The sequence below is a fragment of the Pseudomonas sp. YA1 genome (assembly GCF_058680555.1).
Map to the genome: position 1 here is coordinate 1 of NZ_JBZWBG010000027.1, position 89,781 is coordinate 89,781.

Sequence of the window (89,781 nt, forward strand, 5' to 3'; positions counted from 1 at the left end):
GCGGCGTCGAGGGCCTTGTCGATGTCCTCGGCGGTGGAACGGGGGAACTCGGCGATCGGCTGGCCGTTCACCGGCGAGGTGTTGGTGAAGTACTGGCCCTTGACCGGAGGCACGAACTCACCGCCGATATAGTTGCCGTAGCGAGGCTTGAAGGTGACGACGGCACCGGGGGTTCCGGGCGCTGCGTAGATCATGGCGAAGCTCTCCTGTGTGGTCGTTCCGCCGTGGCGCGGCGGACTCGTGCAAGGCCGCCGCGGTCGGCGGCGAAGGGTCGGGCGCGTCACTCGTCGACGTGCACGCTTTCCAGATAGCTGCGGATCGCCCAGAGGCCTTCCTGGCTGATGAAGTCGGCCATCTTCGGCATGTACACCGCGCCATCGCGCACCGCGCCGTTGATGACCCGCTCCTTGAACCATTCGTCGCCCTCGGCGCCGGTCTCCAGCAGGCGCAGGTCCGGGGCGATGCCGCCGGACTTGGCTTCCAGGCCGTGGCAGCGCGCGCAGTTCTGGTTGTAGGCGGAGGCGCCGATCTCGACGGCGAGGTCGTGCTTGGCGTAGGGCTCGCGGTAGGGGTTGGTGTCGCGCCATTCCTTGCCCAGCGGCTCGAGTCCCTTGGTGTCCACTGCCTGGGGGGTCACATCGCCGTGGGCCAGCGCCAGGCTCGAGAGGCTGAGACCGGCCAGCACCAGCAGGCCGCGCAAGGCGTTGTTCTTGTTCATCACTTCATTCCTCCGGGGAGACAGGACAAGGCACGGGCGCCAAACGGCGCTCATCGCCATCCTAGGAAGCTCCGCCGCGCGCCCGAATCCTGCTTTGGGCGTCCTCGCCTACTCCCTTCGGAGTAGAGCCTCGGAAGGCCTTACGCGGGGCTTTGGCAGCAAGTCCAAGTCATGCCCCGTCCGGGAAGTCTTCCCGGCCGAATCGGGCGATCTTCCGTTCCCGTCGGCGCGCCCCGCTTCCACCATGAAGCCGCCGCGGCCCGAGCAGCGGCCTGCCGTTTCTCGACCCTCACTCCAAACGGGAACCCGATCATGACAACAAGAACCTCACCCGCCCCTGCCGGCCTCCTGCGCCCGAGCCTGCACTGCCTCGCCTTCGCCGTCGCCCTGGGCAGCGCTGGCGCCGCGCTGGCCAAGGATGTGACCTGGGAGGACATCGCCAACGACGACAAGACCACCGGCGACGTGCTGCAGTACGGCATGGGCACCCACGCCCAGCGCTGGAGCCCGCTCAAGCAGGTCAACGCCGACAACGTGTTCAAGCTGACCCCGGCCTGGTCGTACTCCTTCGGCGACGAGAAACAGCGCGGCCAGGAGTCCCAGGCCATCGTCAGCGACGGCGTGATCTACGTGACCGCCTCCTACTCGCGGCTGTTCGCCCTCGATGCGAAGACCGGCAAGCGCCTGTGGACCTACAACCACCGCCTGCCCGACGACATCCGCCCGTGCTGCGACGTGGTCAACCGCGGCGCCGCGATCTATGGCGACAAGGTGTTCTTCGGCACCCTCGACGCCTCGGTGGTGGCGCTGAACAAGAACACCGGCAAGGTGGTGTGGAAGAAGAAGTTCGCCGATCACGGCGCCGGCTACACCATGACTGGCGCGCCGACCATCGTGAAGGACGGCAAGACCGGCAAGGTCCTGCTGATCCACGGCAGTTCGGGCGACGAGTTCGGCGTGGTCGGCCGCCTGTTCGCCCGCGATCCGGATACCGGCGAGGAAATCTGGATGCGTCCCTTCGTCGAAGGCCACATGGGCCGCCTGAACGGCAAGGACAGCACGGTGACCGGCGACGTCAAGGCGCCCTCCTGGCCGGACGATCGCAACTCGCCGACCGGCAAGGTCGAGTCGTGGAGCCACGGCGGCGGCGCTCCCTGGCAGAGCGCCAGCTTCGACGCCGAGACCAACACCATCATCGTCGGCGCCGGCAACCCCGGCCCGTGGAACACCTGGGCGCGCACCGCCAAGGGCGGCAACCCGCACGACTACGACAGCCTCTACACCTCCGGCCAGGTCGGGGTGGACCCGAGCAGCGGCGAGGTGAAGTGGTTCTACCAGCACACCCCCAACGACGCCTGGGACTTCTCCGGCAACAACGAACTGGTGCTGTTCGACTACAAGGCCAAGGACGGCAAGATCGTCAAGGCCACCGCCCACGCCGACCGCAACGGCTTCTTCTATGTGGTCGACCGCAGCAACGGCAAGTTGCAGAACGCCTTCCCCTTCGTCGACAACATCACCTGGGCCAGCCACATCGACCTGAAGACCGGCCGCCCGGTGGAGCGCGAGGGCCAGCGCCCGCCGCTGCCGGAACCGGGGCAGAAGCATGGCAAGGCGGTGGAAGTATCGCCGCCGTTCCTCGGCGGCAAGAACTGGAACCCGATGGCCTACAGCCAGGACACCGGCCTGTTCTACGTGCCGGCCAACCACTGGAAGGAAGACTACTGGACCGAGGAGGTCAGCTATACGAAGGGCAGCGCCTACCTGGGCATGGGCTTCCGGATCAAGCGCATGTACGACGACCACGTCGGCAGCCTGCGCGCCATGGACCCGGTCAGCGGCAAGGTGGTCTGGGAACACAAGGAACACCTGCCGCTCTGGGCCGGGGTGCTGGCCACCGCCGGCAACCTGGTGTTCACCGGCACCGGCGACGGCTACTTCAAGGCCTTCGACGCGAAGAGCGGCAAGGAGCTGTGGAAATTCCAGACCGGCAGCGGCATCGTCTCGCCACCGATCACCTGGGAACAGGACGGCGAGCAGTACCTCGGCGTGACCGTCGGCTACGGCGGCGCCGTGCCGCTGTGGGGCGGCGACATGGCCGACCTGACCCGGCCGGTGGCCCAGGGCGGTTCCTTCTGGGTATTCAAGCTGCCCAGCTGGGACAACCGCACCGCCAGCCGCTGATCCCCGCGCCGCGCCCTGCGAGGCGCGGCTTTCCCCGCCTGCGGAGTATCCCGATGAAGACCTTCCTCCTCTGCGCCGCCCTGCTCGGCGCCGGCCTGGCCCAGGCCGCCGACGACATCGACGACGTCCGCGTCATCGCCGGCTGCCGCCTGGAGCCCGGCGCGCGCTGCGCCAAGGCCGACTTGCGCGGCGCCGACCTGCGCAACCTCGACCTCGGCCGCATCGACCTGGCCGGCGCCGATCTCTCCGGCGCCGACCTGCGTCACGCCAGGCTCGACCTGGCCAACCTGGAAAAAGCCAACCTGCGTGGTGCCGACCTCACCCGCGCCAGCCTGCAGCAAGCCAACCTGCGCGGCGCCGACCTCTCCGGCGCCAGGGCGGTGGCGATCCAGGCCTGGGGCCTGTTCGCCCAGGGCGCCCAGTGGCAAGGCGCCGACCTCACCGCCGCCTACCTGGAGTTCGCCCGTCTCAGCGGCGGCCGCCTGCACCAGGCCACGCTGCGCGCCGCCGACCTGGAGATGACCTGGCTGTCCCGCGCCGATCTCAAGGGCGCCGACCTGCGCGACGCCAACCTGCAGGAAGTCAAGCTGGCCGAGGCCAACCTGGAAGATGCCGACCTGCGCGGCAGCAAGGTGCGCTTCGGCAACTTCCAGGGCAGCAACATGCAGGGTTGCAAGGATTGCCCCGCGGGCTGGCAGTGAAGCGCCGGACAGCAGCGACGGCGCCCCTAGCCGAGGCTGCCGCGAGCCTCCTCGGCGAGCGGCAGCGGCAGGCCCAGCCGCAGCACGCCGCTGTCGATGGCCCGGTGCACCAGTTCCGCCTGGGTACTCACCTGCAACTTCTGCTTGAGCAGGCTGACATGGTTGGACACGGTCTTGGCGCTTACCCCCAGGTGCTCGGCCACCTCGCGCAGGGCCTGGCCACGCGCGAGCAGGCGGAAGATCTCGAACTCGCGACGGGTCAGCCCGCGCAACGCTGCCCCGCCCTGCTCTTCCCACGACTGGCAGGCCAGGCGCGTGGCCAGGGGCTGCTCCAGATAGAGCTGGCCGGCGAGCACTCGCCGTATCGCCTCCAGCAGCACCGTCGGCGCCGCGCGCTTGGTCACGTAGCCGCGGGCACCGGCATCCAGCGCCTGGCGCACCAGGGCCAGTTCGTCGTGGAGGCTGAAGAACAGCACACGCAACTGCGGCAGGCGCTGGCGCAGCCGGCGAGTCAGTTCCAGGCCGCTGATGCCCGGCAGGCCGAGATCGACGATGACCAGCGAAGGAATTTCCCGCTGCACCGCCTGCAAGGCTTCTTCGCCATCGCCGGCCTCGCTCACCTCCACGTCGGGGAGCAGCCCGCGCAACAGCGCGGCCAGCCCTTCGCGGACCACGAAATGATCGTCCACCAGCAGGATCTTCATCGTCCTCTCCTCTCAGTCGCCGCGTTCCAGCGGCATCCGCAGGCGCAACGCCAGGCCCTGTCCGGGACGGCTGCGCAGGCTCAGTTCAGCGCCCAGGCAGCGCGCGCGCTGGCGCATCGAGTCCAGGCCGAAGCCGGGTGCCGGGTCCGCCGCGCAGCCGCGACCGTCGTCGCGTACGCTCAGGTAGAGAAAGCCGCCACGGCGTTGCAGGCGGATCCGCACGCGGCTGGCGCCGGCATGCCGGGCGACGTTGTTCAGCGCCTCCTGCAACAGGCGGTAGAGATGGGTCCCGGCCGCCGCATCCAGGGGCGGCAGCGGACCGCCCAGGCGCAGCTCGCAGGCGATGCCCTGGCCTTCCTGCCAGTCCGCCACGCAGGCGCGCAGCGCCTCGTCCAGCGACTGGCGTTGCAGGGCCGGCGGCGGTAGACCGCGCAGCAGCGCGCGGAAGCTGTCGTCCAGCCCCTGGCAGTAGCGCTCCAGGCGTGCCAGCGCCGGCTGCCCGTCGCCTGCCGTGCAGCGCAGCAACAACAGTTGGGTGCGGATACCCGTCAGGTACTGGCCGATATCGTCATGCACCGCCTGGGCCAGCAAGCGCCGCTCGCGCTCCTGCACGGCGAGCAGCCAGCGGTACTCCGCCGGGCCGGCGGGTCGCAGGTCATCCATGGCGTGGCTCAGGGGGCGATCCGACAGGCCTGTCCGACGGCGCAGGCGGCAGGTCTTTCCTGGCCGAGGTGGCGGGAATAGAGGAAATCGAACCCGAGCAGGCTGAGGATCAGCAGGATGGGCAACACCAGGGTGACGGCGATGCGCATGGCGGCGACTCCTGTCCATTGTCGTTGTCGAGACATGCTAGGACGCGCGGAGCCACGGCGTGCTACTACCTTGGTACTGCCGGGCCGCTACTTTTGCGCGGCCACCCGCCTCCAGCCGCCCTTGCGGGCGCCGCCGATGCAGCAGGAGCGCTGCGCAAGCGCCTGGTCCTGCTACTTTGGTACTGGTTCACCCCTCCGGACGTCGAATTTCCAAAGCAGCGCGCCTGCCCTGTAATGACGCATACAAGAAGAAACGACGAGAAGCCGCCATGCCCCGCCTTGCCTTGCCCCGCGTAGCGCCCGACTACCCTGCGGCGGTCCCGCCGCAGTACCGAGTTCGCCTTCTCCGCCTACCCGGCTGCCGACCGTCCGCGACGCGTCCCCGGCAGCGCGCGGCGGAACGCCCGCCCGCTGGGCTATCGCGCCCACGACTGCTACCGTGAGCGCATTCGCATCCGCCCGCGTGCCCCGAGCCGCCACCAGCCGCCCATAACGACAATAACGAGGTGCAGGCCATGTACAAGATCCTGATCGCCGACGACCACCCGCTGTTCCGCGAGGCCATCCACAATGTCATCGCCGACGGATTCCCCGGCAGCGAAGTGATGGAAACCGCCGACCTTGACAGCGCCCTGGGCCTGACCCAGGAACACGACGACCTCGACCTGATCCTGCTCGACCTGAACATGCCCGGCATGCACGGCCTCAACGGCCTGATGAACCTGCGCAACGAGGCCCCGACCATTCCCGTGGTTATCGTCTCCGCCGAGCAGGACAAGCAGGTGGTGCTACAGGCCATCACCTACGGCGCGGTGGGCTTCATCACCAAGTCCTCGCCACGCGCGCAGATGACCGAAGCCATCGAGCAGATCCTCAACGGCAACGTCTACCTGCCCTCGGACGTGATCCGCACCCAGAAGAGTTCGCCGCGACGCAGCGGCCACGAAGAACACGGCATCTCCCCGGAACTGCTCCAGGCCCTGACCCGCAAGCAGCTGCTGGTGCTGGAGCGGATGACCAAGGGCGAGTCGAACAAGCAGATCGCCTACAACCTGGACATCGCCGAGACCACGGTGAAGGCGCACGTCTCGGCGATCCTGCGCAAGCTCAAGGTACACAACCGGGTCCAGGCGATCCTCAGCGCCGGCGACATCGACTTCGCCGCCTACCTGCGCCGCTGAGACCCGCCGATGCCCGACCGCCGTACCCTGCTGCTCACTGTCCTGGCGATGCTGGCCTTCGCCGGCAATTCGCTGCTCTGCCGCGCGGCGCTGAAGGACACCGCCATCGACGCGGTCAGCTTCACCGCCCTGCGTCTCTTCTCCGGCGCCCTCATGCTCGCCGTCCTGCTGCATCTGCGCCGGCGCCCGGCCACGCCCGCGCGCGGCGGCTGGCGCGGGGCGGCGGCGCTGTTCGTCTACGCGGCCGCGTTCTCCTACGCCTACGTGCAGCTGGACGCCGGCACCGGCGCGCTGCTGCTATTCGGCGCGGTACAGGTCACCCTGCTGCTGGCCGGCCTGCTGCGCGGCGAACGGCTGGGCGGACAGGCGCTGCTCGGTTTCCTGCTGGCCCTGGGCGGCCTGCTGTTCCTGTTGCTCCCCGGAGCCAGCGCGCCGCCGCTGGGCGGTGCCCTGCTGATGCTCCTGTCCGGCCTCGCCTGGGGCCTCTATACCCTGCTCGGCCGCGGCGGCGGCGATCCGCTGGCGGTCAGCGCCGGCAACTTCCTCCGAGCCCTTGCCTTCGCCGCCCTGCTGCTCCTGGCATTCCATGGGCAGTTGCGGCTGGACGGCGCCGGGCTGGCCTATGCCCTGCTTTCCGGCGCCCTCGCCTCCGGCCTCGGCTACGCCGTCTGGTACAGCGCACTGCCGGGGCTGACGGCGATCCAGGGCGCCTCGGTGCAGCTCAGCGTGCCGGTGCTCGCCGCCCTCTGCGGCGCCCTACTGCTCGGCGAGCCGCTCGCCCCGCGATTGCCGCCGGCGACCCTGGCGGTGCTCGGCGGGATCGCCCTGATCCTCGCCCCGCGCCTGGGCCGCGCGGCACGCGAAGGCGCCTGAATCAGACCGAGGCTTCGCGCTCCAGCAAGTGGCAGAGCGCGGTCTTCAGCTTCATCGGCCGCACCGGCTTGTGCATCAGGGTATGGCCAAGCTCGCGAACCTGCTGCTTGAGTTCGTTGCTGTAGTTGGCGGTGATCATCAGCGCCGGCAGCGGCGAGCCGCGCCGGGCGTTGATCGCGGCGACCGCGTCGACGCCGTTGCGCTGGTCGTCGAGGTGATAGTCGACGATCAGCAGGTCGGCCTCGGCATGGTAGTTGTCGACCTGTCGCGCCAGGTCTTCCTCCGACAGCGCCGTCACTACCCGGCAGCCCCAGGCTTCGAGCAACGTGCGCATGCCGGCGCAGATCGCCGCATCGTTGTCCAGCACCCACACCCGCGAACCACGCAGGCGCTCGCGCAGGTCGTCCGCGCTGGCCAGCGGCTCGGCGCGACTGCGCGGGGCATGGCGGGCCAGCGGTACCTCGATGGCGAAGCACGAGCCCTTACCCGGCAGCGAGCCGACCCGGACCCGGTGGCCGAGCATGCGGGCGATCTTGTCGACGATCGCCAATCCCAGGCCGAGCCCGCGGTCCTGGTGGCAACGCTGCGACTCGCCGCGCTTGAATTCCTGGAAAATCTCGCCGAGCTTGTCGGCGGCGATGCCCACCCCGGTGTCCCAGACCTCGATCGACAGGCGCTGCCGATGCCGGCGGCAACCCAGCAGCACGCGCCCTCGCGGGGTATAGCGGATGGCGTTGGAAAGCAGGTTGCGGAGGATTCGCGCGAGCAGTTGCTGGTCGCTGCGGACCAGCGCCCCGCAGGCCACGAAGTCCAGGCGTAGCCCTTCGCTGGCGGCTACCTGGCGGTACTCCGCGGCCAGGTTGCCGAGCAGTTCGCCAAGCTCGAACGGGGCGATGTCCGGGGTGATCACGCCGGCGTCCAGCTTGGAAATGTCCACCAGGGTGCCGAGCAGGTTCTCCACGTCCTCCAGCGAATGGCTGATGTTGTTCACCAGCGCCTCGTTGTCCCGCGCCGCGCTGCCGCGCTCCTGCAAGGCGCTGGTGAACAGCCGCGCGGCGTTCAGCGGTTGCAGCAGGTCGTGGCTGACCGCCGCGAGGAACTTGGTCTTCGACAGGTTGGCCTGTTCCGCCTCGCGCTTGGCCTCGCGCAGGCGCGCCTCGACCTGGCTGCGCTCGTGGATCTCGCGCTTGAACTGGTCGTTGAGGGTGGTCAGCTCGGCGGTCCGCTCGCGCACCCGCTGTTCGAGGTTCTGGTAGGCCTGGTGCAGCGCCTCGGCGGTCCGCCGGCGCTCGGTGATATCCCGAATCAGCACGAACAGCCCGGCGACCCGGCCGTCGGCCTGGCGGTTCGGCACGTAGGAGCGCTGCATGTAGCGCTCCTCGCCGGACAACGCGGTCTCGGCGATCTCGAAGGTCACGCTTTCGCCGGCCAGGGCCCGCTCGAAGTACGGTTCCAGGCGCCGGCAGTGCTCGGCGCCATGCACGTCGCGCAGGCAGCGGCCGAGCATCGAGCCGCTGGGCCAGCGGTACCACTCCTCGTAGACCTTGTTGGTGAATTCGTAGACCAGTTCGTCGCTGAGATAGGCGATCAGCGCCGGCACCTGGTCGGTGATCAGGCGGATCCAGCGCTCGCTGGCGCGCAACGCCTCGGCGTGGCGATAGCGTTCGGTGATGTCGGTGAAGGTGTTGACGAAGCCGCCGGTGGGCAGCGCATGGGTACGGATCTCCAGCACCCGGCCATCGAACAGGCGCTGCTCGCGGGCGCTCAGCGGACTCCCCTGGGAGTCCTGGCTGCACGGCGTGAGCAACGGCAATTCGCTCTCCGCCATGACTTCGGCGAAGGCCCGGTGCCCGGCGATCGGCGCCAGCCCGCAGAGTTCCAGGAAGCGCCGGTTCCACAACTCCAGCACGCCGTCGGCACCGACCATCGCCACGCCCTGGGAGAGGTTGTCCACCGCCCGCTGCAACAGGTGCGACTTCTGCGCCAGCGCCTGCTCGCGGCGCGCGGTCTCGCTGAGCTTGATCTCGGTGACGTCGCTGTAGAGTACCGCCAGCCCGCCGTCGCGGGTCGGCCGTTCGCTCATCCGCAGCCAGCGCTCGTCGCGCAGGCGATACAGGGTCTGCTGGTCGCCGCCGCGCTGTTCCTCGACGATCAGCCCGCCGCTGCGCGCCAGCCGGTGCAGTTCGGCGCGGCGCATGCCAGGACCGATCCGCGCCCGGCTGTCGACCCACAGCGCGCGGAAGCGCTCGTTGAACAGCACGATGCGTTGCTGCGGATCGAACAGGACGAAGGCGTCGGAGATGCTTTCGATGGCGTCGAGCAGATGCTGGTGGGCGGTCTCGGCACGCAGGCGAGCGTCGCTGAGCAACTGGTTGCTGGCCTTCAGTTCGAGCATCGTCTGGCTCAGCGCGTCGGTGCGCTCGCGGACCTGCTCGGCCAGCACCACGGAATACTGGAAGGCGCCGTAGGCCTCGTCGCTCTGCGCGGCGCTCGACTCGATGCGTCCGATCAGCGCCTGGTTGATCCGCTGCAACTTGTGCCGCTCTTCTTCGAGGGCGACGACCCGCGCCTGCAGCTCAGCGACGGACACCTCCGCGGGGTCGGCCAATGGCGACCCCGGTGAAGGTCTGGTTGATATGCATGCCATTGAATTGCTCTCCGTAGGTGTTGAAGCCGATCACCTGCTGGCTGCGGAGAAACGCGGCGGTCGCTTGAGTGTCACCGCCGACCTCCAGCTCCAGGCGCCGCAGGAAGCAGTCGCAACCGATGGTCAGCAACGGCGGTCCGAGGCGCTCGTGGAGGCGGCGGAACTGCGCCTCCAGGTTGGGCAACAGCGGGCCGGTGCTCATCGCGGTGAGAACGATGCCGTTCTCCACCGCACAGTAGAACGTCAGGCTCAGGTCCTCGTTGGCCTGCTGGATCGAGCGCACGTAATAGCGTTCGTCGACCCGCACCGCCAGCGGATGCGCGGAGAACAGGGCGAAATCCAGCGCCTGCGGCGCCACCCCGACCAGCCGGGCGTATTCCAGCGCCGCCGGCTCGGCGTTGAGTTCGTGGACCCGCCGGCTGCCGCTGTCGGCGCGGGTCACCACCAACTTTTCGGCGCGCGGCACCACGTGATGGGTGGTGAAGACCTCGAAGTCCAGCCAGGTGTTGACCAGCACCACCACTGCCGCCCCGGTATGGAACTGGCCCTGGTGGTAGACATGGGTGTGGGTCAGGTGCCGGTCGTCGCCGGCCGAGCCACCGAAATGCGGGATCGCGCCGAGCGCCGCGCCAAGCGCGGCGAGCACCACCTCTTCGCGGCTGGACAGGCCGTCGAGCAAGGTCAGGGCGAAACTGTGGTCCTTGATCGGCGCCAGGCCGCCGCGGCGACAGCCGGCCACCAGGGTCTCGACCATCTGCTGCGCGTCCAGCAGGCTGAAGCGCTCCATTTCGTCGATCAGCGCGCTGCTGATGGCGAAGCTGCGCACGTCGAAGCCCACCGCGCTGACGCAGCCGCGCCCGTAGCCCGCCGGAGTGATCTCGCCGGCGGTGGTGCAGCCGACCAGGTCGATGCCGCCGAAGTAGCGTTCGAGCATCTCGCCGAGGGCCGGCAGGTCGTATTCCGCGGAACAGAAGAACAGCACGAAGCCCAGGTGCGGATGGATAAGCTGGCGCGCCAGGTCCTGGGCCACCACTTCGACGTCGCGCGCGCTGGACATGCCCCTGCAGACCCCTTCCCCCTGCCCTTCGTACATGCCCGCTCCCCCGTCGTTCCGCCTCGCCAGCATTCTACGAAGGGCGCCGCCGCGGCCCCTATCCTACTTGGGTCGCGGCGGGGTCCTTCGAAAGTAGCGGTATCACCAGTTCAATACGGCGCCGAGGGCCACGGTGTCGGTGTCCTCGTCGAGCGCGGCACCGTCGCGCCCGTCGATCCGGTAGCGGTTCAGCTCGGCGACCAGCTTGAGGTTGTCGTTGATCGTGCGGAAATAGGCGATGCCGCGACTCTCGTAGTCGGCCGCGGAACCCAGGCCGTTGCCGTCGTCGACGGTCTTGCCGTAGGACAGCGCCAGGCGGTTCTTGCCCCATGAATACGAGCCCTGCAGCAATGCGCCGCGGCTGTCCACTTCGCGCAGCGCGGCTTCGCCGGCGTTGTTGGTGAAGAACGGATTGATGCCCTTGGCGGTGAACCCCGAACCGGTCACGGAGAAACCGCCCATCTTCACCTGCAAGCCATAGCCGACCCCCTTGGAAGTCACGCTGTCGACGCTGTCGCTGGTGTTCTTCGAAGTCTGGTAGCCGCCGTTGATCCAGCTGTAGACCTGCGCCCCGGCCAGGTCGAACTGGTAGCTGACCTCGCTCTCGTAGCGCGGGTTGTCCTGGTAGGCCTTGTCGTCGAGGCCGTCGCTGGCGTCTTTGTCGATCTGGTTGGAGTCGATCGGGTCGAGGATGCCCACGGCGATGCGCAGGCCGGGCAGCAGGTCGTTGTTGCGGTAGGTGATCTGCGAGGTGGGGAACGGGTACGGATAGCCGGTGCCGATGTTGCCGAAGGAGACGCCCTTGCCGTCCACCAGGCCGAGGGTGTCGCTGGGGTTGCCGAAACCGGCCAGCAGTTCGTCGAGGAAGATGTTCGAGCGCGAGAACAGGCCGAAGTCCTTGCCGATCAGCACCTCGCCCCAGTCGCCGGCGACCGTGCCGTAGAACTGACGGACGTCGATGGCGGTATCGGTGCCGTCGGTCTCGCTGTCGTTGATGGTCACCCAGAAGGAAGCGCGACCACCGAGGCTCAGGTCGTCGACCTTCCTGCCGAAGTTGAAGCCGATGTAGTTCGGCAGGAAGCCCATCTTCACCCGCGACTGGCGGCGATCGTAGGTCTCGCCCTGGCGGTCGACGTCGCTGTTGACGTAGAAGGCATTGAAGTAGCCGTCGGTGGAAAAGGTGGTCTCGTCCTTGTCGTACAGCAGGATATCGGCGGCGGCCGGTTGCAGGCCGCCCAGGGCACCCAGCGAGGCCAGGGTCAGCGGCAGGATTCGGCGAACGGCGGTGTTGTTCTTGTTCATGACGCACTCCGCGAGGTGAAACGACCGGGCCGGTCGTGGCGGAGCCGATTATCGAAACCGGGAAAGCCCGGCCATACGCTTCCTTGGGCCTGCTTCGACGCTTCTTCATGGTGGGCGTGGGTGCCGCTGCGCAAGGCGCGGGCAGCGCTCCTCCGGCGGTAGCGCAACCTTGGTCGCGGCGGGAGCGCCACCGAAGCAGCGCGGCTTTCGACCTAACGCCGCAGTGACGCCGGCAAGGCTGTCGTCGAGTTACCGCGTGGCTCGCTTCAGCGCCGGCTGGAAAGCACCCACCAGCCGCCGCGCGCCTCCAGCAACCGGGCCTGGGCCGCGAGCAGGTCGTCGCCGCTCAGGCCGAGGGCGGCCTCGGCGAGCAGCCGGGAGCGACCGGCGCCACCGCCAAGGTGCTCCGCCCAGGCGCGCCGGGCTCGCTCGGCGAAGCTACCCGGCGCTCGGCGCAGGTCGTCGGCGAGGGCTTCGCGCAGGCCGGCCAGGCGTTGCGCCGGCAGTTGCGCGAGCGCCTCGACGGAGCGCTGGAGGAAGGTCTCCATATGCTCCAGCAGGCGTTCCGGGCAGGCACGCGGGGATTGCGCGGCGAACAGCAGGCCGCGCCGGGCGCCGACCTCGCGGAAGCCGCAGAACAACGCGTAGCCCAGTTGCAGCTCGTCGCGCAGGCGCCGCTGGAAGGCCGGTTCGTGCAGGCGCGCCAGCAAGCGCCAGGCCGCCTCCATCGGCACCTCCGGCGAGGGCAGCGGGCAGAACAGCAGCAACGCCGACTCGCCGTCCATGGCCAGTTCGCGGCGATGCCGTCCGGGCCTCGGCGGCATAGGCTCCAGGCGCTCGCCGGCAGCCTGGCCGGGCATCCATCGGGGATCTGGCATCGCGGCCTGCATGACCAAGGCGTCCCAGCGCGTCCGCCGCCAGTCGTCGACCTCCGCCAGCGGCTCGCCGAGTAGGCCGGGCAAGGCGTCCAGCAACTGCCGGATCGGCAGGCCAGTGGCGCTGCGGCGCCGCTCGGCGGAGGACAGACGCTCGCCGTTTGCGCGCCAGTCGGGCGGCGCCGCGAGGAGCCGGGCCAGGGCCGGGCGCACGGCTGCCTCGAGGCGATCGCGCGGACCGAGCAGGCTCAGCGACCAGTCTTCGCCGAGCGCCTCCAGGCCCATCTCCACTCCCCCCAGGCGCGCCTGGCCGCACAGCGGACGCAACGCCTGGCGCAGCGCCAGGAAGCGTGACCGTGCGGGAACACCGGGAAAGCGCCAGCGCAGGAACAGCGCGCCCTCGGCGGCGGCACTGGGCGGCAACGGCAGTTCGAAGCGCCAGGCATGCCGCTGCGCGGTCAGCGGCGGCGCTGCGGCAACCGGCGCCACGCTCAGGCGGAAGCCCGCCGACCAGCGCGCTTCGGCGCCGTCGAGTTCGCTGTCCAGGTGCAGCCGCAGGCAGCGGTCGGCTTGCAGCGCGTCCAGGCAGGCCGGGCGAATCTCCGCCGGCAGGCCGAGAACGCGCTGGCGTAGTCGCTCCAGCGGCGCAGTGGGCTCCGCCAGCAACGGCTGGCGCGCCGCCAGCAAGCTGGCGGCATCGTCGCGCAGGGCGCCCAGCCAGTCGAAAAAGGCCGCCTCCAGCGCCGCCGCCGCGCTGCCGTCGAACAGTTCGAAGGTCAACGCCAGGAGCGCCTGCCGCGCGTCCCGATGAACCACCCGCAGCGCCACCGATTCGCCCAGGCCCTGTTCGCCGAGTGCCGCCAGCAACCCGCCCGGCGAGCGATCGCCGAGCAATTCGGCGAACGCCAGCAGGGTCTGTTCGTCGGTCCCCCGCAAAGCGTCGAGGGCAAAGCCCAGCACCAGCCGCGGAGGTCCCGGCAGGCGCAGCGCCAGCGCTTCGCCGGCGAAGGGCAGCAACGGCGGCGGCGGCGGACTCGCGCCTGGCGCGCGCCCCGGCAGGTCGGCGCAGGCACGCTGCGCCAGCCTCTCCAGCTCGTCCAGTGCCTGCGGCCCTTGCAGCCATAGCTGGCAATTGCCGGCGTGATAGTGGGCGGCATGGAATTCGCGCAGGGCCCGCTGGAACGCATCGCTCTCCAGGGCCAGGCTGTCGCGGCGCCCGGCAGCGAAACGCCGCAGGGGGTGTCCGGCGGGCAGGCCGAGGGCCAGCGCCGCGTCGATCAGGGTCTGCTCGTCGGCCGAGCGCGCCAGGTATTCGGCCTCGAGCACTTCGCGCTCGCGCCGTTGCGCATCGATGTCCAGCAAGGGGCGGACGAGCATGTCGATCAGCCGTGCCAGACCGGCGCCAAGGTGCTCCGCCGTCACCTCGAAGAAATAGTCGGTGGTCCTGCCCCGGGTGCTGGCGTTGACCTGGCCGCCGCGGACCTGCAACCACGGCATCAGGCGCTCGTCGCCGGGAAACGCCGCGCCACCGAGAAACGACAGGTGCTCGAGGAAGTGGGCCAGGCCGGGATGCGCGCTCGGCTCGTCGTGGCTGCCCGCCGCCACCCGCAGCCAGGCAGCGGCGCGCGATGCCGCCGGATCATGCGCCAGGTGCAGGCGCAGGCCGTTGGGCAGCACGCAGGCGCGGCTCCTGGGGTGGTGTTGGGCGTGGTGATCCATGGGCGTCCTCGCGGGTTCCGAGGCTGAACCTTACCCTTCCGCGAGGCGAAGGAAATAGTCCTTTCGCCGGGTCGTATCAGGAAGCCGGCGGCTCCTGGCCAGACGCTTCCTCGGAGTACAGCGCCCGTCCGCCGTCGGCCTTGAGCGCCTGCAGGACCTCGGGCGCACGGCACGGGGCGAACAGGTCGAGGCCGGGATCGTAGGCGCCGGTGCGCACTTCCAGCAGGCCGAGCATCGAGTGGAACAGGTTGTCCTGGGACAGCTCCTCGTCGCTGCGCTGGCGCAGGCAGCCACTGTCGAGGCCGAAGGCGCTCTGGTAGCCGGGCGAGAACCAGGCCAGCATGCCGACGTGCTTCTGCTGGTCCGGCGCCAGCAGGTAAGGCGTGCCATGCAGGTAGAGGTTGTACTCGCCGAGCGACTCGCCATGGTCGGAGAGGTAGAGCATGCCGGTATCGATGCGCTCTTCGTTCTTGCGCAGCAGGTCGATCAGGCTGGCCAGCACGTGGTCGGTGTACAGCAGGGTGTTGTCGTAGCCGTTGATGATGCTGTCCCGCGAGCAGGCGCTGAAGTCGTTGCTGGCGCAGACCGGGGTGAACTTCTCGTACTCCCTGGGATAGCGCTTGAAGTAGGCCGGGCCGTGGCTGCCCATCTGGTGCAGCACCAGCACGGTGTCCTGTTGCAGCCCGTCGATGAAGGCCTGCAAGTCGCGCAGGAGGATCTCGTCATGGCACTCGCCGCCGGCGCACAGGGCCGGGTCCTTGCTCTCGCTCAGGTCCTGGAAGGCGACGCGGTCGCAGGTGCCCTTGCAGCCGGACTGGTTGTCCCGCCACAGGACCCGCAGGCCTGCGCGCTGCAACACATCGAGAAGGCCTTCCTGGGTGCGCGCGCGAGCGTCGCTGTAGTCCGCGCGGCCCAGGTTGGAGAACATGCAGGGCACCGACACCGCGGTCTCGGTACCGCAGGAGTGCACGTTGGAGAAGTTGATCAGGCCCTCCTCGGCCTTCAGCCGCGGGTTGGTCTCGCGAGCGTAGCCGTTGAGGCTGAAGTTCTGTGCCCGCGCGCTCTCGCCCACCACCAGCACGGTCAGCGACTTGCGCGCATGGCCCTGCCACAGGGCGGCGCGCCGGGCATCGACGGCGATCGGCCGCAGCGGCTGGCTGGCGGCCTGGGCCTGGCCCTTGGCGTAGCCGATGGCGGCGCCGACCAGGTTGCTCGGGGTGACCTGCAGGCGCAGTTCCTTGTTGTTGCGGAACAGCGAGGACAGCCCCTGGTAATTGGCCAGCGCCACCCCGGCGAGCAGGGCCAGGCAGGCGAGCGCCACCAGCAGCTTGCTCAGCAGCTCGCGTGGCCACGGCCGGTAGCGCACCGGCGTGCGCCACAGCAGCCAGACCGGCAGCGCGCCAAGCAACGCCAGGTAGACGGCGAGCTTCGGCGAAAGCAGGTCGGCGACCTCGGCCGGGTTGGTCTGCATGACGTTGCGCAGCATGCCGACGTCCATCAGCACGCCGTACTGGGTCATGAAGTAGGTGGTACCGGCGGCCGCCAGGATCAGCAGGGTCAGCGCCGGCTTGAGCAGCCAGCGGAACGCCAGCAGGGTCAGCGCCAGGTTGAAGATCGCGGCGATCATCAGGCCGACCGCCAGCATCATGCCGAGGCCCTGCCAGCCCGCCGGGGTGATCGCCAGCAGGCGTTGCCACAGCGGCAGGTTGTAGAACAGCAGGAAGGCGAGGCTGACCAGCAGGGTCAGCAGTTCGGGACGGACGGCGCGGGCTTTCGACATGGGCACGGATCTTCACTGACTTCCGGGTTGCCGTGCGCAGCGTTGCCCCTGGCAGCACTCGACGACGGCGGCAGTCTGCTCGGCGATCCGTCAATCTTTCGTGAAGAATACCTACAGAAAACGTAACCCTTCAGAAGCGCCGCAGCCCTTGTGTTCCGGGGCTTTCAGCCGGATTGCAAAAAGTTCGCGGGAAGCTTTCCGGGCGTTTTCCGGGTTCGCCGGCATACCCCCCGCATGGCGCCGCCGACGCAGGCGGAAGACAGCAAGCGGCAAGGAGCGCGGAGCGCTCCGGCGCTGGCGCCTACGGACTGTTCTGATTGCGACGTCGTTTTTCAACAAAAGGACAGCCAGACCAATGTCTATCCCGCGACCCCGGCATTTTCGTTAGCATGCCAAGTTTCCGGCCCGGCTCCCACAAGGACAGCGGCCGCCTCCCCTGCTCGTCCCATCCAGATGAGTGCCGTTTCCCCTACCCCCCGGGAAACCCTTCTGTGAATTTCCTCGAGCAGCGCGGTACCTCTCCAGCATGAACGCTTTGAAAGGCCGGGACATCCTGGCGCTTGGTTTTATGACCTTTGCCCTGTTCGTCGGGGCCGGCAACATCATCTTCCCGCCCATCGTCGGCTTGCAGTCCGGCCCCCATGTGTGGCTGGCGGCGCTGGGCTTCCTGATCACCGCGGTGGGGCTGCCGGTGATCACCGTGATCGCCCTGGCCAAGGTCGGCGGTTCGGTCGACGCCCTCAGCCATCCGATCGGCAGGTATGCCGGCGGCCTGCTGGCGGCGGTCTGCTACCTGGCGGTCGGCCCGCTGTTCGCCATTCCGCGCACCGCCACGGTGTCCTTCGAGGTCGGCGTGGTGCCGCTGCTCGGCGAGAGCGGCACGGCGCTGTTCGTCTACAGCCTGGCGTACTTCCTTCTGGCCCTGGCCATCTCCCTCTACCCCGGTCGCCTGCTGGACACCGTCGGACGCTTCCTCGCCCCGCTGAAGATCCTCGCCCTGGCGATTCTCGGCGTCGCCGCCTTCCTCTGGCCCGCCGGCCCGATCGGCACGGCCCAGCCGGAGTACACCCAGGCCGCGTTCTCCCAGGGTTTCGTCAACGGCTACCTGACCATGGACACCCTCGCCGCGCTGGTCTTCGGCATCGTCATCGTCAACGCCATCCGTTCCCGCGGCGTGCAGTCGCCGCGGCTGATCACCCGCTACGCCATCGTCGCCGGGCTGATCGCCGGCGTCGGCCTGGTGCTGGTCTACGTCAGCCTGTTCCGGCTCGGCGCCGGCAGCCATGCCATCGCCGCCGACGCCAGCAACGGCGCGGCGGTCCTGCACGCCTACGTGCAACATACCTTCGGCAGCCTCGGCAGCTCGTTCCTGGCGGGACTTATCGCGCTTGCCTGCCTGGTCACCGCGGTCGGTCTGACCTGCGCCTGCGCCGAGTACTTCTGCCAGCGCCTGCCGCTGTCCTACCGCAGCCTGGTGATCATCCTGGCAGGGTTCTCCTTCATCGTTTCCAACCTCGGCCTGACCAAGCTGATCCAGGTCTCGATCCCGGTGCTCACCGCGATCTATCCGCCGTGCATCGTGCTGGTGGCGCTGAGCTTCTGCATCGGCCTCTGGCATTCGGCGACGCGCATCCTCGCCCCGGTGATGCTGGTTTCCCTGGCGTTCGGCGTGCTCGATGCCCTGAAGGCGGCGGGCCTGGGCCAGGACTTCCCGCAATGGCTGCTGCACCTGCCGCTGGCCGAACAGGGCCTGGCCTGGTTGATCCCCTCGGTCGCCACCCTCGCCGCCTGCAGCCTGGTCGACCGCCTGCTGGGCAAGCCCGCGCAAGTCGCCGCCTGAACAGCTCCCAGCGGCCTGCCGCCTGTTCTCCCGGCCAAGCGCGGGATATGCCGGCGGACGGCGCCAATCGCGGCGTCCGCCCCACGGCCCGGCTGGCGCCTGCCGCCGCCGGCAGCGCTTCTTCCCGCGTTCAGCCGAACGAATAAGCACTATCGAGCGGGATGATTTCTAGCGCAGCGGCGCGGTTGTTAGCCTTTCGACCATTCCCCCAGGAAAGCGAATCCAGGAGCCGGTCATGGCCAAGGCACTCATCAGCGTACTGTTGTTCTCCCTCGCCCTCGCCGGCTGCGCCAGCGACTACAACCCCTCTCGCCCGTACAGCAGCGACGAGGTCAGGCAACTGGCGCTGGAGGACCTGGCCCGGCGCAGCCTGTCGTTCGAGGAATACCAGGCCAAGCGTCAGGCGATTCTCGAGGAAAAACCGCAAACCGCCGTCAGCCAGTCCAACGCCGCCCTACGCAGTACCGCCATCTGAGGCCTTTTCGAACGGCCAAGAGAAAGCCCCGCGATGCGGGGCTTCTTCGTATTCGGGGCTGGACGGTCAGCCGCAGGACAGGCGCTTGATCACCAGCGTGTCGTCGACATCGATGTTCAGCCGGCGCGGGTTGTAGTCCATGGTCACCGCATCGTGCGGGCGCAGCGCCCGGGCGACTTCCGCTCCGGCGGCGCGGCGGGCCTCTTCGACGATGGCCGCGGAAGCCTGCTTGCCGACATAGGCCTGCACCGCGTTGGCATCGCAACGGCCGTCCGCTGCCGGGGTGGCCGCGGGCGCGCTGGCGCTGCCGGTGGCTACGCTGGCGCCTTCGGTGGACGGGCTGTCGCCGTTGCTGCTGCAACCGGCGAGCAGGGCCGCGAGAACGAGTGCACTGGAAAACTGCTTCAAAGGCATACCGCCTCCTCTGATCTTCTGGGATCGCCACCTTACCAGTGGCATGGGTTTCCTGGCGAAACTGCAATCCGCGCTGACAAATTCGCCAGCTTCAGTCGCCGCTCAGGCGCTGCAGTTCGCGACGCACCATGGCCGCGTATTCCGGCGGACGCAGGAGGTAGAGCTGGCCCGCGACCCAGTCCAGCCAGCGGCCGCCCTGTTCGGCGCGGGCGTCGAGCAGGCGCCGCGCCTCTTCCTCCGCCCGTTGCCGGTGCTGCCGATGGAATGCCTGGCGCTTCGACAGGCCGGAGGCATCTCCGGTTCGATCGTCGGGAGTGTCGGTCATGGCTCTCTTCGCAACCTGCTGCACAAGCCGGACATTCTAACCACGGAACGCCGTTGCCGTTCGCGGCAAGCGCTTGCCTCCGCCCCGCCCTGCGCCATGCGCCGAGCCCTCTGGCGCGGGGTTCGGCGACCTGGCACGGCCCTTGCGACGGAGCGGCGGTCATTCATTTCCATGGAGGCAGGTCATGAACAGCATCGGTCCCGCCAGCCTTTCCGGCTGGTCTGCGCGTTACCCGAACAACCAGCGGCAAGCCAGCACCGAGATCGGCAACGGCGATCTGCTGAAACCGCGCCCCGCCCTCGGCACGCCATTGCGCAACGAGGCCGCCGATCCCGCCACGGAGTCCGCCCGCCAGGCCCTGGACGAGGGTTTCGCGAAGCTGAACCTGACGCTGAAGCAGAACCAGGCGAATGCCACTGCCGGCGCCGGCGAAGGCAAGTCGGCCTATGACGAGTTCAAGGAGTACATGCAGAAATCGCCCGCCGAGCGGATGCGCGAGCAGGTCCTGAAGAGCCTCGGCCTGACCGAGGAGGAACTGGACGCGATGCCGCCGGAGAAACGCGAACAGGTGGAGAAAGGCATCGGCGAACGCATGCGCGAGATGATCGCCATGCAGAACGGCCAGGCGCCGGGACGGCAAGAGGACCCGACGCAGGCCGGCGCGACGCTGAACGCCTGGATCTGAGCCAGGCGCGCGCCAGTCTCTCAGCGCTGCCGGGCGACGACGCGCTTGGCGTAGCTGGCGCGCTCCATCTCGCGCACTTCGACGCTGACCTGCACGCCCTCCTCGCCGCCGCCCGCCACCGCTCCGGCGAGCACCTCGCCGAGCGCCTCGCCCAGCGCCTGGCGGGTCGCCGCGTCGCGCCCGTCGAGGATCGACAGGCAGGCATGCAGGTAGGCGCGCTCGACCGCCGCGGTTCCCTGCCGGTAGGCCTCCAGGGTGACGAAGCGCGACTTGATGTCCGCCTCGCCGAATTGCCCGGAAGCGAACAGCGCGGCATTGGCCTGCTCCAGCAGTTCGCCGGGGGACGTTTCGAGGCGGAGGTTGGCAGTGGCTTCGATAACGAGATGCGGCATGCTGGCGGGCCTTGCGGGGAATGGAGAGCGGGATTCTAGCGGCTCGACGAGCGATGCGACAGCCGGCCTGCGCCTGCGTGGCTCAGTCAACCCGGCGGCCGCGAAAGCCCGCGCGTAGATGGCGCGGATCAGCGCGTCTCGCAGGCCTGCCGCTGGCCCTTGGCCGGCGTGTACAGGTAGCCGGGCGTGTCGCCCGCCTGGCGGTACAGGACCGAACCGTCGCTATAGGAAATCGCGCTCAGCGCCTGGCCATCGGCGAGGCTGCGGACATCGCCGCCCAGCGACTGGACGCTGCTGCCGTCGGGCAGCTTGAGGCTGGCGAAACCGTCGATCACCTCGAGTTTGCCGAAGTCTCCGCAGTGCAACGCCAGCGGCCCGGAAGCGGCCTTCCGGTCCGACGATGAATCCCCGCAACCGCCCAGCAGCGACAGAACCAACAACGCGGGGAGAACAGCGGGCTTCATCGGGGAGTCCTTTGCGGATGAGCGGAAGACGGGACTCTACCACCTGCCGGGCGGCGGGAAAAACCGCTTCGGCGTACGCTGTCATGCAACGGCAGGCGCACCTGTGAGACAATTCGCCGAATGCCAGGCATCACACCCCGCCTTCATCGCGCTACAGCCACGTCATGACGCTGGCTGCGGCACTCCACGAATGCCCGCAGGATCGACCCATGCTCCAGATGGAGCGCAGCGGAAAGCCGAGAACCGGTAGCAGACCGGTATCGCCACGGTCCAGGCGTGCGTAAGTCCTCTATAGGTAAAGAAGTTGATCTCCACCGCGAATATCACCATGCAGTTCGGCGCCAAGCCGCTGTTCGAGAACGTTTCCGTCAAGTTCGGCAACGGCAACCGCTACGGCCTGATCGGCGCCAACGGTTGCGGCAAGTCGACCTTCATGAAGATCCTCGGCAACGACCTGGAGCCGAGCGCCGGCCAGGTCATGCTGGAACCCAACGTGCGCCTGGGCAAGCTGCGCCAGGACCAGTTCGCCTACGAGGACTTCAGCGTCATCGATACGGTGATCATGGGCCACGAGGAACTCTGGGCGGTGAAGGCCGAGCGCGACCGCATCTACTCGCTGCCGGAAATGAGCGAGGCAGATGGCATGGCGGTGGCCGAGCTGGAAGTCCAGTTCGCCGAGTTCGACGGCTACACCGCCGAGTCCCGCGCCGGCGAGCTGCTGCTCGGCCTGGGCATCCCGCTGGAGCAGCACTTCGGCCCGATGAGCGCCGTCGCCCCCGGCTGGAAGCTGCGCGTGCTGCTGGCCCAGGCGCTGTTCTCGGACCCGGACGTGCTGCTGCTCGACGAACCGACCAACCACCTGGACATCAACACCATCCGCTGGCTGGAAGGCGTGCTCACCGCGCGCAACAGCACCATGATCATCATTTCCCACGATCGCCACTTCCTGAACAGCGTCTGCACCCACATGGCCGACCTGGACTACGGCGAGCTGCGCCTGTTCCCGGGCAACTACGACGAGTACATGACCGCCGCCGAACAGGCCCGCGAGCGCCTGCTGTCGGACAACGCCAAGAAGAAGGCGCAGATCGCCGAGCTGCAATCCTTCGTCAGCCGCTTCTCGGCCAACGCCTCCAAGGCCAAGCAGGCCACCAGCCGCGCCCGGCAGATCGACAAGATCCAGCTGGAAGAGGTCAAGCCGTCCAGCCGGGTCAGCCCGTTCATCCGCTTCGAGCAATACAAGAAGCTGCACCGCCAGGCGGTGACCGTGGAAAACATCAGCAAGGGCTATGACGGCAAGCCGCTGTTCAAAGGCCTGAGCCTGCAGGTCGAGGCCGGCGAGCGCGTCGCCATCATCGGCCCCAACGGCATCGGCAAGACCACCCTGTTGCGCTGCCTGGTCGGCGACCTGCCGGTGGACGGCGGCGAGGTGAAATGGACCGACAGCGCCGACGTCGGCTATTTCGCCCAGGACCATGCCGACGACTTCGCCGACGACATGAGCCTGTTCGACTGGATGGCCCAGTGGACCCAGGGCGGCGAACAACTGGTGCGCGGCACCCTCGGCCGCATGCTGTTCTCCAACGACGAGATCAAGAAGTCGGTGAAAGTGATCTCCGGCGGCGAGCAGGGCCGCATGCTGTTCGGCCGGCTGATCCTCAAGCGTCCCAACGTGCTGGTGATGGACGAGCCGACCAACCACCTGGACATGGAGTCCATCGAGGCGCTGAACCTGGCGCTGGACAACTATCCGGGCACGCTGATCTTCGTCAGCCACGACCGCGAATTCGTTTCCTCGCTGGCTACCCGCATCATCGAGCTGGGCGAGAACGGCGTGACCGACTTCAGCGGCAGCTATGACGACTACCTGCGCAGCCAGGGCGTGATCGTCTGAGTCCCCGTCGCGCAACGCAAAAGCCCCGCATCCGCGGGGCTTTTTCATTCCGGCATGGACGCGCAGGGCCTATGGGGAGCGCGACTCAGTCGACGTAGCCGGCCATCATCGCCGCGCGGGTCGCCAGGCGCTGGCCCTCGGCGATCTTCTCGCGCTGTTCGGCGGTCAGCTCGCGGGGCGGGTGGTCCTTGATGTAGGCAGCCACGTTCACCCCGATGTAGACGATCAGGGCGGCGGCGATCAGGACGTTCTTCGGATTGATGTCCGAGCGCCGCTTGCAGGCTTCGCAGATGCCGTTCTCGACGAGACGGGTCGCTCGGGCGCCGCAGTTGCGGCAGTAACACGCGCTCACAGGCCGGTTCCTTGTGCTTGTAATTGTCCGGTCAATCTACACGCAGCGCGCCGCTGCGCACAACGCGAAAACCCCGCCGAAGCGGGGTTTTCCGATGACGCGGGGATCAGGCCGCGGCGAACTGCCCGGCGATCTGCCGGCGGGCGGCGGCGATGGCCTGGGCGCGGGGCTCCTCGCCATAGGCCAGGCCTTCGGCGCGAACCACTTCGATATCGGTGATGCCGAAGAAGCCCAGCACGGTGCGCAGGTAGCCTTCGTGGGCCGCGCCGGTCGGCTGGCCGGCATGCACGCCACCGGCGGTGGAGACGATCACCACCTTCTTGTCGCCGGCCAGGCCAACCGGGCCGTTCTCGGTGTAGCGGAAGGTCTTGCCGGCGACCGCGATGCGATCGATCCAGGCCTTGAGCTGGCTGGAGATGGTGAAGTTGTACATCGGCGCGCCGATGACCACGACGTCGGCGGCGAGGAACTCTTCCAGCACTTCTTCACCCACCGCGACTTCATGCTTCAGCGCGGCATCGCGCAGCTCCGCCGGGGTGCTGCCGGCGGCCAGGGTCAGGGCGGAGAAATGCGCCACCGCGTCGGCGGCCAGGTCGCGGTAGGTGACGTCAAGCCCGTCTTCGTTCTGCCGCCAGGCCTGGACCAGCTCGGCGCTCAGTTGGCGGGAAGCGGAGGCGTCGCCGAGGATGCTGGAATCGATATGCAAAAGTTTCATGTCTCGCTCCTGAAAGTGGGGGATCGCAGTGTGGCGATCGAGTGGTTTGCATCCTACCGGCAAGGCCAATCGACGATTAGTCGGCAGAAACATGACTATTCGTCCCACACATAGGACAATCTGTTTTTCCCCCAGCGGAGCGCCTGCATGCCCCACGACCTCAACGACCTCTACTACTTCGCCAAGGTGGTGGAATGCGGCGGCTTCGCTGCGGCCGGACGCGAGACGGGCATTCCCAAGTCACGCCTGTCGCGGCGCATCGCCGAACTGGAGGAGCGCCTCCAGGTGCGCCTGCTGCACCGCACGACGCGCAAGCTGGCGCTCACGGAGGTCGGCGAACGCTACCTGCAGCACTGTCGCAACCTGCTGCTGGAGGCGGAGATGGCCGACCAGGTGATCGCCGAGCTGAGCGCCGAGCCGCGTGGCCGGCTGCGCCTTTCCGCACCGGTGGCCATGGCCTCGAGCAACCTGGCCGACCTGTTGCCGCGGTTTCTCGAACGGCATCCGCAGGTCCAGCTGGAAATCCTCCTGACCAACCGCCGGGTCGACCTGCTCAACGAGGGGGTGGACGTGGCCCTGCGCGTGCGCGAACTCGGCGACGAGGATCCCGCGCTGGTCTGCCGGCGCCTGGCCCCGGCGACCACGCAGATCCTCGCCGCCCCGTCGCTGATCGCCGGGCGTCGCCTGGAACATCCGGTAGACCTCGAGGACCTGCCCTTCCTCGGCGCCATCCACAACGACCGCAAGGTCCACGCGACCCTGATCGGGCCGGACGGCAGCCGCTACCAGTTGGAACGCGAACCGCGCCTGGGCGTCGACGACTTCATCCTGCGCAAGAAAGCCGCCGTGGCCGGCCTCGGCGTCACCCTGCTGCCCGAAGGCTACTGCGACAGGGAACTGGCCGATGGCAGCCTGGTGCGCATCCTGCCGCAGTGGACCTTGCCGAAAAGCACCATGCAGGCCGCCTACCTGCCGCGCAGCAGCCAGATTCCGGCGATCCGTGCTTTGATCGACTTTCTCGTGGAAGCCCTGCAACGCCCCTCGGGCGAGACCGGCCCGGCCTACCGCCGCGCCCGCGAGTGAGCCGCGCCGTTCAGCCGATCCACTGCAACAGCGCGGCGGACAGGCGCCCGCCGAGCAGGCTGTCGAGCCAGAACAGCTGGTGCAGCAGGACGATGCCCCAGAACACCAGTTGGAACGAGAGCTTGCGGGTCTTGTGGCGGAACGCCTGCTGCGCGACCAGCGCGCCAGGCCAGCCGCCAAGCAGCTCGAACAGGTGCAGGCGGACCTCCGGGGTACGCCAGTCGCCGCGTGCGGCGCTGCGCTTGTCCTGCCAGTAGAGGGCGAATGCGAGCAGGCTGGCCAGCGGATAGGCCAGCAGCGGCCAGAGGGCCTGTCCGTCCAGGTACATCCGCCAGGCGCCGGCGGCCGGCAGCACGCAGAGGATCAGCAGGACCAGCAGCTTCGCCAACGGGCGCTGCAACGCGCTCGGCGGAGTCGGCGCCGGCCGCGCCTGGGCCCGCGTCACCGGCGCCTGGGCGCCACGGCGGACAGTCGGCGGATCGAGGGTCAGCGCGTCCAGCCGCGCCCTCTCGGCGCGCAGGCGGCCCTGGGCGTCCTGGCTGGCGAGGAACCACACCTGGTCGCCCTGGCGGGGACGGCGGTCGCCGCGGAACGCGGAGATATGCAGGAAGACTTCTTCCCCGCCGGTCTTCGGCAGGATGAAGCCGAAGCCCTTGTCGTCGTACCAGCGGCTGATCATGCCCGGCTTTTCCATATCCACTCGCTCGCTACCCGTTTCGCGCTGCATTCTAGCCACCCACGGCGGCCAGGCGAAAAAAAGCGCGGCTCGCGCCGCGCCTTTTACCTGGTTCCCGGGCCTCACATTTCGCCGGCGGTGCTCCAGTCGATCAGGTGGAATTGCCAGGTCGCCAGGATCAGCAGGCCGAAGGCGATCCGGTACCAGGCGAAAGCCGCGTAGCTGTGGTTGCCGATGAACTTCAGCAAGGCACGCACCGCCACCATGGCGAAGACGAACGAGGTGACGAAGCCGACGGCGAACACCGGCAGGTCTTCGGGGCGGAACAGGTCGCGGTACTTGTAGCCGGAATAGACCGCGGCGCCGACCATGGTCGGCATCGCCAGGAAGAACGAGAACTCGGTGGCCGCCTTGCGCGAAAGGCCGAACAGCAGGCCGCCGATGATGGTCGCGCCGGACCGCGAGGTGCCAGGGACCATCGCCAGGCACTGGGCACAGCCGATCTTCAGGGCGTCCTTCCAGGTCATGTCGTCGACGTGTTCGGCATGGATCACATGCTTCCGGCGCTCGGCCCAGAGCATGACCACCCCGCCCACCACCAGCGCCAGGGCGACGGTGATCGGATTGAACAGCCACTCGTGGATCAGGTCGGCGAACAGGACGCCGAGGACTACCGCCGGGAAGAACGCGATCAGCAGGTTGGCGGTGAAACGCTGGGCCTGGCGCTGGCTCGGCAGGTCACGGACGACTTGAAAGATCTTTCCCCGAAATTCCCAGACGACAGCGAGGATCGCCGCCAGCTGGATGATGATGTTGAACGCCTTGGCGCGTTCGCCGCCGAAGCCGATGAGGTCGGCGACGATGATCTGGTGCCCGGTGCTGGAAATCGGCAGGAACTCGGTCAGCCCCTCCACGACGCCCAGGATGAACGCCTGGAAAGCAGTCCACCACTCCATGTTTCTCCCCCTTCTACTACTGTCCCGAACGAGCTTTCGTTGTTCTCGGCGATACACTTGCCGTCTTTTATGAAGGCCTTACGACTCCGAAGAACCCGACCAGTTCCCCCACTGCCGAAGTCGAAACCGGCGGGCATGCTACCAGAGCGGCCGGCAAAGAATCTTGGAATTGTTGCCGGCCGGCGTCCGAACGAATCCGTCCGCCCCCCCCTTTTTCCCAGGCCTTCGCGAAGCGCCGGATACATTCGCTACAATGCGTCCTCGTCGCATGAGGGCCTTCCGTGTCACCCCTTGAACTCTTCGCCGCTTCGCTCGGCGCCATCGCCGTCTACCTGACCGTCCGCCAGAATCCCTGGTGCTGGCCCATCGGACTGGTGATGGTGGCGCTCTACGCCTGGATATTCTTCGAGGTGAAGCTTTATTCGGACATGCTCCTGCAAATGGTCTACGCGGCGCTGCAGCTCTATGGCTGGTGGCAGTGGACCCGCGGCGGGCAGGACCACGACGGCCGCGCGGTGAGCCGCCTGAACGCCGCGCAGCGCCTCTATGGGCTCGGTGCGGGCCTGGCCGGCAGCGTCGCGCTCGGTTACCTGATGGCCAACCACACCGATGCCGCCAGTCCCTGGTGGGACGCCGGGCTGACCGCCTTCAGCCTGGTGGCGCAATGCTGGATGGCGCAGAAGCGCCTGGAATGCTGGGCCCTGTGGATCGCCGTGGACGTGCTGTTCGTGGCGCTTTTCGCCAGCAAGGCGCTGTACCTGACCGCCGCCCTCTATGCCCTCTTCACCCTGCTGGCGATCCACGGCTGGCGGACCTGGCGCCGCGACCCGGCATTGCGCGAGGGCGTCGCCGCATGAAGGTGCTGGTGCTCACCGGGCCCGAGTCGAGCGGCAAGAGCTGGCTTGCGGAACAGCTCCAGGCCCGCTTCGGCGGCCGGGTGGTCGGCGAGTACGTCCGCCACTTCATCGACGAACAGCGCCGCGACACCCGCTACGCCGACATCCCCGCCATCGCCCGCGGGCAACTGGCCTGGGAGGATGCCGCCCGCGCGGAGCGGCCGGCGCTGCTGGTCCTCGACACCCACCTGCTGAGCAACATCCTCTGGAGCCGGATTCTCTTCGGCGACTGCCCGGACTGGCTCGAACCCGCCCTGCTGCGGCGGCGCTACGACCTGCACCTGCTGCTCTCGCCGGAAGGCGTGGCCTGGAGCGCCGACGGCCAGCGCTGCCAGCCGGAACTGGCGCAGCGCCAGGCCTTCCACCGCGAATGCCAAGCCTGGCTGGAGCGGCATCGGCAACCCTACCGCGCCATCGCCGGCGACTGGGCCGAGCGCCGGCGCCAGGCTTTCGCCGCAGTGCAAGGGCTGCTCCAGGACGGCTGAAGGGCCGGCCCTGTCACGCCGCCGATACACCGCCAGCGCGCTCCGGGCCTTGGCGCAGAGCGTTTCGCGACGGCACCGCGGAAAGCTGTCTCGGCGCTGAAACAGCTCCAGGCGCGTCCCCGGCAGGCTTCGCCCCCTGGTTGGCGGGCCTGCTGTTGCACGGATGCAACACTGTCCGCCAGGTTCCCCCGGCACTCACGGCCAAGTCCTTGATGGACAAGGAAAGCGCAAAACCGGCACGCCCCATGCTCGCTCCCTGCCAACGCTGATTAGGGCTCAGCGCCAACGAAGGAAGCGCCATCATGTCGGGGAGTTCGCTACGCATCGTCGTTCCAGCGCTGCTGGTCATCGTCGGCTCCGTGCCGGCGAACCTCCCGCCCGCGCATGCGGCGGACGGCACGATCGTCGTCCAGCGCCAGGTCCAGCCACGGGTCGCCTACCGTCCGAGCATGGTGCCCGACCCACATCCCACCGTCGTCGACACCAACGTCTCCGCCGAGGTCAACGCCCTCGCCAACGGGGCGGCCAGCGGCAATACCGTGAGCCGCGAACTGGGCGATGCCGACTTCGCCATCGTGACCAGCGGTTCCGGGATTCGCAGCATGATTCTCCCCGGCGGCGCCCTGCCGGGTTTCGCCAACCAGCCGGCGAACCCGGCGACGGTCCAGGCCGTCGGCAACCTCGGCACCACCCACGGCGCGGGAGGCGGCGCCGGCGCCGGCCTCGCCGGGCAGATCAACGGCAGCCTCAAGCAGGGCCTGGCGCCGCTGCAGATGCTCGGGGGTGGTCAATGAAGCGCCTGTCCGCCCTCCTCCTCGCCTTCGCCTGTATCGCGTCGCTCCAGGCCGACCCGCTGGCCTCACGCAATCGCGCCAGCATCGATGCCAGCGGCACCTACCGCGGCAACTTCGCCCTCAACCAGGCCGCCGGCGACGCCCAGCAACAGAGCAACGTTCGTGTCGTCGCGGTCGGCTCCGCGGCCCTCGTCGGCAGCGACCAGCGCCAGCATCTGCAACTCGACGCCAGCCAGCCGATCGCGGCCAGCGCCAGCATCTCGGGGGCGGCGCTGCGCGGCAGCGGCATCCTCGGCGTCAACCAGGGCGCCGGCCTCGGCAACCAACAGATCAACGCCTTCCGGCTGAGCGTCAGCAACGGCCCGGAAAGCCTGGATGACAGCGTTCTCGCACAAAGCGTGGCGCTGACCAAAGTCTCCGGTTCGGCCACTCCGGTCCCGGGAGGACGCAGCGTCTCGACGGACGATCGCGCCTTCGCCGGGAGCAGCGGCGTGGTGCAGGTGAACCAGAGCGCTGGGGTGGGCAATCAGTCGATGAACACCCTCAGCGTCAGGGTCATGGAATGACTCTGCCAAGCCAACACAAGCCCAACACTAAGCACAGAAATGCAAGGAGAAACGCCATGAAAGCGACTATGGTCCTGACCCCGCTGGCCCTGGCAATGGCTGCAGTGCTGTCGGTATCGGCCTACGCCGGAAACGAAGGTGGCTGGCACCCGCCGAAACCCAACCCGCAGTCGAACAACAAGGGCGGAGCCACGGCCCTGGTGGTGGATACGCAGCAGAACTACAACAACAAGGTCAGCAACTTCGGCACGCTGAACAATGCCTCGGTGAGCGGCTCGATCAAGGATGCCTCGGGCAACGTCGGGGTCAACGTCGCCGCCGGCGACAACAACCAGCAGGCCAACGCCGCCGCGCTGGCCAGCGCCGACGCCAGCTTCGTGTTCGGCACCGCGACCGCCAGCACCAGCGTGCTGCAGAGCGGCTACGGCAATACGCTGAACAACTACTCCAACCCCAACACCGCATCGCTGAGCAACTCGGCCAACAACGTCTCGGGCAATCTGGGCGTGAACGTCGCCGCCGGCAACTTCAACCAGCAGAAGAACGACCTGGCCGCCGCCGTCTCCAACGGCCAGTACAGCACTGCCGGTAGCGCCGCGTCGCAGACCTCCACCGGCAACACCACCGTCAACAGCGCCAACTACGCCTATGGCGGCACCTATGTGTCGCTGAAGCTGAACGCCGACGGCAGCTACAAGGGCACCTCCGACCAGATCGGCAACGTCTACCTCGACACCTGGGAAGGCCAGACCCATCCGGGCGGCAGCAATACCGGCCACATCGACGTGGACAGCCAGGCCCAGGGCGCCAAGGACCTGAACCACGACGGCGGCGCGTTCGCCTTCAAGGAAAAGGGCGACGTCGACCTGAAAGGCACGGTGTCCGGCTTCATCCCGGCGATCGTCGGCTTCAAGACCCCGGTCACCAACAACGCCAGCCTGAGCAACTCGTTGCAGAACGTCTCGGGCAACGTCGGGGTGAACATCGCCGCCGGTGGCGGCAACCAGCAGAGCAACTCCCTGTCCATCGCCGCCGGTTGCAGCAGCTGCCCGGCCGGTGGCGAGAGCCTTGGCTTCTGATCCTGGCCCAGGGGTTCCGGCACCAGCCGGAACCCTTTTCCATCCGACACAGGAATCGGCCATGCGCACGCTCATCCTTTCCCTGCTGCTGCTCGTCGACCTCACCGCCCAGGCGGCGACCCTCGGCTTTCCCGCCCTGCCCGGCGGCGGCCTGGTCTACAAGCAGGTGCAGAGCATCCGCGAGCGGCGCTTCGCCGACCTGGTCGAGCAGAAGACCGATTTCAGCTGCGGCGCCGCGGCTCTCGCGACCATCCTGGAGAAGGCCTACGGCGCCCCGCTCGACGAGCAGGCGGTGATCCAGGGCATGCTCGCCCACGCCGACCCGGAGATCGTCCGCACCCAGGGCTTCTCCATGCTCGACATGAAGCGCTACGTCGAATCCATGGGCATGCGCGCGCGCGGCTACCGGATCGAGGCGGCGCAACTGGAACAACTGAAGATACCCGCCATCGTGCTGATGGAAATCCGCGGCTACAAGCACTTCGTCGTCCTGCAACGCACCCAGGGCGAGTACGTGTACGTGGGTGACCCGGCGCTGGGGCACAAACGCTACGCGCTGACAGAGTTCGCCAAGGGCTGGAACGGCATCGTCTTCGCCGTGATCGGCCAGGGATACGACCGCGGCAATCCGCTGCTGACGCCGCCCGAACCGCTGACCGCGCGCAATCGCCTGGACCGCTTCAAACCGGTCAGGGACGCCGAACTGATGGAGTTCGGCTTCATCCAGAGCGATTTCTTCTGATCGCAGGAGCCGGATGCTCCGGGAGCACGCCATGTACCCGCACCACTGCTTCGTCCTCGCCTGCTGCCTGGGCGCTGCGCTGCCCGCCCCCGCCAGCGACCTCTTCGCCCCCGCCGAACTGAGCGACCAGGAGCTTTCCCAGTTGCGCGGGCGCTACGTGCTGCCGGGGCGGATCGTCAGCTTCGGGGTAACCATGAGCAGCACCTGGCAGAACGCCAGCGGCCAGGTCCTCGGCGCACGCGTCGACCTGCAGGTGCGGCAGAACCTGGCGCGCCCGGTCCTCAACGTCACCCTGGTCGATCGGCCAGGCGACGCCCCGCCACCCGTCGCCGGCAACGGCCAGGTCCTCGGCGGCGCCGGACTGGCGCAGACCCAGGGGGTCAGCCAGAGCATCCGCACCGCCGGCGACCACAACAGCGCCAGCAATGGCGTCAGCATCGAGGTCCGCCACGGCGAGGCGCCGCCGCCACTGCCGGGCGGCACGCCGCTGGAAGGTGCGCTCGCCCTCAGCGGCGAGGCCGGGACGGTGAAGGTCACGCCGAACGGCGGCGCCCTGCAACTGGCGATCCAGGCCAGCGGCCAGGGCGCCAGCCTGCAAAGCCTCGGCGCCGGCGGACTGGTGCAGAGCGTGGCGCTCAGCGGAAACCGCAACCTGGTGCAGAACCTGGCGGCGCTCGAGGTGATGCTCAAGGACCGGCCGGGCGCCGATCCGGCACTGAATTGCGCCTGGGAGCAATTGCGCGCGCTGCGCCCCAGCGGCTACTGAAAGTTGATCTAGTCTGAAATCACTGTGCTATCGGAAGGCCATAAAAACGGAACGGCAAACATGACCCAGACACTCTCGCTGCGAGCTGTCCTCTGCGCCACCACCCTGGTTTCCCCGTTCCTGGCGCAGGCCGCGACGGAGTCCGAGGTCGAGGCGCTGAAGAAGGAACTCCTGGAGCTGCGCCAACGCTACGAGGCCCAGCAGAACGCCCTGATGGTCCTCGAACAGCGCGTGCGCCAGGTCGAGGCGCAACCCCAGGCGCCGCAGCCGCAACGCCTGGTCAAGTCGATCCAGCCGCCGGCGCAGGCGCGCAACGACGCCAACGCGGTCGCCGGCACCTACGGCGCCAGCCTCAAGGACGATGGCGCGCCCGCGCCCAGCGTGGAAAACATCTACCAGGACGCCAGCGGCTTCTTCGGCGGCGGCACCTTCAGCCTGGAGACCGGCCTCACCTACAGCCACTACGACACCCGCCAGTTGTTCCTCAACGGCTTCCTGGCGCTGGACTCGATCTTCCTCGGCAACATCGGCGTGGATCAGATCGATGCCGACATCTGGACCCTCGACCTGACCGGCCGCTACAACTGGAACCAGCGCTGGCAGGTGGATATCAACGCCCCGGTGGTCTATCGCGAATCGACCTACCAGTCCGCCGGCGCCGGCGGCTCAACCTCGCAGATCACCGAGAAATCGGTGACCGGCGACCCACGCCTGGGCGACGTCAGCTTCGGCGTCGCCTACAAGTTCCTCGACGAAAGCGAGAGCACCCCGGACGCGGTGGTCAGCCTGCGGGTCAAGGCGCCCACCGGCAAGGATCCCTACGGCATCAAGCTGAAGCAGGTACCGGGCAACAACAACCTCAACGTGCCCGACGACCTGCCCACCGGCAACGGCGTCTGGTCGATCACCCCGGGCATCTCGCTGGTGAAGACGGTGGACCCGGCGGTGCTGTTCGGCAGCCTGTCGTATACCTACAACTTCGAAGAGTCGTTCGACGACATCAACCCGCAGCAAGGCGTGAAGACCGGCGGCAAGGTCAAGCTCGGCAACTGGTTCCAGCTCGGCGTCGGCGTGGCCTTCGCGCTGAACGAGAAGATGAGCATGTCGTTCTCCTTCTCCGAACTGATCAGCCAGAAGAGCAAGGTCAAGCAGGACGGCCAGAGCTGGCAGACCGTCAGCGGCAGCGACGCCAACGCCGGCTACTTCGGCCTGGGCATGACCTATGCGGTGAGCAACAGGTTCAGCATCGTGCCCAGCCTGTCCATCGGCATCACTCCGGACGCGCCGGACTTCACCTTCGGCGTGAAATTCCCCTACTACTTCTGAGGGGCCACCGTTCGAGCCTGGGCATGCCTTACCCCTCGAAGGGATGCGTGAGCCTGGGAGCGGTCCTCGCCTAGCTGCGCAGGGCGGATAACGCCGCAGGCGTTATCCGCCGGTAGCAACGGCACCGTCCCTCTCAAGCCTCGCCAGCGAGCGCCCGCTCGACTTCCTCGCGCGAGGGGATCGAGGTCTGCGCGCCGAGGCGGGTCACCGAGATCGCCGCGGCGGCCTGGCCGAAGCGGATCGCCGCCGCCTCGTCGAGGCCGCGCGCAAGGGCCGCGGCGAAGCCACCGACGAAGGTGTCGCCGGCCGCCGTGGTATCCAGCGCCTTGACCCGCGCCACCGGGAAATGCTCGACCCGCCCCTCGCCCACCAGCAGGGCGCCCTGGGCGCCGAGGGTGACGATCACCCTGCCGGCGCCCATTTCGCGCAGGCGCTCGGCGGCACGTCCGGCGCTCTCCAGGGAGTCCACCGGCAGGCGGCAGAGCAGTTCGCTTTCGGTCTCGTTGGGGACCAGGTAGTCCACCAGCGGCAGCCAGTCCGCCGGCACGTCGCGGGTGGCCGGCGCCGGGTTGAGGATCACCGTCTTGCCCAGCGCATGGGCCCGGCGCAGCACATGGCCAATCGTCTCCAGCGGGCTTTCCAACTGGCAGACCACCACCTGCGCCTGCTCCAGCAAGTGTTCGTGGCGCGCCAGCACGGCCGGCGACAGGTGGCCGTTGCCGCCGGCGACGATGACGATGGCGTTCTGGCTGCTGTCGTCGACCACGATCAGCGCCACCCCGCTGGACTCCCCGGCCACCCGCTCGACGCCCTGGCAGTCGATGCCCTCGGCCTGCAGCGCGCGGTACAACTGGTCGCCGTAGGCATCGTCGCCAAGGCAGCCGATCATCGCCACCCCAGCGCCGAGACGCGCCGCGGCGACCGCCTGGTTGGCGCCCTTGCCGCCGGGAATGGTGGTGAAGGACTGCCCGGCGAGGGTCTCGCCGCCCCGTGGCAGGCGCGGCGCGCGCACTACCAGGTCCATGTTCAGGCTGCCCACCACCAGTACTTTCGCTTGCATCGTTGCGTCCTTGTTCCAGCCTCTCTCTAGCGAGGGCGCCCCCGGCGCCCGGTTCAGACCCGCACCAGCGGCGGCGCGGTGGATTCGCGCAGGACCAGCGCCGGCGCCACCACCCGCCGCTGCATCGGCTCCTCGCGCTCGGCGATGCGTTGCAGCAGCAGTTGCGCGGCGATCTCGCCGAGCAGGCGGATCGACTGGCCCACGGTGGTCAAGGCGGGAAACACGAAGCGGCTCAGCTCGATATCGTCGAAGCCGATCACCGACAGTTCGTGCGGCACCCTGATATTCAGCTCGGCCGCGGCGCGCAGCACGCCGATGCCGATCATGTCGTTGCCGGCGACGATCGCCGTCGGTCGCTCGCCCTCGCCGCCCAGCAGGCCGAGCGCCGCGTGGTAGCCGCCGGGGCTGCTGAACTCGCTTTCCAGCAGCCACTGCGGGCGCACCTCCAGGCCGGCCTTGGCCATCGCCCGCCGGTAGCCCTCGACCCGCAGCGTCGAGACCTTGGTCGACAGCGGCCCGCCGATGCAGGCGATGTCGCGATGGCCCAGTTCGAGCAGGTGGCGGGTCGCCAGGTAGGCGCCCATCTCATGGTCGATCTGCACCCGGTCGGCTTCCACGCCTTCCACCTCGCGGTCGACGATCACGGTCGGCGTGCGCATGTTCGCCAGCCCCTTGGCCAGCGCGCCGTCGCCGCCGGCGGACGCCAGGACCAGGCCGTCGATGCGTTTCTCCTGGAGCACGCGCAGGTAGTTGGCCTGCTTCTGCGGGTTGTCGTCGGAGTTGCAGAGGATCACGCAGTAGCCGTTGCGCTCGCAGCAATCCTCGATGCCCCGCGACAGCTCGGCGAAATACGGGTTGGTACTGTTCGGCACCAGCAAGCCGATGATCGAGGTGGTGCGCACCTTCAGCGAGCGCGCCACCGCGCTGGGCACGTAGTGCAGCTGCGCGATGGCGTCCTCGACCTTCTTGCGCACCGCGTCGCTGACCGGCCGCGTCCTGTTCACCACATGCGATACGGTGGTGAAGGAAACCCCCGCCATCGCCGCCACGTCCTTCATTGTCGCCATCGTTCAGCCCTGTCTGCGGGCGCGATGGCTGCGGTAGGTATCCAGCACCACCGCTACCACGATCACCGCCCCGGTAATGATTCGTTTGGTCGGCTCCGACGCACCGATCTGCGCCAGCCCCGCCGCCAATACGGAAATGATCAGCACGCCGAAGAAGGTGCTGACCACCGAACCTCGCCCGCCCATCAGGCTGGTGCCGCCGATCACCACCGCGGCGATGACCTGGAGTTCCAGGCCGACCCCGGCGTTGGGATCGGCCGCTTCCAGACGCGAGATCTGGAACAGCGCGGCCAACCCGGCGAGCAGCCCCATCAGGGCGAATACTGCAATCTTATAGGGTTTCGGGTTCACACCGGCCAATCGCACCGCTTCTTCGTTGGTGCCGATGCCGATCAGGTAGCGGCCGAACACCGTGCGGGTGAGCACCGCCTGGGCGGCGAACATCACCAGCAGGGCGATCACGAAGGCCGGCGAGATGCCGAACGCCAGCGGATTGGACAGCCAGGCATAGGCGTCGCCGATATAGGCCGTGCGCGAGTCGGTCATCTGGTAGGCCAGCCCACGGGCCATCTCCAGCACCCCGAGGGACACGATGAACGAGGGAATCCGCCAGGCCACCGTGATCGAACCGGTGACGCAGCCGGCCAGGGTCGCGCAGGCCATCCCGAGCATCGCCGCCGGCAGCACGCCCCAGCCCCAGCCGAGCGTCGCCAGGCTTACCGCCGAGGCCGCCAGGGCCAGCACCGAACCTACCGAGAGATCGATGCCGCCGACGATCAGGATGAAGGTCATGCCCACCGCCAGCACCACCAGGTCGGGGATCTGGTTGGCGATGGCGAGGAAGGTGCCATAGCTGAGGAAGTGGCTGCTCAGCGCCGAGAACAGCGCGATCATCGCCAGCAGCGCGCCGGCCAGGCCGAGGTAGGTGCCCAGGCCGAAATAGTTGCCGCGTCGCAGGGTTGGCGCTGCGGCGGCGGTAGCGGAAGACGTCGGGTCGCTCATTTCTGGTTCCTTGCGTTGCGTGTTCACGACGTCGCCAGCAGCGCGTCGCGTTTCTTGTAACCGGCGAAGGCCGCCGCCAGCAGCGCGTCCTGGGTCCAGGCGTCACGCTCGAAGGTGTCCACCAGGCGTCCCGCCGAGAGCACGCCGATGCGATCGCAGATCAGCATCAGCTCGCGCAGGTCGCTGGACACCACCACCAGCGCCTTGCCCCGGCGGGTCAACTCGGCGAGCAAGGCATAGATGTCGAACTTGGCGCCGACATCGATGCCACGGGTCGGCTCGTCGAACAGCAGCACCTGGCAGTCGCGCTCCAGCCAGCGGCCGATCACCACCTTCTGCTGGTTGCCGCCGGACAGTTCGCCCACCGCCTGCGCGGTGTCCGCGCAGCGCACCCGCAGCGCCTCCACCTGGCGCCGCGCCAGGGCTTCCTCGCGGCGCCGGTCGATCACCCCGTGGCGCGCCAGCGCCGGCAGGTTGCCCAGGGCCAGGTTGGCGCTGATCGACTGGTCCAGCAGCAGGCCCTCGCCCTTGCGGTCCTCGGTGATCAGCGCCACCCCCTGGCGCACCGAGTCGGCCGGCGAACGCAGGCTCAGGCGCTGCGGCGGATCGCCGAGCAGGACCTGCCCACCGTCGGCGCGGTCGGCGCCGTAGATCAGGCGCAACAATTCGGTGCGCCCGGAGCCGATCAGTCCGGAAATGCCGAAGATCTCCCCCGCGCGCACCTCGAACGACACCTCATGCACCTTGCCGCGCCGGCTCAGCCGCTCCACCCGCAGCAGCGGCGCACCGGTCTGCCGTGGGCCCAGGTCGAAGCGCTCGCCCAGTTCGCGGCCGACCATCAGGGTCACCAGTTGGTCGGCGTCGTAGCGCTCGATCGGCTCGACGCAGACCAGGCGGCCATCGCGCAACACCGCGATGCGCTGCGAAATCCGCGCCAGCTCTTCCAGGCGATGGGAGATGTAGACGATCGCCACGCCGCGTTCGCGCAGCCGCTCGACCTGCTCGAAGAGCATGTCCACCTCGCGCGCGGTAAGCATCGCCGTGGGTTCGTCGAGGATCAGCAAGCGGCAGTCGCCGATCAGGTTGCGGGCGATCTCGACCATCTGCTGGTGGCCGATACCGAGGTCGCCGACCAGCGTGTCGGGATCGATCGCCTCCAGGCCGACCTGGGCCATCGCCTCGCGGGCCGCCGCGCGCAGGCGCCGACGGTCGATCCAGCCGGCGCGCCGGGGCAGGTCGTGGAGGAACAGGTTCTCCGCCACCGACAGGGTCGGCAGCAGGTTCAGTTCCTGCATCACCATGCGCACGCCCAGCGCCTCGGCCTCGCGGCGGCTAGCGGGGGCGTAGGGCCGGCCGAGGAGCTCCAGGCTGCCGGCGCCGGGACGTTCCAGGCCGCCGACGATCTTCGACAGGGTGCTCTTGCCGGCGCCGTTCTCGCCGGTCAGGGCCAGCACCTCGCCGCCGAACAGTTGCAGGTCGATCTCCGCCAGCACCGGCTGCGCGTAGGTCTTGCCGACCCCGCGGATGCTCAGCAGCGGCAATGCGTCGCTAGACATGGGAAGGCTCCATCGGACGGATCAGGGCGCGGTCACCAACTCGACAGGCGTCTCGACCACGCCGTCCTTCTCATGTTCCGGGGCTTGCCCAGCAAGCAGCTTGAGCGCGGTCTGGATACCGAACACCGCCTGCTTCGCGGCGAACTGGTCGGCAGTAGCCAGCACCCGGCCATCCTTGAGCATCGGCTTGATCGCCTGGATATTGTCGTAGCCGACCACCTTCACCTGCCCGGCGCGGCCCGCCGCGCGCACCGCCGATACCGCGCCGAGGGCCATGCTGTCGTTGCCGGCGAGCAGCGCCTTGAGGTCAGGATGCTCGTTGAGCATCGCCGAGGCCACCGCGTTGCCCTTCTCGATTTCCCAGTTGCCCGACTGCAAGGAGACGATCTTCATCCCCGCCGCGTCCATCGCATCCTTGAAGCCGGCGGTGCGCTGCTGGGCATTGGTGGTCGTGGAGACCCCTTCGATGATGCCGACCTCGTCGCCGGCCTTCAGTCGCTTCGCCAGGTACTCGCCGACCAGCCGCGCACCCTTGCGGTTGTCGGGCCCGACGAAGGGCACGCCGATCTTCTTCGCCTGCAGCACCTGCGGGTCGAAGCGGTTGTCGATGTTGACCACCACGATGCCGGCGTCCAGCGCTTTCTTCACCACCGGCACCAGCGCCTTGGAATCGGCCGGCGCGATCACCAGTGCGTCGACCCCGGAAACGATCATCTGCTCGACGATGCGGATCTGGCTGGAGGTATCGGTCTCGTCCTTGATGCCGTTGGAAACCAGTTCGAACCGGTCGGCATGCTCCTTCTGGTAGGCCTTGGCGCCGTCCTCCATGGTCAGGAAGAACTCGTTCGCCAGCGACTTCATCACCAGCGCGATCCTGGGCTTCTCGGGAGTTTCCGCGTGGACGGCGGACAGGGGCAGGAACGAGGAACAGGCAGTCAGCACAACGGCAGCCAACAGGCGCCGGGAAGCGACCCGCTTCATGGTGTATCCTCCAGCTTTTCTTATCGTTGTATTGAGGCTTTTCCAGGAGATTATCCAGACGCAAACGTTTGCGTTAGGTGAATATGCGTCTATCTGACAGATTCTGTCAATCGCCATGAGCAACTGTCGCGAACCGGTCGGGATCGGTTGGATTCTAGTTCGCTACGGCTGGGAAACGCAGGATATTTTGCTTGGCCGGCACATCTCCCGCCGCCCGCTCAGCGCAACCGGTGCTTGTGCAACAGGCGGTAGAAGGTCGGCCGCGACACCCCGAGCATCCGCGCGGCCACGCTGAGGTTGTCGCCGTAGCGGGCCAGCGCGTCGCACATCGCCTGGCGCTCGGCGCAGAGCTTGTAGACCTCCAGGCTGGACAACGGCGGGCCGTCGCCGCGCGCGCATTCCAGGCCGAGGTCCTGGGCCTCGATCTGCCGCCCCTCCGCCAGGACCAACCCGCGACGCACCCGGTTGGCCAGTTCGCGGACGTTGCCCGGCCAGGCGTGCATCGCCATCGCCGCCAGCGCGTCCTCGCTGAAGCGGCGCGGGCGGCGGCCGGTCTCCAGGCTGTAGAGCCGGGAGAAATGATTGGCCAGCAGCGGCAGGTCCTCGCTCCGTTCGCGCAACGGCGCGGTGCCGACCTGCAGGACATTGAGCCGGTAGTAGAGGTCCTCGCGGAAGGTCCCGGCGTCGATCGCCGCCTCCAGGTCGACATGGGTCGCCGCCAGCACCCGCACGTCCACCTCGACCGGCCGGTTACCGCCGACCCGCTCGATCTGCTGTTCCTGGAGAAAGCGCAACAGGTTGGCCTGCAACTCCAGCGGCAGGTCGCCGATCTCGTCGAGGAACAGAGTGCCGCCGTCGGCCGCCTCGATCCGACCGACCTTGCGCTGGTGCGCGCCGGTGAAGGCGCCCTTCTCGTGGCCGAACAGCTCGGACTGGATCAGGTGCTCGGGAATCGCCCCGCAGTTGATCGCGACGAACGGCTTGTCCGCGCGCCGCGACTGCCGGTGCAGGGTACGCGCGACCAGTTCCTTGCCGGTGCCGCTCTCGCCACGGATCAGTACCGGCGAGTCGGTCGGCGCCAGCTTCGCCAGCAGCCGGCGCAGGTCGCGTACGGCCAGGCTCTCGCCGAGCAGTTCGTGCTCGCCCTCGGCATCGCCGGGCACCGTGCCGCGCCCGCGCAGGCGGGCCATGCCAAAGGCGCGGCCGAGGGTCACCTGCACCCGCGCCATGTCGAACGGCAAGGTATGGAAGTCGAAGAACCATTCGCAGACGAAATCGCCGACGCCATTCAGCGGCAAGGTGTCCGGGCTGAGCACGGCGATCCACTCGGTGCCGCTGCGGCTGATCAGGTCCTTCACCGTTTCCGGCCGCTCCAGGTGGAACGGCCGCAGGCGCAGCAGGCCGACGTCGCAAGCGCGTTCGCGCGCCGTTTCCAGCGCGCAGCTGTCCACTGCCCAACCCGCCTCGCGAAGGCCCGGCAACAGGCGCCGGCAATCGTCGCACGGGTCCACCACCAGCAGACGGCGGAGGTTCGATGCATCTAACATGTGTGCTCCTTTGCGGCGCCAATTCTTTGAACCGTCATAAAAACGGCATGTTGGCGCTCTGAAAGGAAAATCTAGCAATTTTTTGACGCGCGAAAGTGAATCTTTGTTTATATCGCCAATGCCGAAATCGTCTTATCAGTCGTAGCCGCGACGCTTGACTTCCAGGCGCCGGACGAACTCCTCCAGGACCAGCTTGTAGAGGTCGTCGCCGAGGTAGACATCCTCCACCCCGCAGTCGATGTTCGGGTTGTCGTTCACCTCGATCACCACCACCTTGTCGCCGGCCTGCTTCAGGTCCACCCCGTAGAGGCCGTCGCCGATCAGATTGGCGGTCTTCACCGCCAGCTCCACCACCTTGCGCGGCGCCTCGTGCACGGGCATGGTGCGGAAATCGCCGCTGACCTCCTCGGCGTCCGGGCTGTGGTCGTAGATCTGCCAGTGGCCCTTGGACATGAAGTACTGGCAGGCGAAGATCGGCTTGCGGTTGAGCACGCCGATACGCCAGTCGTACTCGGTATAGAAGAACTCCTGGGCAAGGATCAGCACCGAGCGCTCGAACAGCTCGGCGCTGGCCGCCAGCAACTGCTCCTGGTCCTCCACCTTGATCACCCCGCGCGAGAAGCTGCCGTCGGGAATCTTCAGCACCAGCGGGAAGCCCAGGCGCTCGCCGACCTTCTCCAGTTCCTGCGGGTTCTCCTTGTAGAGAATCTCCGTGGCCGGCATGCCCAGCTTGTGGCTGCGCAGCAGGTCGGCCAGGTACACCTTGTTGGTGCAGCGCAGGATCGACACCGGGTCGTCCATCACCACCAACCCTTCGCTCTCGGCCTTCTTGGCGAAACGGTAGGTGTGGTCGGCGACATTGGTGGTCTCGCGGATGAACAGCGCGTCGTACTCGGCGATCCGCGAATAGTCCTTGCGCTCGATCAGGTCGACGTCGATGCCGAGGCTGCGGCCGACCCGCACGAAGTTCTTCAGCGCCTTGGCATCGGACGGCGGGAACGCCTCGCCGGGGTCGTGGAGAATCGCCAGGTCGTAGCGGAACGGCTTGCGCGAACGCGGCTTGCGCCAGATCTGCCGGCTGAAGCTGTCCAGGGCGTTGGCGAAGAGGTCCTCCTGGTCCTCGCGCAGCTTGTGGATGGCGCCGGGCTTGATGCCCTCGATGTGCCAGGTGCGGTTGCGCTTGAACTCCACCAGCAGCAACGGGCAGGGAAACGCCTCGAACAACTGTCGCGCCAGGTCCTGCAGCGGCTCGATGTCGGTACGGCCGAAATACAGGGTCAGGGTGAAACCATCGGTGCTGCCGTAGGGGTGCGCGGCCAGGGCCTTGTCCAGGGTGCGGTCGAGATCTTCCAGGACCAGGCTGTACAGCGACTTCCTGGCCAGCTCGCTGATCGTCCGCACCGAGGGGATCACCTTGTGCCCGCGCGCCTCGGCGAGCAGCGAGCAGTAGTAGCCATGGCGCAGGTACTTGTAGTGCCGGCACAGGTTGATCACCTGGACCCGCTTGCCGGTGTCGTCGTCGATGGGCAATTCCAGGTATTCCTGGGCGGTGACCACATCCTCGCTGGGGTAATAGGACGTCCAGTCTTCCTGGCGTTCCACGATGATGAACAGCTTGCTCACGACACCTCCCGGGGGGACAGCGAAACCACGGCGCATTCGGAACCGGCTTGCCGGCGCACGCATCCCGGCCAATACTCGGCGGGAGTCCCTTGCGAAACCGCTCTATGGCGCCTGCCAGCAAACCGAAGCGTACAGCACCCATTACAGCACGCCCGCGCGGAAGTTCCCGCCCGCGGCCGTGGAGACCGCTATGAACCTGACCCTCCGCCCGGCCGGCGCGGACGACCTGTCCGCCCTGGTCGAGCTGGAAAACCGCTGCTTCGACTACGATCGCCTGTCCCGCCGCAACTTCCAGTGGATGCTCACCCGCGCCCACGCCAGCCTGACGGTAGCCGAGGGCGACGGCGGCGTGCTCGGCTACGCCCTGGTGCTGTTCCACGAAGGCACCTCGCTGGCCCGCCTCTACTCCATCGCCATCGACCCGCGCGCCCGCGGCATCGGCCTCGGCCAGAAGCTGCTGGAAGCCGCCGAGCAGGCCGCGCGGGACAACGACCGCGCCTACATGCGCCTGGAAGTGCGCCCGGACAACCGTGGCGCCATCGCCCTCTACGAGCGCAACGGCTACCGTCCCTTCGCCACCGTGCGCGACTACTACGAGGACCACAGCGAAGCGCTGCGCTTCGAGAAACGCATCCGCAACCCCGGCCACGACCAGCGCCGCCACGTGCCCTTCTACCGGCAGACCACCGATTTCACCTGCGGCCCGGCCTGCCTGCTGATGGCCATGGGCGCGCTGCAACCGGAGCGCCAGTTGACCCGCCGCGAGGAACTGCGCCTGTGGCGCGAGGCGACCACCATCTACATGACCGCCGGGCACGGCGGCTGTAGCCCCCAGGGCCTGGCGCTGGCCGCCTGGCGGCGCGGCTTCCGGGTCAAGCTGGTGCTGTCCGCCAGCGGCCCGCTGTTCCTCGACGGCGTACGCAACGAAGACAAGAAGGCGGTGATGCGCCTGGTCCACGAGGACTTCTGCGAGGAACTGGACGCCTCGGGCGTCGAGCAGAAGCGCTCGGCCAGGCTCGACATCCCGCGCCAGCTGGCCCGGGGCGGCCAGCCGCTGGTGCTGATCAGCAGCTACCGCCTGACCCGCTCCAAGGCCCCGCACTGGGTGCTGGTCACCCACTACGACGAGGACTTCGTCTACCTCCACGATCCCGACGTCGACCACAGCCAGCACCGCCAGCCGCTGGACTGCCAGCACATCCCGGTAAGCCACGCCGAGTTCGACAAGATGAGCCGCTTCGGCCGCAGCAAGCTGCGCGCGGCGGTGATCCTGTTCAACCCGGAATGATCCGCATCGCCCCGCCCTGCGGCGGGGAGATGTTCTCGCCTATCAATCAATTCCATCGATAGTGGCTAGTGAGACTATCCATTTTTCATTCGCCAACGCCGATGTTTACATAGTCGCCAGATCCCCGAATAACCAGAACGGAACTGGAGACGACACCATGAGCTACTCCGCCAAATCCTTCTCGGCCCTGATCAATGCCATGCGCGCCGACGGCATCACCCGCCTGGAACAACTGGCCCGCCAGCCCTTCCGCAACGCCCAGGGCTTCTGGAGCGCGGAGGCGAAGAAATGAAAGCCCTGCTCGACCGCCGTACCGATCCCACCTGGATGCTCTACGCCGCAATCATCGCCTGGCTGGCCTTCTCCGGTCTCTGACCGGCAGGCCACCGGCGCCTCGCCCTGCCGTTTCACGACGCTCCGGCGTCCACCTTTCTCCGGTGAAATACCGAGCTTTCGTCGCCAACATCGCCAGGCGAGGCCTGCGCAAACGTTTCACCCGTTCGCTGTCAAGAAAACCTTGTCAAAAAAGCTGATAGCAGCTTGCCAATATGCCAACGCCTTGGCATAACGGTGCCAAAAAAAGGCCTACAAGGACGTTCCTGATGCGCACCGTGAAAAAGGCTCTGCTGGTTGTCGGCGTGATCGTGCTGGCGGTCGTCGGGGTGGTGGTCTACTACGTCGCCAATCCCAACCTGCCCCACTACCAGGCGCCGAGCGAGGTACGCTACCTGCCGCAATGGAAGGACGAGGCCCGCCAGCGCTTCTACTACACGCCCCAGGGCACCCTGGTGAAGGGCCTGCACTACGACTGGTTCACCGCCCTCGAACTGCCCTTCTCCGAAGAACCCTTCGCCGCCCCCGAATACCTCGCCCGCTTCGGCTTCCTCGTCGATCCGCAGCAGAAGGCCAGCGACCTCAACCCCGGCAACCTGCCGGTGGGCTTCAGCCAGCACCGCGACGAGAAGACCGGCACCCGCTACCTGGACATCACCTGCGCCGCCTGCCACACTGGCGAACTGCGCTACCAGGGCAAGTCGCTGCGCATCGACGGCGGCGCCGCCATGCACTCCATCGCCGCCACCGTGCCGACCCTGCGCGGCGGCGCCTTCGGCCAGGCGCTCGGCGCGAGCATGGCCGCCACCTACTACAACCCGTTCAAGTTCAACCGCTTCGCCAGGAAAGTCCTCGGCGAACGCTACGAACAGGACAAGTCGCAACTGCGCGCCGACTTCAAGGCCGTGCTCGACACCCTCCTGCGCACCGCCTGGAACGACACCCGCCGCCACCTCTACCCCACCGAGGAAGGCCCCGGCCGCACCGACGCCTTCGGGCGCATCGCCAACAGCGTCTTCGGCGATGCCATCGACCCGGGCAACTACCGCGTCGCCAACGCCCCGGTGAGCTATCCGCAGGTCTGGGACATCTGGAAATTCGACTGGGTGCAATGGAACGGCTCGGCCATGCAGCCGATGGCGCGCAATATCGGCGAGGCCCTCGGCGTCGGCGCGCGCCTGCAGATCTTCGACGAGCACGGCCAGCCGCTGCGGGGCGAGCAGCGCTACGCCTCCAGCGTACGCCTGCACGACCTGCACGCCCTGGAAGAAACCCTGCAACAACTGAAACCGCCGACCTGGCCGGAAGACCTCTTCGGCCGCATCGACCTGCAACGCGCCTCCCAGGGCCGCGCCCTGTTCGAAGCCAACTGCGCCTTCTGCCATGCACCCAAGGTGCAACCGGCGGAATACGCCGCCCCCGGACGCAATCCCGAGTGGCGCATGCACATGGTGCCGACCGAGGTGATCGGCACCGATCCGACCACCGCCGACAACATCGCCGACCACCGCTACGACCTGCGCAAGCTCGGCTGGAGCGTCGACGAACTGGCGCGGATGAACGTCCAGCTGATCGGCGCCGATCCGCAGCAACTCGACCTCTCGCAACTGTCCTCGGCCAAGGGCCTGGCCTACATCACCGCCTTCGTCGAGCAGCGCGCCTACCGGGACGCCGGCATCCCGCCGGAACAGCAGAAGACCATGAACGGCTTCGACCTGCCGATCGGCGTACAGGAACTGCGCGCCTACAAGGCCCGCCCGCTGGACGGCGTCTGGGCGACCCCGCCGTTCCTGCACAACGGCTCGGTGCCCAACCTGTTCCAACTGCTCTCCCCGGCCGCCGAACGCTCGCCGCAGTTCTACGTCGGCACCTTCGAATTCGATCCGAAATTCGTCGGATTCCGCACCGAGAAATTCCCCGGTGGCTTCCTCCTCGACACCCGTCTCACCGGCAACCGCAACAGCGGCCACGAATTCCGCGACGGCTGCCGGCAGAACGGCGTGATCGGCCGCGCCCTCAGCCCGGAAGAACGCTGGGCGCTGGTGGAATACCTGAAGGTGCTCGGCAACCCCGAATTCGAGCGCCGCCTGGTCCCGGCCCAGACCCCACCCTGGACGCCCGGCCCGAAATGCCCGGCGCCGGAGCAACGGACCGCGCAACGCTGAACCTGAGAAGTGGAGAAGCGCGAGGCATGGCGCCGCCGCCCCTCTCCACCCCGAGCAGCCCCTCTCCCTTCAGGGGGGACGCCTAGCCAGAGGACGGGGAGAAGCAATCGTGGCGCACTCCCCGCCCAAGAAGAATAAATAAAAGCCCACAGCCAACGCACACCACCAAGGACACCCACTCCATGCGCGCACTCCTCACCCACGCCTGGCTGTTCCTCGGCAAATGGCTCGGCCGCCTGCTCCTCCTGCTGCTGGCCGTCGGCCTCGGCGGCTGGGCCATCGGCAGCCTCTACTACGCCTGGAAATTCTCCGGCCCGGTGTCCGCGGAAGAGCAGATCGCCCCGGACGAAGCCCGCATCACCCAAGCGATCATCCAGGACGCCATCCGCGTGGTCGAACAGCACCGCGACAACACCCGCGTCCTGCGCGATGCCCACGCCAAGGCCCACGGCTGCGTGAAGGCCGAATTCAAGGTACGCGCCGACCTCGACCCAACCCTGCGTCGCGGCGTGTTCGCCGAAGCGGGCAAAAGCTGGAACGCCTGGGTGCGCTTCTCCAACGGCAACGCCTACCCGCAGTTCGACAGCAAGAACGACGCGCGCGGCATGGCCATCAAGCTGCTCGACGTGCCCGGCGAAAAACTCCTGCCCGGCCGCGGCCATGACGGCGAGCAGGACTTCGTCATGTTCAACCAGCCGGTGTTCTTCATCCGCGACATCGCCGAATACCGGCAGAACTTCGCCGCCCAGGCCGACGGCAAGAAAGCCCTGGCCTTCTTCCCCAACTGGAACCCCGCCAGTTGGGAACTGCGCCACCTGCTGATCGCCCTGCGCACCCTCGCCCCCGCCCCGGACAGCCCGCTGCACGCCGGCTACAACGGCATCTCGCCGTACAAGCTGGGCGAACACAACATCAAGTTCCGCGTCGTCCCCGCCCCGGAGAAGTGCCCGGCCTACCAGCTACCGAAGCAGAACCAGGACCTGCCCAACTTCCTCCGCGCCGCCCTGTACCAGCAACTCTCCATCGACCGCACCCCCGCCTGCTACGCCTTCCAGGTGCAGCGCCAGGACCCGGGCAAGTACATGCCCATCGAAGACACCAGCGTCGAATGGAAGGAGTCGGACGCGCCCTTCGCTACCATAGCCGACATCATTGTGCCAGCTCAGGATTTCGATAGCCGGGAACAGAACCTGTTCTGTGACAACCTCTCGTTCAACCCCTGGCACGCGCTGCCGGAGCATCGGCCGATCGGCGGGATCAACCGGTTGCGGAAGGCGGTTTACGAGGCGGTCAGTGGGTATAGGTTGGGGAGGAATGGGTGAAGAGTTGGGTGGAAGGTAGCTGCGTATGGCGTCTCTCATTGGTATTGGTTTCACCAATCTGGACTGGCAGAAAACGCCCAGAAGCGGCCCTTGGTTATCTACGAAATCAGGGCCCATTCATCTCAACGGTTAGGTGACCAACTCACGCACCAATCCGAAGACGGAATGGAGCTTGGCGTCCTTGTTGATCCTTTCGGGTACATCTGGGCTCTTCATGGCTCCATCGACTGACCTGATTCAGCTCGCCTGATTGAACAGATCGATCAGGGCCAATGGATGAGGCCGGCGTCGACGTAGTCATAGGAGGGCAAGGCTAGGATTCGAGTTTTCAACAGAATCGGCCGATTCCCGCCTTTTTTCACCGGCCCCGGCTGCGGATTGAGCAATCTCCACGTGGCCTCGCCGTATGTAAAGAACGGGGCTCGCAGGAGGAAGGCAATTGCTTCCCCCCAAAGCAACCCATTGGCGATTGCCGAGGTAGTTCCGCTTGCTTTGATTAGGGTGCGCGCGTAACTCGCAAAGATGCCAATCGCGTCGGCTAGCCAGATCAGAGCGCTGAAATGCCGATCAAGGAGCCCTGCTCCCGAACCGCTCTGGTCCGTAGCGCATTTTTTCCCGCTTCCTCCTGTTCCTGGACTGAGGCTATCGACTTTCCTGCGCGGACCATCGCAGGACCTTGGCATATGCCTTCGGCCGCCCCACGGCCGCGCTAGCTCAATTCTCCGGCTGGACTCAGGAGGAATTCATGATGATGCCTCCCAATATCCGCACAATGTCTGGCATGGCGAGCATCCATCCGTCGAGCCCAATGTGAACGGCGAGGTGCTTCCAAAGTCCTTTTACAAAAATCGGAGGAACTGATTTTTTCCAGGTGTTAGTGTTTGCGACCGGGCTCCGAAGGAAGGAAGTCACTTTGCATATCGTGATCGTTGATGACCACGAGGAGATCAGGACCTTGCTCAGTCGTTATCTGAGCGAGAAGGGCTTTCACGTGACCACTGCCGAAGATGCGCAAATGATGCGCCGCCTGTTGCTGAAGAACACCCCGGACCTGATCGTCCTCGACATCATGATGCCGGGTGAAGACGGCCTGTCGCTGTGCCGATACCTGCGCGAAAACACGAGCATCCCCGTCATCCTTCTGACAGCAGTGTCCACCGACATTGACCGAATAGTCGGCCTTGAGATGGGCGCAGACGACTACGTCACCAAACCCTTCAATACCCGCGAGCTGCTAGCCCGAATCAAGGCGGTCCTGCGGCGGGCTAACAACCTCCCGCCGAAACAGCAGCGCCCGAAGGCCCAGCAACTTCGCTTTGGTCCCTGGATCCTCGACGTAAGCAAGCGAGAACTTCTAAATGAGGGAGGTTTGGCGACGCCATTGAGCAGCGCCGAATATCGACTGCTGATGGTTCTTCTCGATCACCCCCAGATAGTCCTGACGAGAGATCAATTGCTCGATCTCACGGTTGGGCGGGACAGCGACGTCTTCGACCGAAGCATCGACAACCAGGTTAGCCGGCTACGCAAAAAGATCGAGGCCGATCCTCGCAATCCGGAACTCATCAAGACCCATTGGGGCGGCGGTTACTGCTTAACCGTAGAGGTCCGAACGGTATGAGCAGGTTCTGGACCAAGAGCCTCGCGGCGCAGATCATCTGGTTCATGCTTCCCATCATGCTCCTCGCGCAGAGCATCGGTTTCATCGTCACTGCCGACCAGCGAGCGGCGGAACTCCGCGAGATTGCGCTGGATGAGTTTGTGGTTCGTTCGGCGACGGCCGCTCAGCTTATCGAAACTACCCCTCTTGCATACCAGGACGACTTGCTGAAGGCCATGGGGACCAATTATTCCCGCTTCTGGCTGACCACCGCAGGCCCTGAAAACCTGGACGCATGGAGCCGCTACGCCTGGCATCAACTGCACCTTCCACTTCGGCAAGACTTCGCCGCTTCCTCCGATGTGTCGAACGGCCCTTGGGGATCGGACAACGGAAGCGATGACGCGTGGGGTACGACGCGCAGCCCGGTGCTGCAGTCCACCAACCCTATCCAGGAGGCCCAGTGGCAGCCGATCGAACTCAACGCATCGGAACGGCCAACGCCTGCGCAGATCGTGCGTCTGGATGACAATTACGGTGCCGGGCTGGTGGCACGGCTACCCAATGGGATGTGGCTGAACGCCGCCTATGCGAAGCCCCCCAAGAAATTCATATGGCTCTCGCCAACTACCGTTTCACTGGTTATCACAGCGGTCATGCTGTCGGTGCTTGCGGTTGTCGTGGCCCGCCGCATTGCCCGGCCGATGCAGCGTCTTACTTCCGCGGCAGAATCGCTCGGTCGCGGCGAGCAGAATGGAAGGATTCCCGAGGAAGGCCCGGACGATATCCGGCGCACAGCGGTCGCCTTCAACCAGATGCAGGAACGCCTGTCCCGATTCCTGGCAGACCGGACGGCAATGCTTGCCGCCATCGGGCACGATCTGCGCACGCCGATCACGATATTGCGTCTTCGGACGGAGTTCATCGACGATGAGGAAACGAAGCTGCGCCTGCTCGACACGATCAACGAAATGCAGGCCATCACCGACGCCACGCTCGAGTTCACACAAGAACAATCGATCGATGAACCGACCAGGCCAGTCGATATCGCCGCCCTGGTCGACAGTATTTGTGCAGATCTCGCAGATCTCGGCCGCAATATCCATTTCACAGACCGTGGCATCATCCCTTATCGCTGCAGGCCCGCGGCACTTCGTCGAGCGGTCCGGAATCTGATCGAAAATGCACTCCGCTACGGAGATCGGGCCGAAGTCTCGATAAGCCATTCGCCTACCGGCGTAGACATCGAGATTGAGGACAACGGCCCGGGTATTCCGGACCAAGAGATTGAACGCGTGTTTCTACCTTTCGTGCGATTGGAGCAATCGCGTAACTCGCGCACCGGCGGCATAGGTCTGGGACTTCCTATAGCACGGACCATCGTGCGGGCCCACGGCGGCGACATCATTCTGTGCAACATGCCCAATGGATTGCGAGCGGTGGTTCATTTGCCACCGATCTCCGACGATTTGCCGCAGACTTCGACAGCCGCGCAATTTCCCCTGGGCCGCAGCGCGCCATAGGGCGCTGGCGACTCAAGCCGCTGCACAGCGGAGCCTGCCATCGAGTGCAACAGTCTTTGTCTGTGCGGCGCTCGGCACACTTTGACATCAATCGCACCATTCCTGGCAAACCTCACGAGCCGTCTCTGATTACGATCAGCTCTCCCCACTGGAGTTCTGAAAGGAGATCGCAGGATGCAACGACTCAATGTCAACGGCACTGATCGTAGTGTCGAAGTCGAGGCAGCGAAGCCATTGCTTTGGGTGCTACGCGAAGACTTGGGACTCACCGGAACGAAGTATGGCTGCGGGATCGCTCAGTGCGGCGCCTGCACAGTCCATATCGACGGCGTCGCGATGCGCTCTTGCATTCTGCCCGTCTCCACGATCGAACAGTCCCGGCGCATCGTGACGATCGAGGGCCTATCGAAGGACGCCTCGCATCCGGTGCAGCGCGCCTGGGCCGAGTTGGAAGTTCCACAATGCGGCTACTGCCAATCGGGAATGATCATGGCGGCAGCAGCGCTCCTCGATCAGAACGCCGAGCCGTCCGACGAGGATATTGCGGCGAGCATGACCAACATCTGCCGCTGCGGCACCTATAACCGAGTCCGAGACGCCATCAAGCTCGCCGCTCGCAACGACAGCTCGTCCAATCGCGGCTGAGGGAGGTGACGTCAATGATTACGCTATCCCGTCGCCGGTTCATCGTCGGTTCCGCCACTGTCGCCGGAGGTTTCAGCCTGGGTTTCAACCTGGCCGGCGCGCAGGCCGATACGGCGGCACCAGACGAGGTAAACGCCTGGATCGTGATTCAACCCGATGAGACGGTCGTTCTCCGAATGGCCAAGTCGGAGATGGGCCAGGGCAGCCTCACGGGTCTCGCTCAGCTGGTGGTGGAAGAACTGGAATGCGACTGGTCGCGCGTCCAGACCGAATATGCGCTGCCGAGCCGAAACATTGCCCGAGGTGACGTCTGGGGCGATCTCAGCACGGGTGGGAGCGGCTCGATCCGGGAGGAACATCAGCGGCTGCGCCAGGCCGGAGCAACGGCGCGGCTCATGCTGGTTGCCGCGGCCGCCAGAGTCTGGTCCGTCAATCCCGATGAGTGCAGCGTGTCCCGTGGCGAGATTTTTCACCAGGCATCCGGTCGCACAATTACCTACGGCAAGGTCGCCAGGCTCGCTTCCTCCCTACCCGTTCCGAAAGATGTAAGGCTGAAGGATCCCGGCGAATGGCGTCTCATCGGTACGTCAGCGCGACGCATAGATACTGCCGACAAGCTGACTGGAGCGCAGGTTTTCGGCGTCGACTTCAAGTTGCCGGGAATGCTGAACGCAACGGTTCGTGCCTGTCCGATCGAGGGTGGCCGAGTGAAAAGCTTCGACGCCGAAGCAGTGGCGAAAATGCCGGGTGTGCGCCATGTGCTGCAGATCGACGAGACAACTGTTGCTGTCGTTGCTGATGGATGGTGGCAGGCGAAATCCGCCATCGAAGCCTTGCCGATCGAGTGGGAGCTCGGCCCGAATCGCGACCTCAACAGCGAATCGATTGCTGCGATGCTCGACGCCGGCCTGTCTCGCGAGAAAGGATTTGTGGGGAATGAGATCGGCGATGCCAGGTCGGTACTTACAGACGCGACGGAAACCATTAGCGCGACCTACAGCTACCCCTACCAGGCGCATGCCGCCATGGAGCCGCTCAACGCAACCGCGCTCTACACCCGTGACAAATGCGAGGTCTGGGTCGCGACACAAAACTCGACCTCATGCCTGGAAACAACAGCCTCCGCCAGCGGGCTCCCGCGCGAAAGGTGCGAAGTCTATCGGCTGCACCTCGGTGGGGGCTTCGGACGGCGTCTATATACCGACTTTGTGCGGCAGGCCGTTCTGATTGCCAAACAGGTTCCAGGCACGCCGATCAAGCTCATCTGGTCGCGCGAGGAGGATATGACCCATGACGCCTATCACCCGGTCACCAAGTCCAGAATGACTGCTGCATTGAATGAACAAGGCGAGCTGACCGCTTTGCATATGCGCATCGCCGGTCAGTCGATCCGCGCAGTTTGGGCGCCACACAGACTAGTCAATGGCGGCACGGGTGATCCGCATGTCTTCCACGGCCTGACAGAAGAGACGCTCGGCTATTCGATCCCGAACCTCTTGATCGACCATGTCATCTGCCAGCCCGCCATCACTCCCGGCTCCTGGCGGGGCGTTCATCTCAACCAGAACATTATCTACCTGGAGTGTTTCCTCGACGAAGTTGCGCACGCTGCGGGCCAGGATCCACTCGCCTTTCGCCAGGCACTTCTGCGAGAGCACCCGAACCACCTGGCTGTACTAACAGCGGCTGCGGAGCGAGCGAAATGGTCAACACCGCCAGCCCCGGGGGTTCATCGAGGTCTGGCCGTTGCGATGGGCTATGGAAGCTACGTCGCCGCTGTCGCGGAAGTATCGGTCAAGGATGGCCGCATAAGGATTCATCGCATCGTCGCCTCGATCGACCCCGGCCATGTGGTCAACCCTGAACTTGTCAGACGGCAGGCTGAAGGTTGTATCGCCTTCGGTCTCTCGGCCTGTCTCTATGGGGAATGCACCGTCGAGAACGGCATGATTGAGCAGACCAATTATCATCAGTACCAGGTCATGCGTCTCGCAGATATGCCAATGGTGGATACCGTGATCATGCCGTCTGGCGGCTTCTGGGGTGGCGCCGGTGAGCCTGTGATCAGCGTCGCCGCACCAGCTGTGCTTAACGCCATCTTTGCCGCCACGGGCCAGAGGATTCGTGAATTGCCAGTGAAGAATCACAGCTTTCAAAGCACCTGACGTTGTCGTGATACTGACGGCATAGGCTAGACCGCCGCAGGCCTTGGTTTTGCCGTCGCGAAAGGGTCACGTAGTGGATCTATTCTGACGCTGCCCCTCAGCACCCCCAGTGCTTCAAGGCGCTCATACTGTGTGGAATTGGCCAACCTGATCGGTTGGCTTTTTTTATTCGTGGTCGCTTACGAACCCGTCGTTTCAAACCCATTGGCACCTTACGCCGATGTGGGCTATGGCTCGAAGGTGCGCCTTATTGCACAGGCGTACTAGGAGCAACGATGGTCGACCCGTTCGGTTGGGCAGAGCGGCGGCGCCTATCCGCAAACGTCGTTGCGGCGCATAGCGTCATAGTTGCTTACCTGGAAGAAGCCTCGGAGCCCTGGTCGGACGACCAGACCAAGGCGTTCGAGCGTACAGCTGTAAGGGATCAACCTTGTTGTTGCAGGAACTCACGCATTGCTGGCCGACTGCAAGGTTGGCCTTTTTTTGCCTATCGATTGGGCAAGCGTAATTGGCCAGGCGGCCCATCAACCGGGGGACTCAATGGACATAGAGATTCAGCGGTTCACCGACCAAGGACAAGATGCATGGCAAGTGGAGGCCTGCGGAGTGGCTGTGACGTTCAAGGACCAGTCGCGGCTTGAGTGGTGCGGATTCGGATTTTGGAATCTGGTGTTGGCGGGTATTGTGCTGCTGGCCCTCACCCCAACCCTCTCCCGCACACGGGAGAGAGGGCCGGGCGTGCCTTGTGGGTCGAGCGCCTCGCTCGGGCGCAGCCTGGAACGATGTATACCCTCCCCTAGGCCCCGGGTATCTGGAATTCGGCCCCCAGCCTAGGCAACCAGAAGCACCGGAAACGCGCCCTGAATGATTTCAGATTCGCGCCAAAACCTTCGAAAGCCGTTTCCTCGCACCCGAAAGCCGCCGAGGCTGCCCTGCGGCTTTCGCTGCGCAACGGCTAGTCGCCTACTTGCACCGGTCGCTCAGCCTGACCAGCGATGCGCCGTACACCGCGTCGTCCTCGGAGGCGAAGATCGCGTCGCCTTCGACGGAGGCGCCCGGCTTGAGGGTCTCGGCGGTGAGTTCCTCGTCCACGGTATCCAGCCTGAAGGACTGGCCGGCGGCGGACTGCGCCACCAGGCAGCTGTTCTTCAGGCTGATCTCGGTCTTCGCCGCATTCACCAGGCGGACCTTGAAGGCCTGGGTGCGGAAGTGCTTGTCGCCGACGGATACGCTGCCCTTGTCGCCCTGGCGGGCGAAGACCATCACTGCGTCCGGCGCGGCGGCGAAGCCGAGGGAAGGAGCGGCCAGCAGGCCGGCCAGGGTCAGGGCCATTGCGTTCTTCATACTGATTTCCTTTGGCAAAGACTGAACGACCCGGTGATTTTCCGTGGGTCTTTTCGCCGCGATCAAGCGCAGTGCCAAGGAATGCGGGGCGCCTCGTGTTCTGCAAGTCGGAGGGTTTCCAGCGGAACTTTTCCCGCAACCGTGCTTCCAGGCGAAAACCGCTCGCTACGCGGAGCGCCGGTCTTCGGCCCCACACGATCCTCGCGCCCGCCAGGCTGTCCTCGAACGCTTGCAACCGAAGGCCAGGCGCTCGGCCAAGGCGCTGGCGGCGCAGAAGCTGTCGCCGGAGGGATGGCCGAGGATCAGGCGGACGTTCTTCGGTGGCATGTCGCGTTCGACTCCGCTGCGGGTGGCGAGCGGAGTCTGCGCTCGCCACCTTGTGGGAGAGTCACGACCGGGCGCCGTCCCGGTTCCGCCTCACTTGAACAGGCTCGACACCACCCGCGCCACGTGCTCGGCGCCCTTGCTGATCTCCTGCATGATGCCGGCCACGGTGGTGATCTGGTTGTTGTTCTCCTGGGCGCTGGACTCGATGGTCTGCATGTTGTGGTTGATCTGCTGGGTCAGCTTGACGTTCTCGGTGACCACGTTCTTGATCTCCACCGTGGCGCCGCTGGTGCGCGCCGCCAGTTGCCGCACCTCGTCGGCGACCACCGCGAAGCCGCGCCCCATGTCGCCGGCGCGAGCAGCCTCGATGGCGGCGTTGAGGGCCAGCAGGTTGGTCTGTTCGGCGACGCTCTGGATGGTGGTGACGATGTTCTCGATGTCCTTGGTCTGATGGGTGAGCTGGGAAATCAGGCCGACGGCGGTGTTGACCATCGACAGGGTCTTGGCCGACAGGGCGACGGACTGGTCGAGGGAGTCGATGCCGCGGGTGGAAATCTGCGCGGTCTCTTCCGCGGTGGAGAACGACAGCTCGGCGGCGCGCCGTACTTCCTCGTTGCGATTGACCTGTTCGGTAACGTCGATGGCGAACTTGATGACCTTGATTATCCGCCCCGAACCGTCCTTGACCGGGTTGTAGGTGGCTTCGATATGTACCCGCTCACCGGCGGCTGTGCGGCGCTCGAAATGCCCGCGGGAGAATTCGCCGTGCCGCAACCGGGCCCAGAAATCCGGGTTCTCCCGATAGAACTCGTCGAAGCAGAGCATGCGGTGGTGCTGGCCCTTGAGCGACTTGAGGCTGTAGCCGAAGAGACGCAGGAAGTTTTCGTTGGCATCGAGTATCTCGCCGTCCGGGGTGAACTCGATGACGGCCATGGACTGGCGTATGGAGTCGTTGATCGCGTTGAGCAGGAGCAGTTCGGAATGGTTGCGGGTCACGTCGGCGGCGATCTTCAGCACCTCGACGACCGCCCCTTCGGCATTCTTCACCGGGAAATAGGTGGCCTCCAGCCAGATCGGCGACCCGTCGCGTCGCAGGCGCTTGAACACACCGCGCTGGGGCGTGCCGCTGGCCAGTTCCTTCCAGAAGCGCACGTAGGCGGCAGAGGCCTGGTAGTCCTCGTCGCAGAAGATCCGGTGGTGCTTGCCGACCAGTTCGTCCGCCGAATAGCCGACCGCCGCGAGGAACAGCGGGTTGGCGGATAGTATCTGGCCATCGGGAGTGAATCGGATGGTGGCGACGTTCTGCCCGATGGCCTCGAGTCGCCACGCTACATCTTCATCCTTGGCGGCGCTTTCGACCGCCCTGCTTTTTCTGCCGAAGAGCATCGCGCACGACTCCTTGATGGCACCTGTCCATCGCGAGGGAGTGGAGAACCGGAGATAGTCGTCCTGCCGCTACACGCCAGTGTAGATCGGGGTCCGGCAATTTTCCTCGGCGCCCGCGGCACCGTCCGTCCCCTGCCGGGCGTGGCCCCGCGTCCGCGCCATCAGCCACGCAAGCGCCGGCCCGCGCTATGATCGCTACGCCCTGCCGATCGCGGTGGCCAAGGCCGGCATTGGCCAGAGGCGCCCGGCCTGACCGCGCTCCGACCTCGCGCCGTCGTCCCCCGAACCCCACCTCCAGGAGGAAGCACATGGCAACCGATCTCTACGCGCTGGCCGAACAGGTCGAGGACGAAGCGGGTTTCCTGCGCTTCCTCGCCGCGCTGGCGGCGGACTGGGAGGAAGACCGCCGCCTCGCCGCCGCCAACCCGCCGAAACCGTTCGGCCCCAGCCCGCTGGGTTGGGAGAACGGCAGCATCGGTGGCTTCCTCGATGCCGCCGCGACCTGGGGCGAGGACTCCCGCGACGGCCTGCCGGGCTATTCCAGGCCGGAGAATGCCTGGCGGCGCGCGGCGCAACTGATGCTGGCGGGCAAGTTCTATGAATGACTTCAAGTCTGCCCTGGCGCCCTTCCCGCCCGGCTACCCGAGGGGCTTGCCGGGCAACCGGCGGCAGGTGCCGATACTGCATCGCGACGCAGACTTCCTCCTGCGCGCGCTGCAACCCGACGATTTCGTCCGGACCAGCCGCTACGAGAACGCCAACCGCGAGCACCTGGCGCCGTGGGAGCCGCTGCGCGACCCGGGGTATTTTTCCGTGGACAACGCCCGCGCCCGCACCCTGCTACAGGTGGCGAGCATGGACGAAGGCGAGGCGCTTCTCCTGCTGTTGCTCGATCCCGACGACGGCGAGGTGCTGGGGCGCTGCAGCTACACCAACATCGTCCGCGGGGTATTCCAGGCCTGCCACCTGGGCTTTTCCCTGGCCGCTGCGGCACAGGGCCGCGGCCTGATGGCGCGTGCCCTGCGGGTAGCCAACCGGTATTGCTTCGAGCAGCTCGGCCTGCACCGGATCATGGCCAGCCATCTGCCGCGCAACGCACGCAGCGAGCGCCTGCTGGAAAGCCTCGGCTTCGAGAAGGAGGGCTACGCCCGCGCCTACCTGAAGATCGCCGGGGTCTGGGAAGACCATGTGCTACGGGCGCTGGTGGACGCTCCGCGCTGAACCGACGTGCAAATGCGCAACGGGACGCCAGGCGTCCCGTTCCGCTCACCAGCCCCGCCGGTCAACCGCGGGCGAGGTCGCCACGCAGTTCGCGGGCAGCGGCGACCATGTTCACCAGCGCCGCCTCGGTTTCCGGCCAGGCGCGGGTCTTCAGGCCGCAGTCCGGGTTGACCCAGAGCCGCTCGGCGGGTATCCGCCGGGCCGCCTTGCGCAGCAGCGCGACGATCTCTTCCCGGCTCGGCACGCGCGGCGAGTGGATGTCGTAGACGCCCGGACCGATCTCGTTCGGGTAGTCGAACTGCTCGAAGGCCTCCAGCAGCTCCATGTCCGAACGCGAGGTCTCGATGGTGATCACGTCGGCGTCCATGGCGGCGATGGACTCGATCACATCGTTGAACTCGCTGTAGCACATGTGCGTATGGATCTGGGTTTCGTCGCGGACTCCGGAGGCGCACAGGCGGAAGGCCTCGGTGGCCCATTCCAGGTAGTGCGGCCAGGCGTTGCGGCGCAGCGGCAGGCCTTCGCGGAAAGCCGCCTCGTCGATCTGCACGATCCTGATGCCGGCCGCCTCCAGGTCGACCACTTCGTCGCGGATCGCCAGGGCCAACTGGCGCGCCTGCACCTCGCGAGACACGTCCTCGCGCGGGAAGGACCACATCAGCATGGTCACCGGGCCGGTCAGCATGCCCTTCATCACCTTGTCGGTAAGGCTCTGGGCGTACCTGATCCACTCCACGGTCATGGCCCGCGGACGGCTCAGGTCGCCATAGATCACCGCCGGCTTCACGCAGCGCGAGCCGTAGCTCTGCACCCAGCCGAAGCGGGTGAAGACGTAGCCGTCCAGTTGCTCGGCGAAGTACTCGACCATGTCGTTGCGCTCGGCTTCGCCATGTACCAGCACGTCCAGCCCCAGTTGTTCCTGGATCTGCACCGCATGGCGGATCTCGCTGTGCATCGCCTCGATGTACTCGGCCTCGCTCAGCTTGCCCTGCTTGAACGACTGGCGGGCCAGGCGGATCGACGAGGTCTGCGGGAAAGAGCCGATGGTAGTGGTCGGGAACGCCGGCAGGTCGAGCCCGGCACGCTGCCTGGCGATGCGTTCGGCGAACGGCGAGCGACGCTGGGCGTCGCTGGCCTTGATCGCGGCCAGGCGCGCCTGCACGGCCGGCTTGTGGATTCGCGGCGAGGAAGCGCGGCTGGCCTGGACCGCACGGCTCTCTTCCAGGGCGGCAAGCACCTCGGCGGCTTCCGGCTCAGTGGCGGCACGGGCCAGCACCGCGACTTCGCGGCACTTCTGCACGGCGAAGGCCAGCCAGCTCTTCAGCTCGGCGTCCAGCCCGTCTTCGCGTTCCAGGTCCACCGGGCTGTGCAGCAGCGAGCAGGACGGCGCGACCCACAGCCGCTCGCCCAGGCGCTCCCGGGCATGGCGCACCACCTCCAGGGCTTTCTCCAGGTCGCAGCGCCAGACGTTGCGCCCGTTGACCAGGCCCAGCGAGACGACCTTGTAGGCCGGCAGGCGGTCGAGGATGCTCGGATACTGTTCCGGCGCTCGCACCAGGTCGATGTGCAGGCCGTCCACCGGGAGGTTGGCGGCCAGGCCCAGGTTGTCTTCCAGGCCGCCGAAGTAGGTGGCGACCAGCTTCTTCAGCGGCTCGCTCTGTAGCAGGTTGTAGGCGCGCTCGAAGGCATTCTTCCATGCCTGCGGCAGGTCGAGGACCAGGATCGGCTCGTCGATCTGCACCCACTCCACACCCTGGCCGGCGAGACGACGGAAGATCTGGCCGTAGAGCGGCAGCAGGCGGTCCAGCAGGTCGAGCCTGTCGAACTCGGCGCCCTTGGCCTTGCCCAGCCACAGGTAGGTCAGCGGACCGATCAGCACCGGCTTCACCTGGTGGCCGAGGGCCCTGGCCTCGTCGACCTCCTCGAACAGTTGTTCCCAGCTCAGCTGGAACTGCTGGTCGGCGCTGAACTCGGGGACCAGGTAGTGATAGTTGGTGTCGAACCACTTGGTCATTTCCTGGGCATGGGCACCGCCGCAACAACTGTCGTCGCTGACGCCACGGGCCATGCCGAACAGGGTATGCAGGGTCGGCCCGGCCTCGCCGTGCGCCCGGAAGCGCTCGGGGATCACGCCGAAGGTCAGCGAATGGGTCAGCACCTGGTCATACCAGGCGAAATCGCCGACCGGCAGCAACTGGATGCCGGCGTCCTTCTGTACCTGCCAATGGGTGGCGCGCAGCTGCCGGCCGACGGCCCGCAGGCCGGCCTCGTCCAGCTCGCCCTTCCAGAACGCTTCCTGGGCTTTTTTCAGTTCGCGATCGCGTCCGATGCGTGGGAAGCCGAGAGTGTGGGCCAGGGCCATGGGTGTTCCTCCAGTCGAAAGGTCGATGGAGGGATTCTCGGGAGACTCATGCCATGAGACAAACTCAATTTCTTCGTGATGAAATCAAGTTTCCCTCATGATCATCCTCGCGCCCTGACCTCGGCGCCCTCCTCACTTGCGCTTGCGGATCGCCATGCGCCGAGGCTTGAGACCGCCAGCCGCGGCAGCGCCGGCCTCGCCGCCCACCACGGGCTGCATCCTGGCTCGCGCCGCGTGCAGCTTCTTGTAGCTGTCGATCAGCCGCAGGTGCCGGTCGAGCCCTTCCAGCTTCATGCTGGTCGGGGTCAGGCCGAAGAAGCGCACGCTGCCGTCCACCGAGCCCAGCGCGGCGTCCATCCGCGCGTCGCCGAACATGCGGCGGAAATTGGCCTCGTAGTCGGCGATCTCCAGCTCGTCGTCGAGGACGACCTCCAGCACCACGTTCAGCGCCTGGTAGAACAGGCCGCGCTCGACGCTGTTGTCGTTGTACTGGAGGAACGCCTCCACGCCTTCCTTGGCGTCTTCGAAGCGCTTCAGGGCGAGGCCGATGAGCACTTTCAGCTCGAGGATGGTCAGTTGGCCCCAGACCGTGTTGTCGTCGAACTCGACGCCGATCAGCGTGGTGATGTCGGTGTAGTCGTCCACCTCGCAGTCTTCCAGGCGCTCCAGCAACGCCCCGAGCGCAGCATCGTCGAGGCGGTGCAGGTTGAGGATGTCCTCGCGGAACGCCAGGGCCTTGTTGGTGTTGTCCCAGATCAGGTCTTCCACCGGATAGATTTCCGAGTAGCCCGGCACCAGGATCCGGCAGGCCGTAGCGCCGAGGTGCTCGTACACCGCCATGTAGACCTGCTTGCCCATGGCTTCGAGGATGCCGAACAGGGTCGCGGCTTCCTCGGCGTTGGCAGCCTCGCCCTGCCGGGTGAAGTCCCACTCGACGAACGGGAAATCGGCCTTGGCGCTGAAGAAGCGCCAGGACACCACGCCGCTGGAATCGATGAAATGCTCGACGAAGTTGTTCGGCTCGGTCAGCGCATGGCTTTCGAAGGTCGGCTGGGGCAGGTCGTTCAGGCCTTCGAAGCTGCGCCCCTGGAGCAGTTCGGTCAGGCTGCGCTCCAGGGCCACCTCGAAGCTCGGGTGGGCGCCGAAGGAAGCGAACACGCCGCCGGTGCGCGGATTCATCAGGGTCACGCACATCACCGGGAATTCGCCGCCCAGCGAGGCGTCCTTGACCAGGACCGGGAAGCCCTGCTCTTCCAGGCCGCGGATCCCGGCGAGGATGCCCGGGTACTTGGCCAGCACCTCCGGCGGCACGTCCGGCAGCGCCAGCTCGCCTTCGAGGATTCGCCGCTTGACCGCGCGCTCGAAGATCTCCGACAGGCACTGCACCTGCGCCTCGGCCAGGGTATTGCCGGCGCTCATGCCGTTGCTGAGGTAGAGGTTCTCGATCAGGTTGGAGGGGAAATACACCACCTGGCCGTCGGACTGGCGCACGAAGGGCAAGGCGCAGATACCGCGCTGCACGTTGCCCGAGTTGGTGTCGTACAGGTGCGAGCCGCGCAGCTCGCCGTCGGGGTCGTAGATCGCCAGGCAATGGCTGTCGAGCAGTCCCAGCGGCAGCGCATCGTCGCGGCCGGGCTTGAACCAGCGTTCGTCCGGGTAATGGACGAACGCCGCATTGGCGATCTCTTCTCCCCAGTACTGGTCGTTGTAGAAGAAGTTGCAGTTCAGCCGCTCGATGAATTCGCCCAGCGCCGAGGCCAGCGCGCTTTCCTTGCTCGCGCCCTTGCCGTTGGTGAAGCACATCGGCGACTGCGCATCGCGGATGTGCAGCGACCAGACGTTGGGCACGATGTTGCGCCAGGAGGCGATCTCGATCTTCATGCCGAGGCCGGCGAGGATGGCCGACAGGTTGGCGATGGTCTGCTCCAGCGGCAGGTCCTTGCCCGGGATGCGCGTGCAGCCGGCGGCATCGGTGCCGGGCATCAGCAGCGCCTGGGCGTCGGCATCGAGGTTGTCGACCTCCTCGATGACGAACTCGGGCCCGGTCTGCACCACCTTCTTCACCGTGCAGCGGTCGATGGAGCGGAGGATGCCCTGGCGGTCCTTCTCCGAGATGTCGGCCGGCAGTTCCACCTGGATCTTGAAGATCTGCCGGTAGCGGTTCTCCGGGTCGACGATGTTGTTCTGCGACAGGCGTATGTTGTCGGTGGGGATGTTGCGCGTCTGGCAGTACAGCTTGACGAAGTAGGCGGCACACAGCGCCGACGACGCCAGGAAGTAGTCGAACGGCCCCGGCGCGGAGCCGTCGCCCTTGTAGCGGATCGGCTGGTCGGCGATCACCGTGAAATCATCGAACCTGGCTTCCAGTCGAAGGTTATCGAGAAAATTGACCTTTACTTCCACGGCGAGCACCAAGAGAAACGGAAACCGGCCATTATCCGGGAACTCCGGGCAAAAGTCCCAGCTCTCCGCCGTACGCGTCGCTACTTGCCGGCCTCCCCGCCGCTCTCCGGCACGTAGATCATCCGTCCGTCGGCCAAGCGGTAGGTCACCCCGGCGCGGCTGCCCTGCCCTTCGCCGATCTCGCCGCTGGCCTGGTAGCGCTTCAGCTCCTTGCCGTCCTTGACCAGCATGCGCATGTCCGCCTCGCCGGGATTCTCGACCACCACCACCTTGTCCTGGCTGAACGGGTTGAGCGGGTTCTGCACGATGACGATCAGGAGGATGCCGATCACCACCAGGAACAGGTCGATCAGGTTGACCATCGAGAGGATCGGATCGTCCGCTTCGTCGTGTTCGAGGAAACGCATCAGCCGGCCTCCCGCGCGCGTTCGACGGCGCGCAGTTCCTGGAGCAGCCAGCGGCGACGCACGGTGAGGATGAAGAAGGTGATGCTGGCGGCGACCAGGGCCAGGATCACCGCGGAAAACGCCACCACCAGGTTCTCGCCGATCCCCTGGGCGTCGTTGCGGGTCAGCGCCAGCAGCGCCGGCCCCATGGGGATCATGGTCGCCACCAGGCCGAGCATCGGCGCGCTGCGCGAGGTGACCCGCAGCCATTCCAGGCGCTGCATGATCCACAGTTCGAGGTCGTCGCTGTTGCCGCCATGCTGCGCCTGCCAGGCCGCCAGGCGCGAGCGGTAGCGCCCGCGACGGCGCTGCCAGGCTTCCATGGCGAAGCCGCCGAGGGCGACGAAGGCGTAGGCCAGCGCGGCGAGGATCAACAGCAGCACCGGCAGCAGGAACAGGCGGGTGAGTTCGTAGAGGCTGGTTTCCAGACCATTCATGAGCGATTTTCCATCGGACGACGATTGACTACGGATTGCCGGACGGCGCCGGCGGCGAACAGCGCGAGCAGCACCGCGGCGGCCAGCCGGAGCCACGGCTGCGGCTCGCCGGACGGCGGCGGCGCGACTTCTTCGAGGACGCGGCCGCTGACCGTTTCGCCGGCACCGGACGCGGCCGCGCCCTCAGCCTGCGCCGCGGCCTCGCCGAAACCGCCGGCCATCCGTTCGATGAATTCACGGGTGGTCGCCGCGCCGACCTCGCCGGCGCCGGCGGCCGCCAGTTGCCGCCAGCGCTCGGCCAGTTCGCGGCGGGTCTGCTCGCTGGCGTCCCAGTAGCCCTTGCGGATGGCCTCGGCCATGCGCGCGATGATCTGTGCCTGGGCGGTCGGATTGTGCGTTTCGAACCACTCGGTGAGACCCAGCTCGCGGCGGTCCATGACGAAGGTGTCGTGCAACGCCTGCCACTGGTCGGCGCGGACCATGCTGCGATCCGCCGCCTGCCAGCCCCACAGGTTGTTGGCCAGGTCGAGCATTTCCAGGCTGCCGGCGTAGCCCTCGCGCTGCATCGCGGCGATCCACTGCGGGCTGAGGTAGCGCCCGCGCAGCTCGCTGGCGAGGAACTGCGCGGCGGCCGTAGTGCGCGGCTGGCGCTGGCGCAGGTCGGCGATGTACAGCGCCGGGCTGGCGCCGTCGAGGTGGCGTACCGCCAGCGACAGGCCGCCGAGGTACTCGAACGGGTGACCGGTGGAGAGCACGCCGTTGAGCGTCGAGGAGCGCGAGAGGATCGCCGCCTGTACGCCCTTCAACTGTTCGGCGAACAGGTTGCCGCCATCCAGCTTCACGCCCCAGTCGCGACTGCCATAGGCGTATTGCAAGCGCCCGAGGAACTGCTCGGCGAGCGCCGAGTCGTCGTCCCAGCGGGTGGAGTCGAGGGTCAGTTGCGTGACCCCGGTGCCGTAGTCGCCCGGCGCATTGCCGAACAGCCGCAGGCGCGACAGGCGCTGCGCCAGTGGCGCTTCGACGCCGCGTTCGCGCAGGCGCCGCTCCAGCGCCTGGCTGTTGCGCGCCAGCGGGTTGCCCGGCTCGTCCAGCGCGGCGAGGCGCTCGATGGCCTCGGCGAGCAGGCGCATGAAGCCGTCGAACTGGTCGCGGTAGACACTGGTCACCTGTAGCACCACGTCCACCCGTGGACGCCCCAGTTCCGCCGCCGGCACGATGTCCAGCGCCAGCAGGCGGCCACCGGCGTCCCAGCGCGGGCGCAGGCCGAGGGCGTGCAGCGCCTGGCTTTCGACGATGCCCAGGTGGCGCATGGTTTCCGACGACCAGAGGCTGAAGGCGAGCTTTTCCGGCGCCCTGCCCTGGTGCTCGGCGCGGTAGCTTTCCAGCAGTTGGCCGAAGGCCTCGGCGCCGGCTTCGTAGGCGGCGCGGGTCGGTACCTTGTCGGCCTCGAAGGCGAACAGGTTGCGCCCGCTGGGTACCTGCGGATTGCGGATCGGATCACCGCCCGGCCCGGGCGCGACGAAGCGCCCGGCGAGGCCGGCGAGCAGCGCCTCCAGTTCGCCGGTGTCGGCGAGCTGGCGGTCCAGTTCGCGGGCGCGCAGCAACTGCTCGCGCAGGAGCGGATCGGCCACCTTGGCGATCTCGCCGCCGTCGCGCAGGTAGCGTTGCAGCGTGCGGTAGGCACGACCTTCCCGCAGCGCCCTGAAATCGGCGGCGAACAGTTCGTCGGGGTCGAGACCGAGCGCGCGGTAGTAGGGCTCGCCGAGCTGCTGCATGACGGTGCCCAGGCGCAGCTCCGGCGACGCGGCGACACCGAAGGTGTGCAGCCCCAGCGGCATTGCCGAGCCGGCCAGTCGGTGCAGGTGGTCGTGGAGCACACCGAGGAACGCCGGGAAATCCTCGCGCATCGCTGCCTCGCTCCAGCCCAGGTCGTCGTTCATGTGCGCCGCCCGCACCGCCGCGCGGATCTGCTCGGCGCTGCGTTCGCGCACCGCGCCCTCGTCCAGTTGCTGGTATTCGTGGATCAGTTGGTGCAGGTCGCGCAGTTCGTCGTACAGCCCGGCCGGGGCGAACGACGGCGTCTGGTGGCTGACGGTGACCGCGCGCCCGCGCCGGCGCGCCTGGATCGCCTCGCCAACGTTGTCCTGGATGTACGGGTAGAACACCGGCAGGTCGCCGAGCGCCCGCAGCGGGTAGTCGCCCACCGCCAGCCCGCGGTCCTTGCCGGGTAGCCATTCCTGGGTGCCATGGGTGCCGAAATGGATCAGCGCGTCGGCGCCGAAACCCTCGCGGACGAACTGGTAGACCGCCAGGTAGAGATGGTCCGGCGGCACCGCGCTGTCGTGGTAGGCCTCGCCCGGACGGCCGGCGCGCGGCGGCTGCGGCAACAGCAGCAGATTACCCAGGCGCGCCGCCGGGAACACGAAGCGTCGCTGGCCGTCGATATCGCGCAGGGCCCAATGTCGACGCGGGTCGCCCCAGCGCGCGCGCAGCTGCTCGCGCAGGTCCGCCGGCAGCGCCTCGAACCAGTGCAGGTAGGCGTCCAGCGGCAGGCTCGCGGCGAGGCCGTCGCGATACAGCGCGTCCAGGGTCTGCGGCCGGTAGTAGCCGCCGAGCAGGCGCTGGGCGGTATCGATCAGCGCGCTTTCGTCGCTCGTCGCAACCCGGTAGCCGGCCGCCCGCAGCGCCTCGCCGAGACGGGCCAGGCTGGCCGGTACGTTGAGATGCGAGGCGGCGACGTTCTTCTCGCCCTCCGGGTGGTTCCAGAACATCAGCGCCAGGTGCTTGTCCGCCGCCGGCAGGCGACGCAGGCGCAGCAGCCGGTCGAGCTTGTCCAGCAGGGCCTCGGCCTGCCCGGCCATCAGCTTCGGCTCGCCGTTCTCCAGGGCGCTGATCACCAGCGGATCGCTCATTCCCCAGGTTTCCGGCATGCCGAGGAAGGCCGCCGCGGTACGCGGCGCCACCCCGCTGGCGGCGGCCAGCCAGTCGGCCTCGTTGCCGTCGCGGTAGCCGAGGGTCTGCAATACCGGCACGTCCAGCGCGAGGAACTCGGCACGGCGCGCCGGGCCGTTCTGCAGGTGCTGCAGGTTGACCAGCGCCTGGACATCGGCGCCAGCGAAGGACTTCCTCAACGCTTCCGGATCGCTGTCGTCGAACCACACCGCCAGCGGCGCCTGGCCGTGCCGCTCGCTACGCCGCAACAGTTCGTCGATGGCGCCGGTCTGGGCGTCGGCGATGGCGCCGCGCGGGATCAGGAAGGCGATGCGCGGGGCGTCGCTGGCCCAGCGCGAGGCGCCCCAGGCCAGGTAGTCGGCGAGGCCGGCGAACGGCGCCGGTGCGTCGGGATGATAGAAGCCGGCCTGCGCCAGGGACTGCGGCGCCGGCAACGCGTCGACGGGCAGGCCGGCATGCCAGCGTCGGACCGCCTCGAACAGCCGGCGCAGGTTGGCTTCGCCGCCGTTCGCGTAGTAGCCGACCAGGCGCCCGCCCAGCGCCGCCGGCAGGTTGCCGAAGCCCGGCGGGCCGCCGCCGACGCGGATCCAGGGTTGCGTCCCGCCTTGCAAGCGCTCGCCCAGCGCCTGCTCGACCTGGGCGCGATCGGTCGGCCGCGGTGTGTCGAGGATCAGCAGGTCGCCGCCGTCCAGCCAGTCGCCGGGCGGCGCCTCGCCGATACCGAGGCGCAGGCCGCGCAACTCGACACCGGCCTCGCGCGCCCAACCGGCTAGGCGCTGGTGCTTGCCCGGGAGGACGAAATCGCTGCTGAGCAGACGCACCTGGGCCGGCTCCGCCCAGGCACAGAGACTGGCCAGCAGCGCGCCGCAGAAGAGTAGCGAACGGCGCATCAGAAGCTCGCCACCAGACCGAGATGGAAGGTCCGCCCAGGTTCGGCATAGGTGAAGTGCGTGTCGTCGTCGGCCAGGCGCTGGTCGCCAAGGTTCTCGATGCCGCCGCGCAGCGTCAGGTTCTCGCTGAGTTTCTGGCTCAGCTCCAGGTGCCACAGGCTGTAGGCCGGCAATGCGTAGCCGACGTTGCTGCTGTAGGCCACCTGGCTGCCGACGTATTCGGTGCGCAACTGGGCGCTGAAGCGCGCATTGGGGCTCCAGCGCAATTGGCTGTTGGCGAGGTGCCGGGAGCGGTCGCCGAGGCGCTGGCCGGCGGTGCGGTTGCGCGCGTCGAGGTAGGTGTAGTTGAGTTCCCAGCGCAGGTCCGCCGGCAGGTCCACGCCGCCGCCCAGCTCGAGGCCGCGGATCCGTGCCCTGTCGACGTTCTCGTAGTTGCGCACCTCGGCGCCGCGCACCCCGCAGCGCGCTACGCAGACGGTCTGGATCAGGTCGCGGACATCGTTCTCGAACACCGTGCCCTTCAGCGACCAGCCGTCGCCCTGGTAGTCGGCGCCCAGTTCGTAGGACGTATTGGTCTCCGGCTTCAGGTCGGGATTGCCGTAGATGGTGAAGCGCCCGCCGCCGCCGACCGCCGCATACTCCGGCGATAGCTGCTTCAGGCTCGGCGCCTTGTAGCCGCGGCCGACGCCGGCGCGCAGGGTCAGCGCATCGGAAAGGTGGTGCAGCAGGTACAAGCGCGGACTGCTTTCCCAGCCGAACGCCTCGTGCTTGTCGAAGCGGCTGCCGAGGGTCAGCGACCAGTCCGGGCCGAAGGCGATCTCGTCCTGCAGGAACAACGCCTTGTGTCGCGCGCTGGCGTCGCCGGCGGTATTCACCGAGCGATCCTCCAGTTCTTCCTTGCGCCATTCGCCGCCGAGGGTGAAGAGATGCCGCTCGAAGGCCGGCACGCTGAGGTGGCCGTCGACCACGCTGTCGGTGAGACGCTGCGGGTTGCTCGGCGGTTGTCCGTCGGAACGCGCGTTGTGCCGCTCCAGGCGGTTGCGGTAGGTGCGCAGCTGGCTGCTGCCCCAGTCCCACTGGCCATTGTGGGCGAGCGACCAGCGCTCGCGTTCGATCACGTCGCGCGACTCGTAGTAGCGCGAGCGCGGCCCCCCGGTCTCGCTGTTGCGCCAGCGTCGTTCGCGCCCGCGCTGGTGGCCGAGGTCGATGCGCTGGGCGTCGTCCGGGGTCCAACTGAGGTTCAGCCCGCCGCTGTCGGCGTTGCCGCCTTCCAGCTCGGAGAGCCGGCGCTCGTCGGCGTCCGGGGTTTCCTGCTGGCGGCGGCTCTCGCCGTTCAGGGCGAGGCCCAGCTTGCCGGGGACCAGCGGCCCGGCGAGATAGGCGCCGAGCTGGTGGCTCTGCCCGCCGAGGCCGTCCTCGCGCACGCCGCCATCGAGCAGGCCGCTGCCCGTCCAGGTATCGGTGGCGCGCCGGGTGATCACGTTCACCACTCCGCCGAGGGCTTCCGAACCGTAGAGCGAGGACATCGGTCCGCGTACCACCTCGATGCGCTCGATGCTCTCCACCGGCACCCAGCCGAGGTCGAAGTCGGAATGGGCGATGGCCCCGGACGAGGTGGAGATCCGCTGGCCGTCCACCAGCACCAGGGTGTGCTCGCTGGACATGCCGCGAACGCTGATGCCCCGCCGGGACATGCCGACGCCGTTGAACTGCAGGCTTTCCGAACCGCGCAGGGCTTCCTGCAGGTCGCGCACCGGGCGCCGCCGCAGGTCCTCGGCGGCGATCAGCGAAACGCTGGCCGGGGCGTCGCGCAGCTTGCGCTCGGTGGTGGTGGCGCTGACCACCGTCGGCTCCAGGTCGACCGGCGCGGCCAGCGCCAGGCAGGGAAGCAGGTAGAGGAACGGCACGGCGCGGGCCAGCCGCAGCGGAGGAAGACGGTGCGGGGAGGAATGAGGGGTCATGGTCGGCAGGTATGAATTATGAATATTTATAAGTTATAACATAACATTTCTTCGAATGAAGAATGCCCGCCGTTTCTTCTTCATCGAGGAGAGGGAACGTCTCGCTCGCCGTATCCCTCGAAGCACAGGACCCCACTCTCAACCGGGCATGCCCCCCAGGAGGATAGATGACCGCAACCGATCAGATCATGGCGCTCCTCGAACGCTGGGACCGCCAGCAGGAGGGCTACATCCGCCAGCGCGAGGAGCGCTACGAGGCGATGTTCCAGTTGCTCGAAGACCTCTTCGGCCACGACGGGCGCTTCACCGCCATCGACGCCGCCTGCGGCCCGGGCTCCCTCGGCCGGCGCCTGCTCGAACGCTTCCCGGCGGCGCGGGTGGTGGCGCTGGACGCCGACGTCATGCTGCTGGAGATCGCGCGTACGGCGCTGGCCGGTTTCGCCGAGCGGGTCCGCGTGGTGGAGTGCGACCTCACCGATCCAGGCTGGACCGAACGGGTCGCCGAAGCGCGCGAGTCCCTCGCCGGCGAACGGCCCGCGGCGCTGCTCTCTTCCACCGCGTTGCACTGGCTGTCGCCCGCCGAACTCGCCGGGTTCTACGCCCAGGCCGGCGAACTGCTCGCCCCCGGCGGCGTGCTGCTGAACGCCGACCACATGCGCTACGACCGACGCTGGCCGGGACTCGCGGAATTGTCCCGGAAGCACCGCGAGCGGGTCCTCCAGGCTTCCGTGGCCAGCGGCGCGGACAGTTGGGAAGACTGGTGGCAACGCGCCGCGCAGATCCCCCGGCTGGCCCCGCTGAAGGCGCAGCGCGACGCCCATTTCGCGCGGCGCCCGCTCAGGCGCGCCAGCGAAGACGAAGACTGCTCGCTCGATTTCCATCTCGCCGCCCTGCGCCAGGCGGGTTTCGCCGAGGCCGCCACGGTCTGGCAGCAGTTGGACAACTACGTGGTCTTCGCCCGCCTCGCCCAGGCCTGATACGCCGTCACCCGGGCGCGGGGAATACCTCCAATGGAACCCGGGCAATCCGCCGGACGTTGACGCAGATCAACGCCGGCTCGGCGTCGCTCGCCAGAATCCACAACATCTTGTTGTTTTGCAAAATCAAAACACATCATGTTGTGGAGAAATTGAAATGACCCAGCCCCGGAAGGCTACCTGGCCGGCCACCCTGCTCAAGCGCAACGGACGTGAAGTCCCCTTCGATCCCGGCAAGATCGAACGCGCCATCGCCGCCGCCGGCCAGGCCACCGGCGAGTTCGACCCGCAGCAGGCGCAGGCGCTCGCCGAACGCGTGGTGGAACGCCTGCCGGAGCGCGCCTGCCTGGATATCGAACGGGTCCAGGACCTGGTCGAACGGGTGCTGATGGAAGCCGGCCACTACCCCACGGCGCGCGCCTACGTGGTCTACCGCGAACGCCATGGCCGGCTGCGCCGCGAGCGCAAGACCCTGGTAGACGTCGCCGCGTCGATGAACGAATACCTTTCCCGCGAGGATTGGCGGGTGCGAGCCAACGCCAACCAGGGCTATTCCCTCGGCGGGCTGATCCTCAACGTATCCGGCAAGGTCACCGCGAACTACTGGCTGGACGAGGTCTACGATGCCGACATCGCCGCCGCCCACCGCGACGCCGACCTGCATATCCACGACCTCGACATGCTCGCCGGCTATTGCGCCGGCTGGTCGCTGCGCACCTTGCTGAACGAAGGCCTGAACGGCGTGCCGGGGCGGGTCGAGGCCGGTCCGCCGAAGCACCTGGGCAGCGCCCTGGGGCAGATGGTCAACTTCCTCGGCACCCTGCAGAACGAATGGGCCGGGGCCCAGGCCTTCAGTTCCTTCGATACCTACCTGGCGCCCTACGTGCGCAAGGACCGCCTCGACTACGCCAGCGTGCGCCAGGCCCTCCAGGAGTTCATCTACAACCTCAACGTGCCGTCGCGCTGGGGCACCCAGACGCCCTTCACCAACCTGACCTTCGACTGGGTCTGCCCGGACGACCTGCGCGACCAGGTGCCGCGCATCGGCGGCGAGGAGATGCCCTTCGCCTACGGCGAGCTGCAGGCCGAGATGGACCTGATCAACCGCGCCTACATCGAGGTGATGCAGGCCGGCGACGCCCATGGCCGGGTGTTCACCTTCCCGATCCCGACCTACAACATCACCCACGACTTCCCCTGGGACAGCGACAACGCCACGCGCCTGTTCGAGATGACCGCGCGCTACGGCCTGCCCTACTTCCAGAACTTCCTCAACTCGGACATGCAGCCCAACCAGGTGCGCTCGATGTGCTGCCGCCTGCAACTGGACGTGCGCGAACTGCTCAAACGCGGCAACGGCCTGTTCGGCTCGGCGGAGCAGACCGGCTCGCTGGGCGTGGTGACGATCAACTGCGCGCGCCTGGGCTATCGCCACCGTGGCGACGCCGCCGGCCTCTACCGCCAGCTCGACCACCTGCTCGAACTCGCCTTCGCCAGCCTGGAGCTGAAGCGCAAGGTGATCCAGCAGCACATGGATGCCGGCCTCTATCCCTACACCCGACGCTACCTGGGTACCCTGCGCAACCATTTCTCCACCATCGGCGTGAACGGCCTGCACGAGATGGTGCGCAACTTCAGCGACGACCGCGAGGGACTGCACAGCGAAGCCGGGCGCGAGATGGCCCTGGCCCTGCTCGATCACGTGCGCGCGCGGCTGGTGGGTTTCCAGGAGGACAGCGGGCACCTCTACAACCTGGAAGCCACGCCCGCCGAGGGCACCACCTATCGCTTCGCCCGCGAGGACCGCAAGCGCTATCCGCGCATCCTCCAGGCCGGCACGCCGGAGGCGCCCTACTACACCAACTCCTCGCAACTGCCGGTGGGCTTCACCGACGACCCGTTCGAGGCGCTGGAGCTGCAGGACGCCCTGCAATGCAAGTACACCGGCGGCACCGTGCTGCATCTCTACATGGCCGAGCGGATTTCCTCCGCCGAAGCCTGCAAGACCCTGGTGCGCACCGCCCTCGGTCGCTTCCGCCTGCCGTACCTGACCGTCACCCCCACCTTCTCGATCTGCCCGCGGCACGGCTACCTGGCCGGCGAGCACGAGTTCTGCCCGAAGTGCGACGAGGAGCTGCTGCAACGCTCCACGCCCAAGAGCTGTTGCGGCGGCTGCGGCGGTTGAGTCGCCTGTCGTTCCTTTCATCCACCAGCAAGGAGTACCACCGATGAACCCCAACCAGTTGCCCGAAAGCCAACGCCAGCGCTGCGAAGTCTGGACCCGCGTGATGGGCTACCACCGTCCCGTGGCAGCGTTCAATGCCGGCAAGCAGTCCGAGCATCGCGAACGCCGCCATTTCCGCGAGACGCGATGAGCGCCACGCTCAGGGTCGGGGGCCTGGTGCCCCTGACCACCCTCGACTACCCCGGCCTGCTCGCCTGCGTGCTGTTCTGCCAGGGCTGCGCCTGGCGCTGCCGCTACTGCCACAACCCGGAACTGATCGCGCCGCGCGGCGCGGAGGAAATCCCCTGGCCACGCCTGCTCGACTTCCTCCGCCGACGCCAGGGCCTGTTGCAGGCGGTGGTCTTCAGCGGCGGCGAGGCGACCCTGCAGGCGGCCCTCGGCGACGCCATGCGCACGGTCCGCGAACTGGGCTTCCGCGTCGGCCTGCACAGCGCCGGCATCAACCCCCGCGCCTTCGCCCGGGTGCTGGCGCAGAGCGACTGGGTGGGCTTCGACGTCAAGGCGCCGGCCGAGGACGTCGCCGCCATTACCGGCGTGGACGGCAGCGGCGCGGCCAACTGGCGCAGCCTGGAATGCCTGCTGGACAGCGGCGTGGCCTACGAATGCCGGACCACGGTGCACTGGGGCTTGTTCGATAGCGAACGCCTCTGGCGCCTGGCGACGCGCCTGCGCGCGATGGGCGTGGAGCGCTTCGCCGTACAACTGGCGCGCCCGGCCCGCCAGCTCGATCCGCAGCTTCTCGCGAAGCCCGCGCCGCAGGGCGCTGCGCAGCTATGGCGAGAACTGGAAGAGCTGTTTCCCGCCTTCGAACTGCGCGACGCCTGAGCCCCCGGTTCAGCGGCGCCGCTCGGGCCTGCCAGCTCGCTCGGACAGGGCGGGCAGTCCCGACCAGGCCTGCTCTTCACAAGGCTCATACGATCGTACGAGAGCACCTTCTCGATTCCTAGTTGCGTCCAATTGTCGCGGACGGCGCCGCTCGCCACCCTTGCTCCAGATTCAGCGACCCCGGACCCGCGCCATGAAACTCACGCTCACCCCTCCCCTGACCCCCAGCCACTGGATGCGCTCGACCGACCTGGCCGACGCCGCCTGCGCGCCCCTCGTCGGCACCCACTCGGCGGACGTGGCGATAGTCGGCGGCGGTTTCGTCGGGCTCTGGACCGCCATCACCCTCAAGCAACTGGAGCCGGACGCACGGGTCCTGCTGCTGGAGCAGGACGTCTGCGGCGGCGGCGCTTCCGGCAGGAACGGTGGTTTCGTGATGTCCTGGTGGCCGAAGATCGGCACCTTGCTGGGCTTCTGCAACGAGGCACAGGCGCGCTTCCTTGGCGAAAGCGCGGAGCGGGCGATCCAGGAACTCGGGGAGTTCTGCGCGCGGCATGACATCGATGCGCACTTCCAGCAGAAGGGCTGGCTGTGGACCGCCACCACGGCGCACCACCTCGACGCCTGGAACGATACCCTCGCCGCCTGCGAACGGCTCGGCGTCAGTCCCTTCGAACGCCTCGACGCCAGCGAAGTGGCACGCCGGACCGGTTCGCCGGTGCATCTCGCCGGGGTCTTCGAGCGCAGCAATGCCACCGTGCAACCAGCCTTGCTGGTGCAAGGCATGCGCCGCGTGGCGCTGGCCCTCGGCGTGGAAATCCACGAGCGCTGTGGCGTCAGCCAGATCGTTCCCGGCCAGCCGGCACAGCTGCTGAGCGCCGGGGCCAGGGTCCAGGCCAAGGCGGTGGTTCTCGCGACCAACGCCTGGTCGGCCGCCCTGCCCAGGCTCTCCAGGCTGATCGTGCCGGTGAACAGTTCCATCGCGGTTACCGAGGCGATACCGCAACGGCTGGAGCGAATCGGCTGGACCGGCGGGGAAGCCATCACCGATTCCCAACTGATGGTGGACTACTACCGCACCACCCGCGACGGGCGCATCGCCTTCGGCAAGGGCACCGGCGCCATCAGCTACGGCTCGCGCATCGGCCGGGTATTCGACGTCGACCGGGAGAGCCTGGCCCTGACCGAGGCCGACTTCCGCCGCACCTATCCCTCGCTAGGCGACATCCCGCTGGTCGACGGCTGGTCCGGCCCCATCGACCGTACCTACGACAGCCTGCCGGTCTTCGGCCGCCTGCACGAGAACATCCACTACGGCATCGGCTGGAGCGGCAACGGCGTGGGACCGAGCCGCCTGGGCGGGCGGATCCTCGCCAGCCTCGCCCTCGGCCGCGACGACCCGTGGAGCCGTTGTCCGCTGGTAGAACGCCGCTGCCGGAGCTTCCCCCCCGAGCCGCTGCGCTACCTGGGCGGCTCCCTGGTGCGCAACGCCGTCCTGCGCAAGGAGCGCGCGGAACTCGCCGGTACCGCGCCCTCGGCCACCGACCGCTTTCTCGCGCGCTTCGCCCCCGCCGGCCTTGAAGACAAATCCTGAGGAGCCCATGGCATGAACCCTTCGCTCATCCGTCTCGACGACGAAAGTCCCTTCACCTCGCCCACGCCCGTCGGCCAGCCCCTGGGCGAACCGGTAGCCCTGACCCGTACCGCGGCCCACCGCCCGCTCGCCGACGGCAACGGCGTGACCGGCATCTGGGAATGCACCCCGGGGCGCTTCCGCCGACAGGTCGAGCAGGCCGAGTACAGCTACATCGTCAGCGGTGAAGGTCGCTTCACCCCGGACGAAGGCCAGGCCGTGGAGTTTCGCGCCGGCGACGCACTCTATTTCGCCGCTGCCACCCAGGGCACCTGGGACATCCGCCAGACCGTGCGCAAGACCTACCTGATCTTCGACTGACCCCGAAGAACCGAACTCCACCGCCCTGACAGAGGAAACAAGAAATGGGTATGCGAGAAGCGAACGACAACGCATCGGGCCTCAAGGCCCATCCCCTGGGCTCGCTCGAGACGATCGCGATCATCATCGGCACCAACATCGGCGCCGGCGTGCTGAGCATGGCCTACGCCGCCCGCAAGGTCGGCTACGTGCCGTTGCTGGTATGCCTGGCCCTGACCTGCCTCTTCTGCATCGTCACCATGCTCTACGTGACCGAAGCCTGCCTGAGGACCCGCGGCAACAACCAGCTCAGCGGCCTCTCCCGGCGTTACCTGGGCCCGCTCGGCGGCTGGCTGATCTTCATCGCGGTGGCGGCCAACAGCTACGGGGCCCTGGTCGCCTACATGACCGGCAGCGGCAACATCATGCTCGAGTTCTTCGGCCAGTACGGCCTCACGCGCGAGGTCGGCAGCCTGATCTTCTTCGTCCCCTCGGCGCTGGTGCTCTACCTGGGCCTGAAGGCGCTCGGCGTGGGCGAGAAGCTGATCAGCGCCGGCATGGTGGCCATCGTCTGCATCCTCATCGGCGCGACCCTGATGCACGACGACGCCCGTCTCGCCCACCTTTGGCAGAGCCAGTGGCAATACGTGGTTCCAGTGTTCAACCTGGCGGTCTTCGTGTTCGGCGCGCAGTTCCTGGTTCCGGAGCTGGTGCGCGGCAACCTGGCAACCCCCGGGCGCCTGCCGCGCCTGATCGTGGTCGGCATGCTGCTGACCTTCCTGCTGGTGGCGGCCATTCCTGCCTCGGTCATCGCCCTGGTCGGCCCCGACAACCTCAGCGAGGTGGCGACCTTGAGCTGGGGACGCTCCCTCGGCCAATGGGCCTACTACGTGGCGAACACCTTCGCCTTGCTGGCGATGCTGACCTCCTACTGGGGACTCGGCGGGTGCCTGTTCACCAATATCTTCGACCACTTCCGCCTGGGCAGCGAAACCAACCGGCGCAAACGCCTGGCGGTGCTCGCCGCGGTCTCGGTCCCGCCGTTCCTGCTGGCCTATGCGGGGCTCGGCGGCTTCGTGAACGCGCTGTACTTCGCCGGTACCTTCGGCGGCGTACTGATGGGCATCATCCCCATCCTCCTGCTCAACGCGGCGCGACGCCACGGCGACCAACTGCCGGCATTCAGCTGCGGCTGGTATGCCCATCCGCTGATACAGGGGCTGATCGTCCTGGTGTTCGCCTCCAGCGGGGTCTACGCGATCGCCTCGGCACTGGGGATGCTGCCCGCCAGTTGGTGACAGGGCGCGCTGCCTGCGCCCGGGGCGATTACACTGAAGGCCCATGCCTGGAGTTTCCTGGACATGCCGCAGAGCATCCGCCACCTGATCGCCCTCCCCGAACTCCGTTCACGCCTGCTGAGCGGAGCCGGCGGCCTCGACCGCCCGGTTCGCTGGGCGCATGTCTGCGAACTCGACGACCCCACCGAATGGCTCGGCGAGGGTGACCTGCTGATGACCACCGGGCTGGGCATACCGAGCGACGCCGAGCGGCAACGGCGTTACGTCCGAAGACTGGCCGAGGCCGGCCTGGCAGGCATGATGATCGGCGAGAACATGGAAGCCCCGAGCGACCTCGATGCCCTGCGCGAGACGGCCGAGGCCTTGGGCTTCCCGTTGATTCTCACCCACTACGGCGTCCCTTTCGCCGCCGTGACCCGGGCCATCGTCGATGCGGGGCAGAAAGACGAATACGAGCGCCGCAACGCCCTGGCCCGGATATACGAAAGCGCCCGGCTGAGCATGCAGGGACTGGGCCTGCCGGCGCTGCTGCAACGCCTCGGCAAGGACGTGCGGAGCAGCCTCTACCTCATCGTTCCCGACACCCTGGCGGCCTGGCAGCCAGACCTGCCAGGGCTGCCCGCGGAGTTGGCCGACGCGCTGCGCAACCGCCGTCGCGAGCAGGCGGAGCCGCAGCCGATGGTCCTTCGCCATCCGCTCGCGGAAGGCGAAGCGCTCAGCATCGGCATTCCTTCCGACCGGAACTGCCTGCTGATAGCCCTGGGCGAGCGGCTGCCGGACTACAGTCTCCTGCACCACCTGACGGCAGTGCTCGGCATAGAGATCGAACGGCTGCGCGTCGAAAGCGAACGCCACCTGCGCCTGGGTTCGGAATTGCTCGACGACCTGCTGCAACGACGGCTATACCGGGAACAAGCCGAGGAGCGGCTGGAGGAACTGCTGCCCGGGCTCGATCTCGACGATGCAGTCGTTTCCGTGGCAAGTTCCGAGGGGCTCGCGACCGACCCTATCGGTCTTTTCCGGGGCCACGACTCACGCCTGCTGGTTCGCGCGCAAGGCCAGGAAATCATTCTGCTGCACCAGGCCGGCCTCGCCTCGACACTGCAGGAAGCCCTGGACAGCTCGCTGGGAATGAGCGCTCCGCTCCGTCGTGCCGAACGTTGCGCCGAGGCCTTGCGCGAAGCGCGCCTGGCCCTGGCCCACAGCCATTCCCGGCGGCCGTTGTGTCGCTACGCGGAACTGGACGACGAGGCGCCCTGGCTACCCAGAAGCCTCGCCGAGGCCGAGCGGGCGTTCCGCCTGGTCCTCGGCGCCCTCCACGACTATGACGCGGCCAATGGCTCTGCACTGCTATACACGCTGCAGGTCTTTCTCGAGGAAAACAGGTCCTGGTTGAACGCCGCGCAGCGGCTACACATACACAAGCAGAGCCTGGTCTACCGGATACGCCGCATCGAGGAAATCAGCGGTCGCTCGCTGGACAGCACCGCCGATGTGGCGACCCTCTGGTTCGCCTTGCAGGCAACCCGGCTGTCGCCGGAAGCGAGGGGCAGGACGGCGAGGAGCAGCCTCCTGGAGCAGTCCGCGCACCATGGCGGCGACATGGACTGACGGCGGAACCCGACACTTGGCGCTTGCAGGGCGACGCCGCCGCCAACAGGCGCGGCCAGGAACGGTTGCCCGACAGCGGCGTGGCCTGTGGATGCCGGACCACGGTGCATCGCAGCGAGCGCCGTTGCGAATGCATTAATCCCCCTTGCTAGCTAGCCACCCCACCGCTGGAGCGGCGCGGCCCGCGCTTCTAGGCTCGAACGGTAAGACGGAAGCCCATCGGCGCGGCGCAAAGGAGGCCTGCGATGCGTAACGGAATCGACGCTGTATCCGCCCCGCTACCCACCCTGTTCGTATCTCCGCCGGCGGTCTTCACCGCCTCCCTCGAGCGACTTCCCCCACGCGCTCGGCAGGCCCCCGCCGCCCAGCGCCCGCCGGGGTCGCCCGGCATTCCCGGCAGCGCCCGGTTGCAGACTGGCGCCACCACGTCCCACTGACGTCCCAACGCCGACGGCCATACCGTCGCAAGCGCTTCATCCCCCCGCGATCCGCCCGTCGCGCTCGTCCCCATCGGGACCAACCGGGCCGCCCCCGGCCCGCTCCTTCGAACCTGCGTGGAGTCCATCCCATGAACGGAAGCAGATCCACCTTTCTCTACCTTCTCGCCGCCGCCGGCCTGGCGCTGACACCCGCGGCCCAGGCCGACCGGGGCAACGACGTGGTCGCCCGGCTCAACCAGTTGTACAACGACACCCGCCAGGATTGCGGCGGACCGTCGAAGCCGGCATTCCTCTGTTCCGGCGTGCTGTTCCGCGCCACCTGGCCTTCGACCGACTACATGTTCTACAGCATCAGTCCGAAGAGCCAGAAAAGCGGCGGCGTCTCCGCCTCCTACCTGCGCAAGGACGCCAAGTACCGCAAGCTCGCCTATGGCCTGAAGAGTGGCTTCATCTTCGACACCATCTTCGGTAATCCGAAGGACCACCAGGACTATGCGGTGCTCTGTTCCTTCCCCATCGACGCCGCCACCGACGACCGCGCCCAGCAGGGTTGCACCGATTCGCGGCGCACGCCGAACAGCGTCGAGAAGTCCTGCCAGGACATCAACGTCAGCACCGCCGAGCAGTGGGCGGCGAACTACCGGCAGAACCGCGGTGACCATTCGCGGCAGTGCTCCTTCGACGTCCGCGACGAGCGCAATACCGCCGCCGGCCCGGCCTTCTACCAGAGCATCCGGGCGATGGCGCAGATCGCCGACGAATCCTTCACCACCCAGAACGAACTGCGCCTGGCCAAGTGGGAGGAAAACCCGCCGAAGTCGCCGTCGATCCTCGCCGCGTTCTACACCGAGGACGCCGGCCTGGAGGGCGCTCGGCTCAACCAGATCCAGTGGTATCAGTCGGTCCAGGCATTCCTCCCGATCATCAACATGCGACTGCCGCAGACCCGCCAGCAGGACGCGCAGTTCGCCTACGACGGGCGTAAGCAGGCGATCTACCCGACCAGCGAGAAGAATGCCTGCGAGCGCTATGTGGAAAGCGCCACCTGGGTGGAGCGCGACGATCCGGGCTTCAGGAAGAAGATCATGACCCTGGAAGTGGTACCGACCGATTGCGGGCGCAAGATCCAGGACAACCAGACCAACAATTTCTTCAACGAGCTGGTGGTCGACCACTACCTGGACAGCGAATGGAAGGACAACCCGGACAACCGCGACAGCAATATCGGCAGCATGCGCCGACAACTGGTCTGCCACTTCAACGTCGCCCGCAACAAGCCCGAGTGGAACCTGGAACCCTCGCGGCCGTACACCTCCAACGAGGACTCCATCGCCAAGGGCTGCAATAACACCTGAGGCCGCTCCGCGGGGGCGCTACGGCGTCCCCTGCGAACAGCGATATGGCCTTTTGATATCACACGCTCTACCATGCCGTCTTTCCAAGCCGCCAGGGAACGAACGCATGGCTTTCGATGCCGCCCGCTATGTCCACCGCTACTACGCCAGCCTGGCGCCCGCCCCGGGCAACGAATACCCGCGCCTGAGGGCCTGGGAGTACCTCTGGGAGTATGTCTGGGACCCCAGTCGCAGCTGGGACGACCTGACCGCCCCCGAACAGCTCGACACCACCGCCCTGCACCTGGGTTTCTACCTGGCCAACTGGGGCATGTTCCGTGGCTCCTCGGGACTGCTGCAGAACAGCAACCTGGACCTGATGAAAGCGCTGGCCCGGCAGCTCTTCAGCGGTGCCGGAGCGGAACTCTTCGAGCTGTCCCTGGTGGATTTCGCCGGCAACGGCGCGCGCCTGGCGCACAACCGCAAGCTGCTGGAAACGGTACTCGGGTCGATGGACGCCCTCAGCAGTCGGGTGAGCTGGACCGACACCCTGAAGAGCAAGATCCTCCTCGGCGTCTGGGGCGAGTTTCCCGCCCTCGACCGCCACTACGTGGCCGCCTGTCGCGCGCTGTATCCACGCCGGGGCCTGACGAGGGTCAACGGCGGGACCCTCACCGCGCTGCACCGCCTGATCGGCGAAGAAAGGCTGTCGTTCCCGCGCCTGGAGACCGCCCGCAAGGGGCTCCTCTATCCCACCGGACGCCTGGCCGACATGGCTTTCTTCCAGTACGGCCTGGAAAACGCCTGAGGCGCTGCGCCGCCGATCCGGGGGACTTGTAGGCATGCCCTCGCTGTAAGTAGTATGAGACTCATTCTCAATTACAACAGCGATCCCCTCCATGCCGCCGGCCGACGCCTCCCTGCACGACGCTGTGAGCCATCTCTATCAGGACCACCATGGCTGGCTGCAAGGCTGGTTGCGGCGACGCCTGGGCTGCGCGGAAAACGCCGCCGACCTGGCCCAGGACACCTTCGCCCGCCTGCTCGCCTCGCGCCGGGTACTGGATGCGCGCGAACCGCGCGCCTACCTGACCACCGTCGCCAAGGGGCTGATGATCAACTGGTTCCAGCGCCAGTCGCTGGAGCGCGCCTACCTCGATGCCCTGGCCAACCTCCCGGAAGACCTCGCGCCGCCGCCGGAACAGCGGTTGATGGTGCTGGAAACCCTGCATGAAGTAGACGCCCTGCTCGGCAGCCTGCCGGACAGGGTCCGCCAGGCGTTTCTCCTGGCGCAGATCGAAGGCCTGAAGTACGAAGCCATCGCCGAGCGCCTGGGCGTGTCCCTGGGTTCGGTCAAGCGCTACATGCAACAGGCCTTCCGCCAGTGCCTGGAGCTGATGGAATGAACGCCGCGGACGAAAGCCGGATTCCCTCGCCGATCCTCGACGAGGCCGCCGAGTGGCTGGTGCGCCTGCAGGACAGCGGCTGCACCGACGACACGCGCCAGGCGTGCGCCCAGTGGCGGCAGCGCAGCCCACAGCACGCCCATGCCTGGGAGCGCGCCGAGCGCCTGCTGCAATGCCTCGGCCGACTGCCGCCGGCGCTGGCCCTGCCGACCCTCGGCCGCGAGCGCGGGCTGGACCGGCGGCGCGCGATCAAGCACCTCGCCCTGGTCCTCGGCGGCGCCTCGCTGGGGCTCGCCACCTGGCAGGCCGAGCCGTTGCGCGACTGGCTGGCCGACCAGCGCACCGGCGTCGGCGAACAGCGCCGCCTGACCCTGCCCGACGGCAGCCTGCTGACCCTGAACACCGACAGCGCCGTGGACCTCGCCTTCGACGCCAGCCAGCGGCTGGTACGCCTGCTGCGCGGCGAGATCTTCGTCGATAGCCGCGCCGACCCGCGTCCGTTCCGCGTCGCCACCGCCGAAGCGCGGCTGCATGCCGGTGCCGCCCGCTTCAACGTACGCCAGGAGATGGCCGCGACCCGGGTCGCGGTACTCGCCGGGCGGGTCGAACTGAGCCCGCTCCACGGACGCGGGCGCTGGCTGGAAAGCGGCGAGTCGGTGCGCCTGGGCGCCGACGGCGAAGCGCGCCGGCTGGCCTTCGACGGCCTGCCGGACGCCTGGACCCGCGGCATGCTGATGGCCGACCGGATGCCGCTGGCCGAGGTGCTCGCCGAACTCGCCCGCTACCGTCGCGGCGTACTGCGCTGCGACCCGCAACTGGCCAGGCTGGCGGTGTCGGGCGCCTATCCGCTGCTGGACCTGCGGCGCACGCTGGGCATGCTGCAGGCCACCTATCCGCTGAAGGTGCGCGGGGTGACCGACTACTGGATCAGCCTGGTGCCGGCGTGACGGCGCGGCCGCCATCCCCGTGGCAACCGCCCCCTCGCGTCCACCCCGGCAGGCCGTCCGCCGTTGCGCCGGAACAGGCGTTGCCATCGACATACCGTGCTCCGCAGAAAAATAACCGCCTCGACCTGAGACCTTTTTCCTTCTCGGCTGGCAAGTAGAGGAATCCGCCCCGACCCAAGGTCCGCAGAGACCACGAGGAACCCTGTACATGCCCGTACGCACGCTTCGCCCCCGTTCGCTGTCCCTGGCCATCCACGCCGCCGCCATGACCCTCGCCCTCGCCGGAGCGGCCCCCGCCCTGCTTGCCGCCGAGGCGCCCGCCGCCAGCTCGGCGCGCAGCTATGACATCGCCCCCGGCCCGCTCGGTCGCACCCTGTCGGCCTTCGCCAGCGACAACGGGGTGTCCCTGGCGTTCGACCCGGCGCTCACCGAGGGTCGCCGCAGCGCCGCCCTGCGCGGCCGCTACGCGCCGCTCGAGGCGCTGCACCGCCTGCTGCTGGGCAGCGGCCTGGAGTTGCAGCAGCGCAGCGACGGCAGCTACACCCTGGTGCCGGCAGCCACCGATGGCGCGCTGGAACTGCAATCCTCGCTGATCACCGCCCAGGCCGCCGGTGCCGAGACCCTGCCTGCCGAGTACGCCGGCGGCCAGGTAGCCCGTGGCGCGCGCCTGGGCATGCTGGGCAACGCCGACGTGATGGACGCGCCATTCAGCATCACCAGCTACACCGCCAGGACCATCGAGCAGCAGCAGGCGCGCAGCGTCGCCGACCTGCTACAGGCCAACGATCCGTCGGTGCGGGTGGTCGGCGGGCGCGGCGACCTGGTGGACAGCTACACGATTCGCGGCTTCAGCGTGCAGAACGCCGACGTCGCCTTCAACGGCCTCTATGGCCTGCTGCCGTTCTGGCGGGTACCGATCGAATTCGCCGAGCGCGTGGAAGTGCTCAAGGGACCGAACGCCCTGCTCGGCGGGATTTCCCCCGGCGGCAGCGTCGGCGGCACCATCAACCTGGTGCCCAAGCGCGCCGACGACCAGCCGCTGACCCGCGTCAGCGTCGACTGGACCCAGCGCGGCCAGCTCGGCACTCACCTCGACATCGGCCGGCGCTTTGGCGAGAACAACGCCTTCGGCGTGCGCTTCAACGGCGTCTACCGCAACGGCGATACCGCCGTCGACCATCAGAGCCGCGAGTTTCCCATGCTCTCCCTGGGCCTGGACTTCCGTGGCGAGCGCCTGCGCCTGTCCAGCGACCTGCTGTACCAGAAGGAAAGCCTGGAAGGCGTGGTGCGCCCGCTGCTGACCGGCCCGGGAACCACCCACATCCCCCACGCCCCGGACTCGAAGACACGCTTCGGCCTGCGCGATTCCTACCTGGACCAGGAGGACTACTCCATGGTCAACCGCGGCGAGTACGACCTCGCCGACAACCTGACGGCGTTCGCCAGCATCGGCGGCCGCCAGAGCAACTACGAAACCATCGCCGCCAACAGCATCCTCATCGGCAACCAGGGCGATATCGTCAACAGCCTGGCACGCCAGCGCGGCGACCGCCGCACCTATTCCGCCGAGGTCGGCCTGCGCGGCAACTTCGACACCGGCCCGCTCCGCCACGACTGGACGCTCAGCGCCAACCGCCTGCACGAACGGCTGGGCATGGTCTATGCCTTCACCGGGATGCAGCCGGGCAACCTCTACCAGACCTCGCCGCATACGCCGCTGCCGGACTTCTCCAGCCTCGACGGGAGCATTCCGAAGACCAATGAAACCGACCTTGGCGGCGTGGCGCTGGCCGACAGGCTGTCGTTCCTCGATGATCGCGTGCAGGTCACCCTGGGCGTGCGCCGCCAGCAGATCGAGTCGCGCAACTACGACCAGACCAGCGGCGCGCGCACCAGCCACGACAAGCGGCACGTGTGGACGCCGATGGCCAGCGTGCTGGTCAAGCCGCTGCAGGACCTGTCGCTGTACGCCAACTACATCCAGGGCCTCAGCCAGGGCGAGGCGGCGCCGATGACCGCGGCCAACGCCGGCCAGGTGCTGGCGCCATACAAGGCCGAGCAATACGAGATCGGCGCCAAGTACGACCTGGGCGGCTTCACCACCACCCTGGCGCTGTTCGAGATCAGGAAACCGAACGCCTATACCGACGCCAGCAACGTCTTCCGCGCCGACGGCGAGCAACGCAACCGCGGCGTGGAGCTGAGCCTCTATGGCGAACCCCTGGACGGCGTGCGGGTGATGGCCGGCGCCACCTACATCAAGCCCGAGCAGAACAAGACCGGCGACCCTGCCAGCGAAGGCAAGGACGCGCCCGGCGTGGCCCGTCGCCAGGCCAACCTGGGGGTCAGCTGGGACACCCCGTTCGTCGACGGACTGACCCTCGACAGCCGCTGGATCTACACCGGCTCGGCCTATGTGGACAGCGCCAACGCCCTCGCCGTGCCGCACTGGAACCGCGTCGACCTCGGCGCCGCCTACGCCTTCCAGGTCGCCGACAAGCCGCTGGTGGCGCGCGCCAACCTGGAGAACGCGCTGGGCAAGGACTACTGGACCGCAGCCAACGGCTACCTGTCGATCAGCTCGCCGCGCACCCTTTCCCTTTCCCTCACGGCGGACTTCTGAGTCCGCCCCACCATAACCAGAAACCGCCGATGACCAGCCTATGACCGCGAAAACCCTGCGCACCTGGTACCTGGTGCACAAATGGACCAGCCTGATCTCCACGATCTTCCTGCTGATGCTTTGCCTCACCGGGTTGCCGCTGATCTTCCACGAGGAGATCGAGCACTACTTCGAGCCGCATCCGCAGCTCGAGCCGCTCACTGCCGAGTCGCCGCGCATCGACTACGACGACGTGATCGCCCGCGCCCTGGCCGCCCGGCCGGGCGAAGTGGTGCGCTTCCTGGTATTCGAAAAGGACGACCCGCTGGGCCTGGTGATCAGCGCGCCGAGCCTGGTACCGCCGCCGGAGAACGGCCACATGCAGCCGTTCGACGCGCGTACCGGGGAATTCTTCGACGCGCTGCCGCCGCCGGGCGGCTTCATGTACCTGATGCTGAAGCTGCACACCGACCTGTTCCTCGGCCTGCCCGGCTACCTGTTCCTCGGCCTGATGGGCCTGCTGCTGGTGGCCTCGCTGGTGTCCGGGGTGGTGGTATACACGCCGTTCATGCGCAAGCTGGACTTCGCCACGGTACGCGCCGAACGCAGCCGTCGCCTGAAGTGGCTGGACCTGCACAACCTGCTGGGCATCGTCACCCTGTCCTGGGTACTGGTGGTCGGCGTGACCGGGGTGATCAACACCCTGGCCCTGCCGATCCTGATGCTCTGGCAAGGCGGGCAGTTGGCGGAAATGACCGCGCCCTACAAGGACGCGCCGCCGCTACAGCGCCTCGGCTCGCTCGACGCGGCCCTGGCCACGGCACGCCGGGCGGCGCCGGACATGGAGGTCAGCTTCGTCGGCTTCCCCGGCACCCAGTTCAGCAGCCAGCATCACTATGCGGTGTTCATGCGCGGCAACACGCCGCTCACCGAGCGCCTGCTGAAGCCGGCACTGATCGACGCGCAGAGCGGCGAACTCACCGACATGCGCGAGATGCCGCTGTACGTGAAGACGCTCCTGCTGTCGCAGCCGCTGCACTTCGGCGACTACGGCGGCATGCCGCTGAAGATCGTCTGGGCGCTGCTCGACCTCGTCAGCATCGTCATCCTCGCCAGCGGTCTCTACCTCTGGCTCGGCCGACGCAAGACGCCATTGGAGAAGCGCCTGGCGGAACTGCCGGACGGCAGCCTGGCGACGGAGGGCAAGGCATGAGGCGCGGTCTCTGGATGATCTTCCGCTGGCCCCTGCTACTGGCCCTGCTCGGCCTCTTCGGGCTGCTCTCGGCGCTGCTCGGCGACGGCCTCTACGACCTGCTCTCCTGGCTCGCCCTGGGCACTCCGCTGGTGCTGGTCGGCTGGGTCTGGCTGCGCCTGCCGCGAACCCGAAGGAACCCCTGAGATGACTACCCCGCCGCCCTCCGCCAACACCCTGGACCTGCGTCCGCTGATGTTCGAGACCTTCGTCTGCACCCTGGCGGTGATGTCCTTCGTCGCCCTGGTCGGCCCGCTCGCCCGCAAGCTCGGCCTGGCGCCCTGGCAGGCCGGCGCCGCGGTGACCGTCGGCGGCATCGCCTGGATGCTCGCGGCGCGGCCCTGGGGCATCGCCAGCGACCGGCATGGGCGACGGCGGATACTGCTCGGCGGGCTGGCCGGCTTCGCCCTCTCCTACGGCTCGCTCTGCCTGTTCATCGTGCTCGCCTTGCACTGGACGTTGCCGACCCTGCTCGCCTTCGCCGGTATCGTTCTCCTGCGCGGCCTCGCCGGCGGTTTCTACGCCGCGGTGCCAGCCTGCACGGCGGCACTGGTGGCCGATCACGTCGAGGCGCAACGACGCGCCGCGGCGCTGGCCGGACTCGGCGCGGCCAGCGCGATAGGCATGGTGATCGGGCCGGGGCTGGCCGGACTGCTGGCGACTCACGGGTTGGTCCTGCCGTTGCTGGTCACCGGCGCGCTGCCCCTGGTCGCCCTGCTGGCGCTCTGGCGCTGGCTGCCGCGCGAGGAGCGTCGCCAGCCGAACCGCGGCGCCGCCCTGGCGATCGGCGACCGCCGCCTGCGGCGGCCGCTGGCGGTGGGCTTCGTGGCGATGTTCAGCGTCACCGTGGCGCAGATCACCGTGGGCTTCTTCGCCCTCGACCGGCTGCGCCTGGATTCCGCCGACGCCGCGCGGGTGGCCGGCATCGCCCTGACCGCCGTGGGCGTCGCGCTGATCCTGGCCCAGCTCCTGGTGCGCCGCCTGGACTGGCCACCGCCGCGACTGATCCGGGTCGGCGGGCTGGTCGCCGCCATCGGTTTCGCCGCCGTGTGCTTCGCCGACTCGCCGCCGCTGCTCTGGCTGGCCTTCTTCGTCGCCGCGGCGGGCATGGGTTGGGTGTTCCCGGCAGTCTCGGCGCTCAACGCCAATGCCGTGCGCGCCGAGGAACAGGGTGCCGCCGCCGGCACCCTGGTGGCCGTACATGGCTTCGGCCTGATCAGCGGGCCGCTGCTCGGCGCGCTGCTCCACCAATTGGACAGCCGCGCCCCCTACGCGCTGGTCGGTCTGCTGCTGGCGCTGGCGGCGTTCTGGCCGAGCCAACCGACGCGCCCCGTGGAAACGAGGAGCGAAGCACCATGACCGCTGTCGACCTGCTGCTGGTCGCGACCCTGCTGGCGGCCCTGCTCGCCTGGTGGATACCCGCCCTGCCCGGCCGCCGTGGCCTGCTGGCGCTCGCCTCGACGCTGGCGCTCGGCGCCGGCCTGTACGCTGTATGGGACGACCGCTGGCAAGCCGGCGTCGGCGCCTTCGCCGGTTTCTCCCTGCTGCTCGGCGCCTGTCTGCGCCGGAAGCCCGTGCGCGGCCTGCCGTTCCGGACCGGTTCGCTGTACGGCCTGCTGGTGCTGCTGGCAATCGCCGCGCTGTACCTGTTCCCGGTCGCGCCGCTACCGGCGCCGAGCGGCCCCTATGCGGTCGGCGTGCGCGATTTCGAACTGGACGACCCCAGCCGGCCCGGCCTGCTCGGCGCCCCGGCCGGGCAGCCGCGGCGCCTGCTGGTACGTGCCTGGTACCCGGCGCGCCCGATCGCCGGCGCCGCACCACGCCACTACTTCGACCCGGACGAGGCACGCAGCACCGCGCGGGGCTTCGGTGAAATACTCGGCTTTCCGCCGTTGCTCGCCTACCTCAAGCACCTGCGCACCAATTCCTATCCGGACGCCCCGCTACGCGACGACTCCGCTCGCCTGCCGGTGGTGTTCTACAGCCACGGCTACAGCGCCTTCGCCGGCGGCAACTGGACCCTGATGGAAGAACTGGCCAGCCACGGCTACGCGGTCTACGCCATCCAGCACAGCGGCGACGCGTCGCCGACCCGCCTGCCCGACGGCACGCTGCTGCCCATGGACCCCGGGCTGGTCGAACACCTGCGTCGGGCCGCCCACGACGGCTTGCCGCAGGCCATGCGCCAGGGCTATGTCAGCGACGATCTCGACCAGCGCCTCGACGGCCAGTTGCACACCGCCCTCGACCTGCCCGCCCCGGCCAACCGCGCCGTCAACCTCAGCGCGCCGGTATGGCTGGCCGACCGCCTGTTCGTCCATGACCGCCTGCAGGCCGGCGAGGTCCCGGACAGGGTCGCCGACCTGGTGGCCGCCAGTGACTTCGCGCACACCGGCGAGATGGGCATGTCCTTCGGCGGCTCGACCACCGGCGCGGTCTGCATGGTCGACCGACGCTGCGCGGCAGCGGTCAACCTCGACGGCGGCGACTTCGACTTCGCGCCCTTCGATAGCGATTTCCCGGCGCCGCTGCTGATGCTGCACGCCGACCTTGGCAACTTCTACCGGCTGTTCGGCATCGAACCGCCGGCCCGCCCGAGAAGCTTCAACGACTTTTCCTACGAACGCTTCGAGCACGCCGGCCAGCGCCAGGACATTCATCGCCTGGTACTGCGCGATTCGGCCCATGCCGGGCTTACCGACAATCCGCTGTTCATCCGCCGGCCGCTGCGCGACGGGCTGCTCGGCTCGGCACCGACGGAAATCCTCATCCAGGCTCCCAATACCCTGGTGCTGGGTTTCTTCGATCACTACCTGCGCGGCCGCGCCAACGACTTTCCGCAAGCGCAGATGGCGCGCTTCCCCGCCTGGCTGACGCGCTACGACAACTCGGCGGTGCGCGACTGGTGGCTGGCCAAGCCGGAAGCCCAGCGCCTGGCGCTGCGACAACGCATCGACGAAATGAAACGGCGCAAGACCGGGCTGGATCTTCCCTGACGACGGGTTACAGTGGGCGCCCCATCTGCGGAGCGCCGCCCCATGCATATCCCGCCCGAGCTGATCATCCACCAGACCCGCCACTGGACGCTGAACCAGCGGATCGACTCGGCCCTGCCCGGCTACTGCATGCTCGGCTCGCGGCAACCGGCGACGGCCTTCCACCAACTGCCGGAACAAGCCCTCGCCGAATTCGGGCCGCTGCTGGCCAGGGTCGAGCGCGAAATGGACGCGCTGCTGCGGCCGCGACGCATCTATGTCGGCCGCTACGGCCACATGCCCGGCCTGCCGGTGCATTTCCATCTGATTCCACTGTACGACTGGGTCGAGGAACTGTTCTGGGAGGACACGCGCTACCGGACGCTCCAGCAGTTCGGCGTGCCGACCGCCGAACCCCTTACCGATGGCGCCGAGCTGACCCTGTTCGTCTGGCGCGAATTCTGCGAACGCGCCGATCCACCGGCCGTGCGCGGCATGGATCGGCAACAGGCGATCGCCGGATTGCGCCGGGCATTCGGCTACGGCGTCCAACCCCGAACATCGCCTGGGCCGGACTCCGAGCCCGCGCAGGGCGCATGACCGCATGCGGTTGGATGGGTTCCGAGGCCGCGTAGGGCGAATAACCGCTTGCGGTTATCCGCCATGAAACGCCAGCGCAGCGGCGGATAACGCCGGTGGCGTTATTCGTATATGGACTCCTCCCGGTTTGCCAGTGTTTGTCTTGATTTCAAACCTGTGTACGACTGCATCCGTATATCCGGCTTCATGGAGTGGTGTTGCAACTCCCGAGCCCTG

General features: G+C 67.5%; 77 protein-coding genes and 2 pseudogenes. 45 read left to right on the forward strand and 34 right to left on the reverse strand.

The features are described from left to right. Both AC4OR5_RS28480 and pedF read right to left on the reverse strand, forming a co-directional pair. Positions 1 to 194, reverse strand: a pseudogene (locus tag AC4OR5_RS28480) (aldehyde dehydrogenase family protein); the annotation flags it as partial. 86 nt (positions 195 to 280) lie between these two features. After that, the gene (pedF, locus tag AC4OR5_RS28485) at positions 281 to 718 is read right to left on the reverse strand and encodes a cytochrome c-550 PedF (RefSeq protein ID WP_003088533.1); all 438 of its coding nucleotides are present in this window, start codon (positions 716 to 718) and stop codon (positions 281 to 283) included. 312 nt (positions 719 to 1,030) lie between these two features. On the opposite strand from pedF, the gene exaA reads away from it, so the two are divergent. Together exaA and AC4OR5_RS28495 are read left to right on the forward strand one after the other, a co-directional pair. Then, positions 1,031 to 2,902, forward strand: a complete 1,872-nt coding sequence (gene exaA, locus AC4OR5_RS28490) for a quinoprotein ethanol dehydrogenase (protein ID WP_003088524.1) — start codon at positions 1,031 to 1,033, stop codon at positions 2,900 to 2,902. Positions 2,903 to 2,955: 53 nt separating this feature from the next. After that, positions 2,956 to 3,603: a pentapeptide repeat-containing protein gene (locus AC4OR5_RS28495; protein ID WP_003088520.1), complete on the forward strand. Its 648-nt coding sequence runs from the start codon at positions 2,956 to 2,958 to the stop codon at positions 3,601 to 3,603. Positions 3,604 to 3,629: 26 nt separating this feature from the next. On the opposite strand, the gene AC4OR5_RS28500 is transcribed toward AC4OR5_RS28495, so the two are convergent. From AC4OR5_RS28500 to AC4OR5_RS28510, 3 genes are read right to left on the reverse strand one after another with little or no spacing between them, the layout of a single operon-like run. Then, the gene (locus AC4OR5_RS28500; RefSeq protein WP_058160084.1) at positions 3,630 to 4,307 is read right to left on the reverse strand and encodes a response regulator transcription factor; all 678 of its coding nucleotides are present in this window, start codon (positions 4,305 to 4,307) and stop codon (positions 3,630 to 3,632) included. Positions 4,308 to 4,319: 12 nt separating this feature from the next. After that, the gene (locus tag AC4OR5_RS28505; RefSeq protein WP_023084335.1) at positions 4,320 to 4,970 is read right to left on the reverse strand and encodes a sensor histidine kinase; all 651 of its coding nucleotides are present in this window, start codon (positions 4,968 to 4,970) and stop codon (positions 4,320 to 4,322) included. Between the two features lie 8 nt (positions 4,971 to 4,978). Next, positions 4,979 to 5,119 (reverse strand): hypothetical protein, encoded by a 141-nt coding sequence (locus AC4OR5_RS28510; protein ID WP_003088510.1) that lies wholly within the window; start codon positions 5,117 to 5,119, stop codon positions 4,979 to 4,981. Between the two features lie 515 nt (positions 5,120 to 5,634). Between AC4OR5_RS28510 and agmR the strand changes: the two genes are divergently transcribed. Both agmR and AC4OR5_RS28520 read left to right on the forward strand, forming a co-directional pair. After that, positions 5,635 to 6,300: a response regulator AgmR gene (agmR, locus tag AC4OR5_RS28515; protein ID WP_003107754.1), complete on the forward strand. Its 666-nt coding sequence runs from the start codon at positions 5,635 to 5,637 to the stop codon at positions 6,298 to 6,300. 9 nt (positions 6,301 to 6,309) lie between these two features. After that, positions 6,310 to 7,173 (forward strand): DMT family transporter, encoded by an 864-nt coding sequence (locus tag AC4OR5_RS28520; protein WP_003113465.1) that lies wholly within the window; start codon positions 6,310 to 6,312, stop codon positions 7,171 to 7,173. Between the two features lies 1 nt (position 7,174). Here AC4OR5_RS28520 and nahK read toward each other — a convergent pair whose 3' ends face one another. The 5 genes from nahK to AC4OR5_RS28545 all read right to left on the reverse strand — a co-directional run bounded on the left by nahK (position 7,175) and on the right by AC4OR5_RS28545 (position 16,589). Further along, on the reverse strand, positions 7,175 to 9,820 hold the full coding sequence (nahK, locus tag AC4OR5_RS28525) for a hybrid sensor histidine kinase/response regulator NahK/ErcS' (protein WP_074241316.1): 2,646 nt from the start codon (positions 9,818 to 9,820) through the stop codon (positions 7,175 to 7,177). After that, the gene (gene nosP / locus AC4OR5_RS28530; protein ID WP_003139768.1) at positions 9,750 to 10,913 is read right to left on the reverse strand and encodes a nitric oxide-sensing protein NosP; all 1,164 of its coding nucleotides are present in this window, start codon (positions 10,911 to 10,913) and stop codon (positions 9,750 to 9,752) included. The genes nahK and nosP overlap by 71 nt, the downstream gene beginning before the upstream one ends. A 102-nt stretch (positions 10,914 to 11,015) precedes the next feature. Next, positions 11,016 to 12,215 (reverse strand): porin, encoded by a 1,200-nt coding sequence (locus AC4OR5_RS28535; protein ID WP_034025292.1) that lies wholly within the window; start codon positions 12,213 to 12,215, stop codon positions 11,016 to 11,018. A gap of 266 nt (positions 12,216 to 12,481) precedes the next feature. Then, on the reverse strand, positions 12,482 to 14,809 hold the full coding sequence (gene pqqF / locus AC4OR5_RS28540) for a pyrroloquinoline quinone biosynthesis protein PqqF (protein WP_049875248.1): 2,328 nt from the start codon (positions 14,807 to 14,809) through the stop codon (positions 12,482 to 12,484). Between the two features lie 76 nt (positions 14,810 to 14,885). Continuing rightward, complete coding sequence (locus AC4OR5_RS28545) at positions 14,886 to 16,589, reverse strand: phosphoethanolamine transferase (RefSeq protein WP_003088501.1); 1,704 nt, start codon at positions 16,587 to 16,589, stop codon at positions 14,886 to 14,888. Between the two features lie 526 nt (positions 16,590 to 17,115). Here AC4OR5_RS28545 and brnQ point away from each other — a divergent pair. Together brnQ and AC4OR5_RS28555 are read left to right on the forward strand one after the other, a co-directional pair. Continuing rightward, a complete protein-coding gene (gene brnQ / locus AC4OR5_RS28550; RefSeq protein ID WP_003113469.1) occupies positions 17,116 to 18,429 on the forward strand; it encodes a branched-chain amino acid transport system II carrier protein in 1,314 nt (437 codons plus the stop codon). A gap of 235 nt (positions 18,430 to 18,664) precedes the next feature. Then, complete coding sequence (locus tag AC4OR5_RS28555; RefSeq protein WP_003088496.1) at positions 18,665 to 18,904, forward strand: hypothetical protein; 240 nt, start codon at positions 18,665 to 18,667, stop codon at positions 18,902 to 18,904. A 66-nt stretch (positions 18,905 to 18,970) separates the two neighbouring features. Here AC4OR5_RS28555 and AC4OR5_RS28560 read toward each other — a convergent pair whose 3' ends face one another. Then, complete coding sequence (locus AC4OR5_RS28560) at positions 18,971 to 19,318, reverse strand: I78 family peptidase inhibitor (protein WP_003088494.1); 348 nt, start codon at positions 19,316 to 19,318, stop codon at positions 18,971 to 18,973. A gap of 91 nt (positions 19,319 to 19,409) precedes the next feature. Beyond that, positions 19,410 to 19,643, reverse strand: a complete 234-nt coding sequence (locus AC4OR5_RS28565; protein WP_003111311.1) for a hypothetical protein — start codon at positions 19,641 to 19,643, stop codon at positions 19,410 to 19,412. Positions 19,644 to 19,827: 184 nt separating this feature from the next. Between AC4OR5_RS28565 and AC4OR5_RS28570 the strand changes: the two genes are divergently transcribed. Further along, complete coding sequence (locus AC4OR5_RS28570; protein ID WP_003111312.1) at positions 19,828 to 20,328, forward strand: hypothetical protein; 501 nt, start codon at positions 19,828 to 19,830, stop codon at positions 20,326 to 20,328. A gap of 20 nt (positions 20,329 to 20,348) precedes the next feature. Here AC4OR5_RS28570 and AC4OR5_RS28575 read toward each other — a convergent pair whose 3' ends face one another. Next, a complete protein-coding gene (locus tag AC4OR5_RS28575; protein WP_003111313.1) occupies positions 20,349 to 20,720 on the reverse strand; it encodes a 5-carboxymethyl-2-hydroxymuconate Delta-isomerase in 372 nt (123 codons plus the stop codon). A 128-nt stretch (positions 20,721 to 20,848) separates the two neighbouring features. Next, positions 20,849 to 21,184, reverse strand: coding sequence for a hypothetical protein (locus AC4OR5_RS28580; protein ID WP_003111314.1), 336 nt, complete (start codon positions 21,182 to 21,184; stop codon positions 20,849 to 20,851). A gap of 304 nt (positions 21,185 to 21,488) precedes the next feature. Between AC4OR5_RS28580 and AC4OR5_RS28585 the strand changes: the two genes are divergently transcribed. Beyond that, positions 21,489 to 23,078 carry an ABC-F family ATPase gene (locus AC4OR5_RS28585; protein ID WP_003111315.1) on the forward strand — a complete coding sequence of 530 codons (1,590 nt, stop codon included), beginning with the start codon at positions 21,489 to 21,491 and terminating at the stop codon, positions 23,076 to 23,078. 85 nt (positions 23,079 to 23,163) lie between these two features. On the opposite strand, the gene AC4OR5_RS28590 is transcribed toward AC4OR5_RS28585, so the two are convergent. Both AC4OR5_RS28590 and azoR2 read right to left on the reverse strand, forming a co-directional pair. Next, positions 23,164 to 23,430 carry a hypothetical protein gene (locus AC4OR5_RS28590; protein WP_003088334.1) on the reverse strand — a complete coding sequence of 89 codons (267 nt, stop codon included), beginning with the start codon at positions 23,428 to 23,430 and terminating at the stop codon, positions 23,164 to 23,166. Between the two features lie 106 nt (positions 23,431 to 23,536). Continuing rightward, positions 23,537 to 24,145 (reverse strand): FMN-dependent NADH-azoreductase AzoR2, encoded by a 609-nt coding sequence (azoR2, locus tag AC4OR5_RS28595; RefSeq protein ID WP_003088332.1) that lies wholly within the window; start codon positions 24,143 to 24,145, stop codon positions 23,537 to 23,539. A 147-nt stretch (positions 24,146 to 24,292) separates the two neighbouring features. On the opposite strand from azoR2, the gene AC4OR5_RS28600 reads away from it, so the two are divergent. Next, complete coding sequence (locus AC4OR5_RS28600; protein ID WP_031686693.1) at positions 24,293 to 25,228, forward strand: LysR substrate-binding domain-containing protein; 936 nt, start codon at positions 24,293 to 24,295, stop codon at positions 25,226 to 25,228. Between the two features lie 10 nt (positions 25,229 to 25,238). Here AC4OR5_RS28600 and AC4OR5_RS28605 read toward each other — a convergent pair whose 3' ends face one another. Continuing rightward, positions 25,239 to 25,955: a DUF1294 domain-containing protein gene (locus AC4OR5_RS28605; protein ID WP_003132686.1), complete on the reverse strand. Its 717-nt coding sequence runs from the start codon at positions 25,953 to 25,955 to the stop codon at positions 25,239 to 25,241. A gap of 71 nt (positions 25,956 to 26,026) precedes the next feature. Next, positions 26,027 to 26,860 (reverse strand): undecaprenyl-diphosphate phosphatase, encoded by an 834-nt coding sequence (locus AC4OR5_RS28610; protein WP_003088326.1) that lies wholly within the window; start codon positions 26,858 to 26,860, stop codon positions 26,027 to 26,029. Between the two features lie 281 nt (positions 26,861 to 27,141). Between AC4OR5_RS28610 and pnuC the strand changes: the two genes are divergently transcribed. The 8 genes from pnuC (at position 27,142) to fapF (ending at position 33,514) form a co-directional block, all read left to right on the forward strand. After that, entirely contained in the window at positions 27,142 to 27,717 is a 576-nt protein-coding gene (gene pnuC / locus AC4OR5_RS28615) for a nicotinamide riboside transporter PnuC (RefSeq protein WP_023108086.1), read from the forward strand. Continuing rightward, positions 27,714 to 28,241, forward strand: a complete 528-nt coding sequence (locus AC4OR5_RS28620) for an AAA family ATPase (RefSeq protein WP_034016544.1) — start codon at positions 27,714 to 27,716, stop codon at positions 28,239 to 28,241. The genes pnuC and AC4OR5_RS28620 overlap by 4 nt, the downstream gene beginning before the upstream one ends. A gap of 302 nt (positions 28,242 to 28,543) precedes the next feature. Next, positions 28,544 to 29,035, forward strand: coding sequence for a functional amyloid chaperone FapA (gene fapA / locus AC4OR5_RS28625; protein ID WP_003117397.1), 492 nt, complete (start codon positions 28,544 to 28,546; stop codon positions 29,033 to 29,035). Continuing rightward, positions 29,032 to 29,601: a fibril amyloid subunit FapB gene (gene fapB / locus AC4OR5_RS28630; protein ID WP_003111321.1), complete on the forward strand. Its 570-nt coding sequence runs from the start codon at positions 29,032 to 29,034 to the stop codon at positions 29,599 to 29,601. The genes fapA and fapB overlap by 4 nt, the downstream gene beginning before the upstream one ends. Positions 29,602 to 29,657: 56 nt before the next feature. Then, a complete protein-coding gene (gene fapC / locus AC4OR5_RS28635) occupies positions 29,658 to 30,680 on the forward strand; it encodes an amyloid-like fimbrin subunit FapC (RefSeq protein WP_023126124.1) in 1,023 nt (340 codons plus the stop codon). 61 nt (positions 30,681 to 30,741) lie between these two features. Continuing rightward, positions 30,742 to 31,422: a fibril amyloid maturation endopeptidase FapD gene (fapD, locus tag AC4OR5_RS28640; protein ID WP_003117395.1), complete on the forward strand. Its 681-nt coding sequence runs from the start codon at positions 30,742 to 30,744 to the stop codon at positions 31,420 to 31,422. Between the two features lie 13 nt (positions 31,423 to 31,435). Then, complete coding sequence (fapE, locus tag AC4OR5_RS28645) at positions 31,436 to 32,188, forward strand: fibril amyloid subunit FapE (RefSeq protein ID WP_003139780.1); 753 nt, start codon at positions 31,436 to 31,438, stop codon at positions 32,186 to 32,188. A 60-nt stretch (positions 32,189 to 32,248) separates the two neighbouring features. After that, complete coding sequence (fapF, locus tag AC4OR5_RS28650; RefSeq protein WP_003088309.1) at positions 32,249 to 33,514, forward strand: fibril amyloid transporter FapF; 1,266 nt, start codon at positions 32,249 to 32,251, stop codon at positions 33,512 to 33,514. Between the two features lie 133 nt (positions 33,515 to 33,647). On the opposite strand, the gene rbsK is transcribed toward fapF, so the two are convergent. The 7 genes from rbsK to AC4OR5_RS28685 form a co-directional block, all read right to left on the reverse strand. Then, positions 33,648 to 34,574, reverse strand: coding sequence for a ribokinase (gene rbsK / locus AC4OR5_RS28655; protein WP_003117393.1), 927 nt, complete (start codon positions 34,572 to 34,574; stop codon positions 33,648 to 33,650). Positions 34,575 to 34,627: 53 nt separating this feature from the next. After that, positions 34,628 to 35,641, reverse strand: a complete 1,014-nt coding sequence (locus AC4OR5_RS28660) for a LacI family DNA-binding transcriptional regulator (protein WP_003119158.1) — start codon at positions 35,639 to 35,641, stop codon at positions 34,628 to 34,630. A gap of 3 nt (positions 35,642 to 35,644) precedes the next feature. Next, complete coding sequence (locus AC4OR5_RS28665; protein ID WP_003088303.1) at positions 35,645 to 36,643, reverse strand: ABC transporter permease; 999 nt, start codon at positions 36,641 to 36,643, stop codon at positions 35,645 to 35,647. Between the two features lie 23 nt (positions 36,644 to 36,666). Continuing rightward, positions 36,667 to 38,199, reverse strand: coding sequence for a sugar ABC transporter ATP-binding protein (locus tag AC4OR5_RS28670; protein WP_058160127.1), 1,533 nt, complete (start codon positions 38,197 to 38,199; stop codon positions 36,667 to 36,669). A gap of 21 nt (positions 38,200 to 38,220) precedes the next feature. Further along, positions 38,221 to 39,180: a sugar ABC transporter substrate-binding protein gene (locus AC4OR5_RS28675; protein ID WP_003160123.1), complete on the reverse strand. Its 960-nt coding sequence runs from the start codon at positions 39,178 to 39,180 to the stop codon at positions 38,221 to 38,223. A gap of 218 nt (positions 39,181 to 39,398) precedes the next feature. After that, entirely contained in the window at positions 39,399 to 40,727 is a 1,329-nt protein-coding gene (locus AC4OR5_RS28680) for a sigma-54 dependent transcriptional regulator (protein ID WP_003111270.1), read from the reverse strand. 135 nt (positions 40,728 to 40,862) lie between these two features. After that, positions 40,863 to 42,350 carry a RimK family ATP-grasp domain-containing protein gene (locus tag AC4OR5_RS28685; RefSeq protein ID WP_023091906.1) on the reverse strand — a complete coding sequence of 496 codons (1,488 nt, stop codon included), beginning with the start codon at positions 42,348 to 42,350 and terminating at the stop codon, positions 40,863 to 40,865. A 190-nt stretch (positions 42,351 to 42,540) separates the two neighbouring features. Here AC4OR5_RS28685 and AC4OR5_RS28690 point away from each other — a divergent pair, with 190 nt between their 5' ends. From AC4OR5_RS28690 to AC4OR5_RS28725, 8 genes are all read left to right on the forward strand, one after another. Continuing rightward, positions 42,541 to 43,638 carry a GNAT family N-acetyltransferase/peptidase C39 family protein gene (locus tag AC4OR5_RS28690; RefSeq protein ID WP_003088292.1) on the forward strand — a complete coding sequence of 366 codons (1,098 nt, stop codon included), beginning with the start codon at positions 42,541 to 42,543 and terminating at the stop codon, positions 43,636 to 43,638. 157 nt (positions 43,639 to 43,795) lie between these two features. After that, complete coding sequence (locus AC4OR5_RS28695) at positions 43,796 to 43,930, forward strand: hypothetical protein (RefSeq protein WP_003088290.1); 135 nt, start codon at positions 43,796 to 43,798, stop codon at positions 43,928 to 43,930. Between the two features lie 310 nt (positions 43,931 to 44,240). Next, positions 44,241 to 46,136 carry a di-heme-cytochrome C peroxidase gene (locus AC4OR5_RS28700; protein WP_003139800.1) on the forward strand — a complete coding sequence of 632 codons (1,896 nt, stop codon included), beginning with the start codon at positions 44,241 to 44,243 and terminating at the stop codon, positions 46,134 to 46,136. 182 nt (positions 46,137 to 46,318) lie between these two features. After that, positions 46,319 to 47,458, forward strand: a complete 1,140-nt coding sequence (locus AC4OR5_RS28705) for a catalase family protein (protein ID WP_003121990.1) — start codon at positions 46,319 to 46,321, stop codon at positions 47,456 to 47,458. A gap of 913 nt (positions 47,459 to 48,371) precedes the next feature. Beyond that, positions 48,372 to 49,079 carry a response regulator gene (locus tag AC4OR5_RS28710; RefSeq protein ID WP_034029231.1) on the forward strand — a complete coding sequence of 236 codons (708 nt, stop codon included), beginning with the start codon at positions 48,372 to 48,374 and terminating at the stop codon, positions 49,077 to 49,079. Continuing rightward, entirely contained in the window at positions 49,076 to 50,581 is a 1,506-nt protein-coding gene (locus AC4OR5_RS28715; protein ID WP_034029232.1) for an ATP-binding protein, read from the forward strand. The genes AC4OR5_RS28710 and AC4OR5_RS28715 overlap by 4 nt, the downstream gene beginning before the upstream one ends. 174 nt (positions 50,582 to 50,755) lie before the next feature. Further along, positions 50,756 to 51,226: a (2Fe-2S)-binding protein gene (locus tag AC4OR5_RS28720; RefSeq protein ID WP_034029235.1), complete on the forward strand. Its 471-nt coding sequence runs from the start codon at positions 50,756 to 50,758 to the stop codon at positions 51,224 to 51,226. A gap of 14 nt (positions 51,227 to 51,240) precedes the next feature. Next, entirely contained in the window at positions 51,241 to 53,391 is a 2,151-nt protein-coding gene (locus AC4OR5_RS28725) for a xanthine dehydrogenase family protein molybdopterin-binding subunit (protein WP_074222017.1), read from the forward strand. A gap of 963 nt (positions 53,392 to 54,354) precedes the next feature. Here AC4OR5_RS28725 and AC4OR5_RS28730 read toward each other — a convergent pair. The 3 genes and pseudogenes from AC4OR5_RS28730 to AC4OR5_RS28740 form a co-directional block, all read right to left on the reverse strand. Beyond that, on the reverse strand, positions 54,355 to 54,735 hold the full coding sequence (locus AC4OR5_RS28730; RefSeq protein ID WP_058156405.1) for a DUF4354 family protein: 381 nt from the start codon (positions 54,733 to 54,735) through the stop codon (positions 54,355 to 54,357). A gap of 417 nt (positions 54,736 to 55,152) precedes the next feature. Continuing rightward, positions 55,153 to 55,704: a methyl-accepting chemotaxis protein gene (locus AC4OR5_RS28735; protein WP_369700333.1), complete on the reverse strand. Its 552-nt coding sequence runs from the start codon at positions 55,702 to 55,704 to the stop codon at positions 55,153 to 55,155. Then, a pseudogene (locus AC4OR5_RS28740) lies at positions 55,681 to 56,448 on the reverse strand (PAS domain-containing protein); the annotation flags it as partial. The pseudogene AC4OR5_RS28740 and the gene AC4OR5_RS28735, both read right to left, overlap by 24 nt. Before the next feature lie 308 nt (positions 56,449 to 56,756). Here AC4OR5_RS28740 and AC4OR5_RS28745 point away from each other — a divergent pair. Both AC4OR5_RS28745 and AC4OR5_RS28750 read left to right on the forward strand, forming a co-directional pair. Continuing rightward, on the forward strand, positions 56,757 to 57,053 hold the full coding sequence (locus AC4OR5_RS28745; RefSeq protein ID WP_003114923.1) for a DUF7660 family protein: 297 nt from the start codon (positions 56,757 to 56,759) through the stop codon (positions 57,051 to 57,053). Between the two features lie 46 nt (positions 57,054 to 57,099). Beyond that, a complete protein-coding gene (locus AC4OR5_RS28750; protein ID WP_003119171.1) occupies positions 57,100 to 57,669 on the forward strand; it encodes a GNAT family N-acetyltransferase in 570 nt (189 codons plus the stop codon). 61 nt (positions 57,670 to 57,730) lie between these two features. Here AC4OR5_RS28750 and metE read toward each other — a convergent pair whose 3' ends face one another. From metE to AC4OR5_RS28780, 6 genes are all read right to left on the reverse strand, one after another. Then, the gene (metE, locus tag AC4OR5_RS28755; protein WP_024947842.1) at positions 57,731 to 60,031 is read right to left on the reverse strand and encodes a 5-methyltetrahydropteroyltriglutamate--homocysteine S-methyltransferase; all 2,301 of its coding nucleotides are present in this window, start codon (positions 60,029 to 60,031) and stop codon (positions 57,731 to 57,733) included. A gap of 132 nt (positions 60,032 to 60,163) precedes the next feature. Further along, a complete protein-coding gene (locus tag AC4OR5_RS28760) occupies positions 60,164 to 62,434 on the reverse strand; it encodes an OsmC domain/YcaO domain-containing protein (protein ID WP_058160133.1) in 2,271 nt (756 codons plus the stop codon). Positions 62,435 to 62,514: 80 nt separating this feature from the next. Next, positions 62,515 to 62,841, reverse strand: coding sequence for a DUF2149 domain-containing protein (locus AC4OR5_RS28765; protein WP_003088238.1), 327 nt, complete (start codon positions 62,839 to 62,841; stop codon positions 62,515 to 62,517). Next, on the reverse strand, positions 62,841 to 63,317 hold the full coding sequence (locus AC4OR5_RS28770) for a MotA/TolQ/ExbB proton channel family protein (protein ID WP_015503068.1): 477 nt from the start codon (positions 63,315 to 63,317) through the stop codon (positions 62,841 to 62,843). The genes AC4OR5_RS28765 and AC4OR5_RS28770 overlap by 1 nt, the downstream gene beginning before the upstream one ends. Next, positions 63,314 to 67,159, reverse strand: coding sequence for a cobaltochelatase subunit CobN (gene cobN / locus AC4OR5_RS28775; RefSeq protein ID WP_058160128.1), 3,846 nt, complete (start codon positions 67,157 to 67,159; stop codon positions 63,314 to 63,316). The genes AC4OR5_RS28770 and cobN overlap by 4 nt, the downstream gene beginning before the upstream one ends. After that, positions 67,159 to 69,120, reverse strand: coding sequence for a TonB-dependent receptor domain-containing protein (locus AC4OR5_RS28780; protein WP_058160129.1), 1,962 nt, complete (start codon positions 69,118 to 69,120; stop codon positions 67,159 to 67,161). Before AC4OR5_RS28780 ends, cobN begins: the two co-directional genes overlap by 1 nt. A 167-nt stretch (positions 69,121 to 69,287) precedes the next feature. On the opposite strand from AC4OR5_RS28780, the gene AC4OR5_RS28785 reads away from it, so the two are divergent. From AC4OR5_RS28785 to AC4OR5_RS28870, 18 genes are all read left to right on the forward strand, one after another. Continuing rightward, on the forward strand, positions 69,288 to 70,097 hold the full coding sequence (locus tag AC4OR5_RS28785; RefSeq protein ID WP_015503071.1) for a class I SAM-dependent methyltransferase: 810 nt from the start codon (positions 69,288 to 69,290) through the stop codon (positions 70,095 to 70,097). 157 nt (positions 70,098 to 70,254) lie between these two features. Next, complete coding sequence (locus AC4OR5_RS28790; protein ID WP_003111559.1) at positions 70,255 to 72,282, forward strand: ribonucleoside triphosphate reductase; 2,028 nt, start codon at positions 70,255 to 70,257, stop codon at positions 72,280 to 72,282. Between the two features lie 43 nt (positions 72,283 to 72,325). Further along, positions 72,326 to 72,472, forward strand: a complete 147-nt coding sequence (gene nrdD, locus AC4OR5_RS28795; RefSeq protein ID WP_003111560.1) for an anaerobic ribonucleoside-triphosphate reductase — start codon at positions 72,326 to 72,328, stop codon at positions 72,470 to 72,472. Beyond that, a complete protein-coding gene (locus AC4OR5_RS28800; RefSeq protein WP_003088207.1) occupies positions 72,469 to 73,167 on the forward strand; it encodes an anaerobic ribonucleoside-triphosphate reductase activating protein in 699 nt (232 codons plus the stop codon). The genes nrdD and AC4OR5_RS28800 overlap by 4 nt, the downstream gene beginning before the upstream one ends. A gap of 193 nt (positions 73,168 to 73,360) precedes the next feature. Further along, positions 73,361 to 74,761, forward strand: a complete 1,401-nt coding sequence (locus tag AC4OR5_RS28805; protein ID WP_034026001.1) for an NAD(P)/FAD-dependent oxidoreductase — start codon at positions 73,361 to 73,363, stop codon at positions 74,759 to 74,761. A 12-nt stretch (positions 74,762 to 74,773) separates the two neighbouring features. Beyond that, positions 74,774 to 75,121 carry a cupin domain-containing protein gene (locus AC4OR5_RS28810; RefSeq protein WP_003088200.1) on the forward strand — a complete coding sequence of 116 codons (348 nt, stop codon included), beginning with the start codon at positions 74,774 to 74,776 and terminating at the stop codon, positions 75,119 to 75,121. Between the two features lie 44 nt (positions 75,122 to 75,165). Then, positions 75,166 to 76,398 (forward strand): aromatic amino acid transport family protein, encoded by a 1,233-nt coding sequence (locus AC4OR5_RS28815; protein ID WP_023108105.1) that lies wholly within the window; start codon positions 75,166 to 75,168, stop codon positions 76,396 to 76,398. 63 nt (positions 76,399 to 76,461) lie between these two features. After that, positions 76,462 to 78,009 carry a PucR family transcriptional regulator gene (locus AC4OR5_RS28820; RefSeq protein ID WP_058160130.1) on the forward strand — a complete coding sequence of 516 codons (1,548 nt, stop codon included), beginning with the start codon at positions 76,462 to 76,464 and terminating at the stop codon, positions 78,007 to 78,009. A gap of 568 nt (positions 78,010 to 78,577) precedes the next feature. Then, positions 78,578 to 79,804, forward strand: a complete 1,227-nt coding sequence (locus tag AC4OR5_RS28825) for a DUF2599 domain-containing protein (protein ID WP_003112111.1) — start codon at positions 78,578 to 78,580, stop codon at positions 79,802 to 79,804. 106 nt (positions 79,805 to 79,910) lie between these two features. Further along, positions 79,911 to 80,591 (forward strand): hypothetical protein, encoded by a 681-nt coding sequence (locus tag AC4OR5_RS28830; RefSeq protein ID WP_058160131.1) that lies wholly within the window; start codon positions 79,911 to 79,913, stop codon positions 80,589 to 80,591. Between the two features lie 91 nt (positions 80,592 to 80,682). Then, complete coding sequence (locus AC4OR5_RS28835) at positions 80,683 to 81,189, forward strand: sigma-70 family RNA polymerase sigma factor (RefSeq protein WP_003088185.1); 507 nt, start codon at positions 80,683 to 80,685, stop codon at positions 81,187 to 81,189. Further along, the gene (locus AC4OR5_RS28840; protein WP_033939578.1) at positions 81,186 to 82,136 is read left to right on the forward strand and encodes a FecR domain-containing protein; all 951 of its coding nucleotides are present in this window, start codon (positions 81,186 to 81,188) and stop codon (positions 82,134 to 82,136) included. Before AC4OR5_RS28835 ends, AC4OR5_RS28840 begins: the two co-directional genes overlap by 4 nt. Positions 82,137 to 82,344: 208 nt before the next feature. Continuing rightward, the gene (locus AC4OR5_RS28845) at positions 82,345 to 84,759 is read left to right on the forward strand and encodes a TonB-dependent receptor (RefSeq protein ID WP_116271264.1); all 2,415 of its coding nucleotides are present in this window, start codon (positions 82,345 to 82,347) and stop codon (positions 84,757 to 84,759) included. A 40-nt stretch (positions 84,760 to 84,799) separates the two neighbouring features. Further along, a complete protein-coding gene (locus AC4OR5_RS28850) occupies positions 84,800 to 85,951 on the forward strand; it encodes a PepSY-associated TM helix domain-containing protein (protein WP_003088170.1) in 1,152 nt (383 codons plus the stop codon). Then, positions 85,948 to 86,136, forward strand: coding sequence for a hypothetical protein (locus tag AC4OR5_RS28855; RefSeq protein ID WP_003088166.1), 189 nt, complete (start codon positions 85,948 to 85,950; stop codon positions 86,134 to 86,136). Before AC4OR5_RS28850 ends, AC4OR5_RS28855 begins: the two co-directional genes overlap by 4 nt. A 1-nt stretch (position 86,137) precedes the next feature. Next, positions 86,138 to 87,349: an MFS transporter gene (locus tag AC4OR5_RS28860; protein WP_003158858.1), complete on the forward strand. Its 1,212-nt coding sequence runs from the start codon at positions 86,138 to 86,140 to the stop codon at positions 87,347 to 87,349. Further along, positions 87,346 to 88,986 carry an alpha/beta hydrolase gene (locus tag AC4OR5_RS28865; RefSeq protein ID WP_031636243.1) on the forward strand — a complete coding sequence of 547 codons (1,641 nt, stop codon included), beginning with the start codon at positions 87,346 to 87,348 and terminating at the stop codon, positions 88,984 to 88,986. Before AC4OR5_RS28860 ends, AC4OR5_RS28865 begins: the two co-directional genes overlap by 4 nt. 42 nt (positions 88,987 to 89,028) lie before the next feature. Next, a complete protein-coding gene (locus tag AC4OR5_RS28870) occupies positions 89,029 to 89,565 on the forward strand; it encodes an HIT family protein (protein ID WP_003088158.1) in 537 nt (178 codons plus the stop codon). Positions 89,566 to 89,781: the final 216 nt, after the last annotated feature.

Bases quoted from the DNA above. Each gene is read 5' to 3' on its own strand.
- pedF (WP_003088533.1), bottom strand. From the start codon at position 718: ATGAACAAGAACAACGCCTTGCGCGGCCTGCTGGTGCTGGCCGGTCTC.
- exaA (WP_003088524.1), top strand. From the start codon at position 1,031: ATGACAACAAGAACCTCACCCGCCCCTGCCGGCCTCCTGCGCCCGAGC.
- AC4OR5_RS28495 (WP_003088520.1), top strand. From the start codon at position 2,956: ATGAAGACCTTCCTCCTCTGCGCCGCCCTGCTCGGCGCCGGCCTGGCC.
- AC4OR5_RS28500 (WP_058160084.1), bottom strand. From the start codon at position 4,307: ATGAAGATCCTGCTGGTGGACGATCATTTCGTGGTCCGCGAAGGGCTG.
- AC4OR5_RS28505 (WP_023084335.1), bottom strand. From the start codon at position 4,970: ATGGATGACCTGCGACCCGCCGGCCCGGCGGAGTACCGCTGGCTGCTC.
- AC4OR5_RS28510 (WP_003088510.1), bottom strand. From the start codon at position 5,119: ATGCGCATCGCCGTCACCCTGGTGTTGCCCATCCTGCTGATCCTCAGC.
- agmR (WP_003107754.1), top strand. From the start codon at position 5,635: ATGTACAAGATCCTGATCGCCGACGACCACCCGCTGTTCCGCGAGGCC.
- AC4OR5_RS28520 (WP_003113465.1), top strand. From the start codon at position 6,310: ATGCCCGACCGCCGTACCCTGCTGCTCACTGTCCTGGCGATGCTGGCC.
- nahK (WP_074241316.1), bottom strand. From the start codon at position 9,820: ATGGCATGCATATCAACCAGACCTTCACCGGGGTCGCCATTGGCCGAC.
- nosP (WP_003139768.1), bottom strand. From the start codon at position 10,913: ATGTACGAAGGGCAGGGGGAAGGGGTCTGCAGGGGCATGTCCAGCGCG.
- AC4OR5_RS28535 (WP_034025292.1), bottom strand. From the start codon at position 12,215: ATGAACAAGAACAACACCGCCGTTCGCCGAATCCTGCCGCTGACCCTG.
- pqqF (WP_049875248.1), bottom strand. From the start codon at position 14,809: ATGGATCACCACGCCCAACACCACCCCAGGAGCCGCGCCTGCGTGCTG.
- AC4OR5_RS28545 (WP_003088501.1), bottom strand. From the start codon at position 16,589: ATGTCGAAAGCCCGCGCCGTCCGTCCCGAACTGCTGACCCTGCTGGTC.
- brnQ (WP_003113469.1), top strand. From the start codon at position 17,116: ATGAACGCTTTGAAAGGCCGGGACATCCTGGCGCTTGGTTTTATGACC.
- AC4OR5_RS28555 (WP_003088496.1), top strand. From the start codon at position 18,665: ATGGCCAAGGCACTCATCAGCGTACTGTTGTTCTCCCTCGCCCTCGCC.
- AC4OR5_RS28560 (WP_003088494.1), bottom strand. From the start codon at position 19,318: ATGCCTTTGAAGCAGTTTTCCAGTGCACTCGTTCTCGCGGCCCTGCTC.
- AC4OR5_RS28565 (WP_003111311.1), bottom strand. From the start codon at position 19,643: ATGACCGACACTCCCGACGATCGAACCGGAGATGCCTCCGGCCTGTCG.
- AC4OR5_RS28570 (WP_003111312.1), top strand. From the start codon at position 19,828: ATGAACAGCATCGGTCCCGCCAGCCTTTCCGGCTGGTCTGCGCGTTAC.
- AC4OR5_RS28575 (WP_003111313.1), bottom strand. From the start codon at position 20,720: ATGCCGCATCTCGTTATCGAAGCCACTGCCAACCTCCGCCTCGAAACG.
- AC4OR5_RS28580 (WP_003111314.1), bottom strand. From the start codon at position 21,184: ATGAAGCCCGCTGTTCTCCCCGCGTTGTTGGTTCTGTCGCTGCTGGGC.
- azoR2 (WP_003088332.1), bottom strand. From the start codon at position 24,145: ATGAAACTTTTGCATATCGATTCCAGCATCCTCGGCGACGCCTCCGCT.
- AC4OR5_RS28600 (WP_031686693.1), top strand. From the start codon at position 24,293: ATGCCCCACGACCTCAACGACCTCTACTACTTCGCCAAGGTGGTGGAA.
- AC4OR5_RS28605 (WP_003132686.1), bottom strand. From the start codon at position 25,955: ATGCAGCGCGAAACGGGTAGCGAGCGAGTGGATATGGAAAAGCCGGGC.
- AC4OR5_RS28610 (WP_003088326.1), bottom strand. From the start codon at position 26,860: ATGGAGTGGTGGACTGCTTTCCAGGCGTTCATCCTGGGCGTCGTGGAG.
- AC4OR5_RS28620 (WP_034016544.1), top strand. From the start codon at position 27,714: ATGAAGGTGCTGGTGCTCACCGGGCCCGAGTCGAGCGGCAAGAGCTGG.
- fapA (WP_003117397.1), top strand. From the start codon at position 28,544: ATGTCGGGGAGTTCGCTACGCATCGTCGTTCCAGCGCTGCTGGTCATC.
- fapB (WP_003111321.1), top strand. From the start codon at position 29,032: ATGAAGCGCCTGTCCGCCCTCCTCCTCGCCTTCGCCTGTATCGCGTCG.
- fapC (WP_023126124.1), top strand. From the start codon at position 29,658: ATGAAAGCGACTATGGTCCTGACCCCGCTGGCCCTGGCAATGGCTGCA.
- fapD (WP_003117395.1), top strand. From the start codon at position 30,742: ATGCGCACGCTCATCCTTTCCCTGCTGCTGCTCGTCGACCTCACCGCC.
- fapE (WP_003139780.1), top strand. From the start codon at position 31,436: ATGCTCCGGGAGCACGCCATGTACCCGCACCACTGCTTCGTCCTCGCC.
- fapF (WP_003088309.1), top strand. From the start codon at position 32,249: ATGACCCAGACACTCTCGCTGCGAGCTGTCCTCTGCGCCACCACCCTG.
- rbsK (WP_003117393.1), bottom strand. From the start codon at position 34,574: ATGCAAGCGAAAGTACTGGTGGTGGGCAGCCTGAACATGGACCTGGTA.
- AC4OR5_RS28660 (WP_003119158.1), bottom strand. From the start codon at position 35,641: ATGGCGACAATGAAGGACGTGGCGGCGATGGCGGGGGTTTCCTTCACC.
- AC4OR5_RS28665 (WP_003088303.1), bottom strand. From the start codon at position 36,643: ATGAGCGACCCGACGTCTTCCGCTACCGCCGCCGCAGCGCCAACCCTG.
- AC4OR5_RS28670 (WP_058160127.1), bottom strand. From the start codon at position 38,199: ATGTCTAGCGACGCATTGCCGCTGCTGAGCATCCGCGGGGTCGGCAAG.
- AC4OR5_RS28675 (WP_003160123.1), bottom strand. From the start codon at position 39,180: ATGAAGCGGGTCGCTTCCCGGCGCCTGTTGGCTGCCGTTGTGCTGACT.
- AC4OR5_RS28680 (WP_003111270.1), bottom strand. From the start codon at position 40,727: ATGTTAGATGCATCGAACCTCCGCCGTCTGCTGGTGGTGGACCCGTGC.
- AC4OR5_RS28690 (WP_003088292.1), top strand. From the start codon at position 42,541: ATGAACCTGACCCTCCGCCCGGCCGGCGCGGACGACCTGTCCGCCCTG.
- AC4OR5_RS28695 (WP_003088290.1), top strand. From the start codon at position 43,796: ATGAGCTACTCCGCCAAATCCTTCTCGGCCCTGATCAATGCCATGCGC.
- AC4OR5_RS28700 (WP_003139800.1), top strand. From the start codon at position 44,241: ATGCGCACCGTGAAAAAGGCTCTGCTGGTTGTCGGCGTGATCGTGCTG.
- AC4OR5_RS28705 (WP_003121990.1), top strand. From the start codon at position 46,319: ATGCGCGCACTCCTCACCCACGCCTGGCTGTTCCTCGGCAAATGGCTC.
- AC4OR5_RS28715 (WP_034029232.1), top strand. From the start codon at position 49,076: ATGAGCAGGTTCTGGACCAAGAGCCTCGCGGCGCAGATCATCTGGTTC.
- AC4OR5_RS28720 (WP_034029235.1), top strand. From the start codon at position 50,756: ATGCAACGACTCAATGTCAACGGCACTGATCGTAGTGTCGAAGTCGAG.
- AC4OR5_RS28725 (WP_074222017.1), top strand. From the start codon at position 51,241: ATGATTACGCTATCCCGTCGCCGGTTCATCGTCGGTTCCGCCACTGTC.
- AC4OR5_RS28730 (WP_058156405.1), bottom strand. From the start codon at position 54,735: ATGAAGAACGCAATGGCCCTGACCCTGGCCGGCCTGCTGGCCGCTCCT.
- AC4OR5_RS28745 (WP_003114923.1), top strand. From the start codon at position 56,757: ATGGCAACCGATCTCTACGCGCTGGCCGAACAGGTCGAGGACGAAGCG.
- metE (WP_024947842.1), bottom strand. From the start codon at position 60,031: ATGGCCCTGGCCCACACTCTCGGCTTCCCACGCATCGGACGCGATCGC.
- AC4OR5_RS28765 (WP_003088238.1), bottom strand. From the start codon at position 62,841: ATGCGTTTCCTCGAACACGACGAAGCGGACGATCCGATCCTCTCGATG.
- AC4OR5_RS28770 (WP_015503068.1), bottom strand. From the start codon at position 63,317: ATGAATGGTCTGGAAACCAGCCTCTACGAACTCACCCGCCTGTTCCTG.
- cobN (WP_058160128.1), bottom strand. From the start codon at position 67,159: ATGCGCCGTTCGCTACTCTTCTGCGGCGCGCTGCTGGCCAGTCTCTGT.
- AC4OR5_RS28780 (WP_058160129.1), bottom strand. From the start codon at position 69,120: ATGACCCCTCATTCCTCCCCGCACCGTCTTCCTCCGCTGCGGCTGGCC.
- AC4OR5_RS28785 (WP_015503071.1), top strand. From the start codon at position 69,288: ATGACCGCAACCGATCAGATCATGGCGCTCCTCGAACGCTGGGACCGC.
- AC4OR5_RS28790 (WP_003111559.1), top strand. From the start codon at position 70,255: ATGACCCAGCCCCGGAAGGCTACCTGGCCGGCCACCCTGCTCAAGCGC.
- nrdD (WP_003111560.1), top strand. From the start codon at position 72,326: ATGAACCCCAACCAGTTGCCCGAAAGCCAACGCCAGCGCTGCGAAGTC.
- AC4OR5_RS28800 (WP_003088207.1), top strand. From the start codon at position 72,469: ATGAGCGCCACGCTCAGGGTCGGGGGCCTGGTGCCCCTGACCACCCTC.
- AC4OR5_RS28805 (WP_034026001.1), top strand. From the start codon at position 73,361: ATGAAACTCACGCTCACCCCTCCCCTGACCCCCAGCCACTGGATGCGC.
- AC4OR5_RS28810 (WP_003088200.1), top strand. From the start codon at position 74,774: ATGAACCCTTCGCTCATCCGTCTCGACGACGAAAGTCCCTTCACCTCG.
- AC4OR5_RS28815 (WP_023108105.1), top strand. From the start codon at position 75,166: ATGGGTATGCGAGAAGCGAACGACAACGCATCGGGCCTCAAGGCCCAT.
- AC4OR5_RS28820 (WP_058160130.1), top strand. From the start codon at position 76,462: ATGCCGCAGAGCATCCGCCACCTGATCGCCCTCCCCGAACTCCGTTCA.
- AC4OR5_RS28825 (WP_003112111.1), top strand. From the start codon at position 78,578: ATGAACGGAAGCAGATCCACCTTTCTCTACCTTCTCGCCGCCGCCGGC.
- AC4OR5_RS28830 (WP_058160131.1), top strand. From the start codon at position 79,911: ATGGCTTTCGATGCCGCCCGCTATGTCCACCGCTACTACGCCAGCCTG.
- AC4OR5_RS28835 (WP_003088185.1), top strand. From the start codon at position 80,683: ATGCCGCCGGCCGACGCCTCCCTGCACGACGCTGTGAGCCATCTCTAT.
- AC4OR5_RS28840 (WP_033939578.1), top strand. From the start codon at position 81,186: ATGAACGCCGCGGACGAAAGCCGGATTCCCTCGCCGATCCTCGACGAG.
- AC4OR5_RS28845 (WP_116271264.1), top strand. From the start codon at position 82,345: ATGCCCGTACGCACGCTTCGCCCCCGTTCGCTGTCCCTGGCCATCCAC.
- AC4OR5_RS28850 (WP_003088170.1), top strand. From the start codon at position 84,800: ATGACCGCGAAAACCCTGCGCACCTGGTACCTGGTGCACAAATGGACC.
- AC4OR5_RS28855 (WP_003088166.1), top strand. From the start codon at position 85,948: ATGAGGCGCGGTCTCTGGATGATCTTCCGCTGGCCCCTGCTACTGGCC.
- AC4OR5_RS28860 (WP_003158858.1), top strand. From the start codon at position 86,138: ATGACTACCCCGCCGCCCTCCGCCAACACCCTGGACCTGCGTCCGCTG.
- AC4OR5_RS28865 (WP_031636243.1), top strand. From the start codon at position 87,346: ATGACCGCTGTCGACCTGCTGCTGGTCGCGACCCTGCTGGCGGCCCTG.
- AC4OR5_RS28870 (WP_003088158.1), top strand. From the start codon at position 89,029: ATGCATATCCCGCCCGAGCTGATCATCCACCAGACCCGCCACTGGACG.